The 115343-nt window shown below is 73.5% G+C and carries 90 protein-coding genes, 2 pseudogenes and 1 riboswitch; of the genes and pseudogenes, 41 read left to right on the top strand and 51 right to left on the bottom strand.

The genetic code is table 11. The features are described 5' to 3' along the window. Positions 1 to 425: 425 nt before the first annotated feature. A complete protein-coding gene (locus Q8791_RS09315; protein WP_330091214.1) occupies positions 426 to 863 on the bottom strand; it encodes a DUF6892 domain-containing protein in 438 nt (145 codons plus the stop codon). A 313-nt stretch (positions 864 to 1176) separates the two neighbouring features. Here Q8791_RS09315 and Q8791_RS09310 point away from each other — a divergent pair, with 313 nt between their 5' ends. The 3 genes from Q8791_RS09310 to Q8791_RS09300 all read left to right on the top strand — a co-directional run bounded on the left by Q8791_RS09310 (position 1177) and on the right by Q8791_RS09300 (position 4625). Then, positions 1177 to 1554 carry a DUF2255 family protein gene (locus Q8791_RS09310; protein WP_330091213.1) on the top strand — a complete coding sequence of 126 codons (378 nt, stop codon included), beginning with the start codon at positions 1177 to 1179 and terminating at the stop codon, positions 1552 to 1554. A gap of 111 nt (positions 1555 to 1665) precedes the next feature. After that, on the top strand, positions 1666 to 3249 hold the full coding sequence (locus tag Q8791_RS09305; RefSeq protein WP_330091330.1) for a Na+/H+ antiporter: 1584 nt from the start codon (positions 1666 to 1668) through the stop codon (positions 3247 to 3249). A gap of 338 nt (positions 3250 to 3587) precedes the next feature. Next, positions 3588 to 4625 (top strand): zinc-binding dehydrogenase, encoded by a 1038-nt coding sequence (locus tag Q8791_RS09300; protein ID WP_330091212.1) that lies wholly within the window; start codon positions 3588 to 3590, stop codon positions 4623 to 4625. Between the two features lie 92 nt (positions 4626 to 4717). On the opposite strand, the gene Q8791_RS09295 is transcribed toward Q8791_RS09300, so the two are convergent. Further along, positions 4718 to 5824 (bottom strand): NADH:flavin oxidoreductase/NADH oxidase, encoded by a 1107-nt coding sequence (locus Q8791_RS09295; RefSeq protein ID WP_330091211.1) that lies wholly within the window; start codon positions 5822 to 5824, stop codon positions 4718 to 4720. A 166-nt stretch (positions 5825 to 5990) separates the two neighbouring features. Between Q8791_RS09295 and Q8791_RS09290 the strand changes: the two genes are divergently transcribed. Next, on the top strand, positions 5991 to 6386 hold the full coding sequence (locus tag Q8791_RS09290; RefSeq protein ID WP_330091210.1) for an ArsR/SmtB family transcription factor: 396 nt from the start codon (positions 5991 to 5993) through the stop codon (positions 6384 to 6386). Between the two features lie 253 nt (positions 6387 to 6639). On the opposite strand, the gene Q8791_RS09285 is transcribed toward Q8791_RS09290, so the two are convergent. Together Q8791_RS09285 and Q8791_RS09280 are read right to left on the bottom strand one after the other, a co-directional pair. Continuing rightward, positions 6640 to 7674, bottom strand: coding sequence for an ADP-ribosylglycohydrolase family protein (locus tag Q8791_RS09285; protein ID WP_330091209.1), 1035 nt, complete (start codon positions 7672 to 7674; stop codon positions 6640 to 6642). Further along, a complete protein-coding gene (locus Q8791_RS09280; RefSeq protein ID WP_330091208.1) occupies positions 7664 to 8662 on the bottom strand; it encodes an ADP-ribosylglycohydrolase family protein in 999 nt (332 codons plus the stop codon). Before Q8791_RS09280 ends, Q8791_RS09285 begins: the two co-directional genes overlap by 11 nt. Positions 8663 to 8829: 167 nt before the next feature. On the opposite strand from Q8791_RS09280, the gene Q8791_RS09275 reads away from it, so the two are divergent. From Q8791_RS09275 to Q8791_RS09260, 4 genes are read left to right on the top strand one after another with little or no spacing between them, the layout of a single operon-like run. Continuing rightward, positions 8830 to 9837 (top strand): LacI family DNA-binding transcriptional regulator, encoded by a 1008-nt coding sequence (locus tag Q8791_RS09275; RefSeq protein WP_330091207.1) that lies wholly within the window; start codon positions 8830 to 8832, stop codon positions 9835 to 9837. Between the two features lie 28 nt (positions 9838 to 9865). Continuing rightward, a complete protein-coding gene (locus tag Q8791_RS09270) occupies positions 9866 to 11218 on the top strand; it encodes an ABC transporter substrate-binding protein (protein ID WP_330091206.1) in 1353 nt (450 codons plus the stop codon). Between the two features lie 23 nt (positions 11219 to 11241). Continuing rightward, positions 11242 to 12180 (top strand): carbohydrate ABC transporter permease, encoded by a 939-nt coding sequence (locus Q8791_RS09265; RefSeq protein WP_330091205.1) that lies wholly within the window; start codon positions 11242 to 11244, stop codon positions 12178 to 12180. 5 nt (positions 12181 to 12185) lie between these two features. Beyond that, entirely contained in the window at positions 12186 to 13046 is an 861-nt protein-coding gene (locus Q8791_RS09260; protein WP_330091204.1) for a carbohydrate ABC transporter permease, read from the top strand. A 142-nt stretch (positions 13047 to 13188) separates the two neighbouring features. Here the strand turns inward: Q8791_RS09260 and Q8791_RS09255 are convergent, their stop codons facing one another. After that, positions 13189 to 13611 carry a TSUP family transporter gene (locus tag Q8791_RS09255; protein WP_330091203.1) on the bottom strand — a complete coding sequence of 141 codons (423 nt, stop codon included), beginning with the start codon at positions 13609 to 13611 and terminating at the stop codon, positions 13189 to 13191. Between the two features lie 65 nt (positions 13612 to 13676). Between Q8791_RS09255 and Q8791_RS09250 the strand changes: the two genes are divergently transcribed. Next, positions 13677 to 14432, top strand: a complete 756-nt coding sequence (locus Q8791_RS09250) for a metal-dependent hydrolase (RefSeq protein ID WP_330091202.1) — start codon at positions 13677 to 13679, stop codon at positions 14430 to 14432. Positions 14433 to 14493: 61 nt separating this feature from the next. On the opposite strand, the gene Q8791_RS09245 is transcribed toward Q8791_RS09250, so the two are convergent. Beyond that, positions 14494 to 15276 (bottom strand): IclR family transcriptional regulator, encoded by a 783-nt coding sequence (locus Q8791_RS09245; protein ID WP_330091201.1) that lies wholly within the window; start codon positions 15274 to 15276, stop codon positions 14494 to 14496. A gap of 163 nt (positions 15277 to 15439) precedes the next feature. Then, complete coding sequence (locus tag Q8791_RS09240) at positions 15440 to 18517, bottom strand: alpha-mannosidase (protein WP_330091200.1); 3078 nt, start codon at positions 18515 to 18517, stop codon at positions 15440 to 15442. 383 nt (positions 18518 to 18900) lie between these two features. Here Q8791_RS09240 and Q8791_RS09235 point away from each other — a divergent pair, with 383 nt between their 5' ends. The 9 genes from Q8791_RS09235 (at position 18901) to Q8791_RS09195 (ending at position 28887) form a co-directional block, all read left to right on the top strand. After that, on the top strand, positions 18901 to 19347 hold the full coding sequence (locus Q8791_RS09235) for a nitroreductase family deazaflavin-dependent oxidoreductase (RefSeq protein ID WP_330091199.1): 447 nt from the start codon (positions 18901 to 18903) through the stop codon (positions 19345 to 19347). A 221-nt stretch (positions 19348 to 19568) separates the two neighbouring features. Then, positions 19569 to 20630: a LacI family DNA-binding transcriptional regulator gene (locus Q8791_RS09230; RefSeq protein WP_330091198.1), complete on the top strand. Its 1062-nt coding sequence runs from the start codon at positions 19569 to 19571 to the stop codon at positions 20628 to 20630. Beyond that, entirely contained in the window at positions 20627 to 21589 is a 963-nt protein-coding gene (locus tag Q8791_RS09225; protein ID WP_330091197.1) for a carbohydrate ABC transporter permease, read from the top strand. The genes Q8791_RS09230 and Q8791_RS09225 overlap by 4 nt, the downstream gene beginning before the upstream one ends. A 3-nt stretch (positions 21590 to 21592) precedes the next feature. Beyond that, on the top strand, positions 21593 to 22420 hold the full coding sequence (locus Q8791_RS09220) for a carbohydrate ABC transporter permease (RefSeq protein WP_330091196.1): 828 nt from the start codon (positions 21593 to 21595) through the stop codon (positions 22418 to 22420). A gap of 47 nt (positions 22421 to 22467) precedes the next feature. After that, positions 22468 to 23739 carry an ABC transporter substrate-binding protein gene (locus Q8791_RS09215; RefSeq protein ID WP_330091195.1) on the top strand — a complete coding sequence of 424 codons (1272 nt, stop codon included), beginning with the start codon at positions 22468 to 22470 and terminating at the stop codon, positions 23737 to 23739. A gap of 291 nt (positions 23740 to 24030) precedes the next feature. Further along, positions 24031 to 25224: an ADP-ribosylglycohydrolase family protein gene (locus Q8791_RS09210; RefSeq protein WP_330091194.1), complete on the top strand. Its 1194-nt coding sequence runs from the start codon at positions 24031 to 24033 to the stop codon at positions 25222 to 25224. Beyond that, positions 25221 to 26588: an ADP-ribosylglycohydrolase family protein gene (locus Q8791_RS09205; RefSeq protein WP_330091193.1), complete on the top strand. Its 1368-nt coding sequence runs from the start codon at positions 25221 to 25223 to the stop codon at positions 26586 to 26588. The genes Q8791_RS09210 and Q8791_RS09205 overlap by 4 nt, the downstream gene beginning before the upstream one ends. Then, entirely contained in the window at positions 26585 to 28723 is a 2139-nt protein-coding gene (locus tag Q8791_RS09200) for an SUMF1/EgtB/PvdO family nonheme iron enzyme (RefSeq protein ID WP_330091192.1), read from the top strand. The genes Q8791_RS09205 and Q8791_RS09200 overlap by 4 nt, the downstream gene beginning before the upstream one ends. Continuing rightward, positions 28720 to 28887 (top strand): hypothetical protein, encoded by a 168-nt coding sequence (locus tag Q8791_RS09195; protein WP_330091191.1) that lies wholly within the window; start codon positions 28720 to 28722, stop codon positions 28885 to 28887. Before Q8791_RS09200 ends, Q8791_RS09195 begins: the two co-directional genes overlap by 4 nt. Before the next feature lie 115 nt (positions 28888 to 29002). On the opposite strand, the gene Q8791_RS09190 is transcribed toward Q8791_RS09195, so the two are convergent. Genes Q8791_RS09190 through Q8791_RS09180 form a run of 3 tightly spaced genes read right to left on the bottom strand, consistent with a single transcriptional unit; the run spans position 29003 to position 32175 of the window. Beyond that, the gene (locus tag Q8791_RS09190) at positions 29003 to 30556 is read right to left on the bottom strand and encodes a tripartite tricarboxylate transporter permease (protein WP_330091190.1); all 1554 of its coding nucleotides are present in this window, start codon (positions 30554 to 30556) and stop codon (positions 29003 to 29005) included. Next, positions 30557 to 31186, bottom strand: coding sequence for a tripartite tricarboxylate transporter TctB family protein (locus tag Q8791_RS09185; RefSeq protein ID WP_330091189.1), 630 nt, complete (start codon positions 31184 to 31186; stop codon positions 30557 to 30559). Next, on the bottom strand, positions 31183 to 32175 hold the full coding sequence (locus tag Q8791_RS09180) for a Bug family tripartite tricarboxylate transporter substrate binding protein (protein ID WP_330091188.1): 993 nt from the start codon (positions 32173 to 32175) through the stop codon (positions 31183 to 31185). The genes Q8791_RS09185 and Q8791_RS09180 overlap by 4 nt, the downstream gene beginning before the upstream one ends. 306 nt (positions 32176 to 32481) lie before the next feature. Here Q8791_RS09180 and Q8791_RS09175 point away from each other — a divergent pair, with 306 nt between their 5' ends. From Q8791_RS09175 to Q8791_RS09165, 3 genes are read left to right on the top strand one after another with little or no spacing between them, the layout of a single operon-like run. After that, entirely contained in the window at positions 32482 to 33273 is a 792-nt protein-coding gene (locus Q8791_RS09175; RefSeq protein ID WP_330091187.1) for an IclR family transcriptional regulator, read from the top strand. Beyond that, positions 33270 to 34496: a CaiB/BaiF CoA transferase family protein gene (locus tag Q8791_RS09170; RefSeq protein WP_330091186.1), complete on the top strand. Its 1227-nt coding sequence runs from the start codon at positions 33270 to 33272 to the stop codon at positions 34494 to 34496. The genes Q8791_RS09175 and Q8791_RS09170 overlap by 4 nt, the downstream gene beginning before the upstream one ends. After that, a complete protein-coding gene (locus Q8791_RS09165; RefSeq protein WP_330091185.1) occupies positions 34493 to 35338 on the top strand; it encodes a citryl-CoA lyase in 846 nt (281 codons plus the stop codon). The genes Q8791_RS09170 and Q8791_RS09165 overlap by 4 nt, the downstream gene beginning before the upstream one ends. 225 nt (positions 35339 to 35563) lie before the next feature. Here the strand turns inward: Q8791_RS09165 and Q8791_RS09160 are convergent, their stop codons facing one another. After that, positions 35564 to 36790, bottom strand: coding sequence for an MFS transporter (locus Q8791_RS09160; RefSeq protein WP_330091184.1), 1227 nt, complete (start codon positions 36788 to 36790; stop codon positions 35564 to 35566). Positions 36791 to 37053: 263 nt separating this feature from the next. Between Q8791_RS09160 and Q8791_RS09155 the strand changes: the two genes are divergently transcribed. The 3 genes from Q8791_RS09155 to Q8791_RS09145 are packed head-to-tail and all read left to right on the top strand — an operon-like array spanning position 37054 to position 39679. Next, a complete protein-coding gene (locus Q8791_RS09155) occupies positions 37054 to 37812 on the top strand; it encodes a class I SAM-dependent methyltransferase (protein WP_330091183.1) in 759 nt (252 codons plus the stop codon). Next, the gene (locus Q8791_RS09150; RefSeq protein ID WP_330091182.1) at positions 37809 to 38636 is read left to right on the top strand and encodes a Rossmann-like domain-containing protein; all 828 of its coding nucleotides are present in this window, start codon (positions 37809 to 37811) and stop codon (positions 38634 to 38636) included. The genes Q8791_RS09155 and Q8791_RS09150 overlap by 4 nt, the downstream gene beginning before the upstream one ends. A 2-nt stretch (positions 38637 to 38638) precedes the next feature. Then, positions 38639 to 39679 (top strand): pyridoxal-phosphate dependent enzyme, encoded by a 1041-nt coding sequence (locus Q8791_RS09145; RefSeq protein WP_330091329.1) that lies wholly within the window; start codon positions 38639 to 38641, stop codon positions 39677 to 39679. Positions 39680 to 39823: 144 nt separating this feature from the next. Here Q8791_RS09145 and Q8791_RS09140 read toward each other — a convergent pair whose 3' ends face one another. Genes Q8791_RS09140 through Q8791_RS09130 form a run of 3 tightly spaced genes read right to left on the bottom strand, consistent with a single transcriptional unit; the run spans position 39824 to position 42682 of the window. Beyond that, a complete protein-coding gene (locus Q8791_RS09140; RefSeq protein WP_330091181.1) occupies positions 39824 to 40834 on the bottom strand; it encodes an ABC transporter substrate-binding protein in 1011 nt (336 codons plus the stop codon). Continuing rightward, a complete protein-coding gene (locus Q8791_RS09135) occupies positions 40815 to 41642 on the bottom strand; it encodes an ABC transporter ATP-binding protein (protein WP_330091180.1) in 828 nt (275 codons plus the stop codon). Before Q8791_RS09135 ends, Q8791_RS09140 begins: the two co-directional genes overlap by 20 nt. Further along, on the bottom strand, positions 41642 to 42682 hold the full coding sequence (locus tag Q8791_RS09130) for a FecCD family ABC transporter permease (RefSeq protein ID WP_330091328.1): 1041 nt from the start codon (positions 42680 to 42682) through the stop codon (positions 41642 to 41644). The genes Q8791_RS09135 and Q8791_RS09130 overlap by 1 nt, the downstream gene beginning before the upstream one ends. 347 nt (positions 42683 to 43029) lie before the next feature. Here Q8791_RS09130 and Q8791_RS09125 point away from each other — a divergent pair, with 347 nt between their 5' ends. Together Q8791_RS09125 and Q8791_RS09120 are read left to right on the top strand one after the other, a co-directional pair. Then, on the top strand, positions 43030 to 43617 hold the full coding sequence (locus Q8791_RS09125; protein ID WP_330091179.1) for a hypothetical protein: 588 nt from the start codon (positions 43030 to 43032) through the stop codon (positions 43615 to 43617). 122 nt (positions 43618 to 43739) lie between these two features. After that, the gene (locus Q8791_RS09120) at positions 43740 to 45179 is read left to right on the top strand and encodes a PepSY-associated TM helix domain-containing protein (protein ID WP_330091178.1); all 1440 of its coding nucleotides are present in this window, start codon (positions 43740 to 43742) and stop codon (positions 45177 to 45179) included. A gap of 58 nt (positions 45180 to 45237) precedes the next feature. Here Q8791_RS09120 and pdxR read toward each other — a convergent pair whose 3' ends face one another. Next, on the bottom strand, positions 45238 to 46719 hold the full coding sequence (gene pdxR, locus Q8791_RS09115; RefSeq protein ID WP_330091177.1) for a MocR-like pyridoxine biosynthesis transcription factor PdxR: 1482 nt from the start codon (positions 46717 to 46719) through the stop codon (positions 45238 to 45240). A 67-nt stretch (positions 46720 to 46786) separates the two neighbouring features. Here pdxR and Q8791_RS09110 point away from each other — a divergent pair, with 67 nt between their 5' ends. Next, a complete protein-coding gene (locus Q8791_RS09110; RefSeq protein WP_330091176.1) occupies positions 46787 to 47431 on the top strand; it encodes a pyridoxamine 5'-phosphate oxidase family protein in 645 nt (214 codons plus the stop codon). A 94-nt stretch (positions 47432 to 47525) separates the two neighbouring features. Here Q8791_RS09110 and Q8791_RS09105 read toward each other — a convergent pair whose 3' ends face one another. Further along, a complete protein-coding gene (locus Q8791_RS09105; RefSeq protein WP_330091175.1) occupies positions 47526 to 48794 on the bottom strand; it encodes an MFS transporter in 1269 nt (422 codons plus the stop codon). Positions 48795 to 49316: 522 nt separating this feature from the next. On the opposite strand from Q8791_RS09105, the gene Q8791_RS09100 reads away from it, so the two are divergent. The 5 genes from Q8791_RS09100 (at position 49317) to Q8791_RS09080 (ending at position 54207) form a co-directional block, all read left to right on the top strand. Then, positions 49317 to 49439, top strand: coding sequence for a hypothetical protein (locus tag Q8791_RS09100; RefSeq protein WP_330091174.1), 123 nt, complete (start codon positions 49317 to 49319; stop codon positions 49437 to 49439). A 221-nt stretch (positions 49440 to 49660) separates the two neighbouring features. Then, positions 49661 to 50596, top strand: a complete 936-nt coding sequence (locus Q8791_RS09095; RefSeq protein WP_330091173.1) for a TauD/TfdA dioxygenase family protein — start codon at positions 49661 to 49663, stop codon at positions 50594 to 50596. Positions 50597 to 50973: 377 nt separating this feature from the next. Then, entirely contained in the window at positions 50974 to 52107 is a 1134-nt protein-coding gene (locus Q8791_RS09090) for a 2-dehydro-3-deoxygalactonokinase (RefSeq protein ID WP_330091172.1), read from the top strand. A 73-nt stretch (positions 52108 to 52180) separates the two neighbouring features. Continuing rightward, complete coding sequence (locus Q8791_RS09085; protein ID WP_330091171.1) at positions 52181 to 52822, top strand: 2-dehydro-3-deoxy-6-phosphogalactonate aldolase; 642 nt, start codon at positions 52181 to 52183, stop codon at positions 52820 to 52822. A gap of 113 nt (positions 52823 to 52935) precedes the next feature. Then, positions 52936 to 54207, top strand: a complete 1272-nt coding sequence (locus Q8791_RS09080) for an aminotransferase class I/II-fold pyridoxal phosphate-dependent enzyme (RefSeq protein ID WP_330091170.1) — start codon at positions 52936 to 52938, stop codon at positions 54205 to 54207. A 278-nt stretch (positions 54208 to 54485) separates the two neighbouring features. Here the strand turns inward: Q8791_RS09080 and Q8791_RS09075 are convergent, their stop codons facing one another. From Q8791_RS09075 to Q8791_RS09045, 7 genes and pseudogenes are all read right to left on the bottom strand, one after another. Further along, entirely contained in the window at positions 54486 to 55826 is a 1341-nt protein-coding gene (locus Q8791_RS09075) for a YeeE/YedE family protein (protein ID WP_330091169.1), read from the bottom strand. Between the two features lie 528 nt (positions 55827 to 56354). Further along, positions 56355 to 57284: a universal stress protein gene (locus tag Q8791_RS09070; protein WP_330091168.1), complete on the bottom strand. Its 930-nt coding sequence runs from the start codon at positions 57282 to 57284 to the stop codon at positions 56355 to 56357. Positions 57285 to 58019: 735 nt separating this feature from the next. Beyond that, a complete protein-coding gene (locus tag Q8791_RS09065; RefSeq protein ID WP_330091167.1) occupies positions 58020 to 58847 on the bottom strand; it encodes an alpha/beta hydrolase family protein in 828 nt (275 codons plus the stop codon). Positions 58848 to 59408: 561 nt separating this feature from the next. Then, a complete protein-coding gene (locus Q8791_RS09060; protein WP_330091166.1) occupies positions 59409 to 59690 on the bottom strand; it encodes a hypothetical protein in 282 nt (93 codons plus the stop codon). A 275-nt stretch (positions 59691 to 59965) separates the two neighbouring features. Next, positions 59966 to 60148 (bottom strand): annotated as a pseudogene (locus Q8791_RS09055) (BldC family transcriptional regulator); the annotation flags it as partial. Between the two features lie 215 nt (positions 60149 to 60363). Next, entirely contained in the window at positions 60364 to 60591 is a 228-nt protein-coding gene (locus Q8791_RS09050) for a hypothetical protein (protein ID WP_330091165.1), read from the bottom strand. Then, positions 60588 to 61082 (bottom strand): ATP-binding protein, encoded by a 495-nt coding sequence (locus Q8791_RS09045; protein WP_330091164.1) that lies wholly within the window; start codon positions 61080 to 61082, stop codon positions 60588 to 60590. The genes Q8791_RS09050 and Q8791_RS09045 overlap by 4 nt, the downstream gene beginning before the upstream one ends. 288 nt (positions 61083 to 61370) lie before the next feature. On the opposite strand from Q8791_RS09045, the gene Q8791_RS09040 reads away from it, so the two are divergent. Next, the gene (locus Q8791_RS09040; protein ID WP_330091163.1) at positions 61371 to 62201 is read left to right on the top strand and encodes a helix-turn-helix domain-containing protein; all 831 of its coding nucleotides are present in this window, start codon (positions 61371 to 61373) and stop codon (positions 62199 to 62201) included. Continuing rightward, positions 62179 to 62364 carry a DUF397 domain-containing protein gene (locus tag Q8791_RS09035; protein ID WP_330091162.1) on the top strand — a complete coding sequence of 62 codons (186 nt, stop codon included), beginning with the start codon at positions 62179 to 62181 and terminating at the stop codon, positions 62362 to 62364. The genes Q8791_RS09040 and Q8791_RS09035 overlap by 23 nt, the downstream gene beginning before the upstream one ends. 97 nt (positions 62365 to 62461) lie before the next feature. On the opposite strand, the gene Q8791_RS09030 is transcribed toward Q8791_RS09035, so the two are convergent. Further along, positions 62462 to 63670: an rRNA adenine N-6-methyltransferase family protein gene (locus Q8791_RS09030; protein WP_330091161.1), complete on the bottom strand. Its 1209-nt coding sequence runs from the start codon at positions 63668 to 63670 to the stop codon at positions 62462 to 62464. A 637-nt stretch (positions 63671 to 64307) separates the two neighbouring features. On the opposite strand from Q8791_RS09030, the gene Q8791_RS09025 reads away from it, so the two are divergent. Beyond that, positions 64308 to 65570 (top strand): FAD-binding protein, encoded by a 1263-nt coding sequence (locus Q8791_RS09025; protein ID WP_330091160.1) that lies wholly within the window; start codon positions 64308 to 64310, stop codon positions 65568 to 65570. A 142-nt stretch (positions 65571 to 65712) separates the two neighbouring features. Here the strand turns inward: Q8791_RS09025 and argG are convergent, their stop codons facing one another. From argG to Q8791_RS08985, 8 genes are all read right to left on the bottom strand, one after another. Next, a complete protein-coding gene (gene argG, locus Q8791_RS09020) occupies positions 65713 to 67164 on the bottom strand; it encodes an argininosuccinate synthase (protein WP_330091159.1) in 1452 nt (483 codons plus the stop codon). 227 nt (positions 67165 to 67391) lie between these two features. Beyond that, positions 67392 to 68147 (bottom strand): methyltransferase, encoded by a 756-nt coding sequence (locus Q8791_RS09015; protein ID WP_330091158.1) that lies wholly within the window; start codon positions 68145 to 68147, stop codon positions 67392 to 67394. Between the two features lie 5 nt (positions 68148 to 68152). Continuing rightward, on the bottom strand, positions 68153 to 68929 hold the full coding sequence (locus tag Q8791_RS09010; RefSeq protein WP_330091157.1) for an SDR family oxidoreductase: 777 nt from the start codon (positions 68927 to 68929) through the stop codon (positions 68153 to 68155). Next, on the bottom strand, positions 68926 to 69786 hold the full coding sequence (locus Q8791_RS09005) for a TauD/TfdA family dioxygenase (RefSeq protein WP_330091156.1): 861 nt from the start codon (positions 69784 to 69786) through the stop codon (positions 68926 to 68928). The genes Q8791_RS09010 and Q8791_RS09005 overlap by 4 nt, the downstream gene beginning before the upstream one ends. Further along, positions 69776 to 74224: an amino acid adenylation domain-containing protein gene (locus Q8791_RS09000; protein WP_407941977.1), complete on the bottom strand. Its 4449-nt coding sequence runs from the start codon at positions 74222 to 74224 to the stop codon at positions 69776 to 69778. Before Q8791_RS09000 ends, Q8791_RS09005 begins: the two co-directional genes overlap by 11 nt. After that, the gene (locus tag Q8791_RS08995) at positions 74221 to 74799 is read right to left on the bottom strand and encodes a DUF6309 family protein (RefSeq protein ID WP_330091155.1); all 579 of its coding nucleotides are present in this window, start codon (positions 74797 to 74799) and stop codon (positions 74221 to 74223) included. Before Q8791_RS08995 ends, Q8791_RS09000 begins: the two co-directional genes overlap by 4 nt. After that, on the bottom strand, positions 74796 to 75605 hold the full coding sequence (locus Q8791_RS08990; RefSeq protein ID WP_330091154.1) for a phytanoyl-CoA dioxygenase family protein: 810 nt from the start codon (positions 75603 to 75605) through the stop codon (positions 74796 to 74798). Before Q8791_RS08990 ends, Q8791_RS08995 begins: the two co-directional genes overlap by 4 nt. Positions 75606 to 76272: 667 nt before the next feature. After that, positions 76273 to 76659 (bottom strand): winged helix-turn-helix transcriptional regulator, encoded by a 387-nt coding sequence (locus tag Q8791_RS08985; protein WP_330091153.1) that lies wholly within the window; start codon positions 76657 to 76659, stop codon positions 76273 to 76275. Between the two features lie 132 nt (positions 76660 to 76791). Here Q8791_RS08985 and Q8791_RS08980 point away from each other — a divergent pair, with 132 nt between their 5' ends. After that, positions 76792 to 77649: an SDR family oxidoreductase gene (locus Q8791_RS08980; RefSeq protein WP_330091152.1), complete on the top strand. Its 858-nt coding sequence runs from the start codon at positions 76792 to 76794 to the stop codon at positions 77647 to 77649. A 195-nt stretch (positions 77650 to 77844) separates the two neighbouring features. After that, positions 77845 to 78639, top strand: a complete 795-nt coding sequence (locus tag Q8791_RS08975; protein ID WP_330091151.1) for an SDR family NAD(P)-dependent oxidoreductase — start codon at positions 77845 to 77847, stop codon at positions 78637 to 78639. A gap of 85 nt (positions 78640 to 78724) precedes the next feature. On the opposite strand, the gene Q8791_RS08970 is transcribed toward Q8791_RS08975, so the two are convergent. From Q8791_RS08970 to Q8791_RS08960, 3 genes are all read right to left on the bottom strand, one after another. Beyond that, positions 78725 to 82168, bottom strand: coding sequence for a DNA polymerase III subunit alpha (locus Q8791_RS08970; RefSeq protein ID WP_330091150.1), 3444 nt, complete (start codon positions 82166 to 82168; stop codon positions 78725 to 78727). A 159-nt stretch (positions 82169 to 82327) separates the two neighbouring features. Beyond that, a complete protein-coding gene (locus tag Q8791_RS08965) occupies positions 82328 to 82573 on the bottom strand; it encodes a hypothetical protein (protein WP_330091149.1) in 246 nt (81 codons plus the stop codon). A gap of 519 nt (positions 82574 to 83092) precedes the next feature. Then, positions 83093 to 83476 (bottom strand): roadblock/LC7 domain-containing protein, encoded by a 384-nt coding sequence (locus Q8791_RS08960; RefSeq protein ID WP_330091148.1) that lies wholly within the window; start codon positions 83474 to 83476, stop codon positions 83093 to 83095. A 549-nt stretch (positions 83477 to 84025) separates the two neighbouring features. Between Q8791_RS08960 and Q8791_RS08955 the strand changes: the two genes are divergently transcribed. Beyond that, positions 84026 to 84808, top strand: coding sequence for an endo alpha-1,4 polygalactosaminidase (locus tag Q8791_RS08955; RefSeq protein ID WP_330091326.1), 783 nt, complete (start codon positions 84026 to 84028; stop codon positions 84806 to 84808). 281 nt (positions 84809 to 85089) lie between these two features. Here the strand turns inward: Q8791_RS08955 and Q8791_RS08950 are convergent, their stop codons facing one another. Next, positions 85090 to 86496 carry a VCBS repeat-containing protein gene (locus tag Q8791_RS08950; RefSeq protein WP_330091147.1) on the bottom strand — a complete coding sequence of 469 codons (1407 nt, stop codon included), beginning with the start codon at positions 86494 to 86496 and terminating at the stop codon, positions 85090 to 85092. A gap of 362 nt (positions 86497 to 86858) precedes the next feature. Here Q8791_RS08950 and Q8791_RS08945 point away from each other — a divergent pair, with 362 nt between their 5' ends. Beyond that, positions 86859 to 87320: an acetyltransferase gene (locus Q8791_RS08945; protein WP_330091146.1), complete on the top strand. Its 462-nt coding sequence runs from the start codon at positions 86859 to 86861 to the stop codon at positions 87318 to 87320. Between the two features lie 99 nt (positions 87321 to 87419). Here Q8791_RS08945 and Q8791_RS08940 read toward each other — a convergent pair whose 3' ends face one another. After that, positions 87420 to 89369: an FAD/NAD(P)-binding protein gene (locus Q8791_RS08940; protein WP_330091145.1), complete on the bottom strand. Its 1950-nt coding sequence runs from the start codon at positions 89367 to 89369 to the stop codon at positions 87420 to 87422. A gap of 63 nt (positions 89370 to 89432) precedes the next feature. After that, positions 89433 to 89541: riboswitch (SAM riboswitch) on the bottom strand. Between the two features lie 174 nt (positions 89542 to 89715). After that, a complete protein-coding gene (locus Q8791_RS08935) occupies positions 89716 to 90636 on the bottom strand; it encodes a ketopantoate reductase family protein (RefSeq protein ID WP_330091144.1) in 921 nt (306 codons plus the stop codon). 352 nt (positions 90637 to 90988) lie between these two features. Here Q8791_RS08935 and Q8791_RS08930 point away from each other — a divergent pair, with 352 nt between their 5' ends. Beyond that, positions 90989 to 91141, top strand: a complete 153-nt coding sequence (locus tag Q8791_RS08930; protein WP_330091143.1) for a hypothetical protein — start codon at positions 90989 to 90991, stop codon at positions 91139 to 91141. Between the two features lie 342 nt (positions 91142 to 91483). On the opposite strand, the gene Q8791_RS08925 is transcribed toward Q8791_RS08930, so the two are convergent. Further along, a complete protein-coding gene (locus Q8791_RS08925) occupies positions 91484 to 92308 on the bottom strand; it encodes an alpha/beta fold hydrolase (protein WP_330091142.1) in 825 nt (274 codons plus the stop codon). Between the two features lie 276 nt (positions 92309 to 92584). Here Q8791_RS08925 and Q8791_RS08920 point away from each other — a divergent pair. Beyond that, positions 92585 to 92692, top strand: a pseudogene (locus Q8791_RS08920) (IS5/IS1182 family transposase); the annotation flags it as partial. Positions 92693 to 92707: 15 nt separating this feature from the next. Here Q8791_RS08920 and Q8791_RS08915 read toward each other — a convergent pair. From Q8791_RS08915 to Q8791_RS08860, 12 genes are all read right to left on the bottom strand, one after another. Next, entirely contained in the window at positions 92708 to 92887 is a 180-nt protein-coding gene (locus Q8791_RS08915; RefSeq protein WP_456238148.1) for an alpha/beta hydrolase-fold protein, read from the bottom strand. 49 nt (positions 92888 to 92936) lie between these two features. Further along, positions 92937 to 93311, bottom strand: a complete 375-nt coding sequence (gene cas2e / locus Q8791_RS08910) for a type I-E CRISPR-associated endoribonuclease Cas2e (RefSeq protein ID WP_330091141.1) — start codon at positions 93309 to 93311, stop codon at positions 92937 to 92939. Continuing rightward, positions 93311 to 94306: a type I-E CRISPR-associated endonuclease Cas1e gene (gene cas1e / locus Q8791_RS08905; RefSeq protein ID WP_330091140.1), complete on the bottom strand. Its 996-nt coding sequence runs from the start codon at positions 94304 to 94306 to the stop codon at positions 93311 to 93313. The genes cas2e and cas1e overlap by 1 nt, the downstream gene beginning before the upstream one ends. A 5-nt stretch (positions 94307 to 94311) precedes the next feature. Further along, positions 94312 to 94995, bottom strand: a complete 684-nt coding sequence (locus Q8791_RS08900) for a type I-E CRISPR-associated protein Cas6/Cse3/CasE (protein ID WP_330091139.1) — start codon at positions 94993 to 94995, stop codon at positions 94312 to 94314. Beyond that, positions 94992 to 95750: a type I-E CRISPR-associated protein Cas5/CasD gene (gene cas5e, locus Q8791_RS08895; RefSeq protein ID WP_330091138.1), complete on the bottom strand. Its 759-nt coding sequence runs from the start codon at positions 95748 to 95750 to the stop codon at positions 94992 to 94994. The genes Q8791_RS08900 and cas5e overlap by 4 nt, the downstream gene beginning before the upstream one ends. Continuing rightward, positions 95747 to 96880 carry a type I-E CRISPR-associated protein Cas7/Cse4/CasC gene (cas7e, locus tag Q8791_RS08890; protein WP_330091137.1) on the bottom strand — a complete coding sequence of 378 codons (1134 nt, stop codon included), beginning with the start codon at positions 96878 to 96880 and terminating at the stop codon, positions 95747 to 95749. Before cas7e ends, cas5e begins: the two co-directional genes overlap by 4 nt. Next, a complete protein-coding gene (casB, locus tag Q8791_RS08885) occupies positions 96877 to 97623 on the bottom strand; it encodes a type I-E CRISPR-associated protein Cse2/CasB (protein WP_330091136.1) in 747 nt (248 codons plus the stop codon). The genes cas7e and casB overlap by 4 nt, the downstream gene beginning before the upstream one ends. Further along, positions 97620 to 99197, bottom strand: coding sequence for a type I-E CRISPR-associated protein Cse1/CasA (gene casA / locus Q8791_RS08880; RefSeq protein WP_330091135.1), 1578 nt, complete (start codon positions 99195 to 99197; stop codon positions 97620 to 97622). Before casA ends, casB begins: the two co-directional genes overlap by 4 nt. A gap of 51 nt (positions 99198 to 99248) precedes the next feature. Then, positions 99249 to 102005 carry a CRISPR-associated helicase Cas3' gene (gene cas3, locus Q8791_RS08875; RefSeq protein ID WP_330091134.1) on the bottom strand — a complete coding sequence of 919 codons (2757 nt, stop codon included), beginning with the start codon at positions 102003 to 102005 and terminating at the stop codon, positions 99249 to 99251. 687 nt (positions 102006 to 102692) lie between these two features. Further along, a complete protein-coding gene (locus tag Q8791_RS08870) occupies positions 102693 to 103190 on the bottom strand; it encodes a hypothetical protein (RefSeq protein WP_330091133.1) in 498 nt (165 codons plus the stop codon). A 59-nt stretch (positions 103191 to 103249) separates the two neighbouring features. Continuing rightward, on the bottom strand, positions 103250 to 103624 hold the full coding sequence (locus Q8791_RS08865) for a hypothetical protein (protein WP_267949402.1): 375 nt from the start codon (positions 103622 to 103624) through the stop codon (positions 103250 to 103252). A gap of 13 nt (positions 103625 to 103637) precedes the next feature. Further along, on the bottom strand, positions 103638 to 115343 hold an 11706-nt coding region (locus Q8791_RS08860; protein WP_330091132.1), incomplete at its 5' end, for an ADP-ribosyltransferase.

Below are 115343 nucleotides of genomic sequence, written 5' to 3'. Positions count from 1 at the left end.
GGGGGCGCACGACGCCAGGATGCAGGCCGGCTCCGCGGCGCCCTTCCCCAGGAGATGGGCGATGCGTCGGGCGGTGGCGTCCTTGTCGTCCGGGTCCAGTCGGTGGGGTGTCGCACAGGTCACCTCGGCCCTGCTGCTGAGGGGGCCGGTGAGCACTTCCAGCGCGGCGTCGATACCTGGTGCTGTGGCCGAAATCGTTCACCTGGGTGTGTTCACGCTGCGATGGGTAGCGGTCGGCCTCCCCAGCGCAGGCCCTTCTCGCCTAGGAGTGTTTTTTAGGAGCTTTCCGGGTCGGCGAGCGGCCGTCCAGGCGATCTCTCGCAAGACGATGTGCGACGTTCAGCCTGGTTGTGCTTCACGAGCGCAGAGGCGCAGCGAGAGGAAGCCTGGTGGACGCGAGCCCGGAAGGGTTCAAAAAACACGACCTAGTCGGTCGCGATCCCCCGGGAGGCGAGGAGCTCCAGCATCTCGGGCTGCCGGTAGAAGAGGTCCTCGGCGTTCTGGAAGCTCCGCAGGTTCGGCACCAGGGCGAGGTCGTCCAGGGAGCGGACGTCGAACAGGTCGTCCTCGCCGTCCCAGATCGGCGCGCACTCCATGAACACCCGGTTCCCGCCGTCGAACAGGATCGTGTCCACGGTGGCGAGCTGGTCCTCACCGATCTCCAGCGCCTCGAAGTACGCGCGCGCCTCGTCCAGGACCGCGTACTCCTTCCCGGTCCTGCGGGCGTAGTCGTAGGCGGACTCGGTGATGCCCAGCCCCCTGAGGTGCGTGGAGAGGTTGAACGGAGGGGAGAGGGTCTCGTCGTCGTACATGAGCCTGTCGATGACGAGCAGCTTGAAGTTGAAGTCCTGGAAGGTCGGCATGGCGCCACCGTAGCCAGGGGGTACGACGCCGACCGGCGCCGGGTCCGGCGCCGGACCCGCGGTCCGGCCAGGGAAGCCCTGTCCGTGGGCGGCACCGGTGCGCCCTCGGGGGGCGCCCAGGGGCGCCGCGTCGCGGTGCGCGCGGGCGGAGGGCCGCGCCACCGCTTCCCGGAGGCCGTGTTCGCCCCGGGGTGGCGGGCCAAGGTGCGGGCACGACCTCCTCCGCCCTGGGCAAAGGTCCGTGTTGGGCGGCTTCCCTGCGTGGGCCGGTGGGGGAGGCTCCGACCGTGCCACGGATCGGGGGAGGACACGGATGAGCGCGTGGAGCGATGCCGAACTGAGCAGGATCGGCGATGCGGGGGAGATGCGGATCACGTCCCTGGACGACGGGGGGAGACTGCGCAGGCCCCGGACGATCTGGGTGGTGCGCGAGGGCGACGACCTCTACGTCCGGTCCGTCAACGGGCCGGGGTCCTCCTGGTACCGGGGCACCCGGGACCGCCTCGCGGGGCATGTCAGCGCCGGAGGCGTGGAGGCCGACGTGGTCTTCGAGGACGCCGACCACGCCCTCGACGACCGCATCGACTCCGCCTACCGCTCCAAGTACGGGGCGTCCTCCTCCGCCGTCGAGCGGATCACGGGCACGCCCGCCCGCTCCACCACCACCAGGCTCCTGCGCGCCCCGGCCTGAACCCGGCCGCCGGGGCGCGGGGCGGTCCCCACCGCCGACCCGAGGCGGTCGGCGGTGACGGGCGCCGCGCCACGGCCGCGAGGCACGCAATGACGTCGACGGAGGTCTCTCCTGCTCGGTCTCGTACTCGTCGTACTGCTGGGAACCGCCATCCTGGTCTGCACCGCGCTGGCGGGCCGGTCGAGGCTGCCCGCTCCGGCCCTGCTGCTGGGCAGCGGTGTCCTGCTGGGATTCGTCCCCGCCCTGCACGAGGTACAGCTGCCCCCGGAGGTGATGCTCCTGATCTTCCTGCCCCTGCTGCTGTACTGGGAGAGCCTGTCCACGTCATTGCGCGAGATCCGCAAGAACATCACCGGCATCGCCGTGATGAGCACGCTGCTCGTCATCGCCACGGCCGCGGCCGTGGCCGTCCTCGCCCACCAGTGGGGGCTGCCCTGGGGCGCGGCGTGGGTGCTCGGGGCCGCCGTCGCCCCCACCGACGCCACCGCGGTGTCCACCGTGGCCCGCCTCCTTCCACGGCGTGACATCACCGTCCTGCGTGCCGAGGGCCTCGTCAACGACGGCACCGCCCTGGTGGTCTACGGAGTGGCGGTCGGCGTCACCGTGGGCGAGGTGTCCCTGAGCGCTCCGCACGTCGGCTGGCTGTTCCTGCTCTCCTACTGCGGCGGAGTCGTGGCGGGCACGGTCACCGCCCTGTTCTGGGCCGCGGTGCGCCGCCGCATCGAGAACGCCCTGATGCAGAACGTCGTCATCCTGCTCACCCCCTTCACCGCCTTCCTCCTGGCGGAGAGCGTGGGGGCCTCCGGTGTGCTGGCGGTGGTGGTGGCCGGTCTCATCATGAGCCAGGCCGGGCCGACCGTCGGGCGCCCGCAGTCGCGCCGCCAGACGGAGGCGTCCTGGTCCCTGGCGGTCTTCCTCATCAACGGGTCGCTGTTCGTCCTGGTCGGCCTGGAGGTCCACACGGCCGTGCGCGGGCTCACCAGCCTGGCACTGGCCCAGGCCCTCGCGCTGGTCGCACTCGTGTCCGTGCTCGTCCTCGCGGTGCGGTGCGCCTTCGTCCTGGGCCCGCCCGTGCTCGTGGCGCTGCTGCCCCGGTCGCTGCGGCCGGACGGGGGGCCGGGGCTCCCCTCCCGCCTCGTCAACGCCATGGCGGGCTTCCGCGGCGCGGTGTCGTTGGCGGTCGCCCTGGCGGTCCCGCACACCGTCGCCTCCGGCGCACCCTTCCCCGAACGCGACCTGATCGTGTTCACCACCACCGGGGTCATCCTGGCGACCCTGGTGGTCCAGGGTCTGCTCCTGCCCCCGCTGATCGCGTGGGCGGGCCTCCCCGACGACTCCGACGTGGAGCGGGAGCGGCGGTTCGCGCAGAGGACCGCGCTCGATGAGGCGCTGCGGGCCCTGCCGGAGGTGGTGTCCGCCCTGGGCACCGACCCGGCCGTCGCCTCCCGTCTGGAGGAGGAGTACCGGGAGCACCTGGAGACGCTGCGCGAGGACGCCGACGCCTCGCGGACCGACCGGATCCGGAGCAGGGAGGAGCAGTACACCGCCCTGCGCCTGGCCCTGCTGGCGCGCAAGCGGGCCACCGTGATCCGGCTGCGCGACGAACGCCGCATCGACGACGTCGTGCTGCGCAGGATGCAGTCGTCGATGGACACCGAAGAGGTCAGGCTGTCCCACCGCGAACAGTTCGAGTGACCCCGGGTCGTCCGACCGCCGCCGCGGGCCCCTGACCCGGCGCCGCCGCCCCCGCACGGCCGGCTCAACGCGGGACGCGGGACGCGGGGCAGGCCGGGGGAACCCGCGCCGACGGACGCGGGCATGTGCCGCTCGCCCCGCTCCGGTCCGCTCTCCGCCCCGCCTCCGCGCCGGACGGGCGCCCGCACGCCCCGTCTTCCGCAGGCGAGGGGGTTGCGCCAGTACCCGGAACGACAGTGACTCCCGTCAGAGGCGTTGAACGGGTTGCCTGGAGGGGTGGGAGGTGTGCCCGATCGGCGGGTGTCCGCCCCCGCAACGGCTCGACGGATGGAGAACCGATGAGGGCAACGTTCATGTACGGCGCCGGCGACGTGCGGGTGGAGGAGGTACCCGACCCGACGATCCAGGCGCCCACCGACGCGATCGTGCGCGTGGTGCGCGCCTGTGTGTGCGGTTCGGACCTGCACCCCTACCACGGCATGCAGGCCTCGTCCGAGGGCGCTCCGATGGGCCACGAGTTCCTCGGGGTGGTCGAGGATCCCGGGTCCGACGTGAGGACCGTGAGGAAGGGCGACTTCGTCATCGGCACCTTCGCCTTCCAGGACAACACCTGCGAGTTCTGCCGCGAGGGCTTCCAGACCTCCTGCGTCAACGGGGGCTGGTACGGGGCCGGCGGCGTGGGAGGCGCGCAGGCCGAGGCGCTGCGGGTGCCCCAGGCCGACGGCAGCCTCATCAGGGTCCCGGTCTCGGTCGACTCGGACCTGCTGCCGTCGCTGCTGACCCTGTCGGACGTCTACCTCACCGGCTACCACGCCGCCCACATGGCACGCGTCCGCGCCGGCCAGACGGTCACGGTGATCGGCGACGGAGCCGTGGGGCTGTCCGCGGTGCTCGCGGCCCGGCAGAGGGGGGCCGAGCGCATCATCCTCATGGGCCGCCACAGGAGCCGCACCGACCTGGGACGCGAGTGGGGGGCCACCGACGTGGTCCCGGAGCGGGGCGAGGAGGGCCTGGCCAGGGTCATGGAGCTGACCGGGGGGAAGGGCTCCCACGTGGTCCTGGAGGCGGTCGGCCACAGACCCGCCTACGAGACGGCCCACGGCGTGCTGCGTCCCGGCGGCGTCATCTCCCGGGTCGGGGTCCCGCAGTACGAGGAGGCCCCGATCGGGTTCGGCTCCCTGTTCGGCAGGAACGCCACCCTCAACGGCGGCCCCGCCCCGGTGCGGGCCTACATCGACCAGGTCCTGCCCGACGTGCTGGAGGGCCGCATCGACCCGGGCCGGGTCTTCGACATGACGGTCGACCTGGAGCACGTCGCCGACGGCTACCGGGCCATGGACTCCCGCGAGTCGCTCAAGGCGCTCGTCGCGCCCTGAACGGGCCCCCGTACGGGGGCGGCGGGACCTCGGACCGGCCCGTGACCGCGGCCTGCGGGGCCGCGGTCACGGACCGGTCCGTGAGTGCGCGTTCAGCCCCGGCGGGCGACGGCGTAGCCGTACTGGTCGGGCCAGCGGGAGCCGGCGCCCAGTTCCTCGGCCGCGCGGTGCGCCCAGTAGGGCTCGCGCAGGAGCTGGCGCCCCAGGAACACCGCGTCGGCGCGGCCCGAGGAGACGATCTCCTCCGCCTGGGCGGGCTCCAGGATCAGGCCGACCGCCGCGGTGGGCAGGCCGGTCTCCTGGCGCACCTGTTCGGCGAAGGGGACCTGGTAGTCGGGCGCGGCGGGGATGGAGGCGTCGTGGACCATGCCGCCGGTGGACACGTCGAGCAGGTCCACGCCCCGGGCCTGGAGCTCCTTGGCCAGGCGCACCGTGTCCTCGCCGGTCCACCCCTCGCGCGGGTCCTCGGCGTTCTCCGAGAGCCAGTCCGTGGCGGAGGTGCGGAAGAGCACCGGCAGGTGCTCGGGCCAGACCGCCCGCACCGCCTCGACGACCTCCAGCGGGAACCGCATGCGGTTCTCGACGGTGCCGCCGTAGGCGTCGGTGCGCCGGTTGGCCGCGGGGGAGAGGAAGGAGTTGAGCAGGTAGCCGTGGGCTCCGTGCACCTCCACCACCTCGAACCCGGCGGCCAGGGCCCGCTCGGCAGAGGCGGCGAAGTCGCGCACGAGCTGCCCGATCTCCTCCACGGTCAGCGCGGCCGGGGCGGGGTGGTCGTGGAAGGGCTCGGCGCTGGGGCCGACCGTGGTCCATCCGCCGTCGGCGGGCGCGACGGGCCGGTTGCCGAGCCAGGGCTTGTCGACCGAGGCCTTGCGTCCGGCGTGTGCGAGCTGGATGGCGGGAACCGAGCCGTGGGCGCGGACGGCGGCGGTGATCCGCGCGAACGCCTGCTGCTGGGCGTCGTTCCACAGGCCGAGGTCCCAGGGGCTGATCCGCCCGTCCGGGCGCACACCGGTCGCCTCGACCATCACCATGCCCAGGCCGCCCGCGGCCCGGTCGGCCAGGTGGGCCAGGTGGAAGTCGGTCGGCACCCCGGCCTCGGGGCCCTGGGACTGTGCGGAGTACATGCACATCGGGGACATCCACACGCGGTTGGGGATCTCCAGGGACCTCAGCTTGAGAGGCGTGAACAACGTGCTCACAGTCGGTCCTTCCCATGGGGTGGGGTGGGACACCGGTCGTGCCGGGGTCGGGTGTCGGTCACGCGTGGACCGCTTCCTCATACGATAAGCATCGTATTACGATGATTGTCAAACTACGATGGTTCTCGTATTTTGTGGGTGGCGTCTCAACGAGGAGGGCGGTCCTGTGGCCGACACGGCAGGTGTGAAGAGGACGGGGCGCCGGCTGGAGCACCCGCAGGCGGGGGAGATCCGCGTGGACGCGGTCCTGCACGCCCTGGCGGACCCGATACGGCTGCGCATCGTGCGCGAGCTGTCCGACGGCCATGACGACATGGCCTGCATCGCCTTCGCGCTCCCGGTGAGCAAGTCCACGTCCACACACCACTTCCGTGTGCTGCGTGAGGCCGGGATCATCCGCCAGTACTACGAGGGCACGTCACGGATGAGCCGTCTGCGCACCGAGGACCTGGAGGTGCGGATGCCGGGTCTGCTCGGGGCGGTTCTCAACGCCGCCCGTATCGCCGAGGGGGACGACACGGCCGCCGGGACGGAACCGGTCCCCGCGGTCGGGGGCCGCTGAGGGGTCTGCCGGGCGGCGCCGCGCCGCACGGAGCACCTTCGAGGCCGATGGCCGAGAGTCGGGGGGACCGGACCCCTGCGGTCCTCCGCGACGCGGCGCGGTGCGCACCACCGGCGTCCTCCGCGCGGTGCGGGCCGCCCGCACCGGGGCCGCGGCGCCGGCCTGTGCGTCCGCTCGACTGCCCGGAGAAACGCAGGAGCCGCGTGGGGCGGCGGTCCCGCCCCACGCGGCTCCTTGGTCCGAAGCGCTCACCTCACCGGACGGCGCCCGACTCCGCGGCGACCAGGCGGTCGGCCAGTTCGGTCAGCCGCAGGCCGGCGACCCGGGGCAGGAGCACGCCGTCGAGCCGGTCGACGCGTTCGCGCCAGGACGCCGGGACGGAGCGCTCTCCGCCGACCGCTCCGCACAGGGCGCCGACCATCGCGGGCATGCTGTCGGCCTGGCGGGGCAGGAGCGCCGCCGCCTGGAGCCCCGCCGCGAGGTCCCCGTCGACCAGACGGGTGATCGCGAACGCCGCAGGCAGCGTCTCGGGGGCCACGCCCCCGTGGCTGTACCGCGACCGTCCGAACGCGTCCACCAGGTCGGGCACCGCCGTGAAGGCGTCCGTGGCGCCCGAGGCCAGCGCGTCGGCGCGGGCCAGCCCGCGTCCGAGCCAGCTGTCCGCGGGCACGGTCCGGCGGGCGCCCTCCAGCGCGATCGCCAGCGGGGCGCCCGCGGCCAGCGACGCCACGGCGTGGGCCATGGCGCGGGCCGCCCACAGCCCGTCCCTGGCATGGGTGATGCTCGCGTAGTCCCCCGCGAGGCGGGTCGCGGCCTCCGTGTCCCCCGAGTGGAACAGGCCGATCACCACGGCCGCCGGGACCGCGGCGTCGTCCCAGTGCACGGGGTTGTCGGTGCCGGTGGTCGGGGGGACCTCTCCCCGCAGCGCGTGGACGACCGCGCCGCGCTCGGCGACGCCGCACCACACGCCCTCGGTGTCCGCGTAGTGGGCCCGCCACCGCGCGAACAGCGACGCGGTGTCGTGGCCCTCCGCCTCCAGCAGCACCAGGGCAGCCGTCGCCGCGGTCTCGGCGTCGTCGGTGCCGGACAGCGGGCTGCCCTCGTCACCGGTCAGGGCGAACGGCAGGAGCGGGCGCGAGACGCGCTGGCGGTCGAGTTCGGCGTTCTTCTGCCACAGGATGTCCCGCCCCCAACCGGAGCGGACCCGTCGGTGGAACTGGGCGGGCAGCCCCAGGGCGTCGCCCATGGCGAGCCCGAGCAGGGCGCCGCGCGCGGTCTCAGAGCGCAAGGTCCACCTCCTGGTGGCGGTGCCCCGCGGCGTGCAGGGCGTCGGCGAGTTCGATGAGGTTCGTTCCGGCGGTGACCGTGACGCAGCGCCCGGAGACGCTCGTCACCTGCTCCCGCCAGGCCGGGGGGATGACCGCGGCGCCGTGCAGCGCGCCCGCCATCGCCCCGGCCATCGCGGCGATGGTGTCGGAGTCGCGCCCGATGTTGACCCCGGCGAGCACGGTGGGGACGAACTCGCCGCGGGCGGCGGCGAAGAGGCCGAAGGCCAGGGCCACCGCCTCGGGGGCCGTGTCGGGCCACGGGTAGTGGAACAGCGGGATCTGCGCGTACAGCTCCCGCTCGGCCGCGTCGGTGTCGGGTGCGTCCCCGGCGATCGCCAGGGCCCGCCGCGTGAGGCGCCCGGTCCAGGAGTCCGCGGGCATGGCCGCGAGCCCGGCGGCCACGACCTCGTCGGGCCCCTCGGCCACCAGGGCGCGCGCCACGGCGGCGGCGACGGCCTGTGCGCCGTGGATGCCGTCGGCGTCATGGCTGACGACGGCGTCCTCGTACGCCAGCCGGGCCGCCTCGTCCGGGTCGCCCGCGCAGAGGATCCCGACGGGTGCGATGCGCATGGCCGCGCCGTCGCTCCACGACTCGTAGCTGTCGCTGCCGCTGACCGGGGGTCGCAGGCCGGCGCGCAGGTTGGCGATGGCCACCATCTCGCTGAAGCCGGCGCCGTGGAAGCCCTCGGTCTGGGCGAGGAGTGCTGTCCGCCACACCTCGGCGACGCGGTCGCCGGTGAGGTCGTGTCCGTGCGCGAGCAGCCCCTGCGCGCACAGGACGGCGTACTCGGTGTCGTCGGTGCCGGCGGCGTCCTCCTCGAGGAAGTCCACCACACGTCCGTGGGCTGCACGGATGGCATCGGGGGTCATGCCTTCGGTGGGTGCCCCCAGGGCGTCGCCGACCGCCAGGCCCACCAGGGCCCCACGGCACCGATCACGAGTCACCATCGGCATCCTCTCACTTCGTTTTGGGCACAGCCGTTCGACACGATCTGCCGTGTACCGCCTGCTGAATGGGGGTGGGGGAGACTCGTCTTGACACTGCGCACCGCTCTTGGCCACTATGAACCCTACCCTTTTGCAATACGTTTTGCATACGAGGTGAATCGAGAGAGATGACCAAGGAGAACAGGGCCGGCATCGCCGACGTCGCGGCGCGTGCGGGTGTGAGCATCACAACCGTCTCCCATGTGCTGAGCGGGCGCCGTCCCGTCAGCGACAGGACCAAGGCGAAGGTGCTCGAGGTCGTCCGGGAGCTGGGCTACCGCCCCGATCCCTCGGCGCGCGGTCTGCGAACGGGGCGCAGCGAGGCCGTGGCGCTGGTGGTCTCCGACGTCACCAACCCCTTCTACCCGCAGATGGCGGCCGGGCTCCAGGACGTGCTCCAGCCCAAGGGCTTCCTCATCTCGATGTGCAGCGTCCGGGAAACCCCCGAGGACCTCGACGCCGCTCTGCGCCACCTGCTCGACCGCAAGGTCGACGGGGTCGTCCTGGCCTCGTTGACCGCCCAGGAGCGCCACTACGCGGCGATCACCGACGCCGGAGCCTCCCTGGTGCGCCTGAGCGGGGAACTCGACCCCCGCTTCGGCGACATCGTGCGGGCGGACGACACCGGCGGCATGGCGGACGCGGTCACCCACGTGCTCGAACGGGGGCACCGCAGGATCGGCTTCGTCAACGGGGACCCGGACACCGCACCGGGGCGGCTCCGGCTGGCGGGCTACGAACGGGCTCTGCGCGAGTTCGGACTCGGGATCGACGAGTCCCTCGTCGTCTCCGGGCCCTTCACCCGGGCCGGAGGGGTGGAGGGGGCGCACGCCCTGCTCGCTCTCGACCCGGCCCCCGGGGCCCTGGTCTGCGCCAACGATCTCATCGCGGTCGGCGCCCTGGACGCCGTCCGCGAGCGCGGCCTGACCGTCCCCCGGGACGTGGCCGTCACCGGATTCGACGACATCGAGGCGGCCACCCTCCTGTCACCCCAGCTCACCACCGTCCACAACCCGGCACGGGAGATCGGGCGCACCTGCGCCCGGCTGATCCTCGACCGCCTCTCCGGGGACCCCGCCCAGGGGGCACGCGAGGTCGTTCTCCCCCAGAAACTCATCGTCCGCGATTCAACCTGACCACCGTGCACGATCCAAAGGATCCCCTGTGACCTACCACCTTCCCCGCCGCGACGCCTTCAGACTCACCGGAGGGGCCCTCGCGGGCGCCTGGCTCCTGACCGGGTGCGGCAGCTCCGGCGGAGGCAGCTCCGCCATCGACTACTGGGGCGCCTTCCCGACTCCCGAGACCGAGGAGTTCTTCCGCACGCACTTCATCGACACGTTCAATGAGTCGTCGGAGCGCCAGGTCAAGATGACCACCAAGCAGCTCACCAACCTGGCGTCGCAGACCGACACCGCCGTCTCCTCGGGCAACGCGCCGGACATCATCTACTCGCCCGGCCCGACGACCACGATCGGCTACGCCCAGGGCAACCGCACCATCCCGCTCGACGACTACGCCGACCAGTACGGCTGGAACGACCGCCTCCTCCCCTGGGCCCAGCAGCTCAGCCGTGTGGAGGACTCCATGCAGTCCGTCCCCACCTCCTACGGCTCGCTCGTGATGTACTACAACCGCGCCGTGTTCGAGGAGAACGGCTGGACCCCGCCCACGACCAAGGCGGAGTTCGAGGCCCTGTGCGAGGACGCCGACTCCAAGGGGATCATCCCCGTCGGCGCCGGCAACAGCGGCTACCCGGCGCAGAGCGAGTGGTACCTCAGCTGCGTGCTCAACGCCGCCGTGGGCCCCCAGAACCTCTACGAGATCCTCACCGGCGACCGGGACTGGAACGACGACGCCGTCGTCGACGCCCTGGAGACGATGAAGTCCCAGATCGACAAGGGCTGGTGGGGCGGCGGCGCCGAGCGCTACTTCACCAACACCGACCCCGACATGTGCACCGGCATCGCCAACGGCGACGTCGCCATGTACATGAGCGGCACGTGGAGCTTCAGCTCCATGGGCACGTTCTTCACCGACTCGGGCAACGACCCGCAGGACTGGGACTGGGCGCCCCTGCCGTCCCTGGCCGAGGGCGTCGACCCGGGCGTGTACCCCATGGCGATCGGTACCGCGCTGTCCATCAGCTCCGACAGCAAGGACCCCGACACCGCCGCCGCCTTCCTGGACCACCTGGTCGGCGACACCACCCGCTCCCTGGGCTACCTGGCGGAGCAGGGCGAGAACCCGCCGCCGGTCGCCTACACCGCCGAGGACTTCCCCGAGGGCATCGACCCGCGCGCCCAGCGCCTGTACGAGGAGATCCCCGCCTCGGACAACCTGGGTTACGCCAGCTGGACGTTCCTGCCCCCGCAGACCAACACCGCGCTGTACACCGAGTTCGACGCCGTCATCACCGGTGACATCACCCCGTCGGCGTTCACGGACTTCCTCAAGATCAGCTTCGAGCAGGAGCTGGGCGCCGGCGGCCTGCCCACCCCGTTCACTCCGCAGTAGAGAGAAACCGGAAACCCGACCCGATGTCCGTCGTTGCCACGGGACCGGGCGGGGCGGCTCGGCCGCCCCGCCCCCCGGCCCGCCGGCGAGGCCCCAACCGCAGGCTCACGGGCCTGCTGTTCCTCGCCCCGCTCCTCATCGTCAACGTCCTCGTCATCGCCGGCCCGGCGATGATGTCGGTCGCGTACTCGTTCACCGACTGGGACGGGATCAACACCCCGGACTTCGTCGGTACGGCGAACTACGAGGCCCTGGCCGGTGACGCGGCCTTCCACCGTGCCCTCGGCCACAACCTGGTGTGGACGCTGTTCTTCCTCACGGTGCCCATGGGCATGGGCCTGCTGGGCGCCTACCTGCTCAGCCGGGTGCGGCGCGGGCAGACCCTGTTCCGCATCGCGTTCTTCATCCCCTACGTGGTTGCCACGGTCGTCTCGGCGGCCGTGTGGCGCCAGATCCTCAGCCCCGACGCGGGCCTCGGCCCCGCCCTCGCCTCCTTCGGCGTGCCCTGGGCGGGCGACGTCAACGCGCTCGGCGACCCGGACCTGGCCCTGGGCGCGATCGCGATGATCAACAACTGGCAGTGGTGGGGCTTCCTGGTGATGCTCTTCCTCACCGCCATGCAGTCGGTCAACCCCTCGCTGTACGAGGCGGCCCGGCTGGACGGGGCGGGGAGGTTCCGGGAGTTCTGGCACATCACCCTGCCCGGGATCCGGCCGACCCTGGTGTTCCTGTTCCTGATGACCATCATCTGGTCGTTCCTGGTGTTCGACTTCGTCTACATCCTCACCCAGGGCGGTCCGGCGGGTTCCACGGACATGCTCAGCACGCTGCTGTACCGCACGGCGTTCAGCGAGTCCCGGGCCGGCGTCGCCTCCGCCGTCGGCGTCGTCATGGCGATCATCAGCGCCATCACCATCGCGGGCTACCTCATCCTGCGCCGCCGACTCCGATGGGAGGTGTGACCTCGATGCCGGCACGACCGACACGGGCGAGACGCGCCGCGCGTCTCATGGACCGGAGCCGCCCCCTCACCTACCTGCTGCTGGTGATCCTGGCCGCGTACGCGCTGGGTCCCATCGTCGTCATGGTCTTCAGCGCGCTGAAGACACCGGCGGAGCTCAGCACCAACCCGATGGGCCTGCCCGCCGACGCCGCCTGGGACAACTTCGTCACCGCGTGGCAGAACGCGAACATGTCCACCGGCCTGGTCAACAGCGCGATCATCGTGTCCTGCACGGCGGTCGGGGTGTGCCTGATCGCCGGGTCCGCCGCCTACGCCATGGTGCGCCTGGACGTCCCCGCGCCGGGGGCGATCACGATGTACCTGCTCGTGGTGACGTCCCTGCCGATCCAGCTGTTCCTCGTCCCGCTGCTGTCGTGGTGGACGCGGCTGGGCCTGTACGACACCCAGTTCGGCCTCATCGTCATCTACTGGGCGATCTACAGCCCCTTCGCGACCCTGCTCCTGCGGTCCTACCTCATCGCGATCCCACCGGACTACGAGGCCGCGGCCCGCATGGACGGAGCGGGGGAGCTCACCGTGTTCGTGCGGATCGTGATGCCGCTCATCTGGCCGGGACTGCTCACGGCCGGTCTGGTCGCCGGGCTCCAGGCGTACAACGAGTTCCTCCTGGCGGTGACGTTCCTCCAGGACGCCGAGGCGCTGCCCGTCTCGATCGCCCTGTACTCCTTCCAGCAGGGGTTCACCGTGAACCACGCCCTGGTGGCCGCGGCGGGACTCATCATGCTGCTGCCCATGCTCGCGGTCTTCCTCGTCATGCAGCGCCGGTTCGTCTCGGGCTACGCGTCCACAGGCATGGCCAACTGACGGCCGGCCCCGCGAGGGGCCGGCGGGGCGCGGGGCCGGGGGAGGAACCCGGTCCCGCGCAGCCCCCTCCGGGGGGCAGAGGGACGGACGCCCTCCCGGCCCGGCCGGATCCGCGCACGCGGAACCGGCCGGGCCGTCGCGTTCAGGAGAGGAAGACCTTGTCGACGACGGCCGCGCTGCCGGCGACGACGATTCCCGCGAGGGAGACGGGCGGCAGGAGGCGTGCGAGGCGGGCCGTGGCCCGGAGCTCCCCGCGGTACCCGAAGGTCCCCGACAGGTTGCCCCCGACCAGCCCGATCGTGTTGGAGGTGTCCGCGACCGGCGGCGGGTAGCCGAACAGGAGCAGGACCGGGAACGTCACGAGGGTTCCCGGGCCCACGACGACGTTGATCAGCCCCGCCAGGGACCCCGCCCCGGCGACGGCCGCCCACTCGACCAGACGAACCCCGCCCCTCCGCGCGCCGGCGCCCCGCGGTCGCGGACCCGCGCACCGCGCAGCGCCGTCATGGCACCGGCCGCCGGTCGCCCGCCGGTCGCGGGGCGCGGAAAGAGGCCCCCGCGGCACTGCCCTGTCGCATGACCGCGAGAGGGTCGGGGAGGCAGTCCTCCCCACCCCCTACGGAGACCTCGATGATGGGTACCTCGCACGCCGCGACAGGCGTGCTCGCGGGCGGCGCGGTCGCCGTGCTCTGCGGCGCCGACGTGCTCGTGACGCTGATGTGCGCGGCGGTCGGGGCCGGAGCCGCGCTCCTCCCCGACCTGGACGAGCCGGGCTCCACGGTCGGGCGCTCCCTGGGGCGGGTCACGGAGCTGGCCGCGACCGGCCTGCGCGACCTGTCCAGGCGCGTCTACCGGGGCACGGCCACCCCGAGGGAACTGGCGGATCCCCGGGACGGCGGACACCGGTTCCTGACCCACACCGTCCCGGCGTGCCTGGTGTTCGGGCTGGTGGCGCTGGGGATCGCCCTGGTGCCGGCGGGGGCGGCCCTGGTGGTGTTCGCGATGTCCGCGCTGGGGCTGGGGACCGTGGCCGGCTCCTGGAGGTCGTGGGGCACGGCCCGGCGGCGCAGGCGTGCTGCGCTGGTGGTCGCCGGCGTCTTCGGGGCCTGCACGCTGCTCGTCCAGGACTTCGGCCCCGCCGCGTGGCTCATCGCCCTCGTGGTGTTCGCGGGGGCGCTCACGCACGTGCTGGGGGACTGGCTGACCCGCTCGGGCGTGCCGCTGGCGTGGCCGTTCACGGTGCGCGGCAAGCGGTGGTGGATGCTGCGCTCACCGGTGGCCTTCCACACCGGGAGGAGCCGGGTGGAGGTCGGGATCCGGGTCGGGGCGCTCATCGGCTTCCCCGTGGTGCTGCTGATGGGAGCGCCCCTGCCTCCGGTGGTCTGAGGGCCGCCGGTGGTGAGAAGGCCGGTGGGCCCGCGGAACGGGGGCCGGCGCCCCGGCGGGGTCAGGCCCGGGGGCCGGTCGCGGGGTACCCCAGGAGACCGGAGATCTCCTCGGCGGCCTCGCGCAGGACCGGGACCAGCGCGCGCATGCGCTCCATGGGCATGTAGGGGCGGGTGGCGGAGATACTGACCGCCGCCACCCCCGAGGAGCTCCCGTCCCGGATGGGGGCCGCCACGCAGCGGATGCCCGGCTCGTTCTCCTCCAGGTCCATCGTGGCGCCCAGCCTGCGGTACCGGCGCATCGCCTCCAGGAACCGGTCCAGGGACCGCTCCTCGCCCGCGCCGCCGTCCCGGCGGTCGGCGGCGAAGAGCCGCTCCCAGGCGTCCTCCTGCTCGTCCAGGATCAGGGACTTGCCGATACCGGTGGTGGTCAGGGGCATCCGGTAGCCGATCCGCGAACGCGTCTCCGCACCGCGCAGGCTGGCGATCTTGTCCAGATACAGCACCTCGTCGTGGTCGCGGATGGCCAGGTGCACGGTGTCCTGGAACCTCCCTGAGAGGCGCTCCAGCACCGGGCGCGCCACCAGGGGCACCGGGTTCTGCTGGAGGGCGAGGAAGCCGTACTCGATCAGCGCGGGGCCCAGCAGGTAGGTGCTCTCGGCCCCCCGGCGCAGGTACCCCTCCTGGACGAGCAGCTGCAGCAGCCGGTGCGTGGTGCTGCGGCTGATCCCCGTCCTCTCGCACACGGCCCGCAGGTCGGTCGCCCCCCGTGCCACGGCGGCGACGACGTCGAGCCCCCGCCGCAGGGTCTGCGTACCGGGCGGTGTGCTGCTCTGGCTGTGCATGTGAGCCAGGCTAGACAACGCCGACGCCCGGACGGGCCGCGGCGGGCGGGCCCCACGTGTCCCGGCCGGGCGCCCGCCGGCGGCTCCACCGCGCCTCGCGTCCCGGGACGCGGTCGGACGGGGCGGGGCCGCCGGGGCCGGGCGGACCGTGTACGGGACCGCGCTACCGGGCGAACCTCAGCGTCACGATCTGGAACGGCCGGAGCCCGAACACCACCGAGCCGTGCCCGACGCCGTCCGCCGCGGCCCGCACGTCGAGTTCGGGCGAGCCCTCGTACTCCTCCTCCAGCAGGTTCACCGCCCGGACCCCGGTGACCGGGAAGCCCGTCGCCACCGTCGCCCGCGCCCGCCCGCCCCGCGCCTCGTACAGCCGCACGACGACGTCGCCCGACCGGTCGTCGGCGAGCTTGACCGACTCCACCACCACACCCGGGTCGTCGACCCGCACGAGCGGTTCGACGGCGCCGCCGCCGGGCGCCTCCCGCACGGGCAGGTTGATCCGGTAGCCCTCGCGCACCGCGTCCTCCACCGACGCACCCGGGGCCAGCGCGTAGCGGAAGCGGTGCTCGCCCTGGTCCGTCTCCGGGTCGGGGAACCGCGGAGCGCGCAGGAGCGACAGGCGCACGGTGGTCGTGGTGCCCCCGTCCCGGCGCACCGCGCGTGTCACGTCGTGGCCGTAGGTGGAGTCGTTCAGGAGCGCCACACCGTAGCCGGGCTCCGCGACGTGCACCCACCGGTGCGCGCAGATCTCGAACTTCGCCGCCTCCCACGAGGTGTTCGAGTGCGTGGGACGCTTCACGTGGCCGAACTGGATCTCCGACGAGGACTCGTCCGCCCGGACGTCGACCGGGAAGGCCGCCTTGAGGAACCTCTCCCGCTCGTGCCAGTCCACGACCGTCTCCACGTCCAGGCGCCGTGCGCCGGGGCTCAGCGACAGGACCTGGACGACCGAGGACGCGCCGAAGGAGCGCGTCACGCGCAGCGCCGCGGCGCCCCCGGCGGGAGAGGCCGGGACGTCGATCGCGTCGACGTCGGTGAGGTCGACGACGGTGTTGCGGTAGAACGCGTCGACGTCCCACGCGTCCCACTGGTTCGGCAGGTCAGGGTGCACCTGGAGCAGGTTGCCCGGCGCCCCCGGAGCGAGCACCTCGCGCTCCGCGACCCGGTCCAGGACCGAGGTGACGAGCCCCCGGCCGTCCACGCGCACGGTCAGCAGCCCGTTGTCCAGGGTGTGGCCGCCGTCCGAGGCGCTGACGGTGGCCGCGACCGCGCCGGGCGCCCCCGTACGGGCGGCGGGGACCGCCCCGAGCGCGGGGACCCCGTCCCGCTCGTGCGGGGCGGCGTTGAAGACCAGGGTGCCGCCGGCCCCCGTCCCGTCGGCGCCCCCGCCGTCCGCGAGGGCCTCCTGGGCCGCCGCGATGATCCCGTCGAGCTCGACGGCCGCCTCCGCGTAGGACTCGGCGGCCTCGCGGTGGACCCACCCGATCGAACTGCCGGGGAGGATGTCGTGGAACTGGTTCAGCAGGACCGTCCTCCAGACCCGTTCCAGCTCCTCGTACGGGTAGGGGGAGCCGGTGCGCACGGCAGCGGTCGCGGCCCACAGTTCGGCCTCGCGCAGCAGGTGCTCGGACCGGCGGTTGCCCTGCTTGGTGGCCGCCTGGCTCGTGTAGGTGCCGCGGTGGAACTCCAGGTACAGCTCGCCCAGCCAGACCGGGGCGTCGGGGTACTCCGCCTGCGCCTTGGCGAAGAACTCCGCGGGGTGTTCGACGTCCACCCGGGGAGACCCCTCCAGGTCGCCCAGCCGGTCGGCACGCGCCAGCATCTCCCGGGTGGGGCCCCCGCCGCCGTCGCCGTGCCCGAAGGGCACCAGGGACCGCGAAGCGCCCCCCTTGTCCCGGAAGTTGGCGGAGGCGTGCGCCAGCTCCGAGCCGGTGAGCTCGGAGTTGTAGGTGTCCACGGGAGGGAAGTGGGTGAAGACCCGGGTGCCGTCGATGCCCTCCCACCAGAACGTGTGGTGGGGGAACGTGTTGGTCTGGCTCCAGGAGATCTTCTGCGTGAGGAACCACCGGGAGCCCGAGAGCCGCACGAGCTGGGGGAGCGCCGCGGAGTAGCCGAACGAGTCCGGCAGCCACACCTCCTGGGTGTCGACGCCCAGCTCGTCGCGGAAGAACCGCTTGCCGAAGCTGAACTGCCGGGCCAGCGCCTCGGAGCCGGGCATGTTCGTGTCGGACTCCACCCACATGCCGCCGACCGGCACGAACTGTCCTGCCCGGGACGCGCGCAGGACCCGGGCGAAGACGTCCGGCTGGTGCTCCTTGAGCCACGCCCACTGCTGCGCCTGGGACATCGCGAAGACGAACCCCGGGTGGTCCTCGGTGAGCGCGACGACGTTGGCGCTGGTGCGGGCGACCTTGCGCACGGTCTCCCTCAGGGGCCACAGCCAGGCGGAGTCGATGTGGGCGTGGCCCACGGCCGACACCCGGTGGGCGCTCGCGGCCGCGGGGGAGCGCAGGGCCGGGGCCAGCACCTCCCGCGCGCGGTCGGCCGTGCCCGGGACGTCCTGGAGGTCGAGGGCGTCGAGGGTCCGTTCCAGGGCACGCAGGAACTCCCAGCGGCGCGGGTCACCGGTGTCGAGGGCGCGCATGACCCCGCCCGCCACGTCGAGGTCCATGGCCAGCTCCCACACGGACGTCTCGAAGACCGCCAGGTCCGCGCGGAGCAGCCGGTACAGGGGCTCGTCCGCCGGCCCCGGACCCCCGCCCAGCTCCGTGGGCCGGAACGGCGGGTTTCCGAGGATGACGGGGTTGGCGGCGGCCTCCACGTAGAACTCCACGGGCTGCCCGCCCTCGGCCGGGGCGCCGACCGGGATCCAGGCGTTGCGCGGGTTGAGGCCCTTGACGACAGTGCCGTCGGGGAGGTGGACGAGCCCCTCGGACTGGAAACCCGGCATGCGGTTGTCGAAGCCGAGGTCGACGACGGCCTCCACCGTCCGCCCCGCCCACTCCGCGGGCACGCGCCCCCGGAGCCGGAACCACGTCGTCCCCCAGGCGGGGCCCCAGGCGTCGCCGGTCCGGGCGGGCGCGTACTCCGCGGCGATCCCCTCCGCCGCGGGGACCGGCTCCCCGGGGACGTCCCACCGTGCGACCTCCAGGGGGGCCGACAGGGTGTAGATCGCGGGCCACACGCGTTCCCCCAGGACCCGTTGCAGCCGGGCCTCGGTCAGCCGCCGGTCATCGTGCACGATGGTTCTCCGTTCGGTCGTCCCCTGACAGGTGCTCGGTACGTTGCCACCGCCGCGGAGGCTTCGTCAACGCTCCGGACGCGGTGGCGTGACGCGTCCCGGACCTGTCGGCGCACGGGCTCGGCGGCGGGTGAGGCGGCCCGGCGGGGAGCGGCCGGGGCGCCCGGCGTTCCGTGACACCCCGCGACCGTGCGCCTCCGCGCACGGGGCCGCCGTGGCACCATGTGGGTGCTCCGGCGGGGCCGTACGGTCCTGCCCGCCGACGGGGCGGTGGCGCACGCGACCGGGTCGCACCCGGACGCCGCGGGTGCCACGCGTGCCGGAGCTCCGACCGTTCGCGGCCGGCGGGAACGCCCGCAGGCCGCGGACACGCCCAGAGGGAGATGGCCGTGGAAGGCGAATACGAACCGAGCCCGTCCGCGTGGGTCCGCGAACAGGTCGCCCTGTACGAGCGCACCGGAGGCGCGGAGGGCAACACCCTGATGGACACCGGCCTGCCGGTCGTGATCGTGACGATGCGCGGGAGGAAGACCGGGAAGATCCGCAAGATCGCCCTCATGCGCGTGGAGCACGAGGGGCGCTACGCGCTCGTGGGCTCCCAGGGCGGGGCCCCGGAGGACCCCAAGTGGGTGCACAACCTCCGCGAGAACCCCGACGCCGTCACCCTCCAGGACGGTCCCGCCCCCTTCGCGGCCCGCGTGCGCGAGGTCGGGGGCGCGGAGCGCGAGGAGTGGTGGGAGCGGGCCGTCGCGGCCTACCCCGCCTACGCCGACTACCAGCGCAAGACCGACCGGGTCATCCCGGTCTTCGTGGTCGGCCGCGCGGACTGACGGCCGGGCCGACGGTGTGAGGGACCGCCGCCGCGCCCGGCCGGGGCGCGGCGGCGGCCTTTTCCGTCCCGAGTCGCGGGGGAGCGTCCCGCTCCCGGTTGACAGGGTGAACTGGGTCACGGTATTTTCCGGAAACGTTTCCAGGAGATGTCCGGTGTATTTCATGGCGGCCTTGGAAACGTTTCCACGTTTCTTCGGAGCACAGTGTGACTGGAGCCGCGATGTCGTCATCACGCGCCACCCTCATCCAGGTGGCGGAACGGGCAGGGGTCTCGCTCGCATCGACCTCCCGCGCCCTGCACGGGAGCGGTGCCAGCGTGGCGATGGTCGAGCGCGTACGCGCCGCGGCGGCCGAACTCGGCTACAGCCCGGACGTGACCGGCCGGTCGCTGAGGCTGAGGCGGACCTTCCAGATCGCCTTCGCCGTCGCGGACATCGGCAACCCCGTCTACGTCGAGATGATGACCGCCATCCACGAGGTCCTGGCCCCGCACGGGTACCGCGTCGTCGTCATGACCACGGGCGACACCACGGCGTCGACCACGGAGCTCGTGCGCAGCCTGGGCAGCGGGTTCGTCGACGGAATGATCGTCAGCCCGCTGCGCACCGACGAGGGCCTGGTGCACGCCATCCGCCGTGCGCCGGTACCCGTGGTGGTCATCGGGCGCCCCCTCGGAGCGCACGGCATCGACTCGGTGTCCACGGACTCCGCCGGCGGGGTGGGCCAGGCCGTCCGGCACCTCCTGGAGGTCGGCCGCCGCAGGATCGGCTTCCTCAACGGCCCCCTCGACACGACCCCCGGCGAGGCGCGCAAGCGCGGGTTCGACGACGCCGTCTCCGCCCCCGGGTTCGCGGCGGAGCGCGTGGACGTCGCCCTCGCCGAGGACTTCACGGTCGCCGCGGGCATGGCCGCCGCGCACCGGCTCCTCGCCGCGGTCCCCGACGGCGGCAGGCAACTGGACGCGGTCGTGGCCGCGAACGACCTCCTCGCCATCGGCGCCATCCGCGCCGCCCGCGAACGCGGCCTGTCCGTCCCCGAGGACGTCGCGGTGACGGGCATGGACGACACCGAGCTGGGCCGCGTCTTCCAGCCCAGCCTCACCAGCGTGTCGCTCGGCTCGGCCGAGCGCGGACGCGCCGCGGCCGGCATCGTCCTGCGCCTGGTCGACGGGGACGCCGACCGGACGCAGGAGACCTCGGTCGGACCCCGCCTCGTCGTCCGGGAGTCCACGACCGTGCTGCCGCGGCCGCGCTCCGGCGCCGTCCACGGAGGCGCCGTATGACGGCGCCCTCCTCCGCGCGGGGCGCGGCGCCGCCCCGCCGCGGGCGGGGGGCCCGGCCGCAGCCCGGCGGGATGGGCCGCGCGCGGCGCCGCGAGGCGATCGCGCTGGTCATGCCCTCCCTGTTGCCCATCCTCGTGCTCAGCGTGGCGCCGCTGCTCATGGGTGTCGCGCTGGCGTTCACCGACGCGCGCCTCGTGCGCAGCCCCGACTACGCGTTCGTCGGCGCCGACAACTTCGTACGGCTCCTCGACAACGGCTACTTCTGGGAGTCGTTCCGCATCGGCATGGTCTGGGCCGTCTCGGTGACGGTGCTCCAGCTCGTGGCCGCGATGGGCCTGGCGCTCCTGCTGGACTCCGGCCTCCGGCTCCAGGGCCTCACGCGCGTCCTGGCCCTCATCCCGTGGGCGATGCCGCCGGTCGTCGTGGCGATCATGTGGCAGATGATCTACTCGCCCAACGCCGGGCCGCTCAACGCCTCCCTCGGCGCCCTCGGCCTGCCCGACGACGTCAACTGGCTCGCCGACTTCTCGACCGCGCTGCCCGCCGTCATCGTCGTCGGCGTCTGGGTGGGCATGCCGCAGACCACCGTGACCCTCCTGGCCGGACTGCAGCAGATCCCGTCCGAGCTCCACGAGGCCGCGGCCATGGACGGCGCGGGCGCGTGGCGCAGGTTCACCAGCGTGACCCTGCCGAGCCTGCGCCCGATCGTCGCCTCGATCACGTCGCTGAACTTCATCTGGAACTTCAACTCGTTCTCGCTGGTGTACGTCCTCACGGAGGGCGGTCCGGGCGGTCGCACGATGCTGCCGATGCTGTTCACGTACCTGGAGGCGTTCAAGAACCGCAACATCGGCTACGCCGCGGCCATGGGCATGGTGCTCGTCATCGTCGTCGTGCTCCTCCTGGCGTTCTACCTGCGCGCCCAGTTCCGCGACGACCGCGAAGGCAAGGTGGGCTGACCCGTGCGCTCCCTCGTTCGTCCCGCCCAGTACGCCGCCCTCGCGTTCTACATCCTCTTCCTCGGCTTCCCGCTGCTGTGGCTGGTCTCGGCCTCGGTCAAGTCGTCGGGCGAGCTCAACTCGCTCACCGTGAGCCTGCTGCCGCGGGAATGGCACTGGGACAACTACGCCCAGGCCCTGGCCCGCCAGGGCCTGGTCCGGTCCGCGTGGAACAGCGTGTTCGTCGCCCTCGTGTCGACGGGGCTCGTCGTCCTCATCGCGCTGCCCGCGTCCTACGTGCTCGCACGGCTCAAGGGGCGGGTCCGCGCGGCGGGCGTCGGCTGGATCCTCGTGAGCCAGGTGTTCCCCGTCATCCTCGTCATCCTGCCGCTCTTCCTCATCCTGCGGACCATCGGGCTCACCGACAGCCTCGTCGGCCTGACGCTCGTCCACACCACGTACACGCTGCCGTTCGCCCTGTGGATGCTCCAGGGCTACGTGTCCGGCATCCCCGTGGATTTGGAGGAGGCGGGGTCGATGGACGGCGCGAACCGCCTCACCGTGCTGCGCCTGATCATCCTGCCGCTCCTCGCCCCGGGCGTCGTCGCCACGGCCATGTTCAGCTTCGTCTCGTCGTGGAACGAGTTCTTCTTCGCCCTCGTGCTGCTCCAGTCGCCCGAGAACTACACCCTGCCCATCACCCTCAAGATGTTCATCGGCGGCGAGGGCAAGGTGGCGCTCGGGCCGCTGGCCGCGGGTTCGGTGCTCGCCGCCATCCCGAGCATCGTCTTCTTCTCGATCATGCAGAGGAAGCTCACCGGCGGGCTCATGGCCGGCGCGGTGAAGGGATGACCCGCACGACCGGCGCCCACCGGCACCCCCTGACGAAAGGTAGACCCATGCAGACACGCGTCGTCCCCGTCGCCGCAGGCCTCACCACCATCGCGCTGCTCCTCACCGCCTGCGGCTCCGGGGAGGAGGAGGGCGGCCCCGTCACCCTGGAGTTCCAGTCCCTCTCGGACCAGCCCGCCGCCATCGAGGCGACGGAGGAGATCGTCGCGGCGTGGAACGAGGCCAACCCCGACACGCAGGTCGAGATCGTCCCCGCGGGCTGGGACGGCATCTACGACAAGCTCATCACGCAGTTCAACGGCGGCGCGGCGCCCGACATCATCCACTACGAGGCCGCGGGCATCGTCCCCTTCGCCGTCGACGGGTACCTCGCCGACCTCTCGGACCACATGTCCGAGGCCGCGCGCAGCGACATCCCCTCCGGCGTCCTCGACTCGGTCACGGTCGACGGCCAGGTCATCGCGTACCCGACCGAGATGCAGTCCTACGTGGTGTTCGCGAACCGCGGTTCGCTGGAGTCCGCCGGCGTCGACATCCCCACCGGCGAGACCATGACCTGGGAGGAACTGCGCGAAATCGCGCTCGCCACGACCACCGCGGACTCCTACGGGCTCGGGTGGGGGCTGTCGAGCCCCACGGCCGTGTTCATGGCCATGGCCCCGGCCTTCGGGGGCAGCTACTTCGAGGGCTCCGGCTCCGACGCCTCCCTCACGATCGGCGAGGGAGAGATGGCGCTGCCCGAGCTGGTCGACGCCATGGCCCACGAGGACGAGTCGATCCTTCCGGTCACGCTCACGCAGTCGGGTTCGGAGGCGCTTCCGTCGTTCTACTCCGGCGACGTCGCCATGACGGTCCAGGGCTCGTTCCAGGCGACCAACATCGCCGCCGACGCACCCGAGGACCTTGACTGGGTGGTCCTCCCGCCGCTGGAGGGGCCCGCCGGCCCGTGGCAGACGGCGAACCCGCAGACGCTCTCGGTCAACATCGACTCCGAGCACGTCGAGGAGTCCGTCGAGTTCCTGGAGTACTTCTCCTCCACCGAGAACCTCGCCGTGCTCAACGAGGCCGACTCGCTCATCCCGGCGACGGTGTCCGCGAGGGAGATCATGGGGTCGTCCCTGGAGGAGGAGAACGGCTGGGACACCGTCCTGGCCTCGGGCGAGTACCTGGAGTCCTCCCCGTACCTCTTCGTCGACGCCTACGCGCAGTGGAAGGACACGGTCGCGACCCCGGCCTACCAGCGCTTCCTCGCCCAGGAGATCGACGCGGACGGCCTCGCGGCGGAGCTGGAGGAGGGCTGGGAGGAGATCACCCGCTAGGACGGGTCCCGTGCCTCCTGCCGGGCCCGGTCCACCGGGGTTCCTCCCGCCGCGCCCGCGCGTCCGCCGGGCACGACCGGAACGAACGCCGCACACCGCCTCGCGGGAGATCGCCCGGGCGGGCCCGCCGGCACGGAAGCCCGTCGAGGAACACCCCCGGGCCGGACCGGCCCGGGGCGCCGCACCGCGGCCCGGGTCCGCGAGTCCCGGACGCCGTCCGGCGCGGACGAGGTGCCGGGCCCGCGACCGCGGGCCCGTGACGCAGACGAACGACGACAGGGGAGTAGGCCCATGACCTGGCTGGACGACCGAGCGGTGGCCGTGATCACCGGGGCGGCTGTGGGAGACGCGCTGGGCGGCGCCACCGAGGGGTGGACGCCCGAGCAGATCGAGGAGCGCCACGGCGGACGGGTGACCGGCATCGTCGGTCCCTGGTACCCGGACTGGCGGAACGCGCGCCCGATCGCGCCGTACCACAAGGGCGACGGGCACATCACCGACGACACCCTCATGACGCGCGCCCTGGTCGAGGTCTACGCGAAGCGGCGGACACACCTGGACGCGTACGCGGTGGCCGAGGACCTCGTGCCGCTCATGATCGGCGAACCGCGCTGGGTCCCCGAACTGGAGTCGACCGCGCTCCTGCTGCAGCGCGTGTTCCTCGCGGAGAAGTGGATCGTCGCGCGGCTGCACTACGGCCACGTCGACCCGCGCGAGGCGGGTGTCGGCAACGTCGTCAACTGCGGCGCGGCCATGTACGCCGCACCGGTCGGCCTCGCCAACCCGGGCGACCCCCGGGGCGCCTACGCGGAGGCGATCGACCTCACCGGCGCGCACCAGTCCAGCTACGGCCGGGAGGCCGCCGGGGTCTTCGCGGCCATGGTCGCGGCCGCCGTCGCGCCGGGGGCCGACCTGGACGACGTCGTCGCCGCCGCGCTCGACGTCGCCCACGACGGCACCGCCGCCGCGCTGCGCGCCGTCGTGGACGCGTTCGACGGGTGGTCGGCGCCGCCCGCCACCGACGAGGAGGAGCGCGCCCTGGCCCGGCTCGTCCGCGAGACGGTCGCACCGTTCGACTCGGTGGGCCCGGCCTACCGTCAGATGTCGATGGACGCGCGCCGCCCCTCCCGGACCAAGTCCATCGAGGAACTGCCCGCGGCGCTGGCTCTCGTCCTCGCACACCGGGGCGACTTCCGGGGCGCGGTGCTCGGGGCCGTGAACTACGGGCGCGACGCCGACTCCATCGCCGTCATGGCGGGCGCGGTCTGCGCCGGGCTCGGCGGGACGGCCGCTGTCCCGACGGACTGGCTCGACGCGGTCGAGGAGGCGAGCCGGATGGACATCCGGGAGACCGGCCGCCTCATGGCCTCCGCCGCCGCCGACATCCTGCGGGCCGACCGGGAGCGTGCCGCCGCCCGCCTGCGGGGGATCGACGCGATCGACGGCGCGCAGGCCGCCGTCGCCCCGGCGGGTGAGCCGGCGTGAGGCTCACCTGGGCGCAGCCGGAGGACCTGCTCGCGCACGAACTCGTCCAGTCCGCCGCAGAGGGGAGGGACGTCGCCGGGATCCGGGACCGGTGGGCCGACGCGGGCGGCGACCCCGACCCCGCGGTGAGCGGCGCGGGCCCCGTGCCCGCCACGGCGGAGCTGCGGGGGCTCGCACGCGCACTCCTCGACGAACTCGCGGCGCTGCCCGCCCCCGCCGCACCCCACGAGCCCGACGGCTGGGACGCGATCGAGGCCCTCCTGCCCCCGGCGCCCCCGCCGCGGGCCCCCGGCGGCGACCGCGCCGACCGGGTGCGCGGGGCCTGGACCGGCCGCGCGGCGGGCTGCCTGCTCGGCAAGCCCGTCGAGAAGATCCCGCGCGAGGGCATCGAGGAGATCCTGCGCTCCACCGGACGCTGGCCGCTCGACCGCTGGTTCACCGCCGTCGGGCTCCCCGGCGACGTCGCCGCGAGGTGGCCGTGGAACCGGCGCAGCGCACCGACGTCCCTGGAGGAGAACATCCACGGGATGCCGGAGGACGACGACCTCAACTACCCGATCCTCGCCCTGGCCCTCCTCGAACGGCACGGGCGCGGGTTCACCACCGACGACGTCGCCCAGCTCTGGCTCGACCACCTCCCCGCGGGCCGGGTCTTCACGGCCGAGCGCGCCGCCTACCGCAACATCCTCGACGCGCGGCCGGCGCCGGAGACGGCCACCCACCACAACCCGTTCCGCGAGTGGATCGGCGCGCTCATCCGCACCGACGTCCTCGGATGGGTCAGCCCCGGCGACGTGCGCGGCGCCGCGCGGCTCGCCTGGACCGACGCCCGGCTCAGCCACACCCGCAACGGCGTGTACGGGGCGATGTGGGCGGCGGCGCTGGCGTCGGCGGCGATGGTCCACCGCACCGCCGACGAGGTCCTGGACGCGGCGGACGCCGTCGTCCCGCCGCACAGCCGCCTCGCCGCGGCCGTCCGCCTGGGGCGGGAGGCCGCCCGGGAGGGGGACGTGCGCGCCGGGCTCGACCGGCTGCACGCCGCCTACGGCGGCCTGCACTGGGTGCACGTCCTCAACAACGCGGCCGTGATCGCGTACTCCCTCGCACGGGGCGCGGGGGAGTTCGGCCCGAGCGTCTCGCACGCGGTGACCGCCGGGTGGGACACCGACTCGGCCGCGGCGACCGTCGGCGGCGTGGTGGGCGCGCTGCGGGGCGCGGACGGCATCGGCGCGCGGTGGACCGAACCGCTCGACGGCCGCATCGCGACCTCGCTGCCGGGCGGCGAACAGCGGATCGACGACCTCGCCGCGCGGACCGTCGCCCTCGCGGCGACCACCGGAACGACCGAGAGGAGCACGCCGTGACCTACCTGTTCGACCCGCTCGTCCCCCGGCCGATCGACCGCCCGACCGAGGTGCCGCTCGACGGCGAACTCACCGCGGACCGGCTCGAAGCGCTCGACGACGCCAAGATCTTCGTCGGCCCCGCGGACCCCGCCGACCGCACGGCCTGGCGCGAGCGCCTGCACGCGTGGCGCGAGGACGCCCGGGCACGCCACGGCTACGGGGGCGCCGTGTACGAGCACCCGGAGGCGGCGTGGGCCGCGCGGTGCCACACGGTCGCGCAGGTGTGGCTGTGGGACGAGCTCCTCTACTCGTTCGACGAGCACCGCTTCACGCCCGAGCGCTTCCTCGCCGACGCCCGCGAACGGTTCGGCGGCCTCGACGCGGTCGTGCTCTGGCACGCCTACCCGGTGATCGGCCTGGACGACCGCAACCAGTGGGACTTCTACCGGGACGTGCCCGGACTGGCCGGCCCCGGGGGCCTGGTCGAGGCCCTCCACCGCGCCGGGCTGCACGTGTTCGTCGACTACAACCCGTGGGACGTCGGCACGCGCCGGGGTGCGGACGACGTCACCGAGCTCGCGGAGCTCGTCGCCGACCTGGGCGCGGACGGCGTCTTCCTCGACACCCTGAAGAAGGCCGACCCCGACCTCGTCGCGCGGCTCGACGCGGCCCGGCCGGGCGTGGTGCTGGAGGGCGAGTCCAAGCTGGCCGTGGAGCGGATCGAGGACCACGCGACCTCGTGGGCGCAGTTCTTCGCCGACTCGCCCGTTCCCGGCGTGCTGAGGGCCCACTGGTACGAGCGGCGCCACATGCAGCACCACGTGCGCCGATGGCACCGCGACCACTCCGAGGAGCTCCAGTCCGCCTGGCTCAACGGGGTCGGCGTCATGGTGTGGGAGGTCGTGTTCGGGGTCTGGGTCGGCTGGTCCCCGCGCGACGCGGCCACCGTGAGCCGCATGGCCGCCGTGCAGCGCGCCGCGGGCGACCTGCTCCTCGACGGCGAGTGGACGCCCCTGACGGAGCTCGCCGCCGAGGCCGAGGCCGCCGGGGTGTTCGCCTCCCGGTGGGAACTCGGCGGCCTGACCCTGTGGACGCTCGTCAACCGGGGCGAGGCGGACTACACCGGCCCGGTGCTCCCCGGCGGGGACCCCGCGGACCCCGCCGGAGCCGGGTTCGTCGACCTCACGGGCGGGGGGCGCACGGCGGCGACCGGGCGCACGGGCGTTCCCGGGCGCGGCGTCGCGGCGCTCCTGCGCATCGCGGACGGCACCCCTGAGCCGGGATGGCTGCCCGGCCTCCTCGACACGCTCGCCGCCGCGCCGCACGACCCCGACGCGCGGTTCCGGCACCGCCTCGCCCGCCGGCTGCGCGCCGCCCCCGCGCCGGCCGGGGCGCGCCCGGCTCCCGGCGGCGGAGCGGACGCCGCAGCCCCGGGCGGTCCGGAGCCGGACGCGGCCGTCGTCCCCGCGGGACCGTACGCCCTGACCGTGCGCTACCGCGCCCGGGAGACGGGCATGTACCAGGGCGCGCCGTACGTGGACGAGTGGAAGCCCCTCCCGCCGCGACTGCACGACGCCCGCACCCTCCAGAGGGACGGCGTGCTCGCCGCGCCCGTCGCGGTCGCCGCGAGCGAGGTCACCAACGCGGGGTTCGCCGCGTTCCTCGACGCCACGGGGTACACACCGTCCTTCCCCCACCGCTTCCTCGCGCACTGGGAGGACGGACGCCCCGTACCGGGGACCGAGGACGCACCGGTGTCGTTCGTGGACCTGGACGACGCGCGGGCGTACTGCGCCTGGAGGGGCGGACGCCTGCCCGCCGAGGACGAGTGGCAGCTCGCAGGCGAGGCCGGAGGCCTGCGCCGCGGAGCGCCCGCCGTCTGGAACTGGACCGAGAGCGAGCACAGCGACGGCCGGACGCGGTTCGCCATGCTCAAGGGCGGCACGGACCACGTCGCCGAGGGGTCCGACTGGTACGTCGAGGGCGGGCGCCTCACCCCCGACCGCAGCGTCAAACTGCTGCTGCCCGGCCTGGGCCTGGCGCGCGGAGCCACCGTCGGGTTCCGCTGCGCGTGGGACCTGCCGGCCACGGACCCTCCCGGATCGGCGCCGACCGTCCCGGCGCCGGAGCGCACCGGGGAGGAGGTCGCGTGACCGTCCCGCGCGACCCCTCCCCGGGCGCCCTCGCGGGCCCGCGCCCCGCCCCCTCCCGCTCGTACGGTGCGGCCGAGGACGGCGTCGACCCGGGGTGGAAGACCCCCGGCCGCGACGAGCGCACCGTCGCGGTCCCGGCCCGCGGGGAGGGCGCCGCGCCGTGAGGGGCGGATACGGCGAACGCCGGCGCCCCCTCGGGGAGCGCCGGCGTTCGCGTCCGCCGTACGGTGTCCGGACCCTGGGCCTCCCGTGAACGGCCGGGCGCCCCCAGGGGTCCGGCTAGCGGACGGAGTCCGCCGTCTCGGCCTCGGCCCGGGTGCGTCGTGCCGAACGCATCCGTGCGACGGCGACCAGGGCCACGGCCCCGAGGATGACCGCGTAGATCCCGATGGTGATCGGCCCCGCGAAGAGTGCGCCCACGTCCCCCTGGCCGATGGCCAGGGCTCGGCGCAGCTCCGTCTCGGCCAGCGGGCCCAGGATGACCGCGATGAGCACCGGGGCCACGGGGATCGCGTACCGGCGCATCATGAACCCCAGGAGTCCGAGCAGGATCAGGAGCCACAGCTCGGTCACCGAGTAGGACGAGGCGTAGACGCCCAGCACGGCGAACCCGGTGATGCCGGCGTAGAGGTAGCGGCGCGGGATCAGGAGCAGCTTCGCCCACAGCGGGGCGAACGGCAGGTTCAGGATCAGCAGCATGACGCTGCCGACGAACAGGCTCGCCAGGAGCGCCCACACCAGGTCGGCGTTGCGCTCGAAGAGCAGCGGCCCCGGCTGCATCCCGTACTGCTGGAAGGCGGCGAGCATGATGGCCGCCGTCGCCGAGGTCGGCAGACCCAGCCCCAGCAGCGCTCCCATGGCGGTACCCGCCGTCGCGCTCGCGGCGGCCTCCGGTGCGGCGACGCCCTCGATCGCGCCCTCACCGAACTCGTCGGTGCGCTTGCCCCTGCGTGCCCGCAGCTGGGACAGCTTGCGCTCCGTGCCGTAGGCCAGGAACGTGGGGATCTCCGAACCGCCCGCGGGGACGGCGCCGAAGGGGAGGCCGAAGCCCAGCCCGCGGATCCACGCGGGCACGGCGCGTCTCAGGTCGCGCCCGCTGAGCCAGGGGGTGCCCGTGGTACGGATGAGTCCGGTCGTCCCGCTCCCTCCGCGGTGCACGCGCGAGGCCACGTAGAGGACCTCTCCCAGCGCGAGCAGTCCCACGGTCACCGTGATGATGCTGACCCCCTCGAACAGGGAGGGGATGCCCAGGGTGAAGCGGGCCGCGCCGCTCTGGGAGTCGATGCCGACCATGGCCAGCGACAGGCCGATGGAGAGCGCGATGAGTCCGCGCACCATGGACTGGGCGACGACCGCGGAGGTGGCCAGGAAGGCGAAGACGGCCAGCGCGAAGTACTCGGCGGGGCCGAAGCGCAGGGCGATGTCGATGATGACGCCCGAGAAGAACGCCACCACCGCCGTGGAGACGACCGCGCCGACGAACGCGCCGATGGCCGACGTGGCCAGGGCCTGGGACGCCCTGCCCTTGAGCGCCATCTTGTGGCCCTCGATCGCGGTGGCGATGGCCGAGCTGTTGCCCGGCGTGTTCATGAGGATCGAGGTGGTGGAGTCACCGAAGAGCCCGCCGTAGTAGACGGCGGTGAACATGATGAACGCGCCCGTCGGGTCGAGCTTGAAGGTGACGGGCAGCAGCAGGGCCACCGCCATCGCCGATCCGAGTCCGGGCAGCACGCCGACCGCGGTGCCCAGGACGACGCCGATCAGCGCCCACAGCAGGTTCTCCGGGGTGAGGGCGGCCGCGAAGCCGCCCCCGAGAAGTCCGAGCGTCTCCATTCAGAGCACCCCTCCCAGGATTCCCGCGGGAAGCTTCAGGCCCAGGCCGGCGACGAAGGCCAGCTGGACGACGGAGGAGTAGACCAGCGCCACGCCGGCCTCGAACACGGGCCGCTTGCCGCCGAAGGCCCAGGCGACGCCGAAGAACAGCAGGGCTCCGGACAGCAGCCATCCCACAGGCTGCAGCAGCAGGGCGAAGAGCGCGACCGAGCCGACCACGATGCCGATCGTGCGCCAGTCGCTGTGGGCGGCGGGCGCACCCGACGGGGGACGCTCGCCGTCCACCAGCTCGCCGACGGATCCGGCCTGGTCGTGGGCCCTGTGCTCGCTGTCGGCGGGGCCGGACTCCGGTTCCGGTGCGGGGCGCCGGATCACCTGGAGGGCGAGAGCCGTGCCCAGGACGACCATCAGCACCGCGACGACGGACGGGAAGAACTGCGGGCCCGGCGAGGCCGAGTTGTCGGGAACGTGCATGGTGAGCGTCTGCTCGCCGAGGAAGAGGCCGATCCCGACGGTGAGCAGGCCGACGAAGACCTCGCTCCGTCCCCTCCACCAGTGCCGGGCCGACCGCGCGGGGCGCGGTCCGGCGTCGGTCCCGCGGGATTCCGCGGGTGTGCTGCTCAGGCTCATGACAGTCCCAGGTCCTGTGTGACGGTGGTGATGCGTTCGATCTCGGCGGCGAGGAACTCCTCGAACTCCGGTCCGGACTGGAAGGTGTCCTCCCACCGGTTGCGTTCGAGGGTGTCCTGCCACTCGGGGGTGCGGACCATCTCCTCGACGATGGCGGTCAGCTCCTCGCGCTCGGCGTCGCTGATGCCGGGCGCCGCCATGAACCCGCGCCAGTTCGGCAGTACGGCGTCCACGTCCTGCTCCGGCAGGGTCGCGTGCTCCTCCAGGCCCGGCACGCGCTCGTCCGCGGAGACCCCGAGGACGCGGAGGTTGCCCGCCTCCACCTGGTCGCGGAACTCGTTGTAACCGGAGACGCCGACGTCGATGCTGCCCGAGAGCAGGGACGTGAGCGCCTGGGCGCCGCCCGCGAAGGGGATGTAGTTGACGCTCTGGGGGTCGATCCCGCGCGACTGGGCCGCCAGTCCGGCGAGGAGGTGGTCGGTGCCGCCGAGGGAGCCGCCGCCGACCGCCACCGCGCCCGGGTCCTCCTCCCAGGCCTCGATGAGGTCGGACATGTCCTCCAGGGGCGAGTCCTCCCTGACGACGAACACCTCGTAGTCGTCGGCGACGCGGGCGATGGGGACCACGTCCTCCAGCGTCTGTGCCGAGTCGTTGACGATGATGCCGCCGATCATGACGGTGCCGGTCGTCATCAGGGTGGTCGCGTCGCCCTCCCTGCGGACCGTCTGCGCGAGGCCGATGGTTCCCCCGGCCCCGGGCAGGTTCATCACCTGCGTGTTCTCGACGATGCCGTTGACGCGCAGGGAGTGCTGTGCCTCGCGTGCCACGAGGTCCCAGCCCCCGCCGGGGTCGGCCGGCACGACGATGTCGACCCTGGCGCGGGCCTCGGACGCACTCGTGTCGGAGAGCGCGGCGTTGGCCGCTGCGGCGCCGACGACGAGGACGGAGGCCACGGCTCCCACCGAGCGGAGGATCCGCTGGTTCTTCATCCTTCACTTCCTCTCGACCCTCTGGTCCACCAGGTGGACCAGGAGGGCCGCTTGCTGGTTCCGGAAATGATGCGGGTCACAGTGGCTCCTGTCAACGGGAGGATGACACGCGCCCGTAACGTGTTCGTCGCGGTGTGGTTGTCCACGCCTCTTCCAGCGACTTTTTCGACCCAGGGGGAGTCGGGGCGGGTGCGGTGCCGCCGAAGGGAGCCTGTACGGCAATTCGGCCTGTGCGCTAGGCTGTCGCCGTGAGTCCACCTAGTGGATCAAATAGACCACTCAGTGGACCACTGGCGAGGAGGAGACATGCCGGGAGGCGACGCGGACGGCTCGGTGCGCAGCGTGGTGCGCGCACTGGACCTGCTGGACCTGTTCGACGAGACGCACCAGGCCCACACCGTGCGGGAGCTCACCGAGCGGACCGGTCTGGCCAAGACGACGGTTCTGCGCCTGGTGGGCACCCTGGAACAGCGGGGACTGCTGTGGACCCGGCCCGACGGCCGGGTCGGCGTGGGCCCCGGGCTGCTGCGGTGGGCCCGTCTGGCCCACGCCGTCTGGAGGGTCCCCGAGGCGGTCCGGTCGGTGATGCGCGAGCTCGTCGCCGACACGGCGGAGACGGTCAACCTCTACGTCCGCGCGGACGCGGTCCGCGTGTGCGTCGCCCAGGAGGAGGGCCCCCAGCGGCTCCGCCACGTCGTCAACACCGGCGACGAGATGGTCCTGTGGGGCGGCTCCGCCAGCAAGGTCCTCCTGATCGGCGCCCCCGAGTCCCTGCTCCTGCGCGTCTCGGCGGCCTCCCCCCACGGCCCCGGGCACCTCAACCGCCTCCGTGAGGAGGTGGAGCGCGCGGCGCGACTGGGCCACGCGGTCAGCCACGGCGAGCGCGAGACCGGCGCCTCCGGCGTCGCCGCACCCGTCTACGGACCCGACGGCGTCGTCCCCGTCGCGGCCCTGGCCGTGGGCGGACCCACCGCCCGCTTCACCGATGCCGCGGTCGAGAGCTTCACCTCGGCGGTCATCGGCGCGGCCGGGCGCATCACCCGGATCGGACTCGACCCCCTGGGCGGGCCCGCCGACGCCGGAAGGACCGCGCGATGAGCCCCGGGGAACAGGCGGCGCCCGAGCCGCTTCTGGCCGGGGTGCGCGTCCTGGACATGACCAACGTCCTGGCCGGGCCCTACGCCGGCTACCAGCTGGCGCTCATGGGCGCGGAGGTCGTCAAGGTCGAGGTGCCCCGCGGCGGTGACCTGGCCCGGCGCCTCGGAGCGGCCGCGGACCTCAACGCCCAGGGCCTGGGCGCGTCGTTCCTGGCGCAGAACGCCGGCAAGCGGTCCCTCACGCTCGACCTCAAGTCCCCCGGGGGCAAGGAGGTGATGGAGCGGCTGGTGCGCGGCGCCGACGTGCTGCTGGAGAACTTCCGCCCCGGAGTCCTGGAACGGCTGGGCTTCGGCTGGGAGCGGCTGCGGGAGCTCAACCCCGGACTGGTCTACTGCGCGGTCTCCGGCTTCGGCGCCGACGGCCCGATGAGCGGGCGCCCCGCCTACGACCAGATCGTCCAGGGCCTCTCGGGCATGATGAGCGCCACGGGCACCCCCGGGACGGGCCCCCTGCGGGCCGGCTTCCCCGTCGCCGACGTCCTGGGCGGCCTCGCCGCGGCCTTCGCCGTCAGCACCGCGCTCGTCCGGCGCGAACGGACCGGGGTCGGGGCCAGCGTGGACGTGTCCATGCTGGAGACCGCCATCACGGCCATGGGCTGGGGTGTGTCCAACTTCCTGACCACCGGTGTCGAACCGTCCCCCATCGGCAACGAGAACGCCACGGCCGCCCCCTCGGGCACCTTCGCCGCGGCGGACGGCGCCCTCAACATCGCCGCCAACAAGCAGGAGCAGTTCGAGGCGCTGTGCGCCCTGGTCGGAGCCCCCCACCTGGCCTCCGACCCGCGATTCGCCCGTCGCGAGGACCGCAAGGCCCACAGGGACGCCCTGCGCGAGGCCCTGGAGGAGTACCTCGCCCTGCGCACGGCCCAGGAGTGGGAGCGCGAGCTCTCCGAGGCCGGCGTCCCGGCGGCCCGGGTCCTGAGCGTGCCCGAGGCCCTGGGCCTGGACCAGGTGGAGCACCGGGGCCTGGTGCACACGCTCCCGTTCCCCGGGGACGGAGAACGGGAACTGCGCGTCCTCGGCAGCGGCGTGCACGTGGACGGCGCCGCACTCGCCCCTCCCGGACCGCCCCCGACGCTCGGGGAGCACACGGCGGAGGTCCTGCGCGAGGCGGGGTTCAGCGACGAGGAGATCGACCGGCTGTGCGAGGAGGGAACCGTATGACCGCCCCTGAGGAGAAGTCCATGACGCGTCGGGAGATCGGGAGCTGGTGGTCCACGGGGGTCATCAGGATCGCCCCGGGCGAGATCGAGCCGCGCGGCTACCCGGTCCAGGAGCTGATCGGGGGAGCCTCGTTCGTGGACACGGTGTGGCTCATGCTGCGGGGCGACCTGCCCGACCCCCGGCAGTCCCGCCTGCTGGAGGCGGCCCTGGTCGCGGCCGTCGACCACGGCCCCCAGGCGCCGTCGATCGCGGCCGCGCGCATGGCGGCCACCTGCGGTGTCGGCCTGAACAACGCCGTCGCCACCGGGGTGAACCTCCTCGGGGACGTCCACGGGGGAGCGGGGCAGCAGTGCGTCGAACTCCTGGAGCGGATGGCGGCGCTCCGAGCCGAGGGGGCCACGGCGGACCGCGTGGCGGCCGAGGAGGTGGCCGGGTACCGGGCCCGGGGGGAGTACGTGCCCGGCTTCGGGCACCGCTTCCACCCCCGGGACCCCCGCCGCGACCCGCTCCTGGGCCTGGTCGAGCAGGCCGTGGAGGAGGGCGTGGTGCCCGCCGGGCCCCTGGAGTCGGCGCTGGCGCTGGAGGCCGCCCTGGCGGAGGGCCGTGCGAGACCCGTCCCCATGAACGTGGACGCCGCGACCGCTGTCGTCTACGCCTCCCTGGGGTTCCCCGCCGAGCTGGCCCGCGGGCTGTTCGTGCTCTCCCGCTCCGTGGGCATCCTCGCCCACGCCTGGGAGGAGACCGGGACGGGAGCCAGGATCAAGGGGCCGCTGCCCCGCGCGGTGCTGGCGGAGTACACCGGGCCGTCGACCCGCCACGTCCCCGCTGACCGGCGTTCCTGAGGCCGCCCCCGGGACTCGCCCGTGCCCGGGGCCGTCCCCTGCGGGACCGCCGGTCCCGCAGGGGACGGCTCGCCTCCCCGCCCCGCCCGGCCCGCGCTGCCGGGGGCCGGGCCGGAGCCGCGCGGTAACGGCTCCCTTCGGCATCCCTCGCACCGGGGCCGCACACGGTCGTCCCCGGAGGGAGCCGACCGCCGTGGCCGGGGGCGGCGCCGCCCCGTGCCCGGCTCAGGGGGTGCGGAAGTCGCGGGAGCCGGGGGCCAGGGCGGCCAGCGCGGGCGCCGCCACGCACAGCAGGGCGCACGCCAGGAGTACCGGCCCGGCGCCGAAGGCCTGCGCGGCCGGGGCGATCAGGGCCAGGCCCACCGGGGCGAGCCCGTAGGAGAAGAGGAAGTCCAGGGAGGAGACCCGCGCGAGCTTGCCCGGCTCCACCTCCCGCTGCGCGGCCGTGAACCACGGGACGTTGAACAGTTCGACGCCGACCCCCACCACGGCGTACGCGGCCATGACCGCCAGGGGGCCCACGGGGAGGACCAGGCTCAGCGGGGCCAGGCCGTAGAGGGCCAGCCCGGCCAGTGCCGTCCACCCCTGGGCCCGGGGCTGCCAGCGTGAGACCAGCACCGCGCCGAGGAGGGCCCCGCCCGTGTAGGCGGTGAGCGCCCCGGCCAGGACCGCCTCCGTCCCGTAGTGGTCGCGGCTGGCCAGGGGGAGCAGCACGCTCGTGGAGGAGTAGCCCAGGGCGATCACGACGGTGAGGGCCCCCAGCCCGGCGACGAACCAGGGGTGCCTGCGGGCTTCGGCGAGCCCTTCGAGGAACTCCGTGTGGAAGGCCGCGCGCGGCGCCCGCTCCGCGGTCGCGGTCCCGGCCGGCGGGAGGAGCGCCGCCGCGAGCCAGAGGGCCGCCGTGCCCAGGAGCAGGGTGCCCGTGCCGGTCACCGTCGACAGCAGCGCGGTGAGCCCGGGGGCGAGCAGGGTGGCGCCGCGCACGGAGAAGGTGAGGGCGGCGTTGGCCTGCTGCCGGTCCCCGGGGGCGACGACCTCGGCGGTGAGCGCCTGGAACGCGGGTCGGCAGGCGCCCTGGCCGACGCCCACCACGGCCGCCGCCGCGGCCATGAGGGCGGTGGAGGTGCCCAGACCCGCGGTGAGGACGGGGGTGGCGGCGGCCGCCGCGAGCCCCGACCACAGGACGACCGACCGGCGGGAGTGGCGGTCGGCGAGCAGCCCTCCGAGGGGCACGGCGACCAGGAACCCGGCGGTCCGGGTGGCCAGGACCAGGCCCAGCCCCACCGCTCCGAGGGTGCCGTCGAGCACCGCCAGCCCGAGGATGAACGGCAGGGCCCAGGTCGCCAGGCCCGACGCCGTGGTTCCGCACCACAGGCGGACGAAGGCCGGGTCGAGGAGCGGTCTGCCCCGGGGGTCGCGGAGCGCGGTCGGGTTCGGCGGCGTCGATGGCACCGTGGTCTCTCACTCTCTGGAGGATCGGGAAGTGGTCGTTCCATCCTAGTGAAAACGATAACCACTCGCGATGAACTCGCATTGCCGCCATCTGGTGACAATGATTTTCATTTCCCCTATAGTCGTCATCGCCGGAGCCGCCCCCGGTGCCCCACCCCAGAGGTGCAGCGGGCGGCCCGGTGTCCGAGATGCGACCTGGGGCGTGTGTCGGCGCCCCGCCGCCGTTGTTCGAGACGCCACCCTCCGCCGTCGAAAGGACCCGCGTGGACCCCTCCCTGATCGCACAGCTCCCTCCCCCTCTGCCGTCCCGGCAGATCATCGGCATGAACCAGCCCAAGGCCGACCTCCGCACCCACCGCACCTACGCCTGGAACGGATGGGACTTCACCGTCCCACCCGGGGTGTTCCTGCCGGGGGAGACGAGCCGGATGGTCCACCAGCGCCTCCTGGACGGCGACATCGCGATCCGCGGCAGGCGCTACGCCGCGATGGGGGTCGGCCTGGGGGTCGAGACCGCCGTGGCGGGCCTGCGCGGAGCGGCACGGGTGTACGCCGTGGACGTGCACGCCGACAGCGTCCGCGCCGCCGGGGACAACTACCGCAGGATCGTCCCGGACGGGGAGGCCCCCGAGTTCGTCCCGGTCGTCTCCGACGTCTTCGCGGACTTCCCCGAGGGCCACCAGGTGGACGTCGTCACCTTCAACCCCCCGGCCGTCAGCCAGCGGGTGAGCGACGACCCCGACGTGGTCCGCAACGTGTGCGCGGGGGCCGCGGTCACCGACGCCTTCTTCTCACAGCTCGCCGAACGCGACCTGCTGGCCCCCGGCGGGGAGGTCTACCTCATCGTGTCCAACACCGCGGACCTGCGCGGCATCATCGGCCACGCCGTCCGCACCGGGTTCACGGCCCGGATCCACCACCGGCACGACTGGGAGGACGGCGTCCTCACCCACCTGTTCCGGCTCACCCGCGAACCCGCGGTGGCCGGCGACGGCGCCCGGGACGGGGAGGCGGTCCGATGAGGGACCTCGACGCGCTCTTCCGGTCGGCGCTGGCCGACCCCTCACCTCCCACGGCCACCAGCGTGTTCTGGGTCCACCACGGCACCCGGCTCGCGGGCTCAGGGGTCACCTACCTCAACCAGTACGTCCTGGTCAGGGTCGGCCGGGCCTTCGGCGCGTGCGCCTTCGAACCGGGTGAGATCGACCCCGAGGTCTGCGCCGAGGCCTCCGGCGGGCCGCTCCGGGACCTCCTCTCCCACGGGCCGCTCCCGCTGCGGCTCGCCGCCCTGGACGCCTACCTGGGACAGGCGGCGCCGCACTCCGAGGACCCCCGGGCCGAGGAGGTCGTCCTGCCGGAGGGCACCCCGGAGGAACGGGCCCTGGCACGGGACGCGGCCGTCGCCGGGCTCGTCCCGGAACCCGACGGCCGCAAGATCGGCCTCATCGGGGTGGTGAACCCCCTCGTCGCCGCGATCCACGACAGGGGAGGGCGCTGCCTGCCCTGCGATCTGAACCTGCGGACCACCCGGTGGGGCGACCCCGTCACCCCGGACATGGAGGAGGTCCTCTCCGAGGCGGACGCCGTCGTCGCCACCGGGATGACCCTGGGCAACGGGACCTTCGACCGCATCCTGGAGCGATGTCGCGAGCGGGACGTCCCGCTCGTGGTCTACGCGCAGAGCGGTGCCGCCGTCGCCCGCGCGTTCCTCGGCAGCGGAGTCAGCGCCCTGTCGGCCGAACCCTTCCCGTTCTCCCAGTTCAGCGCCGCCCCGACCGCCCTCTACCGCTACCGGGACCACGGTGCTGACAGGAGAGGGACGAGTGCCGGGGGAGGGCGGGGATGACCGTGGACGAGCACTTCTCCGAGGCCGTCGGCAGACCCGACCTGATCGACCTGGGCGGGGGACTGGCGTGCCTGCGCTTCGAGTCCATGAAGGTGGCGTCCGCGGTGGCGGCGGTCCGCCACCTGCTCGACACCGGCGCCGTCCGTCCGGGCGACACCCTCGTGGACAGCTCCAGCGGCATGTACGCGCACGGCCTGGCCCTGGCCGCCCACCGCTACGGGCTGCACTGCCACATCATCGGCTCCACGACGGTCGACCGGACCCTGCGCGTCCAGCTGGCCGTGCTCGGCGCCACCCTGGAGCAGATGCCGCCCTCCGACGACCTGCGGCTCGACCAGAACCGGCGCGTGACAAGGGTCCGGGAGGTGATCCGGGACAACCCCGGGTTCCACTGGATGCGCCAGTACCACGACGACATCCACGCCCTCGGCTACCGCGAGGCCGCCGACATGATCGCCCGGGAGACGGGCGGCGAGCCGCTGACCCTGGTGGGCGGGGTCGGGACGGGCGTCTCGACCGGGGCTCTGGCCCGCTTCCTCCGGTCCAAGGAGCCCGACACCGCGCTGGTGGGGGTCCAGCCCTTCGGCAGCGTCACCTTCGGCGGCGACGGCGTCGAGGACCGCGACATCATCATCGCGGGCATCGGCAGCTCCATCCCCTTCGGCAACGTCGACCACGCGCTCTACGACACGGTCCACTGGACCGGGTTCACTGCCGCCCTGGCCGGGAGCGTGGACCTGCTCCGCCGCCACGCGGTGTTCGCGGGGCTCTCCACCGGGGCGGCCCACCTCGTGGCGCGGTGGGAGGCCGGGCGGAACCCGGGGCGCCGTGTCGTCTTCCTGGCGCCGGACACCGGCCACCGGTACGTGGAGTCGGTCTTCGCCCGCCACGGCGAGGCCGCCGCGATCGAGGACCTGGCTCCGCGGGAGGTCCTGGACCCCGACGACCTGGAGCTTCCCTGGTCGCGGATGGAGTGGCAGGGGGCCCCGCCGCCGTCCCGTGCCGTCCACACCGACGACCTGGTCGCGTCCCTGGACCGGTGAGCCACCGCCTGGCCGCCTCCCCGCGGGGAGGCGGCCAGGCGGTGCGCGGGCGGGTGTGCGCCGACGGGCGCCTCCGGGAGCGGAGGCGCCCGCCTCGCGGTCGGCCGCGGGGCGCGGGCCGGGGTGCGCCCCGGCCCGCCGCCGTCAGACCCCCTCCAGCTCCCGCAGGTACTCGGCGAACCTCTCCAGCCCGTCGATGTTGCGGGGGCCGGAGATGCCCTCGTTGTAGTCCAGGACGAAGAAGTTCTCCTCGGTCACCGCCGGAACCTCGGACATGGCCGGGAACGAGGTCAGGAAGTCGATCTTCTCCTCGGCGGACTGGTCGCCGTAGTCGAGGATGATGATGACCTCCGGGGAGGCCTCCACGACCGCCTCCCAGCCGACCTGGCTCCACCGCTCGTCGAGGTCGCCGAAGATGTTCTCGCCCCCCGCGTGGCCGATGATGTCGTCGGGCGGCACCTGGCTGCCCGCCGTGAAGGGCTGGTCGGTCCCCGAGTCGTAGAGGAACACGGACACCGGGTCGCCCCCGGGGGCCTGCTCCTCCACCGCCGCGACCCGCGCGCGGTACCCCTCGACGAGCTCCTCCGCCCGCTCCTGCACCCCGAAGATCCGCCCCAGCCGCTCCAGGTCCGTGTACAGGCCCTCGAAGGGCGTGACCCGCTCCGGGAAACCGGGGTAGTTGAAGCACGACTCGGCGTGCATGAAGCTCTGGATGCCGATCCCGTCCAGGATCTCCGGGGTGATGCCGCGCTGGTCGCTGAACCCCGAGTTCCAGCCCGCGACCACCAGGTCCGCCTCGGCGTCCACGACCGTCTCGCGGTTGAGGAGGTCGTCGCCGAGGAACTCGACCGCCGCGTAGTCCTCCGCCCACGGGGACTCCTCCACCGGCGGGTTGGCCGGGGGCATCACGTAGCCGTGCACCCGGTCGGCCAGCCCCAGCGCGAACAGCTTGTCCGCGCTGCCGCCCTCGTAGGCGACGGCGCGCTGCGGGGTGGTGTACTCCACCTCCTCGCCGCAGCGCTGCGCGGTCACCGTGTCCGCAGCGACCGATCCCTCCTGCACCTGTGCGCCGCACCCGGCGAGGAGGACGGACACGGCTGCCACGGGGAGCACGGACCGCCAGGGGGAACTGCCTTCACGAACGCTGGTCGTCATGGGACGCCTTTCTCGACATCACGGAGTCCAGGGGGCCTGGACGGGGAGGGAGCCGGTACAGCACTTGGGGGTCGCCGGTCAGGGGGTGCGGCACCACCGAGGCCTCGATGCCGAAGACCTCGCGGAGGAGGGCGGGGGTCAGGACCTCGCCGGGGGTGCCCGCGGCGACGAGCGCCCCCTCGGAGAGCACCCCGATCCGGTCGCAGGCGGCCGACGCCAGGTTGAGGTCGTGCAGGACCACGAGCACCGTGATCCCGGCCCCCCGGACGAGGGACAGGAGTTCGACCTGGTGCCGGACGTCGAGGTGGTTGGTGGGCTCGTCCAGGACCAGCACCCGGGGCTCCTGCGCCAGGGCGCGGGCCACCAGGACCCGCTGGCGCTCCCCGCCCGACAGTTCGAGCACGCCGCGCCGGGCGAGGTGCGCCACGTCCAGGAGTTCCATGGCGCGGTGGCAGAGGGCGCGTTCCCGGTCGCTGAGCGCCTGGTTGCCCCGCAGGTGGGGGGCGCGGCCCAGGGCCACGACCTCCTCCACGGTGAAGTCCAGGTCGCTGCCGCTCTCCTGGGTCAGCGCGGCGACGCGCTGGGCGCTCAGGCGCAGGCTGAGGGAGGACAGGTCCTCCGTCCCCACCCACACCCGGCCCGCGTCGGGGCGCAGCGCCCTGTACACGCAGCGCAGGGCGGTGGACTTGCCCGAGCCGTTGGGGCCGACCAGCCCCACCACCTGGCCGTCGGGGACGTCCAGGGTCAGCGCGCGGACGATCGGGGCGCCGCCGAGTTCGACGGACAGGCCGTCTAGGCGCAGGTCCATCAGCGTCCTCCGAACAGGTAGCCCCTGCGGCGCATGAGGGTGATGAACACCGGGACCCCGATCAGGGCGGTGATGACGCCCAGGGGGAGCTCGCGGGGGGCCACGGCCACGCGGGAGGCGAGGTCGACCCAGACCATGAAGACCGCGCCGAGCAGCGGTGCGACGGTGAGGACCCGCCGGTGGTCGGCGCCCACCAGCATGCGCACGATGTGCGGGATGACGAGGCCGACGAAGCCGATCGCCCCGCTCACCGCGACCATCGCCCCGGTCATGACGGCGGTCAGCGCGAAGAGCCACCGGCGCAGCCGGTCCGCGTCGATGCCCAGGCTGGCGGCCGTCTCGTCGCCCAGCGCCATGACGTCGAGCGGGCGCGCCAGTCCGCGGAGCAGGACCGCGCCCAGGACGACCACCGCCGCGACCACGGGGAGCGAGCCCCAGGTCGCCGCGCCGAAGCTGCCCATGGACCAGAACAGGACCGTGCTCGTGGCCTCGCTGCTGGGGGCGAGGTAGATGATCACGCTCATGACCGCCTGGAACCCGAAGGACAGGGCGACGCCGGTCAGCACCAGGCGCAGCGGCGTCACCCCCGTGCGGGAGTAGGCGATGAGGTACACGAGGAGGGTCGCGACGAGGGCGCCGAGGAAGGCGCCGACGGAGACGGCGTAGACGCCGAGGGCCGAGAGCGCGCCGAACACGCCCACCAGGACCGCGCCGACGGAGGCGCCGGAGGAGACACCGAGGATGTAGGGGTCCGCGAGCGCGTTGCGCACCATCGCCTGGACGGCGACGCCGACGACGCCGAGCCCGGCGCCGACCAGGGCCGCGAGGATCACGCGCGGTGTGCGGATCTGCCAGATGATCTGGTAGCGGACGACCTCGTCGGGCTGGATGGTGCCGCCGGTGAGGGCGGCCCACAGGTAGCGCACGGTCTCGGCGGGCGGGACGAGCGCCGAGCCCAGGCCGATCGCCAGGACCGCCGACGCGGCCAGGACGGCGCCGAGCACGACGGTGGCCGCGGCCGTGCCGGAGGGGGTGGACAGCCGGCGGACCCGGGGCGGGTCCGCCGCCCCGGGGGAGGAAGCGGAGCGGGGGTCGGGACTGTGTGCCTGCCGTGGTTCGCCCGGGGGGACGGACAGTTGGCGCACCTGGTCTCCCTTCCGATATGCGCGACAATGACAATGGTTATCATTCTAAGCTCGTATCGCACTACTCGCGCACGCGATCGGCCCACGGGGGCCCGCGGGGCGCGCACTCCCGGCGGGGAGGCCGGGGCGCGGACCGCCTGCCCCGCAGGGGTTCCGGGACCGGGCCCGGCGGCCGGAGCACTCCGAAATCACCCCGGGTACCCGTATAGCCACGCAACGGCGACCCGTGCACAATGGCTGCCATGTCGACGCCCGCCCCGCCCCGGCTGCCGCGCTCCGCGGCGTTCGCGGGGGTGTGCGCGGGCGTCTCCGCCGCCGGGCACAGCCTCTCGTCCGGGCACGGCGTGTCCCTGCCCGCGCTCCTCCTGGGGAGCGCGCTGATCCTCGCCGTCGCCCACGGAACGGCCCGCTCCGAACAGGGCCTGGGCGCGCTCACCGCGAGGATGCTGTGGAGCCAGGCCGCACTGCACCTGGTCCTCACCCTGGCGGTCCGGCCCGGGGACCCCGCGTCCGACCCGACGGGGCTCGGCCACACCGCCGCGCACGGCTCCCTGCCCGAGGGCGCGGGCGGCGCCGGGGCCGACATGCTGCTCGCCCACGCCGTCGCCGGGCTCGCGAGCGCCTGGTGGCTGCGCCAGGGCGAACGCGCCGCCTTCGACCTCCTGGGGTTCCTGGACACCCTCCTGCGGGGAGTGCTCCTCGTCCTCCTCGCGCGACCCCGGCCGGCCGTGCTCCCCGGCACCCCCCGCTTCGCCCGCACCGGGGCGCCCGCCCCGCGCCCGGCGCTGCGGTACGTCCGCGCCGTGCGCGGGCCCCCGGCCCTTCCCTGATCGACACCACGTCACCGCCGCGCGCCGAGCGCCCGGCCCCGCGTCGGCGCACCCGCGCCGACGCCACCACCCGTGCCCGCGTCCCCACGGACCGCGGGGAGATCAGCAGAAGGCTCCGACCCATGCGAACAAGCGACACCTCCGATCCCCACGACCCCGCGTCGCCCGCCCCCGAACCGGCCGGCGCCGAGCCGGGCCCCGCCCGCACCCTGTGGGCGTCCCTGCGCCCCCTGGTCCTGCGGATGCACTTCTACGCCGCGATCCTCGTCGCCCCGTTCATCGTGGTGGCCGCGGTGACCGGGCTGCTGTACGTCTACACACCCCAGCTCGAACAGGTGGTCCACGCCGACCTGCTCGGCGTCGAACCGGCGGACACCTCCGTCCCCCTCTCGCAACAGGTCGGCGCCGCGGTGGACGCCCACCCGGAGGCGGAGCTCAGCGCCGTCCGCCCCGCCGTCGAACCGGACCGGAGCACCCGCGTGCTCTTCGACGCGGACGGCCTCCCCGAGAGCTACCGGCTCGCGGTCTTCGTCAACCCCCACACCGGCGAGGTCGTCGGGGACTCGACCAGCTACGGCAGCAGCGCGTCGCTCCCGGTGCGGTCGTGGCTGTCCGAGTTCCACCGGACCCTGCACCTGGGCGACGCCGGACGCCTGTACAGCGAGCTCGCCGCGAGCTGGCTGTGGGCGGTCGCCCTCGGCGGCCTCGCGCTGTGGGTCGCGCGCGGACGCCGGACGCGCCGCGCGCGCCGCGTCCTCCTGCCCCAGCGGTCGGCGTCCGGACGCGCCCGCACCCTCTCCTGGCACGGGTCTGTCGGAACCTGGGCGCTCGCGGGCCTCCTCCTCGTGTCCGCGACCGGGCTGACCTGGTCGCAGTTCGCCGGGGACAACATCGGCGGGATCCGGGGGGCGTTCGGCTGGCAGACCCCGGCGCTCTCCGCTCCCGCCCCCTCCGACCACGGCGGCCACTCCGGCCACGGGGACCACGCGGAGCACGAGGCCGCCACGCCCGCCGAGGAGGTCGACGCGGTGGTGGACACGGCCCGCTCGGCGGGGCTCGACGGCCCGGTGGAGGTCTCCTTCCCGGTGGAGGAGGGAGCGCCGTTCACCGTCAGGGAGACCGTGCAGCAGTGGCCGGTCCAGCAGGACGCGGTCGCCGTCGACCCGTCCACGGGCACGGTGGTCGAGGAGCTGCGCTTCGCCGACTACCCCCTGATGGCCAAGCTGTCCACCTGGGGCATCGCGTTCCACATGGGTCTGCTGTTCGGCGTGGTCAACCAGGTGCTGCTGACCGTTCTCGTCCTGTCGCTGCTGGCCGTGGTGTTCTGGGGCTACAGGATGTGGTGGCAGAGGCGGCCGACCAGGGACGGCGCCTTCGCGACAGGGCGGCCGATCCCGCGCGGAGCGTGGCGGGCGGTGCCGACCCGGGTGCGGGTCGGGGTCGTCGCCGTCGCGGCGGCCGTCGGGTACCTCCTGCCGGTCCTGGGGGTGTCGCTGCTGCTGTTCCTCGCGGTGGACCTCGCCGTCGGCGCCTTCCGGAGGCGGGAGGCCCGTACCGCCTGAGGGGTGCCCCGGGCGACGACCCGGCCGACAGGGATCCGGGGGCGGCGGTGGAGCGGTGTCAGCGCGGTGCCGGGCCGCCGCCGTCCCCCGCGCTCCTGCCGACGATCCCGGCGAGAACCCGGCAGGCCCGACGCAGGTCGGCGGGGTGTGCCGCGCCGTAGCCGAGGATCAGGCCGTGCACGGTCGGTTCGCCGTGGCTCGCCCGGGAGGTGTCCTCCACCAGGACGCCTTCCGCCGCGGCCTCGGAGACCACCCGGGCGACCGCGGCGGCGGGCAGCGGCAGCATGACGTGCAGGCCCGCCGTGTCCCCGGTCAGGTACGGTCCCAGGTGCTCGATCAGTGTCCGCCGCCGGCGCGCGTACTCCAGGCGCATGCGGCGCAGGTGCCGGTCGAGGTCACCCCGTTCCAGCAGCAGGGCCGTCGCCGCCTGGGCCTGGACGCCGGTGCGGTCCGACAGCCGGGTGCGGGTCCCGGCCACGCGTTCGAGCAGAGCGGGCTCCGCGACCAGCCAGCCGATCCCGAGGTCCGGGGACAGCGTCTTGGAGAGGGTGCCGAGCAGGACCACGCGCTCCGGGTCCATCCCGTACAGGGCGGGCAGCGGCGCCACGTCGTAGCGGAACTCGGCGTCGTAGTCGTCCTCGACGACCAGGGCGCCGCGCTCGCGCGCCCAGGCCAGGAGGCGCTCGCGGCGGGGGACGGGCAGCCGGCCGCCGAGGGGGTACTGGTGGGCGGGCGTCGTGTAGACGACGGAGAGGCCGGCGGGCAGCTCGTCGACCACGAGGCCGTCGCGATCCACCCGGCAGGGGACGACCTCCGCCCCGCGCGAGGCCAGGATGTCGTGGGCCCTCTGGTAGCCGGGTTCCTCGAGCCCCGCGCGGTCGTCCCGGGACAGGACCGTCGCGGCGAGCAGGTCCAGGCCGTTGCCCGTGCCCCGGGTGACCAGGACGTTCTCCGGGCCGACCCGCACGCCCCGGGTCCGGCGCAGGTGTTCGGCGAGTTCCTCGCGCAGCCGCGGGAGGCCGCGGGGGTCCGGATCGTCGTCCAGCGGCAGGGCGGCCGCGTGCCGCCAGGCCCTGCGCCACGCGGCCTCGTCGTGCGAACGCACCCACGGGACCCCCGGGCGCAGGTCGACCATCCCCAGCCGCCGGGCCCGCGCCCGCGACAGGCGGGGTTCGTCCGCCCGGCCCTCCGCCCGGCCCTCCGCCCGGCCCTCCGCCGGGCCCTTCGCCGGGCTCTCGGACACTCCCGGCGCTGCGGCGCCGGACAGGTCGGGGAGCGGCCCGTGGTCGGCGACGTAGGTGCCCGAGCCGTGCCGACCGTCGAGCCAGCCCTCCGCGTACAACTGCTGGAAGGCCTCGGTCACGACGGTCCGGCTGACGCCCAGCTGGGCGGCGAGGGACCGGCTGGAGGGCAGGCGCTCACCGGGCCTGAGCAGCCCTCCGGACATGGCCTCGCGCAGTCCGCCGGACAGCTGCACGGTGAGCGGCACCGTGCTGGAGCGGTCCAGGCGCAGGGGTGGGTCGGTCGATTGTCGGGACAAAGTGGTCTTTCATTTCGGGGAGGAAGTGGCCGTGTTCTGGGAGTCCACTTCTTTCTAGGCTAAGCCCATGCTCTCGACCACGGAACGCACCCGACTCGGCCGCGCCAAGCACAAGGCCAGGACCGACCGCACCGAGCTGTACGACCTCCTGGACGCGGGGTCCGTCTGTCACCTGGGCGTCGTCGTGAACGGCGCGCCCATGGTGGTGCCCACCGGATACGGGCGCGTCGGTGACACCCTCTACCTGCACGGGTCCACCGGCGCGCGCTCGCTGCGGGCCGGGGGAGAGGTCTGCGTGACCGTGACCCTCGTGGACGGCCTCGTCCTGGCCAGGTCCTCCTTCCACCACTCCCTCAACCACCGCTCCGCCATGGTCTACGGGGTGCCGCGCCCGGTGGAGGACGAGGCCGAGGCGCTGGCCGCGCTGCGCGCCCTGACCGAGCAGTTCGCCCCGGGCCGGTGGGACGCGGTCCGCCGCCCCTCCGCCAAGGAGCTCGCGGCCACGCGGGTGCTGGCGCTGTCGTTGGAGGAGGCCTCGGTGAAGGTGCGGACCGGCCCGCCCGCGGACGACGAGGCCGACCTCGGCCTGGCGGTCTGGGCGGGCGTCGTGCCGATCCGCCAGGTGTTCGGCGAACCCGAGCCGGACCCCGGCCTGGCGCCCGGGACCGGGGTTCCCGAGCACGTCGCCCGGCTCTCGGGCGCGCCCCTCTAGCGGTCACGGGAACGGCCCCGGTCCCGCCTCTCCGCCGTGATTCCGTCCTTGACTGCGGTCGCCGGGTTCGGCCTCGGGTACGGGCTCCTCCGGGTCAGAGGCCCTCCCGGTGCAGCGGATCGGGGCCGACCGTGTCCCGGTGCGCCGCCCGGCCTCGGGACGGGCCACTGGCCAGCGCGACCAGGGCGCCGAGCACGGAGAGCCCTCCCAGCAGCAGGAACACGGCGGGGTAGCCGCCCAGGGGCCCGGCCAGGAACGCGCACGCCCCGGGGGCCAGCGCCATGGTGAGCATGAGCGGCGTGTGCATGATGCCGTTGAGCGTGGTGTAGTGCTCCTCCCCCCAGCGGTCCGCGACCGCGGTGGCCTGGAGCAGGGTGAGCACGCCCCGCGCGGCGCCCACCAGCGCCGCGGCGACCATGACCAGGAACAGCGGTCCGCTCACCAGGGCGAGGAGGACGGTCGCCCCCGCGCAGGCCAGGAGCACGACCGCGATCCGGTGGACGGTTCCGCTGATCCGCGTCAGCGGGCCGTAGACGAGGCGGCCCAGCACCTGTCCCACACCCACGACCCCGAGGGCCCAGGCGGCCTGGGTGGTGCCGAAGCCGCGCTCGTCCATGAGGGGGACGATCCCGACCACGACCGCGTAGACGGTGAGGGTGCCCAGGGCGAGCGCCGTGGTCAGTGCCCAGAAGGCGCCGCTGCCGACCACCGCGCGCACGACGGTGCGGTCGCGTGCCGGGTCGTCGGTGCCGTCGGGTTCCCAACGCGGGGTCAGGGCCCCGGCGTGCAGCGGGACCGCCACCAGGGCGAGGATCAGCGCGAGGACGAGATACGCGCCGCGCCAGCCGACCTGCGCCTCCAGCGCGGCGGTCAGCGGGGCGAAGACGGTGCTGGCCAGTCCGCCGACCAGGGTCAGGACGGTCAGTGCCCGGACCCGGTGCGGCCCGTACCAGCGGGTCAGTGCGGCGAAGGCGGGAGGGTAGGAGAGTCCTGCCACGGCGATCCCCGCCACCTGCCAGGCCACGCCGAAGACCCACAGGTTGGGGGCCAGGGCGAGTCCGGCGACCGCGAGCGCTCCCAGCAGCGCCGCCACGGTCATCACCGTGCGGGGGCCGCGCAGGCGCAGCCAGCGGGCGACGAAGGGACCGCAGACGCCCGCCATCACTTGGGACCCGGAGAACAGGGCGATGATGACGGGAAGCGGCCAGCAGTTGTCGACGGCGATGGCGGGAGCCAGCACGGGAAAGGCGTAGAACAGCACGCCCTGGCTGGTGGTGACGGTGACGCACAGGGCGGCCAGCGCCCTGCGCGCATCGGTGCCGGCGGGTGTCCGGTCCGGTGCGTGGGGGCGCCCATGGGTCATGCGCGCCACCCGCACGTGGACGGTCGGGAGAGAGCGAAGGGCAGGGGAACGGGGGCACGGTTCCGTCGCGCTTGCACGGGGGACTCCTCGCCCTGGGAGGGGCAGACCCAGGGATCGAACGAACAGGTGACGCGTTCGTGTAGATATCCCCGCTACTACGCTGAGTATTCACCGAATGGCCATCTGTCATTTGCCTGGCATTCCAGGTTTTGTCCTCGCGCGCCTTTAGTGGCCATTGTTCCGATGTGTTCCGCGGGTGACGGGTGTGTTCCGGTCGGCCCGGCTTCGCCGGATCTGACGGGCCGTTCGGCCGTGCGGCGCGGCGTCCGGGCCCGCTGCGGCGTCCTCCGGCCTGCCCTGTCCCGGACCCTGGCCAGGCCCCGTACCGACGGCGCCGACCCGTGGCCGCGCGGCTCCCCTCCGAAGCCCCGCCCCCGGCGGGGTTCGGACGGGACCCGGGCGCCCCGGGAGGCGAACCGGGGGGCATTGACAGGGCGGCCCCGATCCACCACTGTCGGGTGCATGGACGCCCTCCCGTTGAACCGCCCGACCGCCCGCCGGTCCGCCCGGATCGACAGGAAGCGCCGCGGCACGCCGGGACTCATCCTGCGCCGCGGCCGCCTGGGCTCCCCTCCCCGCGTCTGATCCGCGGGTCCTCCGTGCCGCCGTCACGGCTGCGCCCTCCGTTCCGAGCCCCGTAGGCCCTGATCGGCGCGCCCGGCCCGTGGGCCCCACGTCGTCCCGCGGCGGGAGCGGAGCCGGTCACGGCCCCCGGCGGACCCCCCTCGTCACCGACGCCCGGCGAGTCGTCGGCCAGAGCCATCGATCCCCGTTTATCCTTTTTTCCCACCGGAAAGGTATGGAACATGACTGCGATCATCGAGACCACGACGACGGGGCTGCGGGACAGCGCCGCGGTCGACACCGCGCTCGTCGAGGGCCCGCGCACACTGCGCAGACTCCCCGAAGGCGTCGCCTCCAGGCCCTACGAACTGTTCGGGGTACGACCGCTCGGCGCCCTCATCGGCGCCGAGATCCACGGCGTGGACCTGCGCGAGGAGGTCGGCGAGGAGCTGCGCGGCGAACTCCACCGCGCCCTCCTGGAGTACAAGGTCATCTTCTTCCGCGACCAGCCGATCGACTCCGCGCGCCAGAAGGCCCTCGCCCGGATGTGGGGCGAGCTGGAGACCAACCCGTTCATCGAGCAGGGGGACGACGCCCACGTCGCCCGGTTCGCCAAGGGCGACATGCCGCCCAGCTACGAGAACGTCTGGCACACCGACGTGACCTGGCGGGAGCGGCCCGCCCTCGGGGCGATCCTCCGGCTGGTGGAGGTCCCGCCCATGGGCGGCGACACCCTGTGGGCCGACATGGCCGCCGCCTACGACAACCTGCCCGACTCCGTCAAGGAGCGTATCGAGGGGCGCACGGCCGTCCACGACGTCATCCCCGGGTTCTCGCGGTTCCTGGACGAGCGGAGGCTCCTGGAGTGGCAGGACCGGTTCCCGCCGGTCGAGCACCCCGTCGTGCGAACGCACCCCGAGACCGGCCGCAGGACGCTGTTCGTGAACGTCTCCTTCACGACCCGCATCGTGGGGCTGGAGCGGGCGGAGAGCGACGAGATCCTGCGCTTCCTGTTCCAGCAGGCGCACGCCCCGGAGTTCCAGGTGCGCTTCCGGTGGGAGCGCGACTCGATCGCGTTCTGGGACAACCGCGCGACCCAGCACTACGCCGTGAACGACTACCACCCCCATCGCCGGATCGCCGAGCGCGTCGCCATCGTGGGGGACCGCCCCTTCTAGGTCGTGTCCCCGGACCTCCGGCCCGCTCCGGTCTCCCGGTGCGGGCCGGTCTCCGGAGAGGTCCCCGGTGACTCCGGCGTGCCGGCGCGGCCCTGATCGCCCAGCTCGCCTTCGACGGGATGTTCCCGCCGGTACGGCGGTCGGTGTCGCGGTGCCGACCGTAGGCGTCCCCGGTGCGGTCCGAACCGCTGCGCGGCAGGGAGGGGCGCCCTGTGTCGTCCGGGGGTGCGTTCCCGGGCCCGCGGAGGGGGCGTCCCCGGTCAGGGCCGCCGAGCGTTCCACCCATCCCTCTATGTGGGACGGTGTTCGACAAAGTGGGACGGGTGGCGTTTACCTGTCGGAGTACGGAGGACCCACGGCGCGACGGAACGGATGAGATGGACGACTACTCGGCGGCCCGACTCGTGGCACTCGACTGGGGCACCAGCTCCTGCCGCGCCTACCTCCTGACGGAGGACGGAACCGTCCTCGACCACAGGTCCAACGGCGACGGCGTCATGCGCGTCACGGGCGGCGCCCGCGAGGCGGGGACCACCCGCGCGCAGGCCTTCGACCAGGCGCTGCGCGCCCTGTGCCTCGACTGGGTGGAGGGAGCCCCCGGGCCCCTCCCCGTCATCGCGAGCGGCATGGTCGGCAGCGACCAGGGATGGGCCGCGGCCCCCTACGTCGAACTGCCGGCCGACCCCCTCGCGGCGCCGCTGCCGCTGACGGCGGTCGACTCCTCGCTGGGCCCGGTGCACATCCTGCCAGGGCTCGCCGCCCCCGGAACCCTGCCCGGCCTCCTGCGCGGCGAGGAGACGCAGATCGTCGGCGCCCTGCTCGCGGACCGGGCCGGGACCGGCGCCGGGCACGCGACGGCCGGCTCCCCGGAGGGCCCCGGAGGGGACCCGGAGCAGGCCTCCGGCGGAGCCCGGGAACGGGTCTTCGTCCTCCCGGGCACCCACGCCAAATGGGTGCGGCTCCGGGACTCCGTCATCACCGGCTTCACCACCCACATGAGCGGCGAGGTCTACGCACTGCTCATGGAGGGCAGCATCCTCGGCCGCCTCGCGCGGCCGGCGGAGGGCGACCGCTGGGAGGCCTACGAGCGGGGCCTCGACGTCGCGATGGGCCCTGACGGGGACTCCGGGTTCCTCGGAACCCTCTTCTCCGCCCGCGCCCTCGTCGTCACCGGCCGCCTCAGGCCCGACCAGGTGGGCGACTACGTCTCCGGCCTCGTCATCGGCAGCGAGGTCCGGGGCGAGGCCGGCGGCACGGCGGGCGCCCCCGGCCCCGGCGCGGCCGACGTCCTCCTCCTGGGAACCGACGACCTGTGCGACCGCTACGAGCGCGCGCTCGCCAGAGCGGGGGTCCGGTCCACCCGGGGCTCCACGGAGACCACCCCCCGCGCACTGGCCCACCTGGCCCGCCGGGCGGGACTGCTCGACGCCCGGGACGGCCGCGACGGCGCCGCGGACCCGGCCGGGGCCGGCGGTTCCGGCTCCTCGGACCGCGCGCCGGCGTCCCCCTGACGACCCGAGCCCCGTCCGCACGACCGGCGGGGGACCTGACCGTCCGGGCATCCACACGACCCACGGAGAGACCATGACCGACACCCGACGCCCCAGCGGGCTCATCGCCATCCTGCGCGGCCTGGCCGCCGCGGACGCGGCCCGCGTGGGCTCCGCCCTCTACGAGACCGGACTGCGGACCCTGGAGGTCCCGCTGAACTCCCCGGACCCCCTGCGCGCGATCGAGGTCCTGCGCTCGGAGCTGCCGGGAGACGCCCGCGTCGGAGCCGGGACCGTGCTCACCACCGCGCAGGTGCGCTCCGTGCACGACGCGGGAGGCCAGATCGTGGTGTCGCCCAACGTCGACGCCGACGTCGTCCGCGAGACCGTCGCCCTGGGCATGGACTCCTACCCGGGCGTGGCCACGATCACCGAGGCGTTCACCGCCGTGCACGCCGGGGCCGGCGCGGTCAAGCTCTTCCCCTCCTCCCAGGTGGGGATCGACGGGATGAAGGCCTGGCGCGCGGTTCTGCCCGCCCACGTCGAACTCGTCCCCGTCGGCGGGATCGGCCCCGCCTCCCTCGGCGCGTGGGTCGAGGCGGGCGCGACCGGTTTCGGTATCGGCTCCGCGGTCTACCGGCCGGGGATCGCCGCCGAGGAGATGACGGCGGTCGCCCGGGAACTGGTCGGCGCCTGGCGCGAGGCCGAGCCGCGGCTCCGCCCGTTGACGGCGTAGAAGCCTGCGACCAGCCGTGGAGAGCGGGACGGCGCCCCGGGCGGTGAACGGGGGCCCCGTCCGCCTCGGTATCCTCGGCAGCGCCCCACGACGTATCCGCGAGAGGACACACCATGACCACCGAGCTGAGCCACGACGCCCTGGCAGGGCAGTTCGAGCAGGCCAGGAAGGACTACGCGGACCTGGCCGCCCGCGGCCTCTCGCTGGACCTCACCCGGGGCAAGCCCGCACCCGAGCAGCTGGACCTCTCCGAGGACCTGCTCGGCCTCCCCGGCGACACGCACACCGCCGCCGACGGCACTGACGTGCGCAACTACGGCGGGCTCCAGGGCCTGCCCGAACTGCGCGAGATCTTCGCCGGGGTCCTCCAGACGCCGGTCGGACAGCTGCTCGCCCTCGGCAACTCCAGCCTCGAACTCATGCACGACAGCATCGTGCACGCCCTGCTCGGCGTGCTCCCGGGCGCCGAGCGCCGCTGGGTCGACGAGGAGCGCATCGCGTTCCTGTGCCCCGTCCCCGGGTACGACCGACACTTCGCCCTGTGCGAGCGCTTCGGCATCGAGATGATCCCGGTGGCGATGACCCCCGACGGCCCGGACATGGACGAGGTCGAGCGCCTGGCCGCCGCGGACCCGGCGGTCAAGGGCATCTGGTGCGTGCCCAAGTACAGCAACCCGGACGGCGTCAGCTACAGCGACGAGACCGTGGCCCGCCTCGCGGCCATGCCGACCGCCGCCCCCGACTTCCGGATCTTCTGGGACAACGCCTACGCCGCCCACCACCTCACCGACGAGCCCGTCGAGATCGCCGACCTGCTCGCGGCCTGCGCGGACAGCGGCAACCCCGACCGGGCGTTCGTCTTCGGCTCCAGCTCGAAGATCACCTTCGCCGGCGCGGGCGTCGCCTTCTTCGGCTCCTCGCCCGCCAACGTGAAGTGGCTGCTCGCCAACAACGGCAAGCGCTCCATCGGCCCCGACAAGGTCAACCAGCTGCGCCACGCGCGGTTCCTGCGCGACGAGGCGGGGGTGCGCGCCCACATGGACGCCCAGCGCGCCCTGCTGCGGCCCAAGTTCGACGCCGTGCGGCGCATCCTGGACGCGGAGCTCGCCGGTACCGGTCTGGCCACGTGGACCGAGCCCAAGGGCGGCTACTTCGTCACCCTGCGGGTCCAGGACGGCTGCGCCAAGGAGGTCGTGCGCCGCGCGGCCGACGCGGGCATCGTGCTCACCCCGGCCGGCGCCACCCACCCCTACGGCGACGACCCGAGCGACGCCACCATCCGCATCGCGCCCAGCTTCCCGGGCCAGGACGACCTGGAGCAGGCGATGCTCGGTCTGACCGTCTGCGTGCGCCTGGTGGGGTACGAGAAGCAGCTGGAGGGCTGACCCGCCGGAGGACCCGGGACCGTTCCCGCGCCGTGCGGGACCGGAGTGTACGGCGGAGTCCCCGCGAGCCGGTGGAGGACAAGCCACCGGCCCAAGCGGGGGCTCCGTTCCCGTGTGCGGGGCCGGGCGCCGTCCCGGAGGCCGCGTGCGGCAGGGTTCCCGTTCGCCCCGGCGGTGACCGGCGGCTCACAGACCCTGGGCCCCGACCGGATCCGTGCCTCCCGAGAACGCGGCGGCCCCGCCCGCGACGACGCGCGGACGGGGCCGGGAGGGGCGGGTCAGCAGACGCTGTCGCCCGGCTTGGGCACTCCCAGCCCGAACAGGGTGCGGGCGCGCAGCCCGGCCCAGGTCCCGGCCAGGGCGAAGGCCGCCCACAGCCATCCGTGCAGACTGCCCGAGCCGATTCCGGCCAGGTAGGCGCCGATGTTGCAGCCGCCCGCCAGACGGGCGCCGATCCCCATCAGGACGCCGCCCACCAGCCCGGCGGCGACCAGGTTCCAGCTCAGACCGGTGTGCAGCTTCCACGTTCCGGCGGCGCCGGCGGCCACCGCCGCACCGAGGATGATCCCGATGTTGGTCAGGCTGTTCTTGTCCTGGAGGACCGGTCCGGCCAACTGAGCGGCCTGGTCCGGCTGGCTCCAGAACGCCCAGGTCTCCGGGTGCAGGCCCACCAGCTGCAGGGCCTTGGCGCCCCACAGGTTGAACGCGGAGGTGATGCCCCAGGGGCCTCCGGAGACCACCAGCACCGCGGTACCGAGCGCCGCCAGGACCAGGGCCCCGGCGATCAGGGGCCAGCTGCCGCGCACCACGCGCAGCGCGCCCCGGGCCGAGGGCGGGGCGCTCACGGGCGGCGGGACGCGGCGGTTCTGCACCGCCCGCGTGCCCACGACCAGCGCAACGAGGAGGGCGATGGTGATCGCCCACGAGCCGCCCCACCCGACGTGGTCGGAGAGCAGGAACGGCGGAAGCGCGGGCAGGTCGGCGACCAGCGGCCACGCGGCGCTGTAGATCACCGAGCCCGCGATGAACCCGACCAGGGTGATGACGATCGCGGACTGCCCCGAGCCGACCGCGAAGAGGGTGCCCGAGGCGCAGGCGCCGCCGAGCTGCATGCCGATCCCGAACAGGAACGCCCCCAGGAACAGGGCGATGCCGATGGGGCCGGCCGACGGTGCCGGGGTGCTGCCGAACAACCCCGTTCCGGTACCGATGACCAGGGCGAACAGGGTCGCGGTCGTGCCCAGCAGGACCGCGTGCGCGCGCAGGCCGGTGCCGTTGCCGACGGCGAGGAACTGCCTCCAGGCGGAGGTGAAGCCGAACCGGGAGTGGAACAGGGTGAAGCCCAGGCCGGTGCCCAGGACCAGCAGCACGGCGGGCAGGGCGCCGTGCGCGTTCCACACGAAGGCGGCCAGCGCGAGCGCACCCGCCAGGGCGACGCCCAGCGGCCACCAGCGGACCGGGTCGGCCTCGGGCGCCCTGGGCGGCGGCACGGAGAGCGTGGGTCGCCAGGTCAGGGCGAGGGCGGGCGAGACGGTCGCGGTGGCGCCGTCGCCGGCGGGACCGGTAGCGGTTCCCACCGAGTCGGTATTTCCGGGCGGTGTGGTGGGGTTGGCGGTCATACGGGTGCTGTCCAAACCATGCGGTGGCGGGGAACGGCGATGGTCCGGGCGGGGACCGAGGCCGTGAAACAGGGACGACTGCGTCCGGAGGACGGGGACCGGTGCCGGGCACGGGCGCCCGCGGGAGGCGGGGAGGGAACCCCGGAGCCTCGGGTCAGCGCACGCCTTCGCGGCACCGGCGGCGACAGAGGCCGTCATCGGTGCTCGTCAGCGACATGGAGATGAGGACCATGCGCAGGAAGCGGGCTGTATCAGACACGGCGAACATTCTAGGACACGGCGCTTCCGTGGCAACGGGCGGGCACGGTGGGCCGCGCCACCATCGGCTGCTCACGAGGGCGCGGAGGGGGCCGGGGCGGTGCGGAACCGGGAGCGGCAGGCCGGGGAGAGGGGCGGGACGCGCCGGACAGGGGGCGCGCGGTGAACGGGGGCGGCCCCGTCCGGGGCGCGGTGACGCACCTCGGGCAGGGCCGCACCTCGGTCGCTGTCCGGTCCGCCGCCGGAGGGCTGCGGACCGGACCCGTGGAATCACTCCGTCGCGTCCGCGCCCTTGGGGAGCACCACGACCGGCACCGTGGCGCTGTGCAGCACGCCCTGGCTCACCGATCCGAGGATGAGGCCCCGCACGCTGCCCCGGCCGCGCGAGCCCACCACGATCAGGTCCGCCTCGGCGCCCGCCTCGACCAGGGCGTCCACCGGGTTGCTCTCGGTGCGCACGACGGTGATGTCCAGCTTCTCCGTGCTCTCGTCCATGACCTCGGCCAGCACGCCCGACACGAGCTCCTCCGACCGCCGGTCCAGCAGGTCGTCGGGCGGGGTCCATCCGGCCGCGGCCAGCGACTCGGCGGCGAACGGCATCGGAACCTCCCAGCTGTTCACCACCACGACCGACTCGGCGCCGTTGCGCACGGCCTCGTGCAGGGCGAAGCCCAGCGCGCGCCGGGAGTCGTCCGAGCCGTCCACGCCCACCACGATTCGCTGGGAGTCGCGCAGCGGCGGGGTCTCGCCCTCCGGGGCCGGGACGACGGCCACGGGGCAGGTCGCGCGGGAGGCCAGGCGTACGCCCGCCGACCCGGCGAGGGCCGAGCGGACCGGGCCGAGACCGCGTGTGCCCACGACCACCAGGTCTTCGGGGTCGGTCCGGCGCAGGAGGGCGATGTGAGGCTCCTCCAGGGCCAGGACCGTCTGGACCTCCAGCCCGGGCCGGATGGAGCGCGCGTGCTCGGCGGCCTCGTCCAGGATGCGCCGCCCCTGCTCGGCGACCTCCTCCGGCGCGGGGAAACGGGTCGGTCCCGCGTAGACGGACATCACCATCGGCATGGACAGGGCGTGCACGGCGTACAGGGGGACGCCCCGTCGCGCCGCCTCCGTCGCCGCCCACTCCAGCGCGGACCGCGCGGTCGCCGATCCGTCGACGCCCACCGCGACCTTGGGGGAAGGTACCTGCTCGTCGGCCATGAATCCTCCTTCGTCCGGGGATGTCGGATCCCCCGTCGAGACTGCCGTACCCGCGACGTACCGAACCAACAGTCGCGGGGCGTGGCGGGAAATTCGTCACACCCGGGGACCTCCGTCCCGGGTCCTTCGGTCCCGGGGCGATCGACACCGCACAGGGTTGTTGTCCGTCACCGGTTCCCCGCATGGACCCCCATGGGGCAGGTTGGTGTGGACGAAGGAAGTCCTGCCGGCTGGTGGCCCAGAGCCGTGGATGTCTGCTTTGTTCCCAGTGTCTGTTTCCTGAGAAGTTGGAAAATCGACCGCTCAGCGCTGGTAAGTTCGCAGTTCATTCACTGTGCTCCCCGCGCACGCGGGGATGGGCCCCCCGTATCTTGTGACCTAAGTCACTGGCGGATGTGCTCCCCGCGCACGCGGGGATGGACCCGGGCCCGCCCCGGAGCCGTCGTCGACCACCGGGAGCTTCGGACCTTCCTGGCCGTTCTTCAGTAGAGGGTTCCCCAGGATGAACGGGCGGGGTGGGCAGGATCCGTTCGGGGGCGCCGCGTAGAGCCGGAGCAGCTTCGCGCCACGGGCGCACCGTGGACCGGTGCGGCACCGGCGCATATCGGTGACACTCTTCCCTGACAGGTCAAGAGCCTGCCCGCGCTTCGCACGGGCAGGCTTCCGTTTGCGCGGCATCAACGCGCCTCAGGACAGGGGGCGCCACCGGCCCTGAGAACGCTGACCCGCCGCTGCTCACCGCGTCGCGAACCGCCGGACGAACCACTGGGTGAGAACCTCATCGACCGCCACCGTCGCGGGCAACTGGGGAGCCGGTTCCAACCCAGGCTCGTCGGCCAGCGGGTGGGCCAGGCCCGGCACAGTCGTCAGCTCGATCTCATCCGGACGCGCGTACCGCCCGCGAAGGGCCTTGACCAGGGAAAACGCATCTTCGCGCAATGCCGGGTGGTCGTGCTCGCCACTGACCAGCAGTAGCGGGGGCTCTCCGCTCAGCTCTCCGGCGCGGCCGACGAAATCCAGATCGTCGGCCGCCCTGCGGGATTCGGCGGTCCAACCGTAGGGCTGGCCGAGCCCGGCCGCGAGGAGTTCGACGCCCGCGCTCACCCGCACAGCTGGATTGACGAGCGCGACCGCCCCGATCGGTGTCGGCGGGGCTGTGAGCACTTGCAGAGCCACCGCCCCGCCGAGCGATGCACCGAGGATGCCGATCGGCTGGTCGTCGATCGGTAGCTGACGGCGCAGCTCGGCCAGCGCGGCCGGGAACTCCTCCACGGCCTGGTGGACAACCGGACCGAAATACGCCAACAGAATGTCTTCGCGAGCGAGTTCGAGGTGTCTGTCGAGACGGCCCTCGACCATGCGCGTACCACACAGCGGCATACCCAGGTGGACCCGCCAGGAGGGAACACCGGCCATGGGCAGTGCCGCTGCGAAGGCCGCGTCCGTGCGGGGCGCGTCCAGCATGTGCCAGGTCACGATCAACGGCGCGCGGTCGTTGCCCGTCCCGGACGGCGGGAGGGCTGTGAACGGCACACCTGCGGCTGTACCGGTGATCGCATCCATACACACTCCTACGGCTTTCGGGGTTATGCCGCCAACCGTAGGGGAGCTCTACCGGGCGCGGACGCCCTTTCTGCTGCGGGCAGACCTCCGGGCCCCGACCCCTGGCCGTCTGCGCCGCTGCCATGACGGCCACCGGGTTCCGCGAGCCCCGCAACGGTGATCAAGGGGAAGCCTGCCCACGCTTCGCGTGTGCGGCAACCGGTCGGGGCGGTCGCTCCCGGACCTCCGCGCTCCGCGCGGCGCCAGTCCGCGCCACCCCTCACCCCGTGGTCCCCGGTGTCCGCCCGCGCGAAGCCCACAGAGCGACTGGCCGGAGGGGTGGTCCCGGTCCGCCCCGCAGCCCCGGCCCCGGCGCACCCGATCAGCAGCACTCCCACCGCAACGGATCACACAGCCGCCCGCGTGGCAGCCGGGGCCGGGCGTGCCGAATCTGTCCACGTGCGCACCGCACGGCGGGACCTCCATCAGTGGTGACGGTGGTGAGCGCGACCGTCTGCCCCCCGCGCACGCGGGGATGGGGCCTGGGGCCCGTGCGCCACCCCCTCGACGCACGGGCCCGGTTCACGTGGCCACGCGGCGGCACCATTGGCGGACCGCCACCCCCAGGTAGGCGTTGTCCTGGGCCTCGACCCGTCTGCGGGCGGCTTCCAGGCGGGCCTTCGCGGCGTCGAACTGCTGCTGGGCGGCGATCTGTTCCAGGCGGGCCAGGCCAGCGGCGGCGTCCGCGGCGGACCGTTCCCGCTCCTGCATGACGCGGGACGCGAGGCGTTCGGCGTGCTCGGTGTAGCGGGGGACGATCGGGGTCCCGTCGCTGGCATGCGGGGGCCTGGACCGGGTGGTCACCGGTTTCCTCCTTCTACGGGCCGGGCTCGGTGCGGGCCTTCGTGGTGCGCCGAACCCGTCCGGGCGGGGATCCGGCGGGAACCACGGTCGCCCCGGGGGGGGGGGGGGGGGCGCTGTGCACGGCCCGTCCGGGTGGGTCAGGGCTGCGGCGAGGACTTCCCGGCGCGCAGGGTCTCGATGAGGGTCGCGACGTGTCCGGCGTCGCCCATCGCACCTACCTCCAGGGCGAGGGTGTGGACCTCCTCCAGGGCACGAACGATGTCGCTGCTGCCCGTTCCGGCGTGCAGGGCGTGGGTGATCTGTGCCGTGGGGTAACGACGGTGTCCGCCCAGGGTCTTGACCGAGGACAGGCGGCCGTCCTTCTCCCAGCGGGTGACGGTCTTGGGGTCCACCCGGAACAGGCGGGCGACCTCTCCGGGGGTGAGCAGGGCCCCGGCGTTCTCGACCAGGTCGGGCAGGGGTGCGGTGGGCACGATGGTTCTCCGTCAGCGTGTGTCGTCGGTTGCGGGTGGTCGATGGTGGGTGGGGTCGGGTCCGGTCCGGGGAAGTACGACCGGACCCGAGCAGGTGGGGCGGGGCCGCCGGCCCCCCTTTTGGCGGCGGCCCCGCGGCCCGGTGCGCATGCACCGGGCGGGGAACCTCCGGGCGGATCGATGCCACCCGGAGGGGGTTCTCAGGGGGAGCGGCCCACCGTGACCGTGCGGGTCACGTGCCGCATCTGGCGGGCGAGCAGGTCGGGGTCCGCGTACCGGAGCGGGGCCACCTGCGCCGGGCCGAGGTAGAACGCCACCCACACGCGCAGGGAGTAGGACCACATCACCCACCAGCACGGGTGGTGGTGGGTCAGCGATGCGGCCACCTGCTGATACTCGCGGTCCAGCGCTGGTGTCCACCCGCTCACGGGTTCTCCACCTTCGCGCGGATCGTCAGCGGCCCCGACCCCGCACCGGGGTTCGCCCAGTCCCACTCCCAGTACACGGCGATCTGGTCCACCAGGTGCAGGCCAGGGAGGGGCGCAAGGCGAGGGTCCCCCAGCCGGGGGTAGGGGACCACGGAGTCCGGGCGGGGGCCGCAGTCGGTGACCGCGATGGTGATGAGGAACGGTTTGACGTCGAGGACCACCCGAACCGTCCCGCCGGGGTCCCCGCTGAGAGTGTGCTGATGGGCGTTCGAGGTGAGAGCTTCGGCCACCAGCGAGACCGGTTTCGCGGCCCGCCGGGGGGTCACGGCCCGCAACCACTTGGACAGGGCGGTGTAGTCGCGCTCGTGGCCGAGGATGATGCCGTGGCGATGGGGCTCGGAGAACCCGATCCGGTGCGGGTACGGAACGCCGACAGGGTCGGGTTCGGGGTCTGCGTCTGGCTTCGGTGCGGCTGCGCCGGTAGGCTTCATGTGCTTCACCTCGTGTCTTTTCGGGACAGGTGGGGCCTTTTGCCCCGGTGTCGCAGCGAACGGCATCGGGGCGTTTTTATGGCTTAACCTGGTGGTGTGTCCGGTTCGACCACATGCCAGTCAGGTGAGCCCGGGGCCGGGTGCTGTGGTGTTGCGGATAACGACAAGATTCCACCAACGCCCGAGAATTTAAAGGCCAGAACGCAACCCCGCCACTCCTGTATAGATCGACGCAACTTTTGGCAAATTTCAGTAGACTTAGCGCAGGACCGCTGCTTTCATGGACCCATGCAAGACGTCAATGGCCGCAAGGTTCCAGATGTGCGATTCGGCATGGCGCTAATGCGGCAGCGCAAACGAGCTGGAAAGACCCAAGGTGCACTGGCCTCGCACATAAAGTGCACAACCGGACATATATCCCATGTGGAGAACGGTCGGAGGGCCCTGAGTGAGGCTTCGGTCGCCGAGGTCGACGCATTCCTCGACGCCGGGGGTCGACTCATCCGCACCTATGGTGATCTGTACGAACCGGACAGTGTGGATTGGCTGGGGCAACTCCACGAACACCAGGCCTCGGCGGAGGTGATCCGCGAATACCACAACAGCGTGTTCCCTGGAGTGATTCAGGTGAGCTCCTATGCGCGTGCCGTGTTCAGTTCCGGGTCGCCATGGTTGGGTGAGGAGGGGACCAAGGAGCGCGTGGCGGTCAGGCTCGAACGTTCCAAGGTCGTTCTACGCGCAAATGGCCCGCAATACCATGTAGTGCTCGATGACATCGTGCTTCACCGTCCCGTGGGGCCGCCCTCGACCATGAAGGAGCAGATCGACGAGGTCATCAAGAAGGCCGAGTCGGGCAGAATCATGCTGCAGATGCACGGCTGGGGCCAGTACCCCAACCCCGGTCTCGACGGGCCATACTCGGTACTGATGTCAGTAGGAGCTCCGGACCTGGTCTACGTGGAGTCGATCTACGGTGGCCAGTCAACTGATGACCCGGTGACGGTGCGGCAGTTCGGGGTGCTGTTCAGTAGATTGCAGGCGAACGCCCGCTCACCGGGCGATTCGTTGGCGTTGTTGAAGGAGTGGAGTGAGCGGTATGGCAAGGCCCAGTCAGCCTGAGCAGGGTCCGTGGCACAAGTCCAAGCGAAGCAACGGATCTCAGAACTGCGTCGAGGTGTCCGAGGGTGCGTATGTGCTTGTGAGGGACACTCAGAACCGTGAGCGCGGGCACGTGGAGTTCAGCCGGAAGGCGTGGACACAGGCATTGAGGGCGATGAAGTAGCCCCTCTCTTGGAACAGATCGGACCCCGCCACGGATGTTGGCGGGGTCCTGTTCTATGTTCAGCGGGTTCAGGCTGCCCCGGCGGTCGGACATGGGCTTACCCCGCCGTGGCAGTCGCCCCCAGCGGCCGTAGAACCCCGGCCGGGGAACCCGCCCACAGGTGGGTGCGCTCCGCGTCCACGGTCACCCCCAACTGCTCCCGGCCCGGCCGCCCCGCCCGCTCCCACTCCTGCCACGCCGTACCGACCTCCGCCCACAGGTCCCGGCCCCCGGCCCGTTCGGTGACGTAGGGGCCGCCGGCAGGTGTGTACTCGCCCAGCGCCCACGCCCCGTCCGGGGTGGCCACGTACACGGACGCCTCCCCGGCGCACTCGGGCCGGTCCTCCGACGCCTCGTAGACGGCGTACCGCAGGTCGGGCACCAGATGGCCCAACACCAGCTGCCACCCGGGGTGCTCGTAGGCGACCAGGCGGGGGTTCACCGTCGTGGTCCCGGACTGCCTGCCGGGGTCGTCCTCGTCCACCAGGTCCCGGAGACGGCGGCTGTCGGGGCGCTGGGAGCGCAACACCATGAACGGGGCCCCGCCCACGACCCTGCCGTGCGCGGTCTCGTCCTCACCGACCTCCAGCCGCACCAGCACTCCGGGGCGGGTCCCCACCTCGAACGGGGTCACGATCACCCCGCCCGGCCACGTCTGCCGCACCCAGGAGTGGGGGATGGACCCGCGGGTCGCCACGGTGGAGATCACCCGGTGGAAGCGGTCCGCGCCGAGACCGGTTTCCAGGTGCCTGGCGCCGTCCTCGTCCAGCACGGTCGGCCGGTAACCGGCGCGGTCGAGGTTGGCGACGGCGGTGGCGGCCAAGGCGCGGTCGATCTCGGCGGACACCACCGCCTTCTCTCCGAGCGCGTGACAGAGCAGCGCGGTGTTGTAGCCGGTCCCCGTGCCGATCTCCAGCACCCGGTGCCCCTCGGCGGCGTCCAACGCCTGGAGCATGGCGACCACGAGCGAGGGTTGGCTGAGACTGGAGGTCGCCGCCCGGCCCCGGCCGTGGGGTCCGCTGGGGTGGCCGTCGTCCACCTGGGTGACGAGCGCGTAGTCCCCGGCCACCCACTGCGCCCACCGCGGATCGGTGCGGGGCACTGGGCACTCCCACCCCGGGTGGGCGGGGTCGGTGGTGTACAGGGTGTCGGGAACGAACGCGATCCGGTCGACGGAGAGGACTGCGCGGTGCCACATGGTGTCGGTGAACACCCCGCGCGAGGCCAGGAGTCGGGCGAGTGCCAGCCCCGGTGTCGCGTTGCCCATCAGGTGGGCCTCTGCCCGTCTTGGGAGGGTGAGGGGAACCCTTCGGTGCCGTGGTCGTTGGGTCGGCTTCCGTCAGTGCCGCCGGAGCCTCCGCTGCCGGAGTCGGTGGGTTTGTCCGGGTTGTCGTGTCGTCCCACGGTGTCCTCCAAAAAAGGGGAAGGGCCTGCCTACCACCGGAACAGTAATCCACCATCCGGTTACTGTGAGTGGTTCTGGCTGGAAGTGGCCACCCCGCGCAAACGACCCCTCACCCTGGGACATGGAGGAGCGGGTCACCCGGTCGCCCCGGACGCGATGACCGGAGAGTCCACGAACAACCACCCCACGTGCCAGGACCGGTCAAGGGCACAAGTCCCGGTCCCGGGGCTCGGGCCTCCTCCTGTGCTCCCAGGTGCTCCGCCCACGGCTCCGCCGCCACCAGCACGGCCTTCCACCACTCCTCCTCCGGCCTCATCTCGACCAACCACTGGTACAGGCGCACGTCGGCGCGGGCGAACGCCCTGGCGCTTGCAGGCGAGGACACCTTCCACGCCTCCAGTTGCCCCACCCGCCCCCCGGCGGGACCCCGGTCGCGCCCGTGGCGCCGGCCCCGGGAGAAGATGCACGGGCGTCCCCCCGGCGGTCAAGGAGGCCCCCCATGTCCACCGCACCACCCCCGCCCCTCAGGAACTGGGCCGGGAACGTCGCCTTCGCCCACACGGCGGTGCACCGGCCCTCGACCCTCGACGAACTGCGCCGACTGGTCCGGGACAGTCCCCGGATCCGGGCTCTCGGCAGCGGCCACTCCTTCAGCAGGGTGGCCGACTCCGACCACGCACTGGTCCGCCTCGACGGCCTGCCGTCGACCGTCGACGTCGACGCCCGGGCGGGAACCGCCACGGTGGCCGCCGGCACGAGCTACGCCGACCTCTCCGCCGCCCTGCACCGCGAGGGACTCGCCCTCGCGAACATGGCCTCCCTGCCGCACATCTCCGTCGCCGGATCGTGCGCCACCGGCACCCACGGCTCCGGTGACGGTCAGCGCTGCCTCGCCGCCGCGGTCCGGGGCGTGGAGCTGGTCGGCCCGGAGGGCGACCTCGTGCGGCTGGGCCGCGACACCGACCCCGACACGTTTCCCGGCGCGGTGGTCGCCCTGGGCGCGCTCGGCGTCGTCACCCGGCTCACCCTGGACGTCGAACCCGCCTACGAGGTCGCCCAGCGGGTCCACCTCGACGTGCCCCTGGACGCGGTGGCCGAGAGGTTCGACGCGGTGTTCGGCGCCGCCTACAGCGTGAGCGCGTTCACCGACTGGAACCGGAGCACAGCCGACGTGTGGCTCAAACACCGGACCGACCTGCCCGAGCGCCCGTGGGAGGGGGGACGGCCCGCGGAGGAACCGGTGCACCCCGTCCCCGGCATGCCGGCGGGGTCCTGCACCGGGCAGCTGGGGGTCCCCGGGCCGTGGCACGAGCGGCTGCCCCACTTCCGGCCCGACGTGACGCCGAGCGCGGGCGACGAGCTCCAGTCGGAGCTGTACCTGCCGCGCGGGGAGGCGGCGAGGGCCATCGCCGCCTTGCGGGGCATCGGGCACAGGGTGGCCCCGCTCCTGCACGTCTCGGAGGTGCGCACGGTGCGCGGGGACGACCTGTGGCTGAGCCCCGCCCACGGCCGAGACTCCGTGACGTTCCACTTCACCTGGGTCAACGACGCGGAGGCGGTGGTGTCCGTCCTCGCCGAGGTGGAGGAGCTCCTGTTGCCGCTGGGCGCCAGGCCGCACTGGGGCAAGCTCACCACGCTGCCGGCCCGGGACGTCGTCGCGGGGTACGAGCGCGCGGACGACTTCGGTCGGCTGGCGCGGAGCATGGACCCCCTCGGCACGTTCCGCAACGCCTTCACCGACGCGCTGTTCCCCCGCGGCTGACAGCGGTCGGCCCCGCGACGCCGACGCGGGCGTCACGGGGCCGACCTGTGCGACCGGGGCCCCGGGAGTCCGGGGCCCCGGTCGCACCGCCGCCGCCCGTCCGCACCGCCACTGAGGGCCGTGCGGACGGGCGCAGCCGTGCCTAGTCGGTGCCGGACTCCATGGCGACGTGGTCGAGCCAGTCGTCGTCGGCGGCCTGGCCGCGGGAGGCGATCGCCTCGGCGCCGCCCTCGGGCATCGCGCCGATCAGACCTGTCGCCGCGGCCTGGGCCGCGCCGATCGACGTCGGGTGCGCGTCCGCGCTGCCGACCATGCCGATCCGGGCGTAGTCCTCCAGCTTCGCGCGGGAGTCGGCGATGTCGAGGTTGCGCATGGTGAGCTGGCCGATCCGGTCGCCGGGGCCGAACGCGGAGTCCTCCGTGCGCTCCATGGACAGCTTGTCCGGGTGGTAGCTGAACGCCGGCCCGGTCGTGTCCAGGATCGAGTAGTCCTCACCGCGGCGCAGCCGCAGGGTCACCTCGCCGGTGACGGCGGTGCCCACCCAGCGCTGAAGCGACTCGCGCACCATGAGCGCCTGCGGCTCCAGCCAGCGGCCCTCGTACATCAGACGGCCGAGGCGCCGACCGTCGTTGTGGTAGCTGGCGAGGGTGTCCTCGTTGTGGATGGCGTTGACCAGCCGCTCGTAGGCCGCGTGCAGGAGGGCCATGCCCGGCGCCTCGTAGATGCCGCGGCTCTTGGCCTCGATGACCCGGTTCTCGATCTGGTCCGACATGCCCAGGCCGTGCCTGCCGCCGATGGCGTTGGCCTCCAGCACCAGCTCCACGGCGGTGGCGAACCTGTGGCCGTTGATGGTCACCGGCCGGCCCTGCTCGAAGCCGATCGTGACGTCCTCGGGCGCGATCTCCACCTCGGGGTCCCAGAACCGGACGCCCATGATGGGGTCGACGATCTCGATGCCGGTGTCGAGGTGTTCGAGGGACTTGGCCTCGTGGGTGGCGCCCCAGATGTTGGCGTCGGTGGAGTAGGCCTTCTCCGTGCTGTCCCGGTAGGGCAGGTCGCGCTCGGCCAGCCACTCGGACATCTCCTTGCGGCCGCCGAGCTCGTTGACGAAGTCGGCGTCGAGCCACGGCTTGTAGATGCGCAGGGAGGGGTTGGCGAGCAGGCCGTAGCGGTAGAACCGCTCGATGTCGTTGCCCTTGTAGGTGGAGCCGTCGCCCCAGATCTGCACGCCGTCGTCGAGCATGGCGCGGACCAGCAGGGTGCCCGTGACGGCCCGGCCGAGCGGGGTGGTGTTGAAGTAGGTGCGTCCGCCGGAGCGGATGTGGAACGCGCCGCAGGCCAGGGCGGCGAGCCCTTCCTCGACCAGCGCGGCGCGACCGTCGACCAGCCGGGCGACCTCAGCGCCGTAGGCGTTGGCGCGACCGGGCACCGAGGCGATGTCGGGCTCGTCGTACTGGCCGATGTCGGCCGTGTAGGTGCACGGGACGGCGCCCTTCTCGCGCATCCACGCGACGGCCACGGAGGTGTCGAGGCCTCCGGAGAAGGCGATTCCGACACGTTCGCCGACAGGAAGGGAAGTGAGTACCTTGGACATGAAAATAAGTATGCAGAAAAATGAATGAACATGCAAAACGGGGCGGCGTCGACACCGCCGATGTGGTCGTTCTCATGCCGGGGGGGGACCGGTCGCGGCCACCCGGAGGCCGCGCTCCGGCACCCCGCAGACGCGGGGCACCGGACGCCGGGCACCGGAGGCGGGGCACGGGAGTGCAGGGCGCCGTTCGAGGCTCAGCCCCCGCCCCCGTGCCCCCGTGCCCCGGGTCACCGGTCCGGCCGCAGATGCCTCCAGCGCACCGGATCGAAACCCACCGAGGAGGGCCTTCCGCGGAGGGAGGACCCCGGCAGGTCGCGCGGACCGCCGCACTCCAGCACCAGCATCTCCTCGTCCCCGGGGTCGAACGCGTAGTCCACGCGCTCCACCCGCGAGGGGACGCCGTACCCGGCCAGCATCTCCCGCATGCGGTCCAGCGCCGGGTACCGCTTGTGGCTCGTGTGCAGGAACAGGGGGTACAGGCGCACCTGCCCGCGGGACACCCGCACCAGTTCGAGCAGCGCGTCCCGGTGGAAGTCCTCATCCATCTGCTCCCCGTAGGAGAACAGCAGGTGGGAGCTGAGCACCAGGTCGAAGGCGCGGTCGGCGAACGGCAGGTTCGGCAGGGAGCCCAGGACGTACCGCCCCGGCCTCGCCGCGATGTCCGCGGTGAAGTCCCGTGCGGACCGCGAACGCAGCCGCGTGTACCGGCGGGGACCGCCGAACCACGTCCACACGAAGTCCTCCGCGCGCCCGACCACCTCCGCGTGCCTGTGCTCGTTCTCCCGCAGGGCCAGCGGCCCCAGCGCCTCCCGTCCCGGACCGTACTGGGGGTCCACGGCCACGGCGTCCGTGCCCCGGGCCCCGGCGCCCGCCACGAAGCTCGCGGCGCCGCCGGGACAGTCCAGGATCCGCAGGGACAGGTCGTGCTCCGAGAGCGCGAACATCGCCCGGTACTCCTCGAAGGTGCGCGCGCTGATGAACACCCCGGTCACCCCCGCCCGACGAAGGGCATCGACGTCGGCAGCACCGTCAGGAACTGCACGTTGGCCTCCAGGGGCATCGACGCCATCAACAGCAGGGCCTCGGTGAACCTTTCCACCGGGATCGTCGGCTCCACGGCCATCGTCCCGTCGGCCTGCATGGCGGGCGGCTGCGGGCCGCCGTCCACCGGGGCCACGTTGCCCACGTCGATCTGCCCGCAGGCGATGCCGTGCGCGCGCCCGTCCAGGGACAGCGCCCGGGTGAGGCCGAGGACCGCGTGCTTGGCCGTGGTGTAGGCGACGGAGTTCGGCCGCGGCGAGTGGGCGGACGGCGCCCCGTTGTTGATGATGCGCCCGCCCGGGGGCGACTGCTCCCGCATCGAGCGGAACGCCTCCCGGGCGCACAGGAAGGTCCCGGTGACGGTGGTGTCCACGATCCGGTGCCAGTCCTCCAGCGCCACCTCCTCCACCGGTGTGCGCGGCACGGCCGCGCCCGCGTTGTTGAACAGCAGGTCCACCCGGCCGAACCGCGCGCGGACCGCGGCGAACAGAGACTCCACCTCCACGGGGCTGCGGATGTCGGTCGGCACGGCCAGGACGCGGTCGGCGTCCCGGCCGGCGAGGGCGACGGTCTCCTCCAACGCCTCCTTGCGGCGCCCGGCGACCGCCACCGACCACCCGTCCGCGAGCAGGGCCAGTGCGCTCGCACGCCCCAGGCCGCTGCCGCCCCCGGTCACCACGGCGGTCCCGCGGCCCCGCGCACGGTCCTCCCCGCGGGCGCTCACCGGCTTCCCGTGTTCATCCACGCCCGGAGCACGCGCCGCGCGCGGGGGCCCGGCTCGTCCACGTAGGGCGAGCGCCCGTGCAGGACCCGGCTGTTGCGGATGAGCAGCAGGTCGCCCGCCGCCAGCCGCAGACCGAAGGCGATCTCCGGCCGGTAGAGGACCTCGTCGAGCACGTCGAGCGCCTCCCACTGGCGCGCGGTCAGGGGCGGACCGCCCCTCTCCGGGGAGGTGCGAACGGTGCGCGTCTGGTAGTAGCAGCCCACCGTCCCGTCCTTCTGGGTGAACAGGATCGGGGAGACGATGACCTGCTGGCCGGCCCGCCCGGTCCGGTCGAAGGTCCAGTCCTCCTCCAGCGTCGCCAGGACGTCCGGGCGCTCGCGCCCGATGATCTCCCGCACGTACCGGGCGCTCGCCAGCTTGGTGTCGCCGCCGCCCAGCACCGCGGGCTGGAGGCAGAGCAGGACGAGCACGTCGCAGGTGTCGCAGTGGAACCCCAGCTCGGTGGCCCCGTCCCCGTCCCGGTCGCGGAGCACCTGCCACAGGTCGCCCTGGGCGTTCTGCGGGATGACCTCCCCGAAGTCCCCCAGCACGAAGGACAGGGCCCGCACGATCTCCTCGCCGTCCGCGGAGGCGTCCATCAGGTTGGGGACGTGGGCGAAGCCCACCGAGCGGATGCTCTCCTCCGTGGAGGCGCGGAGCCCGTCGCGCACGTGGGCTGCCCCGTTCCACCTCCCGGCGACGGCGTCCGTCCACAGCAGCTTCCGGTCCTCGTCGCCGAGCGGCCGGGACCACAGCGCCCGACGCGAATCCAGGGTCGTGCTGCCCCAGCCGATCTCTGTCACAGTGTCATCGCTCATGGTGAGGATCGTTCCCTTCGTCGTGAACATCGGCACCGGGTTCCGGCAGGAAGCCGACACCGGCGGCCCATTCCATGGCGGCGGACCACCACTCGGGTGTCGGAGGGGCGAAGCGCACGCCGACGCGGTCGAGCGCGGCCGTGGTGGAGGAGCTGTCGACCACGACGTTGCGGTCCTCCAGCTGCGACCACGCCGAGGCCAGCCGCGCGGCGGTCGGCCTGGTCCGCTCCACCCCGGCCAGGGCGGCGGCGAACCCGTCGTCGCCGGTCAGCGCGATCGGGTGGCCCATGCCGACGAGCCACGCCACGAGCTCGTCGTGGGGCACCGTGTGCGGCGTCTCCACGTGGTAGGTGCCGGGGGCCGCGTACGGGTGCGTCACGATCGCCGCGATCCCCGCCGCCACGGTGTCGACGTGGGAGAACGCGAAGGACTCCGTAGGGCGACTCGGCGCCGCTCCCGCCAGGACGTAGCCGCGGACCAGCTGGTAGACCCTGTTGTCCTCCACGTTGGCCTGGAAAGCCCCCGTCCTGCTGTGCGCCGCGACGTGGCCGCTCCGGTGGACGTAGCACTGGCGCCCCGACGCGGCCCAGGAGCGGACGGCCTCCTCGGCCGCGAACTTGGTCCTCTCGTAGGGGGTGCGGAACCCCTGGCCGATCCGCAGGTCGGCCTCGCTGAACCGGCGGGCGGGCCCGTCCACCCCGCCGGCGACCGCGAGGGTCGAGAGGTGGTGGAGCCTGGCGCCGGGGACCTCGGCGTCGATCCACCCGAGCAGCCGGCGCACCGCGGTGTCGTTGGTCCGTTCCAGGTCGGCGGGCGGGGCCACGAGGCGCACGTCCGCGGCCGCGTGCACGACCACCTGGGCCCCGCGCACCCGGGCCAGGCCCTCCCGGGACAGGCCCAGGCCCTCGCGGTCGATGTCGCCCGCGACCACGTCGAACCCGCCCCGCCCCGCCCCGTGCCCGTCCGGGCCGGGGGAGAGCCGCAGGGCGGCGTCGGCGTCGCGTTCGCCGCGCACCAGGCACGTGACCCGCGCTCCCCGCGCGACGAGTTCGGCCAGCAGGTGCCTGCCCACGTAGCCGGTGGCGCCGGTGAGCAGCACCCGCGTCGGCTCGCCCAGGACCCGGACGCGCGGCGCGGGAGGGGCGGTGCCCGTGTACAGCAGCCGCCCGGAGGTCGAGACGGGGGACCTGGTGTGCGGCAGGGGAGTGGCGCCCGCCTCGGCCGCGACGGCCCGGCCGAAGGACGCGACGACGCCGTGCGCCGCGTCGTGGGACAGCCGCGGCCACGCGTACACGAGGTCGGTCACCAGCCTCCCCTCGACGATGCGGGCGGTGAGGCGCATCCGGTAGAGGGGGTCCCCGCCGGCGCAGCGGGCCGCCCCGCCCGCCTCGGGCGCGACGGACCATCGCAGCGTCGGTTCGTCGGGCAGCTCGAACGTGCCCAGGAAGTTGAACCCGACCTCGGGGCGCGGCCCCGCCGTGTCCATCGGCAGTTCCGGCGCCTCCCGCACACGGCGCTCGACCTCGCGCACCCGCGCGGCCGGGGTGTCCGCGCCTGCCGCGTGGCCGTCCGGTCCCCGGAGGGCCGTGGCGGCGACCGCGCCGCCGTCCCGGTCGGTCCGCCCGTCGCGGCGGGCCCTGGCGGTGGAGCCCGTGGTCGCCGCGCGGACGGCCCGGACGGGATGGTCGACGACCACGTGCTTGACGGCCGTGAACCATCCGACGGTGTCCATGTGGTCCCCGCCCGCGCCTGTGGTGTCGCGGCCGTGGGTCTCCACCTCCACCCCGAGGCGGGACCGGCCGCTCCAGCGCAGGGCGGCCTCGGCGAGGGCCGACAGAAGGAACGCCTCCAGGCGCTGCGCGCGCCCGTGGCGCCGGACGAGCCGGGCGGTGGCGCTCTCGTCCAGGGCCCAGGTGAGGGCCACCGGTTCGGTGTCCCCGGCCGTGCCGCCCGACCCTGCCGACCTCTGCGCGCCGCCCGTCGCTCCGGTGCCGCCTGCGCGGTGAGGGCCACCGGCGGCGTCCTCTGCGGGCTCCGGCACACCGGGAGCGGGCGGCGCCGTCGCCGCCCACCGGTAGAAGTCGGCCGTGGGAGGCAGGTCGGCCGCCCGCCCCGAGACCGCCGCCCTGTAGGCGTGGGCGAGGTCGTCGAGCAGGATCCGCCAGGACAGGCCGTCGCTCGCCAGGTGGTGGACGATCACCGCGAGCCGGTCCTGGACGCCGTGCCCGCCGGAGAAGAGGTGGATCCGGATCAGGCGTCCGGCCTGCGGGTCCAGCCCGCGTTGCAGCTCCGAGCACGTGGCCTCGACCGCCTCGGCGAGGTGGCCCGTGGTGCGCGGCAGGGACGAGAAGGTCACCGCCTCCACGTCCTCGGCGGGGCGGGGGAGCCCGGGGCCGTCCGGTCCCACCGGCTGCCGCAGCGCCGGGTGGCGCCGCAGCACCTCCTCCACCGCGGCCGAGAGCGCCGCGGGCTCCACGGACACCCCGCACCGCAGGACGGCGGACTGGTTCCAGTGCCGGTGGTCCCCGATCCGCTGCCGGAACAGCCAGCGCTGGGCCGGGGCGAGCCGCCCCGTGCCGTCCCCCTCCTGGGCGGCGGGTCCGCCGCCGTCCGCGCCGTCGCCCGCCCGGCGGGCGACGGACGCCAGGAGCATCGGGGTCGGGCTCCGGTAGAAGTCCTCGAACGCGACGCGGTACCCCGACCTCCGCAGCAGCGTGACCGTGCGCATGGCGAGGATCGAGTCTCCCCCCAGCGCCAGGACGTCGGCGTGCGGATCGACGAAGGGCAGGCCCAGCGCGCTCGCCCACAGCTCGGCGACCGCCCGGACCACGGGCATCTCGATCCGCTCCGGCACGGCCTCCCGGCCGGGCGCCGCCCTCGACGCCCCGCCCTCCAGGACCCCGTCCACGACCGCGGCGAGGCGTTCGCGGTCGAGCTTGCCGTTGGGTCCGGTCGGGAAGTCCGGCAGTGCGACGATCGGCTGCGGGACCGAGTAGCCGGGCAGGCGGTCGTGCAGGTGGGAGCGGAGCGCGTCGAGCGTCCCGTCCCCGTCGTCCCCGCCCGCGGTGCGCACCGCGGCCAGGAGCTGCCCTCCCGACGCGGTCTCCCGCACGAACACCGCCGACTGGCTGACCCCGGGGAACTCGCCGATCACCCACTCGACCTCGGCCGGGTCGACCCGGAAGCCCCGGATCTTGACCTGGCGGTCGGTCCGGCCCGTGAAGACGAGGTTGCCGTCCGGCCGGCGGCGGCACGTGTCGCCCGTCCGGTACATCCGCTCCCCGCCGTGCCGGACGAAGCGGAGCGCCGTCTCGTCGGGGCGGCCGAAGTAGCCCGCGGTGACCCCCCGCCCGCCGATGAGGAGTTCCCCCTCCACACCGTCGGGCACGGGGAGGCCGTCGGGGCCGACCAGGAAGAGGCCGACCTCGCCGATCGCCGTGCCGACGGGGACCGACGCCTCGTCCGCGGGCAGGTCGGCGGGGGACGCGGCGACGAAGCAGGTCGCGCCGATGGTCGTCTCCGTCGGACCGTAGTGGTTGACCACCCGGTCCGCCACGCCCCCGGAGAGGAGGTCGGCGGCGAGGGGGCGGGGCAGCGTCTCCCCGCCCAGGAGGAGCGTGCGCAGGGGTGTGCTCCCGGTCGGCCGGCCCTCCAGCAGCGCCGTCAGGTGCGACGGCGTCGTCTTGAGGACCGACACCCCGGCGGCGTCCAGGGATGCCCAGAACGCCTCCGGGTCGCGGGTCTCGTGGTCGGGCACCACGTGCACCGACCCGCCGGTCGCGAGGGCGAGCAGCCACGAGGTGTGGCCGAGGTCGGCGGCCATGGTCGTGACGTGTGCGACGCACGGCGCGTCGGCGCGGGTGAGCCCGAGGCGCCGCCGCAGCGAACGGGCGTAGTGCACGGCGTTGGCGTGGGTCACGGCGACGGCCTTCGGCTCCCCGCTCGAACCCGAGGTGAAGGACAGGTAGGCCGCGTCCGCGTCCGGTTCGGTCTCCGGGGCGGTGGCCGGCACGGGCGGGTCGACCGGCCCCGCCGCGGCCAGCGCGTCCACGTCCAGCACCTCGGTGCGGTACCCCCCGGGGGCGAGCACCGCGCCGTCGGTGCTGAGCACGTGCCGCACGGAGACGGAGTCCAGCCGCGCGCGCACGTCGGCCGCGCTCCACGACGGGTCGACGAGCACCGCGGCCGCGCCGGAGCGCAGGACGCCGTACAGCAGCGCGCACACCCGGCCGTCGCGGGGGCCGAGCACGGCGACCCGGTCTCCGCGGCCGGCGCCGAGTCCGTGCAGGTGGGCCGCGACGCGACCGGCCGCGGTGTGGAGCGCGCGGTAGTCGAGGGAGCGGACACCGTCGCTCAGCGCGGGCCGGTCGGGGTGGGACCGGGCCCTGCCGGCGAGCAGGTCGTGGAGCGAGAGCGCGGGACGCATCGTACGGGTCAAGGGTGTGGGTCTCCGGTTCGCGCGGTGGCGGGGCGGGGGTGGCGGTTCGGGTCGGGGACGGGGGAGCCGGCGACGAACGCCTCCACCCCCTCCCCGGGGGACAGGCGCCCGGCCAGCTCCCAGGCGATCATGCGGTGCAGGCCGTCCAGATGGATGAGGCCGGTGCGGACGCGCAGGTCGCCGTAGTCGGAGTGCGGCACGGGGCGGGTGCTCAGGTAGACGGGGGTGAGGGGCGCGCGCCGGAACAGCTCCAGCTTCTCCGCGCAGAGCGGGTTGGCCTCGGCCATCCCCGCGCCGCCCGCGCGGACCCGCTCCGCGGCCTCGCCGACCGTCAGGCCGGACCGGGGCACCAGCTCGACCCCGCCGCCCTCGCTGAGGTGCCAGGGGAGGACGACGCCGAGGACCTCCTCCCGCGTCAGCCGGACCCTGGACCAGGAGCCGAGCAGTGCGTGGGCCATGGCCAGGGCCTGGTCCCCGTCGCGGTTGGAGTTGGCCGCGTGGGACCGGTCGGCGGGGTGGTCGCGCAGGTACACCGCCCGCACCCGGTCGAACGCGACCGGGCGGACGGCCCTCACGCGGAGGCCCCCCGTTCGGCCGCCGTGTACTCGGTGAAGTGCCGGGCCGAGAACAGCTCGGGCCACCGCCCGCCGCCCAGGCCCAGTTCGCGGGCGCGCGAGAGCATGTACCGCCAGTAGGGCTTCACCGGTTGCCACCTCGCCCCCGCCTGGCAGTACGAGGCGTCGACGAAGTAGCGGGGCCGGGAGGGGCCGGGCCGGGCGGGTCTGCGGGCGTGGAACAGCGCGGAGTTCATCAGCACGGTCGAACCGGCCGGGAGGCGGTCGATGACGACCTCACCCGGCAGCTCCGCGGTTCCCAGGTGGGCGCGCGCCGTCTTGTCCGCGTGTTCGAGGTGGGATCCGGGCAGGACCGTGAGGCTTCCGACGGTCCCGTCGAGGCCGCCGAGGTAGTGCAGGGCGTGGACCATGAGCAGACCCGGGTCCTCCCGGTCGTTGGACTCGTGGTCGTGGTGCCAGGGCTTGCCGGTGGTCGCGGTCCCGTGCCTGTCGCTGTGCAGGTGGTGGAAGACGAAGGAGGGGCCCATGAGTTCGGACAGGACGTCCATCAGCGGCTCGTGGGTGAGGAGCTGGCCGTGGGCGGGCAGTTCCAGCTCCAGCACCGGGGGCGGGCCGTACGTGTCCGGGTCGAGGCAGGCGGCGATCGACCGGTCGCGCAGCCCCTCGTCCACCCAGCGGTCGACCTCGGGCACGAGGCGGTCGAGCAGGGGGCGGGAAAGCAGACCCGGGAGGACGAGGTATCCGGATTCGGCGAACTGTTTCCGCCGTGCGGTGACGGTATCGCCTTCCTGGGTAAACGTGTGCATCAAGATATGGCCCCTGTTTCGCAGGTGGGTGGTGGCCGTTCGCGGGGCGCGGGCGGGGGCTCGCGCGGATATCGATCATGGACCGGTAGTGCGCAGGTGGGCGGTGGTCGGCTCGGCGTGCTTCCGGTGAAATGATCGTGGAGAACGGCAGGAGAGGGAGGTCGTCGGGAGTGCCGCCGGGGTGAAGGTCGGCAGTATCAGTTTCCATTTGGCGCGTGCGATGTCAAGGGAAACCGGGAAATGCCGCTATCTCCGGCCGTGATGTCGTCCTCCGGTGCTGATCAGAGCGTTGATCCACGAGATTCGAGGGATTCCCTGTTCTCGGTTCGCGGTCCGTGATAATGGCGCGGGTGTGCCGATCCGTGGACGGTCGGTGTTCATTCCCCGGTGTGCGGAAGTGTTTTCGTGGCGCGTCGCAGGTGGGGAGGTGGACCACCGGGATCGGGGCATCGCGAAACGCGGAGAATCCCTTTTGTCAAGGATTGCGTGTTGTCAGGGGATTTCCCGGAGGGGTGGGAAAGAGGGCAGTGCCGCCGGGAGCCCGGGGCCATGGGGGAGCGAGTTGCCCTTGGGTGCGATGTGAAAAAAGGGAAATGGAAAGGCCGAACGGCGCGCTGCCCGTCCGGCCTCTGCGGGGTGGCGGGGTAGCCGGCCGCCCGGGGCGGCCCTACCGCTCCCCGTCCGGCTCGGCCCCCGGCACGGGGGTGACGTGGTCCTGCGCCCACTCCACGAGCGGGAGCAGCAGGTCGGTCACCCGGCGCCCGTCGGCGGTGAGGCTGTAGACCACGTGCGGGGGGACCACCGGCCTGGCGTCGCGCAGGACCAGCCCGTCGGCCTCGAAGGTGCGCAGGGTCTGGGCGAGCATCTTCTCGCTGATGCCGCCGATGGCGCGCAGCAGACCGCTCCAGCGCAGCGGCCCCCTGGACAGGGAGATCAGGACGAGCACCCCCCACTTGCTGGTGATGTCGCCCAGCAGCCGCCGCGAGGGGCAGCCGGGGGACAGGACCTCCCCGCGCAGCAGCGGACCCGCGTGACTCTTCTCCGGCGTCGTCATGACCAGACCTTACCAAAAGGTGGGTACCTCACTTAAAGGTGTGTACATGACTTCTGGAATGCTCCGAAGAGCAGGCCGGTTACCACCCCACGAAGGTCGGGAACCCCCCGGCCCGCGATCGGAAGGACCCGCATGTCCGTCGTCATCACCGGTGCCACCGGCCACCTCGGCCGCCTCGTCGTCGCCGACCTCCTGGCCCACGGCCACCCCGCCGACCGGATCATCGCCACCGGCCGTGACACCGACAGGCTGGCCGCGCTGGCCGCGACCGGTGTGCGGACCGCGCGCGTCGACCTCGACGACCCGGAGGCGCTCGGGGCCGCCTTCCGGGGCGCCGACACCCTCCTCCTGATCTCCGGCAGCGAGGTCGGCAGGCGCGTGGTCCAGCACACCAACGCCGTCGAGGCGGCCGAGGAGGCCGGGATCGGGCACATCGTCTACACGAGCGCGCCCAGGGCCACCGACACCACCCTCGTCCTGGCCCCCGAGCACAAGGCCACGGAGGAGGTCCTCGCCGCCTCCGGCATCCCCGCCACGATCCTGCGCAACGGCTGGTACAACGAGAACTACGAGCAGCAGATCGGCCGGGCGCGCGAGAGCGGAGCCGTCATCGGCAGCGTCGGCGGGGGCCGGGTCGCGAGCGCCTCCCGGCAGGACTTCGCGGAGGCCGCCTCAGCCGTCCTGCGCGACCCGCGGGCCCACGCGGGCGCCGTGTACGAGCTGTCCGGCGACACCGCCTGGACCTACCCGGAACTGGCCAGGGACCTCGGCGAGGTGCTCGGCCGCGAGGTCGTCTACCAGGACCTCACCCCCGAGGAGCACCTGGCCGCGCTGACCGGCGCCGGGCTGGACGAGGGCACCGCCGCGTTCGTCGTCGCCCTGGACGGCAACATCCGGGACGGGGAGCTCGACGCCACCAGCGGCGAGCTGTCCCGCCTGATCGGCCGACCGACCACGCCGCTGGTCGAAACCCTGCGAACCCTGGCCTGACACCCGCGGGGCGCCCCGGGGGCGGGCCGCGCCGTCCGTCGCCCGGGGCGGCCCCGCGCGACCGCGCCGCCGGGGTGCGGCCCTCCCGGCGACACCCCGATAGATGCGGTTGCGTAAAGACGGCGTGCGCAACTATCTTCGTGTCCCGCGCTCCGGCGTCCCGGAGCGGCGTCGCGACGGTAGGGAGCAGCCCGCATGCAGATCGACCTGGCCGGCAGGACCGCCCTGGTGACCGGATCCACCCAGGGGATCGGAGCCGCCATCGCGCTCGGACTGGCCCGGTCCGGCGCCAGGGTCGCCGTCAACGGCCGCACGGCGGAGTCCGTCGGGCGGGCGCTCGAACGCCTGGGCGCGGAGCTCCCCGGCGCCGACCTGGTCGCCGCCCCCGGGGACATCGCCACCGACGAGGGCGCGCGCCGGGTCCTCGACGCCGTGGAGCACACCGACATCCTCGTCAACAACCTCGGCATCTTCGGCGCCCGGCCCGCACTGGAGGTGGGGGACGACGAGTGGCGCCGCTACTTCGAGGTCAACGTCCTCACGGCGGTGCGCATGACGCGCGCCTACCTCCCGGGCATGGTGGAGCGGGCCTGGGGGCGGGTGCTCAACATCGCCAGCGACTCCGCCGTGGTCGTCCCCGCCGAGATGATCCACTACGGAGTGACCAAGACGGCCCTGCTCTCGGTGTCCCGGGGCTTCGCCAAGGAGGCCGCGGGCACGGGCGTCACGGTCAACTCCGTGATCGCGGGCCCCACGCACACCGGCGGCGTGGAGGACTTCGTGTACGAACTCGTCGACAGGGACCTGCCGTGGGACGAGGCCCAGCGCGCCTTCATGCGGGAGCACCGGCCGCAGTCCCTCCTCCAGAGGCTGATCGAACCGGAGGAGATCGCGAACATGGTCGTCTACCTGAGCTCGCCCCTGGCCTCCGCCACCACGGGTGGCGCCCTGCGCGTCGACGGAGGGTACGTCGACTCGATCCTTCCCTGAGGCCCGCGGCCCCGGAGAGGGGCGGGGACACGGGCCCGGCGGCCGCCGCGGCCCTTGCCGGGGCGGGGCGCCCGACCGCCGGGCGTCAGCGGCCCGAGCTGCCGGGGCTGGCGTGCCACAGGCGCCGGACCGCCTCCGGGACCGGCCCGGGGGAGGACCGCCACGCGGCGCGCCCCTCCGGCGCCCTCGCGGGGGTCGCGGGCGGGTCCGCGCGCAGCGCCTCCGCCAGCCCGGCGGCGCCCCGCTCCTCCCAGACGCGGTGCAGGTCGGCCAGGTCGTGGGCGTGGGACGCGGTCAGGGTCGCCATCCCCGACCCGGACCTGCGCACCCTGCCGCGCACGGCCAGCAGCAGGGAGGAGAACACCGTGGCCGCGCACCTGTGCTGCACCGACGAGAAGAAGGTCAGGTCGGCCAGCCCCGTCGCGTCGTCCACGGTCGCGAAGATGATCCGCTGCCCCGACCGCACCGCCGGGGTCTGGGTGGCCACCTTCACCCCCGCCACCAGCACCTCCTCTCCCGCCGGCACCAGGTGCAGGTCCTGGGCGCGGACCAGGCGGTGGTGGACGGCCAGGAAGGCGAGGAAGTCAGCGTAGCCGTCCAGCAGGTGCCGCTCCACCTCGTATCCCAGCAGCTCCAGCTCGGCCGACACCCGCTCGTCCGCGGTGGTAGCCGGGAGCGAGCCCCGTACGGGAGCGGTGCCGTCCAGCGGCAGCGGGAGCTGCCCCCGGTCGGTCCGCGTCCTGCGGGACCGCTCCAGGGCGGACACCTGGAGGAGCAGGTCGCGGCGGTCGGGAGGCCCCGCCTCCGTGCCCGTCCCGTGCCGCCCCGGTACCGCGCCGCCGCCGTCCGGTCCGCCCTCCGCTCCCGAGCCCACCCCGCACAGGGCGTCGAAGGCGCCCACCCGCACCAGGCTGTCCAGCGCCTCACGGGACAGGTGCGCCCGGTCCGCGGCGTCCGGCAGCGACAGGAAGGGCCGCTCCGCCAGGACCCGGTCGACCTCCGCCCCCGTGATCCCCCGGACGTCGGCCAGGGACGCGCGCACGCCCCACCGGCCCTCCGGCGTCCGCTCGGCCCGCCACGAGCGCTCGGACCGGTTGACGTCCACGCCCAGGACGGGGACCCCGAAGCGGCGGGCGTCGGCGACCAGCACGCGGCGCGGGTACATTCCGGGGTCGTGGGTGAGGATGCCCGCGTAGAAGGCGGCCGGGTGGTGCCGTTTGAGCCACGCCGACTGGTAGGTGGGGAGCGCGAACGCGGCGGCGTGCGCCTTGCAGAACCCGAACGAGCCGAACGAGGCGACGATCTCCCAGGCGCGTTCCACGGTCTCCTCGTCGTGCCCGCAGTCGTAGGCCATCGAGGTGAACGCCTCCCGCACGTCGGCGAGCCCCTGCACCGTGCCGAGCCGCCGCCGCATCGCCTCGGCCCGGTCCGGTCCGCAGCTGGTCATGGCGTGCAGGAGGGCGATGATCTGCTCGTGCCAGATCACCACCCCGCCGGTCTCGGAGAGCACGTCGTCCAGGAGCGGGGTGAGCGACAGGTCCGGGGGCGCGCCGTCGCGGGCCGACAGGTAGGGGGTGACCATGTCGCTCTTGACCGGCCCGGGGCGGAACAGGGAGATGTCGGCGATCAGGTCGGCCATGCCGGTCGGGCGCAGGCGGCTGAGGAGTTCGCGCTGGCCGGGCGACTCGATCTGGAAGCAGCCCAGGGTGAGCGACGCCCCGATCATCTGGTAGGTCGCCTCGTCGCGGGGCAGGGCCTCCAGGTCGGGAGCCCGGCCGGTGGTGCGCTCCACCTCGGCCCGCGCGTGGGCCAGCGACGACTGCATGCGCACCCCGATGACGTCCAGCTTGATGAGCCCCATGGGCTCCACGTCGTTCTTGTCCAGCTGGACCATGGGGTAGCCGGCCAGGGACGGCTCCACCGGGACGCGGTCGCGCAGGGAGGCGTCGGAGACGACCAGGCCGCAGGGGTGCATGGCCACGTGCCGGGGCAGGCCGTCCAACCGCTCCGCCAGCCGGAACAGGTCCTGGGTGGCGGGGTCGTCGAGGCCCGCGCCGTCGTAGCGCCGCAGCTCGGGCAGTTCCCGGGCGGCCTCGCGGATGCGGCCCGCCCGCAGGTGGGGGAACGCCTTGGCGAGGCGGTCGACCTCCAGCGGGGGGAGGCGCAGGGCCGCGCCGACGTCCCGGAGGGCGCTGCGGGCCCGGTAGGTCTCCATCATCGACACGCACGCCGTTCCGTCCGGGTAGCCGCCGAACACCGCGTCGTAGGCCTCCAGCCTGCGGGCGGACTCCACGTCCAGGTCGATGTCGGGCAGGCCCGAGCGGCTCTGGCTGAGGAACCGCTCCATCACCAGCCCGTGGTCCAGGGGGTTGACGGCGGAGATGCCGATCAGGTGGTTGACCAGGCTGCCGGTGCCCGAACCGCGGATGGAGCAGCGGATGCCCTTGTCGCGGATACGGGCGGCGGCGTCGGCGACGGTCAGGAAGTAGGCGGACAGCCGCTTGCCCTCGATGATCTCCATCTCGTGGGACAGGCGGCGCAGGGCCCGGGGGTCGTGTCCCAGTCCGACCCGGATCAGGCCGTCCTCGCAGGCCCGCAGGAGCCGGTCGGTCGCGTGGGGCACGTCGGGCAGGTGGATGTCGTCCATGCCGAGGTCGGTGTCGGGGTCCAGGGTGCAGGACGCGGCCAGGGCCGTGGTGTGGGCGATCAGGCGCCGGGCGCGGGCGGCGTCCCCGCCGCACAGCCGCTCGGCGACGGCGAGCATCTCGGCGCCGCTCTTGAGGTACGCCTGGTCGGTGGCGGGGCCGGGGCGGGAGCCGCCCGGCGCCCACCGCCGGGCCTGGTCCAGGACGTGCGCCACCTCGGCGTCCTCCGCCACCGGGTAGCGGACGGCGTTGGTGAGTACGGCGAGCGTGCGGGTCTCGGCGGCCAGGGACAGCAGGGCGCGGGCGGTGCGCCTCTGCCCGGGGAGGTCGTGGTCCGCCACGGCGATCGCGACCTCGGCCGCGTCCTTCCAGCGGGCGAGCAGGCGTCGGGCATGGGTGGGCCGGTCCCGGGCGACGGCCTCGCCGACGTCGGACCCCGGGCCCAGGAGCACGACCACGCCCGAGGAGCCCTCGGCCATCGCGGCGTGGGGCAGGGCGGGGGAGCCGGCCGCGCCCTGGACCCGCAGTGAGCCCGTGTGGCCGGGGGCGGGGGCCGTGCGGGTGTGGGCGTGGGCGCGGGTGACGAGGCGGCACAGGGTCGCCCAGCCGAGGCGCCCCCGGGCCAGGAGGGTCACCCGGCCGCCGTCGGGGGAGGCCAGTGCCAGGTCGCAGCCCAGCACGGGGCGGATGCCCGCGCTCTGGCAGGCGCGCACGTGCTCGACCATGCCGTACACGCCGTCGCGGTCGGTGAGGGCGAGGATGCCCTGTCCCAGGTCGGCGGCGCGGGCGGCCAGGCGGTCGGGAGGACAGGTGCCGTGGTGGGTCGAGAACGAGGAGACGACCCCCAGGTGGGCGAAGTCCGTGTGCTCGCTGCCGTGCCGCATGCGCTGTCCCTCCCCGTGGTGGCGTACTGGGGCTCGGCCCAGTCCTGGTGCCGGTGGGGAAGAGGCGACACGATCGAACCTATGTTCGAATTCTAGACCATGCGAAGGGTGGTGGCACCGCCGGGCGTCCCGGCGGGGACGAAGGGGGCGCCGCGGGGGTCAGTCGCTCCCGCGGCGCTCGCGGGGGACCCCCTGGTACGACTGCCCGGCCATCTGCGTCACCCGGGTGGCCGGGACCTCGGCCACCTCCCAGCGCCACTGGTAGGGCTCCTCGCGGTACTGCTCCACCCAGGTGATCCGGGCCCGGAGCCCGGCGCGCGTCTCGACCCACGCCAGGAGGTAGGCGTACCCGCTCGCCTCTCGGGCGCGGACGAGGGGCGGCACACGGGTCAGCGGACTCGGCATGCACCCATTGTCGCAGGTGGGGTCGTGAGTGTCCGGGGTCTTCGCCCCCCATCCTCCGACCCCGGGCTGTCCAGGGGTGACGCGCGGCCCCCGGGGTGTCGGACACCGGTCCGGCCGGTGCGGCCCGGCCGCCTCCTGCGGCGGCCCCGGCGGACGGGCCGGCGGTGCGCGGTCCGGTCCGGAAGCCGGTGCCCGGGTGTGCGCCGCCCGGGCCTCGGTGTCGTAGGGGAGGCCCGGAGCGTCGGAGATCGCGCGCTCGTAGGCCGGGTTGCCGACTGACCGGCGCCTTTGTCCGGACGGTCGGGGCGACATGAAACCGCTGTGGCGCAAGTGATGTAGTGGGACGAACGGGTCGTAGGATCAAGGTCCCGGTACGGCGACGGCAGTGAGGCGGGGACCCATGGGCGGGCGGGGGCCGGGTGCGGGCACGGGGGCTCTCGCCGTGAACGACGCACCCGGGTCGGGCCGGTGCGGTGGCGTCGGAGGAAGGCCCTGACGGCGGTCGGGGCCCTGGCCGGCCTACCGGGTGAGCGAGTTCTCCAGTTCCTGCACGAGCCGGTCGAGGGAGACCGCCGCGCGGGGGAGGGCGGTGTCGGCGCTGGTCAGCATCACGACCCTCAGGAGCGAGCCCACCGGGCGCACGAGCAGCGAGCCTCCCCGCTGGAGTCGGATGACCAGGTGGTCGACCGCGCCGTACCTCGTCAGCGAACCGATGCGTTCCGCCCCGCTGAAGAGGAAGCTGCCCAGGGCCGAGAGCTGGTCGGCCTGGCGGCGGTCCGCGCCGAGGGCCAGGGTGTGGACCAGGCCGCCCTCCGTGCAGAGCACCACGTGTTCGACCCCCGGGACCTCCGCGAGGAGTGCGCTCAATGCCGGGCTGGTACTGGGAGGGGCGGTCTTGTTCATCGCGGACCTTCTGGCAGTCGGGTGGAGGCGGAACCGGGCGCACCGCGGGGAGATCGAACGCAGAACGGATATAACGCTCGGAAACCGCGAAGATACACTGTGCTCCATCTCGTTCAAAATTCAACTTCCTCGTCGGTAAAGCCGCCTACCGCGCACCCCGCCGCGACGGACCGCCGGGCGCGGAGGACCTCCGCCGAAGAGCGGGCTCCGGGGCCAGGTCACACGGGTGGGACCTGGCCCCGACCGGTGCCCGGACCGACCGCGTGCCCACGCCGCCGTCGCAGGCCGTCCCGGGAACGTCCGAACACGAGTGCGGAAGATCACGACCGCATCCGGCGCGCGACAGTGGACGATGCGACGGGAAGACCACCACACTCCGGCCGGGGAACCGCCCCGGTCGGCCACGAGACGGCGGCGGACACGCCGCCCGACAGAACGGGGACATCCATGCCCGCACCACGACGGATCCGGAGAACGGCACCCGGCGGCCTCCTGGCGGCGCTCGTCGCCGTCATCGCCGCCTCGGCCTGCGCCGGGCCGGGTGAGACCATGCCGGTCGGATCCCACACCGCGGACGAGAGCGGGTCCGCGGCCATCGAGGGCTTCCCCGAGGGCACCTTCGACTACCAGCTCGGCGCGGCCTACGAACCGCCCGCCGGGGTGGGCACGGTGGTCCGCGACTCCACGGCCGAACCCGCGCCGGACCTGTACTCGGTCTGTTACGTCAACGGTTTCCAGACCCAGCCGGGCGACCTGGAGTGGTGGCTCTCCGAGCACCCCCACCTGATCCTGCACGACGAGTCCGGCGAACCGGTCATCGACCCGAACTGGCCGGACGAGCGACTCCTGGACACCTCCACCGAGGAGAAGCGGTCCGACCTCGCCGAGATCCTCGCCGAGACCATCGCGACCTGCTCCGAGAAGGGGTTCGACGCGGTCGAGTTCGACAACCTCGACTCCGACCTGCGCTCCCAGGGCCTGCTGACACCGGACGACAACCTCGCGCTCGCCACGGAGCTGGTCTCCCTCACCCACGGGCACGGGATGGCCGCCGGACAGAAGAACGCGGCCGAGGCGACCGAACGCGGCAGGGACGAGGTCGGCTTCGACTTCGCCATGGCCGAGGACTGCGCCGTCTGGAACGAGTGCGACGCCTACACCGACGCCTACGGCGACGACGTGCTGGCGGTGGAGTACCCCGAGGCCCTGGAGGAGGCCGGGTTGACCTTCGCCGAGGCCTGCGCCTCCCCGGGCGCGCCCGACAGGATGATCCTGCGCGACCTGGACCTGGTCGGCCCGCAGGAGGAGGAGTACCTCTTCGAGGCCTGCTGACACGGGGCGGCCCCCGCCGGGTACGCCCGGCCTCGCTCCTCCCCGCCCCCGCCCCCGCCCCCGGCCGCGCCGGGGGCGGGGGCGTACGGCACCCCAGTGGAGACCGGTGACCGGGCCGCGGGCGCGGCCGGAGACCGGTGAGGCGGGCGGGCGGTCCTCACCGGGAGCATCAGGGGGCAGGGGGAGCGGCGGTGCGGTGAAGGAGGGACGGGTGAGGGAGGGACGGGAACCATGCGGGCATGGTGTCGGCCCGGACCTCGGCCCGGGGAGGGCGGCCCGCCTCAGTCCTCGAAGCCCGCTCCGTCGAACGCCGCCTCGTCCTCGCTCCCGTCGGTGACCCACCAGCGCAGCGGCGCCGACCAGTCCGCCTTCGGGACCTGGTACAGCACCAGCTCGTCGGAACCGTCGGCGTCGTGGTCCGCGCAGGCGAAGACGTGGGCGACCGGGGCGCCGCCGTCACCGGAGTCCGGGCGCACCAGCGTCGGCGCCCCGTTCGGGGCCAGGCCCGAACCCGTGTCGTCCAGCAGGTCGACGCCGTGGCCCCCGAGGCCCACCGCGAGCGTGTCGGCGCCGTCGCCGTCCAGGTCGCACCCGCCGAGAGAGCGGAAGACCCCGTAGGTCCCCTCGTCCCGGGTCAGCCGGACCGAGGAGGGCTCGGGCACGCCCGCGTCGAAGGGGCCGTGGTACACGTTCAGCCTGTCGTCCACCTCGGGGGACTCGGTCCCGTGCCCCGGTTCGTTGTTCCTGCCCCCGTCGTCGCCGACGGCCAGGTCGGTCTCGCCGTCGCCGTCGAAGTCGCCGAACACGGACATCCCCCCGGCGTGCAGTTCGGCCTCCCCCCACGCCTCGGGGTCGCCTCCCCCGGTCAGGTAGAGGGTGTTGCCGGGCTGCTCGCCGTCGTCGCCGCGCCGCACCAGCAGAGGGGTGGGAACACCCTCCGCGAGGTGGCCGGGCACCAGGTCGCCGACCCAGGCGTCGACCGTGCGGTGGCCGGTGCGCGCGGGAGTCCCGTCACGCTCGAACGGGCCGTACAGGACGGTCAGACGCGACCTCCCCTCCGACTCCTCGAACGACACCAGGTCGGCACTGCCGTCGCCGTCGAAGTCGCCGGGCGCCGGCGCCGCGCCGCTGGGGGACCACTCCCCGTCCGACCCCTCCCCGGAGGGCACGGACGCCAGGGGGACGGGGGCCGCGTCCGGGTCGGGGCCGGCGGGACCGCCCCAGAACACCGCGGCCCCGCCGACGCCCTGCCCCGAGGGCGGAGCCGTCGTCACGGGTATGTCGGAGAAGCCGTCACCGTCCAGGTCGGCGGTCCCCGCGCGCAGGTGCTGGCCGCCGCCCGCGGCGGCGACCGCGGTCACGGCCCCGGCTTCGAGGCCCGTGCGCGTGGTCGGATCGGGGCCGCGCTCCGAGCCGTAGACGACCACCAGCCGCCGCGTCTGCTCCCAGGTCCCCTCGTTCCCGGCGGTCTCGACGGGCCCCAGGAAGAGGAGGTCGGTGTAGCCGTCCCCGTTGACGTCGTCGGGGAGGTCGCCGCCCCCGCCCTCGGGGACGGGGGCGAGTTCGTACACCTCGTCGGCCCCCTGCCCCCGTCCGCCCTCCGAACCCCCGGGATCGGGGGCGTTCGCGCACCCGCTCAGGAAGAGGACGCAGGCGAGGGAGAGCGGGGCGGGGCGGAGGGGGTACATGGGATCGTCCGATCGTCGGGGAGCCGGCACGGCGGGCGTGCCCGGTCGGCCTTCGGGGATCACGCCAGGGTAGTCGCAGATCCGTCGGGCGCACGGCGCCGGTCTCGGCCGCCGAAGGCCCCGCTGTGGAACGCGCCCCCGTCGGCGACTCCTCCGGTGACCCGCCGGCGGACCGGTGCTGAGCGCACCGCGCCCGGGTCGTGGGCCGGAGCCGGCTCGTCGGTGCCCGTGGTCCCCGGTGACCACCGGGGGAGGGGTGGAGCCGTCCCCGAGGTCGGCGGCGCCCGGCCGCGGGCGGGTTCGGGCGCCTCCGGGAGGAAATCTCCGTGCCGTGCGGGAGGCGGCCCCGGTACGGTGCGCGTATGAATCCCTCTCTCCCAGTGCACGTGCGTCCCTCCAGGGGCCCGGAGGAGTACGCCGCCCTGGCGGAGATCTGGCGCAGCGCCGTCACCGCCACACACGCCTTCCTGACCCGGGAGGACGTCGACCGCTACGAGGCGAGGATCCTGGACGCCTACCTGCCCCGGCACGACGTCCACGTCGCCGTGGACCCCGACGGCCGCCCCGTCGGCTTCATCGGGCTCGACGGCCACCACGTCGACATGCTGTTCGTCCACGACGACGCCCGGGGACGCGGCGTGGGCCGCGCCCTGCTGGCCTGGGCGGCGCAGGGTCGCCCGGTGCTCACCCTGGACGTCAACGAGCAGAACCCGGCCGCGCGCGGGTTCTACGCCTCACAGGGGTTCGAGGAGACGGGCCGCTCACCGGTGGACGGCGAGGGGCGCCCGTTCCCGCTCGTCCACATGCGCAGGGACCGCTCCTGATCGCCGCGGGGCCGACCGGGCACCCGGGGCCGACCGGGAACCGGCCGCACCGCCGCGGCGCCCGGACACCCGGGCGCGGCGGCGGAGCGGCGGCAGACCTCAGACGCGGCCCGCGGTCACGCCGGTTCCCGACACGTCGTCGGCTCCCAGGTGGTCCATGACAGCGGCGGCGGCCAGGTCCGCCCCCGCCAGCAGCGGCGAGGGCACGCCCGGGATCGCGCCGATGGAGGAGCCCGGCTGCACACCCTCGGCCGGGATGCCGAGCACCACCACCCTCTCGTCCGCGACGCCGTCGGCGTCCAGCAGGCGGAAACCGGACCTGGTCACGTCCAGGGTCCCGCTGGACGACCGGGAGCCGTCCGCGGACGGCCACACGTGCAGCCCCGCCCGGCCGGACCCCAGGAGGGCGCCCAGCAACGGGTCGTCGGTGCCCGTGACCACGCCCTTCGACATGCGCGTCTCCACGAACGCCCGCGCCCGCACCGGCTCGCGCCGCACCGACGCCGAGCGCCCCACGAACACGCCGTCCTCGAACTCCACCGACGAGCCCTCGCCGAGTAGCTCCAGCACACCGGCGTCGATCAGCGCCAGCACCTGGGCGGTGCGGTGCGGAGGAGGCCCCGACGCGAGCGCCAGACCCGTCGGCGTGAACCACCCCGCCACGTCGCGGGCCACGCTCGCCCCGTCCAGCGCGCCCGCCGCGACCAGGCGCTGCACCTGCCCCCGCAGCGCCGCCATCGCCCGGTTGACGGCGTTGCGCGCGCTCGTGAGCGGGGAGTGGATCGTGTCCAGCTCCTCGTTCACGTACGCCGCAACCCACGCCCGCCAGGCCTCCTCCGTCAGCGGTCCGGCCGGTCCGGGCCGGTCCAACCGCCGCGTCGACAGGCGGTGGCGTGGATCGGTCACCGCAGCCGCCACGACGGCGTCCACACCGTCGGCGCCGGCACCGCGCAACCGCGCCAGCAGCTCCTCCGCGCCCAGCCCCGGCACCACGGTCCCGGGGCGGTGCTCCAGAAGGGACGACAGGTGCGCCCACGCGAACTCGCGGGCGAGCTGCGGCCACACCGCCGTCCGGAAGTCCTGGCCGGTCTCCGACGCCACCTGCGCGAACCACTGCCGCGTCGCCAGGCGCGGCTCGTACCGCGGCGGGAACCCGTCGGGGTAGGCGGCCTTGGCCCGGTAGGGCAGGCCCCGCCGGGACCCCGCCACCAGGTGCGGCTCGTCCCCGCTCCGCACGTAGCGCAGCCGCGCCGGGTACAGCGGATCCCCGGCGGGCTCGAACCGCCCGCCGCGTCCCTCCGTCAGCAGCGCCACCACGTCGAAGAAGTTCGCGCCCAGGCCCGCGACCAGGACGGTCTCCCCTCCGGGGACCCGGTCCCAGTCGCGTTCCGCGGGCATGCCCGGCTCCACGTACACCAGCCCGTGCGCCTCCGCGGCCGACACCAGGGACCGGACCCGGGGCGAGCGCCGCGCCTGCACCATGCCCTGGGCCAGCACGACCACGGGCGCGTCCAGGCGGCGTCCGTCCTCCAGTACCACCGTCCGCCCGGCGTCCCCCGACGCCACCAGGTCCACGGCGGTGCCGACGACCGGTGTCAGCTCCACCCGGCCGGTGGCCCCCGCCGCCGCCAGCTGCTCGTTGTAGTACACGCCCTGGATCCGCCGCGACGGATAGGACCAGGGGCGCAGCTCCGCGACCTCGCGGGCCGCCCACGCGGGGCGGTCGGCCGGGACCTCGCTCTCGGAGGCCCAGCGCAGCAGGTCGGGACCGGGGACGACGGGGCCGTCCATCGGGGTGGAGCCGTCGGCGTGGATCGTGGTGTGCGCGCTGTAGGTGTTGTTGAGCAGCAGGGGGGACTGGTCGGTGCGCCAGGTGGCGCCCGCCCCCACCTCCACCCGGTCCACGACGGCCACCCGTACGGGCCGGTCCGTGCGGGGGTGCCGGGCGGCCAGGCGCGCCACGACCGCGACCGCGCGCGGGCCGCCGCCCACCACCACGGCGTCGAACCCGCGGAGCGGGAGGGGGGTCGTCCCGGGGATGGTGCTCACAGTCCCGCCTCGTCGTGTTCGTCCGGTGTTGAGGTGCGGCGACGGCGCCGGGGGACGAGAGTTCTCGCACGCTTGCCGCGTCGCCGCAGCCGGGTCGTCGATTCCGGGGCACCCCACCGCGCAGGAGGGTTGCCGCCCAGCTAGCCGGACCTTCGCGCTGGAACTCGTGACCTGAAACCGAACTTATCCACTAGGAAATATTCCAGACAAGTGGGAGGGAAGGTGACGAGAAATACACACAAGGGGGCGGATGGTGGCAATCGGTGCACCCGAGGGGCGGTCGGCTCCGCGCCGACCGCCCCCGGCGCGCTTCCCGGTACGCGGCGCGCGCCGGGAAGCCCGCCACTCAGGCGCGTGCGGCCGCGTACGCGCTCAGGCCGGTGTAGGCCAGGGAGAACAGCGGGGTGGGCACCCCCAGCTCGCGGCCCCGGGCGACCAGGTCCCCGATGATCTGGTCGGCCTCCACCGGGTTGCCCTGCGTCAGGTCCCAGTACAGCGAGGTCGTGGTCGTCGCCGTCGTGTCGGCGATGATCGCGTCGGCCCGGTCGCGGGCGTCCTGGCCGGGCGGGTACCCGGACGCCGTCGCCACCGCGATGGCCTCGGCGAACACCCCGGCCGTGAACTCCTGGCCGCCGGGCGCGCTGTTGATCCGGCCGATCGGGGCGCGCATCAGGCAGTTGCACGCGCCCAGGGTCGCCAGGAACACCCACTTGTTCCACAGTTCCTGGCGCGCCGACCCCGTGAGGGAGACCGAGTAGGAGCCCGCGTCCAGGGCGGCGTGCACGTCGGCCGGGGCCACCACGGGGCGGTCGGAGAGGGGGCCGTAGATCAGCTGGCTCATCTTGCCGACCTCGACGATCTCGCCCTCCGCGCCCAGCCTGGTCATCACCATGGCCACGCCGCCGTAGACCCGGTCGGCGCCGAACCGCTCCACCAGGGCGTCGATGTGCCGCATGCCGTTGAGGAACGGCAGGACCACGGTGTCCGGACCCACCGCGGGGGCGGCGTCCTCCAGCGCGGCGTCGAAACCGTACGACTTCACGGCGAGGACGACCAGGTCGTAGCCGGGTCCCAGCCGGTCGGCGGTCACCGGGGTGACGGGGACCGACTCCACACCGCCGTCCGCGCTCCGCAGGACCAGTCCTCTCTCCCGGAGGAGTTCGGCGCGCGCGGGCCGGACGAGGAAGTCGACGTCCCGGCCCGCCTGGACCAGGCGTGCGCCGAAGTACCCGCCGACGGCTCCGGCGCCCACCACAAGGATCTTCATGATTCTCCTACCCGGTGTCTCGTGAACACCGCAAAACGTATGACCATGGGACACCTGGGGGCAAGGGTGAAGGAGTTGCCCTCCGGTGACACGGAGTCGCGCCGCGGTGCGGAGCCCGCTGGCGCACCGGACGGCAGGAAGGGAGCGCGGAGTCCCCTCCCGTCCCGGGAGGGTCCGCGGGGTGGTGGCCCCGCGCCCCGCTCCGCAACGGACGGGCTGTCCCGGCGGTCCCCCGGCCCCGCCCCTCGGTCACGTGGTCTCCACATGCGGAGAGGCCACCGCCCGGGTGGCCTCAGCTGGTGGATATGGGGAAGCGACCGGACATGTCCGGCCGCGGGTCTAGGGTTGGCGTATGACTGAATCGCAGGACACACAGGACATCCAGGCCCAGGCGCGCGAAGCGATCCTCAAGAAGATCGTGGAGTTGGCTCCCGTCTCCGAGGAGGCCGAGGACGTCAAGGACCTCGCCGAGGCTTACGCGTTGGTGCTCAGCGTCGACGAGTAGGAAGATCCCCGGTGGCGTCGTCCTGTCGGGCGGCGCCTTCGTCGTGTCCGGGGTCCTGTCCGCCGACGAGGCCGCCGGAGACCATCGGGTTCTCCTTGGTTCTGTTCGTGTCTGACGGCAACGTTTGTCGATGAGTGTGGTCAACACCCCTGCTCATCGCTCTGTCGTGTCGATGAGTTCGGCAACCCCGAGGGCCTTGCGGTGAGAGCATCAGTGTGCTTCCCATCGCGGAGGGGACCCGATGCCGTCGCAGTCCAAGACAGAGCTGTACGCAGCCATCCGACGCGACGTGCGCACAGGCATGGCACTCCGGGCGTGACGCGCAAGCACGGCGTCTCCGGGTCAGGTGCGCCTCGGAGCGGGATACGTGGGAATGTCGCGGAGGAATCCCTGGAGTATCCGTTGCAGCGCGTCGGTTCGTTCGAGGTGGACGTCGTGCCCTGTGCCGGGGATGCTCACGGCTGTCGTATCCGGTCGTAGGCGGAACATGTCGTCGATCTCCTGCGGGGGGATGATGCCGGACTGGCCGAGGACGACCAGGGTCGGGCATGCGATCTTTGCCCACTCGTCCCAGAAGGAGCGCCGGGCGTTCTCGGCCAGCGAGTCGACCATGACGTCGCGGTCGAAACGCGGCCACCAGCCGCCGTCACGCTCCTCCAGCCCGGCTGCCCAGCCTTCGCCGACTGCCCCGCCGCCGAGGAAGTCGACGGCCGCCTGCCGCGACGGAAAGGGGTTTGGCCACGAGTCGAGCCATCCGCCGATCTCCTCCTGCACGTGGGGATTCGGGCCACCGGGTCCAGCTTCGACCAGGACGAGCGCGTGGATGAGGTCGGGGTGTGCGGCGGTGGTGAGCATGGCAGCGTGGCCGCCGAGCGACTGGCCGATCAGGACGGGCATCCTTAGGTCGAGCTGGTCGAGTACGGCGACGACGTCGGCGACATAGGCGGCGCGGGAGAGGTCGTGGGGGAAGCGTTCGCTGGCACCGTGGCCGCGCTGGTCGACTGCCACGACCCGGTGTCGGATGCTCAACTGCCGGGCGATGGCATCCCATTCACCCGCGTGGCCGGCCAGTCCGTGCAGCAGGACTACAGGGCGTCCGGTCCCTGCCCAGTCGCGGCAGGAGATACGGACGCCGCCACTCTTCACGGTGCGTTCGGACCAGGTCATACGGTCTCTCAAAGGTTGGTCGGGGCTGGGGGTTTCGGCGGGTCAGCGGGAGGCGGTTGGGCCAGGTGCGAGGGGAGGTCTCAGGTGCTGAGCTTGGGGCGCATCCACTCCGGGCAGTCCTCCCGGCGGCGCGGAGGGAGAGGCGCGGGTTGGCGTCCGGTTCCGGGGGATCTGTGCCAGCCAGAGGGTCAGGGCGCGCAGATCAGCGGCCGTGACCGGGGTGTCCACGGTTCCCAGGCGCCGTGTGCGGGCTGGTGTACCCGGGGCCCGCTCCGTCGGCTGGCCGGGAGCCGCCGTCTGCACCGCCGGTACGAGCGCAAGGCCGATCACTTCCCGGCCTTCGCCGGCATCGCTCGTACGCTGATCTGCTACCGCCGACTCACCACACGAGATGAGCCCTTAGCGTGCTTCGACGAGGGTGAAGATCTGGCTGTCCGCACTGGCCACACCGGGGCTGCCCGCCCCGACGCTCGCGAAGAGTCCTGTCTCGCGCAGCCATGCGTAGAGGGCGAAAAGACCTCCGTAGGAATGGCCGAAGAGGCCGTGCCCGGACTCGCTGCCACGCAGCTTCGAGCGCAGGTGCGGACGGCCCCGCCCGCCGCGGGCAACGCTGCCTCCCGCACCGTCCCTAGAAGGGGACCTCCTCCGCTCCCGGCGTCTCGCCCCCGTCCTGCCGCTCCGGGGCCTCGGGCAGCCACTCCGGGTCCTCCTCCTCGATCTGAGCCGTCAGCCGGATCAACTGGAGGCCGTCGAAGTCCAGCACCTGCCGTCGCCGCTCGCCTGCCGTGAGCACGACGTAGCCCTGCTCGTTGTCGGCGGTGTGCAGGCACACCGCGGCGCCGTCCCCCACCGATGCGCTCACGGCGGACCACAACTCCTGGCGCACCCGGGCGTTCATCGTGCCGACGTACAGGCCCGCGCCGGGCTCGGTCATCCACCGGGACAGGGCGCCGCGCACCCGGTCCGGGACCGAGGTCGTGGAGATCACCACCATCGACCCCATCAGCGCCCCTCCACCGCGTAGTTGACCCCGCCCGAGACCGCGCCGGCGGCGGGGTCCCACAGGTCGACCACCCGCCACCGGCGCGTCGTCGCCTCCGGGCCCTCGTCCTCGTCTTCGTCCCCGGTGTCCGGGTCGAGCAGGACCTGGATGTCCCGCACCATGCGAGGGATCATCCTGTAGAGCTGTAGTTCGGTCCGCAGCAGAGTCCGGGCACGCCCCTCGGGGTTCTCCGCCCCGTGCAGGGAGAACGCCAGTGGGATCGTGGTCCGCGCCTTGTAGAGGTCGGCGATGTCGTAGACGAACGACTGCTGCTTCCCGGAGTGCACGAAGCCCAGAGCGGGGGAGCAGCCCAGGTGGGCGATGACCGAGTGCACCACCCCGTACAGGGCCGCGTTCCCCGCCGACAGCGCCTTGTTCACCGGATTCTGCCCGTCCCAGTCGGCCGGGTCGTAGTTGCGCTTGAACGGCTTCACCCGGTGCTTGGTGGCAAGGCTCCGGTACAGCGCCTTCATACGCTGCCCCTCCAGGGCCCGCAGGCGCTCGATGCCGACGCCCTCCTCCACCTCCTCCCCGAACCGCATCGCGTACATGCGCCGGGCCACGGCCAGCCGCGCCGTGTCGTCGGCGTAGGCCCGCGCCTGCCGGTCCAGCCACACGGTGGTGCGGCTCTCGGGCACCAGGCTTCCGTAGTGCAGGATGCCGCCCGAACCGCAGCAGACCACCGTCGTCCCGTGCCGCATGAACGTCGCCAGCGCGGGCGAGGTGATGGAGGTGCCAGGGCCGAGCAGCAGACAGGCCAGGGACGCCGTGGGGATCTGTACTCGGTGCACGGTGCCCGCTCCGGCGGCGACCTCGGCGCACACACCGGTGTCGGTCTGCACGATCCGGCAGATGTCCGCGTACAGGAACGACAGGTTGTCCGACACCTTCGGCAGCATCGCCAGGGTCGGTCGGGCCAGCGCCTTGCGCGCCCGGGACTCACTCGTCGCGGTCACCGGCCTCACCACTCCGCCGGAGCGAGGCTGAGCATCCCGCAGCCGAACGATTTGCCGCGGCCCACGCCCTCGACCACGGCCCTGCGCACCGCCTCCGGGTCGCTGACCACAGCGTGTCCGTCGAACCGGGTCATGTGCAGGCGCACGCCGCGCCTGCCGCTCCCGCCCTGGTCCAGGGCCGGACCCAGCCCGGTGCTCAGCACCTCGCGCAGATCCAGCCCGTGGCGCCCGGCGCGGTCACGCCACCACTGCTCGGCGTCGGCCCCGTACAGCGGCCGCGTGTAGGCGTGCACTCCCGCACGTGCGCGGTCACCGAGGCGCTCGGCGTTCTTCTCCGACTTGCCGAGCCTCTTGCTCGGGGCGGCCGCCAGCCGGTAGCGCACCTCCCGCCCCTTCTCCAGCCCGTCGAGGAAGGACGACAGGTCGCGCTCGGCGGCCTCGCCAATCCCGTCGCCGACCCGGGTCAGGTCGAGCCGGTCGTGGCTCTGGGCGAGCAGGACCGGACCGCTGCGGCCCTCGTCCACCCGGAAGAGCAGACCGGTGTGCTGACGGGGCGAGGGCATGCGCTCCTCGCCCAGGTGGGTCGAGGCCAGGCCGATGAGCAGCCGGTGCAGTTCCCCGGCGTTGGCGAAGGCGGCACGGGCCCGCCGCGACGACAGGTCGGGGGTGATCTTCGTGAGCCAGGTCAACGGTGCTCCTTGACGTAGGCCAACAGGCGTTCCTGGTACTGACGGATGCTGTCCGAGACCAGGTCCGCGGACAGCGCGGTCCTCTCCACCAGGACCTCCCGACTCGTGTATCGGCGGTGGGCCGAGGCGAAGGAGCGGGGGACGTCGTTGAGGACGGTCCTGCCGCCGGTGTCGGCGGCGCCGGTCGAGACCTGCTCGGAGACCAGTTCGACCTCCACGGTCCGCTGCCCTTGTGGGACACGGCGGCGCGGCAGCGGCACCGCTGTGCGCAGTTCGTGCTCGGGGTCGGGGGCCTGAACCCGCAGCACCAGCAGGGGATCGGGGACGAACGAGCGCCGCCCCAGGTAGGTCTGCCAGTGGGGGGACAGCAGGGAGCGCCCGATGTCCTCGGACCCGGGGCCGGAGACGGCCACGGTGAACACCGCGTCGGCCAGGTAGGCCCGCCGGGTGACGATGGTGGTCGCGCCCTCCGGGCGTCGCTTGCCCTCGGCGGTGGGTACCGTGCGCTCCCGGGGCAGGCCTCCTCCGACCGTGTGGAAGTCGGTCATGCGGACACCGCGCGCGTCGACGCGCACGAGCAGCCGCAGCCCGTCGTAGCGCTCCAGGCCCTCCTCCCGGCCCACGCCCTGGGCAGCGGCGAACATGCCCACCAGGCCGGACCGGCTGGGGAACGCCAGGGTGTCGCGTTCCCCGAACGCGCTGTGCTCCCCCCAGCTCTGCATCGGTCCGGCCAGGCGCAGCAGCAGACCGGTCACGACCCGTTCCCGGGGTAGGAGTCGGCCACGGCGGTCTCGACCAGCTTCGGGTAGCCCGACAAGCGCTCGCCGAGGTGCTCGACCGGTTTGTCGTCGATCCCGGCGTGGACCGAGGAGAGCACGGTGTCGGGCCACCAGAGCTGGCCGAGCTTTCCGGCGTAGTCGCTCAGCCGGGACACCGAGGCGGGGGTGAACCCCTCCGTTCCGCGCACCGCCGCCTCGAAGGCGGGCGCGTACGACACCGGCCGGTCCGACCGCACCACCACGTGGGCCAGGTCTGGCAGGGTCATCGCCGCGGTCGCGTTCTGCTTGCCCGAGGGGACGGTGCCCAGGAACGCGCGCAGGAACTCCGATACCAGCTCGCGGGCGACGGCGGTGTCCCCGTCGAGGTTGCGCAGCAGCCCGGCCAGGTCGATGTTGGCGTAGCGGTAGAACGTGCCGGTGCTGAACTGGCCGACGTTCATGTGTCCGCTGCCGTGGTCGTCCTGCTTGGGGACGTCGTCGACCGCGGTGAAGAAGTCCACCTCCACGCTGGTGCCGTGGGTGGTGAAGGCGTGCGCGAACTGCACTGACCCGTCCACCTCTGTGGAGGGCAGTTCGGCGAGCATCCGGCCGAACAGGTTGACGGTGGCGTTGCGCGAGCGCAGCACCGCCACGATGTCGTCGGCGGGGAGGATCCCCTTGGGGGACTTCTTGGCGGACTCCTTGGCCACGGCCTCACGGTGTTCGTGGGCGATGGCGGCCAGGGCGTCGACGGCGGAGACCGGGAGGTAGAGGAGCACGGAGGTCACCCGCGACTCTCCCTCCTTCTCCTTCTCCAGCTTGATCCCGCCCTTGGCCGCGGACAGGACGACCTGGTTGCCGCCCTGCTCTGCGAGGGACGGATCCCAGCCGAGGGCGGTGAGGCGCCCGGCGATCTCTCCGACGATGCGCCGCGTGCGCACCGCCGGGTCGCCCAGGCGCTCCTCGACCCGGTGGCGCACGGCGCGCTTCCAGCTCTGGCTGGAGACGCGGGTGCGTTCGGTGCCGCCGTAGACGACGGTCTTGGGAGAGCCCAGGTCGTCGCGGTTGACGTTGGAGTAGGGGAGGGTGTGCAGGACGTGGACGTCCAGGAACGTGGGAGTGCTCATGCTGCGTGGTCCTCGGAGTCGTCGGCGGTGGCGTTCTGGGCCCGGGCTTCGTCGCGCCTGGCCCTCTCGGTCTCGATGGTGCGGTGGTAGCCCTGCATCCACTCCTTGGCCACGGAGTCGCGATCGGCCCCCCAGCGGGACAGGTCCAGGGCCAGGCGCCCCCAGTCGATGGGGACGTCCTTGTCGCGGGCGTACAGGACCAGGCGGGGGAGTTGCGCGTGCACGCCGTCGGCGGACTGGCGGCACAGCAGGTGCAGGCGCTCCTCGGTGGTGTCCGCGTTGAGCCGGCCCTGGGTGACGGCCCCGCCGAGGGCTGCACCGAGGTTGGCGTGCCTCCTCAGCGGGTCGGTGGGCCGCTGCCCCGCGCCCGTCTCACCGGGGGAGTCCCGGTCGGCGGACGCGTCCTGCGGCGTCTCGTCGGGGGAGTCCTCGCCCCCCACACCGATCCGGTCGCGGGCCTGGCGGGGCTGGGCGGCGATCATCGCGGCCACCCCGTAGAAGGCGCGCTCCACGTCCCTCTCCGGGAACCACCACCGGGCGCTGCCGTCGGATTCGATGGAGGTGAGCAGCCGGTCCAGGTAGCGCGCGACGAACCCGTGGACCGGCAGGACCGCGGGATCCTCGACGCGCTTGCCGCTCGCCCTGCGCAGGACGGCCCGCACCGCGGGTTCGTCGCGCACACGGTCTTCGAGGTTTCCCGCCATCCGGTCTGCGGCGCGGAGGACCTCCTTCGCCTTGCTCATGTGATGTCTCCTCGGTCGGTACGGCGGGTGGGCCGCCGCAGGAACAGCGCCCGCCGGTGCCGTTCCACCACGGCGGCGACGCGGGGGCGCGAACAGTAGGGCCCGGTCACCTCGTCATAGGCGGCCAGAGCCAGGCGGGAGAAGGCGACACCGGGGCCCCGGGCCTCGGTGTCCATGGCGATCCTCCAGAACTCCGACTCGGCCTCGGACCAGTACCGGGACAGGCCGCGCCTCAGCCAGGGGCCGGTCCCGGTATCGGTACGTCCGGAGCCGCCCGAGGGGCTGTTGCCCTCCTTCCAGGCGTCGGTCAGGGCGTGCTTGAGGCGCAGTCCCAGGGACTCGGCCGAGCGGCGGGTGAACCGGATCCGGGTGCGTGCCGCGACGGCCTCCTCGGACGCGTCTGCGGAGTCCTCCAGCCATCGCAGGACGGCCGGGGTGTTGGCGGTGAACCACTGGCGGTCGCGGGTCTGGCCGTCCTGGTCGAAGCCGAAGGCGCGCAGCCGCAGGGTCCGCCGCAGCTTCTCGGGGAGGTGGGTGGTGCTGGTCAGGTGACCGAGCAGTGCGGGGCGGAACCGGTCCTGGGAGTCCTCCGACAGCAGCGAGTCCAGATCACGCCAGACCGCACGCGTGGCGTCGGCGGGGCGGGCGTACCGGCGGCCCTCCTTGCTCGTCAGGTGGATGAGGAAGGGGTCGGTGGGCGGAACCGGCCGGTCCCGCCGGGCCCAGGTGACGTAGGCGTCGACGACCTTGTCGCCGCCCGGGTCGGGGACCAGAAGGACCGCGTGCGAGGCCTGGTTCAGCAGGGTTCCGGCCAAGCCGGTGGACTCCTGCGGGGGTCCCAGCGGATCGGGAAGGGCGTCCCGTTCCCAGGGTGCGGGTTCCACATCGCCGGGTTCGTCGTCACTGTCGCCGTCGAAGGGGATGTTGAGGACCAGGCTCTCGAACAGGGTCCGCCCCAGCGGATGGAAGGACACCGTCCCGCGCAGCGGGCCGGCGGTGCTGTTGGCCTCGGAGCGGCCGTCGACCGTGCGCGAGGTACAGCGCCCGGAAGGGCCGTAGCCGAGGGTGGCGAGCAGGTGCCAGGCGGCCTCGTCGGGGGGCAGGGGCACCGGGGCCAGGTCGTGGTGGTGGCCGCCCAGCCACACCTGGTTCTGCCCGGCGGTGCGGCCCCAGGCGAGTTTGTTGACCCCGGAGGTCTTGGCGCACTGTGCGCGCAGGCGCGGGTCCTGTGCCCAGGGCCGCTCGGGGTGGAACAGGTCGAAGCGGTCCGGGAGGGAGGCGAAGTAGGCCTCCACCCGGTTGTGGTCGAACGCCCCTGCGTCAAGGACCTCGCGGCGCGTCCTGTACCAGGCACCGGCCTCGTCGGCGGCGTCCAGGCCGGTGACGCGGGCGGCCAGCAGGGTCAGCACCCGCCACAACTGGGCGGAGGCCGGGGGGATCGGCAGTTCGATGTCCGAGAGCGCGTGGGCGCGGGACAGCAGTTCGCTGAGCCCGACCGCGGGCGCGGGTGCGCCGTCGGCCGCGCGCACCGGTAGCCAGGGCCGTTCGGCCAGGTCGTATGAGGGAGGGGTCACCGTCGCTCCGTGGAGGGTCGGTCGGACGGGAGAGTCCGGGGCGGGTCGGGGTCAGGTGCGTTCTTCGAGGCCGTTGTCGGGGTGGAGGTACAGGCGCCTGTCACCGAGGACGGCCTCACCGGTCGCGCCGTGGCCAACCGGATGGACCAGGAGCACCAGGTCGTGGAGGTGGAAGTTCTGCTCCCACCCCTTCGGGCCCCGGTTGGCCTCCGCCAGGGGCGGCTGCGTGTTCCGGTCGGCCCGCAGGGGGATGGTGCGGGAGATGACCGCGCGCAGGTCGTCCCCGGACATCCGGCCCTCGTGGTCGGTGGCAGGAAGGCGTCGGGTCAGGGCCTCGTCCAGCCACAGCTCGCCGTGCGCGTCGCGGTAGCAGCACAGGACCCGCACCGAGTCCGCACCGAACCGTGTGGCCAGGAAGTGCTCGCCGATCTCGAAGTCGGCCTTGGTGAGCGGTGACAGGTCTCCGTAGACCTCCCTGCTGGTGGGGATGACCGCGTTGCGCCCGTGAGTGCGCAGGGCCAACTCCTCACCCATCCGCTTGATGTCCGCGGTGACGTCCTCGATCAGGGTCGGGTCGTCGTAGAGGTCGTCCACCAGGGACTGGATGTCCTCAGGGATCCTCACGTGCGCACCGGCCCTGCGGGCCAGCAGGGTGTGGGTGCGCATCAGCAGAGACGGGGTGTAGACGTACTGCCAGGAACGGGGGACATGCCCCCTGCTCTGCTGCTCCTGCGGGACCAGCACCGCCATCCGCGGCTCCCTCGCCCAGGCGGGGCGTGCGACGACTCCCAGGTGCTCGTGCCGCCAGCAGCGGCCCGCGCGTTGCAGCAGCAGGCCGACGGGGGCCAGATCGGTGACGAGCAGGTCCAGGTCGAGGTCCAGGGACTGTTCGATGACCTGGGTGGCCACGATGACGGCCCGCGTGGGACGGTCGCCGTCCCCGGCACCCTCCTTGCCCAACCTCCGGGTGAGTTCTGCGGTGATGCGGGTCCTCTGGTCCTGGGGGAAGCGCGCGTGCAGCAGGAACAGCTCCGGAGGGTCCTCCAGTGCGTCGAACCACGCGGCCAGCAGGTTCCGGGTCTGCTGGGCCTCGGCGACGGTGGTGCAGATGACGGCGGCGCACCCGCTCTCGGTGACCAGGGGTGAGAGCAGGTCGCGCAGGGCTTGCTCCCGGTCGGGGCGCTTGTCCCTGAGGGGGATGGGAACCAGGTCGATCTTCAGCGGGGCCCGCTCCGTGGTGGCGAACGGTTCGGGGTTGGAGGTGACCTCGCCGCTGCCGGGGTGCACGTGCAGCCATCCGGGGTAGCCGATCTTCTCCACGAACGGCGGCGCGGACCGCTTCACCTTGCCCTTGGAGCCGGTGACGTAGGCCTTCACCAAGGAGTTCGCCACCGAGTGGTGCAGGGTGGCGGACAACAGTACGACCGGGGCGCGGTAGACGCCGAGCCAGTGCAGGAGGCGTTCCAGGAGGATCTGCATGTACGGGTCCACCGCGTGAACCTCGTCCACGACCACGACTTTCCCGGCCAGGCCGAACATGCGCACGGCGTTGTGCCGCGAGGGCAGCGCGGCCATGAGGGCCTGGTCGATGGTGCCGGTCGACCAGGAGGCGAGCAGACCCCGTTTGGCCTTCATGAGCCAGCTCGTGGGGGCGAGGTCGTCGCCGCGGGCCAGCTCCCTGTCCGTGGGCGCGTACTCGGGGTTCAGCCAGGCCATGGAGTGGAGCAGCGTCAGGGGGGACCCGACCTCGGAGCGGTGCTCCGCGTACTTCTTCAGCCGACCGTACATCTGGTCCGCGGTGGCCATGGTCGGCAGGGCGAGAAAGCGTCCGTCGTGCCCAGTCGCGTTGCCCAACAGGTCCGCGGCGTGCAGGGCGGCCTCGGTCTTGCCCTCGCCGGGGGGTGCGGTGACCAGCACCAGACCGCCCTCCGCGCACAGGCCGGGGAGGTGGCGGGCGAGCGAGTCCTGGAGGCCGTTGGGGGTGAATCCGGGGAAGGACTCGGCGAACGAGGCGGGGGCGGTGGTGAGGCGGCGCAGCCCGGCCTCCTGCACCAGGTCGATGATCCTGGAGGTGGAGGCCCGGAAGTGCGCCAGGAGGGCCGGGCGGCCGCCGTCGGAGGGAGGGGTCCTGAGCCGGTCGAGCAGGAAGTGCTCCTGGCTGACCAGCCAGTCGGCGAGGATGACCAGTCCGCAGACCAGGGGGGCGACCGCGGTCTCGAACCGGGCGGGCGGCTCCGGGGAGCCGGCCGCCTCGTGGACGAGCCGGGTCGAACGTTCGCGCTGTTCCTGCCAGGGGCCGTTCTGGAACCGCGGCGTCGTGTACTCGTCGAGGGGCTCCGGGTAGACCCCGTGGTGGCCTCCGAGGAGTTGGGCCACCAGGTGCGCGGTGTACCCGTCCTCGTCGTTGTAGCCGAGGGAGCCGAGCGCGGTGACGAGCCACTGGTGGGTGACGAAGGAGTGGCCGGCCCGGTCCCCGGGATGCGGGTCGCCGGGATAGGCCGACAAGTCGAGGGCGACCTGCTCCTGGAACTCGCGGATGAGCTTGCCGATGTCGTGGCACCCGGCCCAGAAGGCGACCAGCGCGCGGGCGCCGTGTTCGTCCGCATCCAGGCCCGCGGCGATCCGGCGCTTCAGTCCGCTGGGGAGCACGACGTCCCACAGGACGAGGGCGGCGGCGGTGGCGTCGAGGGCATGGAGGACGTACGGGTACCGATGGCCGCGGAGGTGGCGTTCTTTGGCCCAGAGGCCGAGATCGATATGGGCCGGGCCATCGGCGGGATCGGGGAGATCCGGGGGATCGACTGTCATCCTGGTGTGCTCCAGCGTTCATGAGAGCATGCTGTGAGGTGAAGCTAGCGCTGGGGCGGGACATTCTGCAGGGTTTTGTGAGGGGTGGCCGAGGTCGGCCATTTCTTAACTGGCCAGTAGGTCTCGCGGAGATAACGCCCCGCGTTGTCGCAGGTCGTTAAGCGTGAGCCCCACGCACGTGGGGATGGACCGCCACCGAGAAGGGCCTCGACGCCCCCATCAAGTGAGCCCCACGCACGTGGGGATGGACCGCACCTGCCCCTCTCCCAGTTGGACACGGACGCGTGAGCCCCACGCACGTGGGGATGGACCGGCCCAGATCGGCAGCCTGGAGTCCACGGCCATGTGAGCCCCACGCACGTGGGGATGGACCGCCCCGCGCGAGCTCCCCCGCTCCCTGGCCTCCGTGAGCCCCACGTGGGGGTGGACCGGCAGGGAGAGCGTCTACCACCGTTCCTGAACGGTGATCGGAAGTGACCCCCGGGGGGCACGCCGGCACCGCACCCATCCGAACGGTTCTGGACGGGCTGGGTCGCCGCGTTCCTGCCGCGAGTGGCGCCAACGGATCCCGTCCGTGGTCCGGGGCTCGCGGGGGCGGTTTCCCTCACGCCCGTGACCCCCCGGTGCGGACCGGGCGGTCCGATGCCCCACACCGTCACTCCGGTGGTGCGGGGCCGGTGCGGTGTCTCAGCCGCGGGCGAGGGCGCGCAGCTCCTCCAGGCTCGCGGCACGGGACTCGGGGGCGTCGGCGTCCACACGTCCCCCCTGGGGGTCGTCGACCCTCCCGGCGCAGGACCGGAGCGCCTCCAGGGCGGTCAGCCCCTCGCCGCGCAGGCGCACGTGCTCCATCGTCCACCAGCCGCGGGCGACGTTGCCCGCCGTGTCGGGAGGCAGGAGGGGCTGGAAGTCGCTGGCCTCCTCGGTCTCGGAGGCCCACAGGTACCCGATGAGGCCGCCGTCCCGGTGCACGGGGAGGTACACCACGGGGCCCGCGGTCGTCGGGGCGTAGGAGCGGCCGACCAGTACAGGGGCCAGCGCCTCGTCGCTCCACCGGTCGAACGCCCCCTGCCCCGCGCCCGGCGCACGGGCCGGACCCCCGGCGCCGTCGGCCCCGCTGGACGGATCGGGCTCCGCCCCGCCCCGGTCCGTTCGGTACCCGTCCTCGGGTGAGCGCCCACCGTCCATGCCGTCCCCACTTCCTCTCGTCTCCAGCTGTCACTGCGGTACCGGGTGTCCTGCCCGGATCAGGGGGGAGGGATCCCGTCCAGGCGGTCGGCGTGCTCGGGCACGCTCCCCGGCGGGACCGCCCCGGCACGGTCGTCCTGAGGGGCCCCGGTCCAGCGTGCCAGCGCGCCGAGGGCGTCCAGCCCCTGGGCCCGGGCCAGGATCAGGCGGCGCACCCAGGCGCCCTTGGCGTTCAGCCCCGCCGGACCGGGCACGGGCAGGAACCCCGCGGCGGCCCCGTCCCGCGAAGCCCAGAGGCGGCCCAGCGCACTCCCGTCCTCCCGCAGCACCGGTACGTGCAGCACCGGCCCGTCGGTGTCGGCGGCGAACCGGGGCTCGGCGCCCGCGAACTCGGGGCGGAACTCGTCCCGCGCGGCCTGCTCCTCGTCGGTCATCCCTCCTCCTTCGTCACGGTCGCGGGGTGAACGGGAGCACGGTGACCCGCAGGACCCACTGCCCGGTGTCGGGGTCCTGGAGCGCGTCGTCGATCCTGAAGCGCGTTCCGCGCGGCAGGAGCAGCTCCCTTTCCGACCGGTGCACGCTGCCATCGCCGATCCACAGGGCGGGGTGCCCCGCGGGCACGGCCAGGTGGAACTGGTAGGCGGCGGTCCGGTTCACGGTCTCGACCCCCAGCGACCCCGAGAGGAACCCCCGTTCGAGGAACTCCGTGCCGATCAGGTCCGTGGGGTCGTGGAAGGGCCTCCCCGGCGGGGCCATGAAGCCCACGCTGAACACCGAGCGCCGGACCTCGACCGTTTCCGGGACCGGATCCATCGCCCGGTCGAGCCGCTCCATCCCCTCGCGCAGGAGGTCCCAGGTCTTCTCTGCGTTCTCCCGGGTCGGGGTGTGCCCGTCGAACCACTTCTCGACCCACGCGCCGAAGAACCGGTGCTCGCTGAGTCGCAGGACCTCGGTCTCGGGGCTGGCGTGCCGGGAGAAGTCGTTGTAGAACTGCGCGTTCTTCGTGTAGGCCCGGGCGGAGTCCTGCTGCTCCGGGGTCAGGGACGCGAACCGGTCGCCGAGGACGAGCTTCCCGTATCCCGCGCCGTCGCCGTCGGTGGCGAACCGGCGCACGCCGTCGGGGTCGACGCGTCCGGGGCGGTCGTCGGGCAGGTCCGGCCCGGCGGCCTGTGTCCCGGTCTCCAGGGGAGCGGCGGAGTCCTCCGCGGTGGTCTCCGGGTGGGCCGCGGCGGCCGTGGTATCGGCGCCGACGGCGGAGTCCAGCCCCAGGAGCGCGGTCAGAAAGGCTTCGGTGCCACTGTTGAATCCCACTTCTTCGGGGCCGGTCACGGTGGTGTTCGTCTCGGTTCGCACGGTGAGCACCGTGACGTCCGTGACGTCCGTGGCGTCCTCGCCCCGCTGCTCCGGTGACTGAACGGTCTCCGGCTGCGGCGGAACCACCACCTCGGCTTCGATGTAGAAGCCCGGCAGCTGGAACGATCCGCCCCATCCCGCGCGGGTGATCCGGTAGGTGGCGCCCCGGGCGAGGACGACCTCGCGCTCCTCCGGGTAGTCGCTCCTCTCACCGATCCACAGGCCGCGGCTGCCCGCGGGCACGGTCAGGTGGATGACGTGCCCGGATTCGGCCTGGTGGTGCCCGGCCAGCTTGTTGCCCAGGGACATGGACATGAAACCGGGCTCGGTCTGGACGGTGCCCACCAGGGAGTAGGGGTCCAGGTCCCGGAACCCGTCGAGGAACGAGACCTCGGAGAGGCCGCGGACCATCTCGACCGTGTCGGGTAGCGGGCGGTCGACGGCTCGGTCGAGGCGCTCCAGGAACGCGGCCACATCGGCCGCGGTGGGGAACGCGCCCCCGTTGGACCGTGCCACGACACCGGCTGCACCCGCGTGCCGGTGCCAGCCCGCCAGTTCCGTCTCCGGGTTCGGCGCGTCGAGGATGTACCTGACGAAGCCCGCGGCGTGTTCGGGCACCCGGTCCTGCGCCAGGAGTTCCCGAAGGCGCTCGACGGTGGGCCAGGACAGGTCGTTCAGCTCGTACAGGCTCCAGCCGCGGGCCGACATCGGGTCCGTGGTGGTCTGGAGGCGGGTCGAATCCAGCACCTCGTCCAGGGCGTCCTGGATCTGCTCGGCCGAGAGGTTCTCGCGGACGATCTCGTTGAGCCACCCGTCCGCCGTGTACCCGAGCACGTCGTCGCGCTGCCGGTCGGGGAGGGTGTCGAAGGCGTGCGGGTTGTTCGCCGGATCGTGGAGCCAGCGGCCGTAGGCTTCGGTCTCCTCCAGTGAGCGGAACCGCCGCACGCCCCGGTCGTCGACGTACCCCCTGCCGTCGTCGGGGAGTCCGGTGTCGGTGGCGGAGGTGTCCGGGGTGGCCGTGTGTCCCGTCTCCTCGCCGGGGGCGGCCGTGTCCTGCCCGGTCCCCCCGACGGTCGCGGGAGGGGTTTCCTCCACGGCCGGCGGTCGGGTTCCGGAGGCGGTGCCGGTCTGTTCCGGTAGGACGGCCTCGGCGGACAGCAGCAGGCCGTGAGCGGTCCTCTCCGCGCCGGTGACGCGATAGGACGTCTCCCGGGGCAGGACGATCTCGTGGTTCGACGGCCGCGGGCCCTCCGTGCCCAGCCAGAGCCCGTGCGCGCCCTCGGGCAGCGTCAGCCGGACGGTCACCGCGGGGTGCCCCAGGCCCACCGGTTCCGGGTTCACGGAGACCGTGGTGTACCCCGGGCTGCTCTGGACGGTGCCCACCAGGCCGGAGGGGTTCCTCTCGTCGTACCCCTCCGGGAACCGGAGGTCGCGGGTGTGGTTCAGGACCCACGTCGTCTCGACCGCCTCCGGGAGCGGGCGCCCCACCGCTTCGTCGTAGGTTTCGAGCAGTTCCCGCACACCTGCGGAGGAGGGGTAGGTCCCCCCGTTGGCCGCGGCCAGCGCTCCGGCCATACCGCTCCTGCGGTACAGACCGGCCAGCCGTTCCTCGGGACGCGCCAGCGTGAGGATCGTCCGCAGGAAGTGCGTTCTCGGGGCCCCCTCCTCGGCGGCGTCCGCGATCTCCCGCAGCCGCTCAAGGGTGGGCCAGGTGAGCCCGTTGGCCTCGTAGACCTCCCAGCCGCTGCTGCCGTGGGGATCCACGACCGAGGGCCGCTCGGTACGGCTCATCGAGCGCAACCGGTCGAGTTGCGTCCGCACGTCGTCCGGGGGCACCAGTGCCAGGTCCGCGAGCCACGGGGTGTCCGAGAACGCCGCGGCGACGCGGCGCGTCTCCTCGGGCAGGGTGTCCAGCGTCGGCATGCCGCGCTCCGCGCGCGCGGCCCTGTGGGCGTACCAGTCGGCCTCCGCGGGCGTCCGGAACCGCCGGACACCGGACGCGTCCACCCGTCCGTCCGAGAGCGGGTCCGCGAAGGCCTCCGGTCGCAGGACCACCTCCGCGGAGAGCACGGTCACGATCCCGCTCGTGTTCATGTCGAACGTTTCCCGGACACCGGTGATCCGGTAGGTGGAACCGCGGGCGAGGGTGAGTTCGCGCTGTTCGGGGTCGTGGCTGCGGGAGCCGATCCAGAGGCCGTGCGCCTCCTGGGGGACGTTGAGCCGCAGGAGGTAGCGGAAGGGGGCGGCGTCGGTCTTGAAGGCCTGGTCGCCCAGGGTGGTGGACATGTACCCGGGCTCGGTGTGGACCGTTCCTTCGAGGTCGTCGGCGTCGTACCTGCCGGCCGCGCGCAGCAGGTGGTCGACGGAGTGCATGCCCCGGGAGACGACCAGGCCTTCGGGCAGGGGGCGGCCGGTGGCGTCGTCGAGGAGGCGGAAGAGTTCCAGGACGCGGTCCACGTCGGGATAGGTCCCGCCGTTGTGGCGGGCGATGACCCCGGCGTACCCGGCGTTGTGGAACCAGTAGCGCAGCTCCGCGGCGGGGTCGCGGGCGGTGAGGACGTAGTCGATGAGTCCGGCGGTGCGAGGGGGGAGGCCGTCCGGGTTCGCCCGGATCTCGCGCAGCCGGTCGAGGGTGGGCCAGGTGAGTCCGTTGGCCTCGTACAGGTCCCAGCCGTGGGCGGTCACCATGGTCGCCGCCTGCCCGGCCTCCTGTTGGGCCCCGGCCCGTATCAGTTCCAACTGGCGCGCCACACCGGTCGGGGACATGGGCCGGATCCGTGCCATCCGGGTGATCCAGGCGGACCTGGTGTAGGCGTCGACCATCTGGCGCTGGTCGGGGGTGAGGGTGTCGAAGGCGTGGGGGTTGTTGGCCGGGTCCTGGAGCCACTGGTCGTAGGCGTCGAGTTCCTCCAGGGCGCGGAATCGCCGGTATCCGTCGTCGCCGACGTGCCCGCGGCCGTCGCCCGCCGGAAGGCGCGACTCCTCGTCGATGACCGTGGAGGCGTCCGAGTCGCCGTCCCCGGCCTCCGCTGACGGCTCTCGCGGCGACATGTCCGCGTGGACCGGCTCGGCGTCGATCTCCATTCCGTCGTCGGTGATCCGGACGTCGGTGACGCGGTAGCCGAAGTCCCGGGGCAGGACCAGCGCGTACGGGTCGCCCGTCGCGCCCCGGCCACCGATCCACAGGCCCCGGGCGTCTTCGGGGAGGACCATGCGGACGACCGCTACGGTGTCGCGCGGTGCGGTGGTGAAGGGCGAGTCGCCCAGGGAGACGGTGGTGTACCCCCGCTCGCGCTGGTCCCTGCCCACGATGGCGGACGGGTCGTCCCAGTCGTATCCGTCGAGTCCGGGCAGGTCCCGTCCGACATCCAGCACGACGGACACCGCGATCGGGCCGGGCAGGGGCCGGTCCACGGCCGTGTCCATGTCCCGGATGAGCTCCAGGGCCCTGTCCCCGGTGGGGTAGACACCGCCGTTGGCCCGGGCGACTTCCCCCGCGTCGTCCGCGTTCTCGTACCAGTGGTCCAGCCGCAGCCGCGGATCGGAGGAACCGAAGATGTCCGCCGCGACCGCCTCGAACGCCGGGGAGCGGCCTCCCTCGGCGTACAGTTCGCGCACCCGGCTGAGCGAGGGCCACGACAGGCCGTTCGCCTCGTAGAGCACCCACCCGTTGGGGGTGTCGGGGTCGGCGGCGTTCTCCAGGCTGATTCTGCTCCAGAAGTCGAGCCTGCCCTGGATGGCCGCCGGGTCGGAGGTTCCGAGCCGGGCGAGATTGCTGAGCCACGGGAACGCGGTGTGCGCGCTGATGAGGGCGCGCAGCTCCGGCGGGAGAGCGCCGTAGGTGTGCGGTTCACCGTCTCGGTCCTCCAACCGCTCCGCGTAGGCGTCCAACTCCTCCCGGGTGCGGAACCCGCGGACCTCTCCGCCGCTCGTTTCGGGGGTCGCGGCCGCGATGTCGCCGTCGTCCGCCCGGTCGAGCGGGGCCCGGTCGGTGTGCGAGGCCGTCGGCGCTTCGTCGTCGGAGTCGTAGCGTTCCAGGAGGGGCCGGTCGTCGTCGGAGTCGTAGCGTTCCAGGAGGGGCCGGTCGTCGTCGGAGTCGTAGCGCTCCAGAAGGGGCCGCTCGTCGTCGGAGTCGTAGCGCTCCAGAAGGGGCCGCTCGTCGTACGCGTCGTCTCCGGCGCTCTCGTGCCCGGAGTCCTCCAGTCCCAGGAGCGCGGCCAGTCCGGCCTCCGCGTCCGCGCCGAGTCCGGGTTCGTCGGGGCCCGTGACGGTGGCGTCCGTGTCGGTCTCCGCGGTGAACACGTGCAGGTCAGTGGACCCCTCGACCCGTGTCGGGGCCGGTTCGGCGACCGGCCGCTCCGGCACGATCACCTCGGCCTCGATGTACAGACCCTCCAGCCCGCGGGAGCCTCCCCAGCCCGCCCGGGTGATCCGGTAGGTCGTACCCGGGGGGAGGATCAGCTCGCGCTCCTCGGGGTGCCTGCTCTCCGAACCGATCCACATGCCCCGGGAGCCGCGGGGGAGGACCAGGTGTATCGCGTGCGCGTAATTGGACGTGACTCCCGCGAGCTCGTTCCCCAGCGACGTGGACATGAACCCGCGCTCGGTGTGGACGGTGCCCACGAGGGAGTAGGGATCCTTGCCGTCGAAGCCCTCGAGGTGGTCCAGTTCCTCCAGCCCGCGGATCACCTCGACCCCCTCGGGCAGGGGTCTGTCGATGGCCTCCGTCAGGGTCCGGAGGTGTTCGAGCGCGCGTTCCGGGGTCGGGAACGCGTCGCCGCTCGACCTGGCGACCTCCCCGGCCTCACCGGCGCGCGCGTGCCAGCTGTCGAGTTCCTCCTGCGGGTCCCGCGCGTCGAGGATGTACCTGACGAAGCCCTCGGCCCTCTCCGGAACGCGCCCCTGCGCCAGGAGTTCCCGCAGCCGGTCCAGGGTCGGCCACTCGAGGCCGTTCATCTCGTACAGTTCCCAGCCGCGCGAGCCCATGGGGTTGGTCTCGAACGAAGCGACGGTGTCCTGGCGCATCAGGTCCAGCACGATCGCCACCTGGTCCGCGCTCATGGAATCGCGGGCCACGGTGTTGAGCCAGCCGTCGATGGTGTAGCCCGTGATCCTTGCCCGATGCTCAGGACCCAGGCCCGTGAAGGCGTGCGGGTTGTTGGCCGGGTCGTGGAGCCACTGGTCGTGGGCGTCGAGTTCCTCCTCCGTGCGGAACCTCCGGATCCCGTTCCCGTCGACGTGGCCCCGTCCGTCGCCGGGTCCCTGCCCGGTGTGGACCGTGTCCGGTCCTGTGGCGGCGTCGTTCGTCCCGTCGGGCGCGACCCCAGCGGCGGGCGGCGCACTCACCACCTCGGGTGCGGCGGTGTCGTCCGTCGGCGCGGCGGTGTCGTCCGTCGGCGCGTGCACCCGCGCGGTGATCACGGGACGGCCTTCGGACGTGTCCACGGAGTCGATCCGGAACCCGGTCCCCGGCGGGAGGACGATCTCCTGCTTCTGGGGGCGGGGACCCGCACCGCCCAGCCAGAGGCCGTGCGCCCCCGGCGGCAGGACGAGACGGACGACCGCGGCAGCCCCCTCGCCCGGGCCGACCGGCCGCGGGTTGAGCGCGACCGCGGTGTACCCCCGGGTGGCCTGCTCGGTCCCGGCCAGCGCGGAGGGGTCGCGCGGGTCGAATCCGCGCAACTGCTCCCGCGCCGCCGCTTGGTCCAGGTACCAGGTGCTCTCGACCGCGTCGGGCAGCGGACGGCGGACGGCGCTCTCATAGGAGGCCAGCATGTCCAGCAGCCTCTCGGGCGAGGGGTAGGTGCCCCCGTTCGCGCGGGCCAGGACCCCGGCGGCCCCGGCTGCGTTGTACAGCCCGCCCAGCCTGCGGGCCGCCTCCTGGGGGCCGTGCCTGAGGAGGTCGGTGATGAATCGCGCCCGCGCGGGGTTGCGCACCCGCTCCGCGGGCAGGAGCTGGAGCAGCCGGTCGGGGGTGGGCCAGGTGAGGCCGTTCGCCTCGTACAGCTCCCACCCGAGGACCTGCTGCCGCTCCGTGGGGGTGGAGGCCGGGGTGACACGGCTCGCCGCGCGTAGGGAGTCCAGCAGTTCCCGGGCGCCGTCCGGGTCCGTCCGGGTGAGGTCGACCCCGGACGCGAGCGCGCTGAGGGCGCGGGCGAGGTCGTGCCGTGCCCGGGGGAGCGCGTTGACGGCGTGCGGGTTGTGCGCCGGGTCGTGGAGGCGGTGGCCGTACCAGTGGGCCTCCTCCGCGTTCCAGAATCTGCGGACGCCGTCCTCACCCGTGCTCCCCTCCGAGAAGAGGTCGGGCACCGCTCGTGGCAGGGGGACCACGGTCGCGGTGACCACGGTCTGCGGGCCGCCGGATTCGGGGTCGACCCTGTCCTGGACACCGGTGATGCGGTACGTGGTGCCGCGGCCGAGGGTGAGCTCCATCTGCTCCGGGTCGTGGCTGCGTGTACCGATCCAGAGGCCGCGGCTCCCCTGGGGCACGTCCAGGCGCAGCAGGAAGGGGAATCCGTCCGAGTCCGTCTTGAACGGGGAGTCGCCCAGGGTGGTGGACATGTAGCCGGGCTCGGTATGGACGGTGCCCACCAGCCCGCGGGGGTCCGGGCCCCCGGTCGTGCGCAGGAGGTGGTCGATCGACTGCATGCCGCGGGACACGGCCATGCCCTCGGGCAGCGGGCGGTCGACCGCGCCGTCCAGGAGGCGGAACAGCCGCCTGGTCTCGGCGGCGTCGGGGTAGACGCCCCCGTTGAGTCGGGCGATGACCCCCGCGTATCCGGCGTTGTGGAACCAGTGTTCGAGTTCGGCACGGGGGTCGGGGGCGTCGAGGACGTTCCGGATGAGCCCCCGGGTCCGCGGGGGCATCGGCTGCGGGGAGGCCGCGATCTGGCGCAGCCGTTCCACGGACGGCCAGGACAGCCCGTTGGCCTCGTACAGGTCCCAGCCGTGGGCCGTCTGCGCCGTGTCGGGGTCGGCCGCCTCGGACCGGGACTGCGAGCGCCACTCCATCAGCTGCCGCGAGACGGTCTGGGGCAGGAAGGGCCGGATGCGGGCGACACGGGTGATCCAGGCCGACCTGGTGTAGGCGTCGACCATCCCGCGCTGGTCGGGGGTGAGGGTGTCGAAGGCGTGGGGGTTGTTCGCCGGGTCCTGGAGCCACCGGTCCTGCCCTTCGGCCTCCTCGGGCGAGTCGAAGCGGCGGATGCCGTCCTCGTCGAGGGTGCCCCTGCCATAGGTGTCCGCGTCCGAGGCGTCCGATTCCGAGCCGGCGTCGGTCTCGTCGTCTCCGTGGCCCGCGTCGTCGTGGACCGCGGCGGGCTCCGCCGGGGGCGCGGCCACCGGTCGCGGTTCCGCGGGCAGGGCCACGGCGGTGATCTCCACGATCCCGTCCGACTCCGTGACGTCGGTGACGCGGTAGCCGGTGCCGCGGGGGAGGAGGAGCGTGTACGGGTCGGAGGTGTCCGCCCTGTCGCCGATCCACAGGCCGCGCCCGCCCTCGGGTACGGTCAGGCGGACCAGGGCCGTACCGTCGTCTCCGGTTGCCGGTGAGCGGTCCAGGGAGGTGCGCAGGTACCCCGCCTCCCGCTGCTCGGTGCCCACCAGCGAGGAGGGGTCGCCCTCGACGTACCCGCCGAGCCCGGCGAGGCCCTCGTCCCCGCTCAGCGTGAAGGTCACCTCCACGGGGCCGGGCAGCGGGCGGTCGGTCGCGGCGTCCAGGGTGCGCAGGGTGTCCAGGACCCCGTCGGCCGTCGGGTAGGCGCCGCCGGCGGCCTTGGCCAGGGCTCCGGCATCGTCCGCGTTGTCGTACCAGTGGCGCAGCCGTCGGCCGGGGTCCGGCGCCTTGAAGATGTCATCGATGAGCCAGTTGATGATGCGGGTGTTCCCGCCGTCGGAGTGGAACTCCCGGATCTCGGCGAGCGTCGGCCACTGCCTCCCGTTCCTCTCGTAGAGGGGCCAGCCGTTGAGGTCGTCGCCGCTGGCGTTGTCGTCCGCGTCGTACGTCAGGTCCTCCAGCCTCTTCTGTACGGAGGCGGTGTCCAGCGAGGGGGTCCAGGTGAGGGACGAGAGCCAGCCTGTGGCCGCCTGCGCGACGACGGCCTCGCGCTGGTCCCGGGGCAGCGCGTCGAAGGTGTGCGGGTTGGTGCCCGGGTCGTCGAGCTCCGCGGCGCGGGCGGTCGGGTCCTCCAGCCCGAGGAGGCCGGCCATCCCGTCTTCCCGATCGCGCGTCCACCCGGGCTCGGCGGGGGGCCCGTCAACCTCGGCCGGGTCCTGGTCCGTCGTCTCCATCAGGAACACGGTCATCTCGTCGTCCGTGTTCGGCTCGGACACCGATCGTGCTGAAACCGGCTGCGGGGACGGTCCGCCCCCCGGGCCGGAGGACTCCTCCCCGGTCACCGGTCCGCTCCGGTCGGGCGGGGACTGCTCGTTGAGGGCGCTGTGGAACGTGTCCAGGATCGAGGCGGCCGCGGGGCGCTCCCCCGGCTCCGGCTCCGGCTCCGCCCGGTCGCTCAGGGGCGCGACGCTCTCGGGACGGTGCGGCGGCGCCGGCGGTGCGTCGGGCGTATCCGGGAACGAGTCCCGGGCCTCTCCGGCGTCGGACTCTCCGCGGGTCGCGACGCTCTCCGCGGCCTCGGCGGACGGCTGGTCCGCGGATCCGAGCGCCTCCGCCGGGGCCGACGCCTCCCCGGACCGCCTTCCAGAGGCCGATACGTCTCCGTCGCCGTCCACCAGCGCCGTGTTGACGGTCTTCACCGCGTCCGGTGCGCCGTAGGGGGAGGACCCCCGGTCCGCGGGGTCCTGCATCGCGTAGCGGACGTAGTCCGTCGTGAGCCGCCCGCCGGGCAGCCAGAGCCGCGCGCGGACCGGGTCGTGGCGGTCCCGGAGCTGGCGGCCGATGCCGCGGGCCAGGGCCTCGGCGTCCCGGACGCGTTCGGGAGAGGCGGACTCGCCGCTCAGCGGGACGCGTCTGTCGGAGGGGTCGGAGACGACGTACACCAGTGCCTGGGCCAGCGCGCGCGCCTCGCGGATGGAGTGGTTCTCCGGGGCCGGGCCGTCGACCGGTCGCAGCAGCCTCCAGAACTCGGCTCCCAGCGTCCGCGCCCTGGGGATGTCCTTGTCCGCGAGGGCCCGGGTGAGTTCGGGCAGGCGGTCCAGGACCGACGCGGCGCGGGCGTCGGCCCTCGGGTCGATCCCGGGAGCCGTGGGGTCGGTGCGCGTCTCTCCGGGGGTGTCGGAGCCGCTGTCCGCCGCGCGCTCGGGTCCGGCGGTGGGCGGTGCCGGAGGCGCGTCCGTGTCCGTGCTCCGCGTGGGGACCGGCGTGCCCTCGGCGGCGGGCGAGGCGTTCCGCTCCGGACCGGCCTCCCCGTCGGGGGCGTCCCGGTGCACGGACCCGGCGCCTTCGTCCTCGCGTTCGCCGGCCTCGCCGTTCTCACGACGGGATCCGTCGCCCTCCTCCTCGCCTGAGCGGCCCTTGCCGCCCTCAGACCCCTCCCTGTTCGTGTCGGAACGCTGACCATCGCCGGAGCCGTCGTTATCTCCCTCGTCCGGCTGTCTGTCGTCGCCGGACCGGCCCTTGGCGTCGTCCTCGGAGCGGTCGTCGTTCTGGGAGACGTCCTCGTCGCGCCCGGGAGCGGTGTGCCCGGTGTCCTCGGTGCCCTGAGGCGGTCCGCTCTCGGCCCTGGGACCGCTGCCCTGTTGGTCGCCGCCGCTCTCGGCCACGGGCGGCGGGGACGGCGCGCTCTCCGTCCTAGGTCCGGTGCCGTGTCGGTCGTCGCCGGTTTCGGCGACGGGCTGCGTGGACGGCTGGACGTCCTCCGACGCGGTCCGCTGCTCGGGTGCGGTTGCGGTGTCCGGCTGGGACGTGCTCTCGGCGGTGCGCGCACCGCCGTCGCTGCGCTGTGGGGAGGAATCCGGCGCGCGGTTGTCATTGGTGCGCTGGGGAGCGCGTCCGCCGCTGTCGGGGGCCGGGTTCTGCGGTGCGTTTGCGGGTGGCGGGTTGGTGTGGCCGGCGGGGGGTGCCACGGCGATGGGCGCGGGGTCGTGCTGTTGCTCTGGTGCGGGGGCGGTGCGGTCGGTCGGGTTCGTGTCGCCGTTGTTGCCTGTGTTGGGTGTGGTCTGGTCGGTGCCGGGGGGCACGTCCGTCATCGGGTTGTCGGGGACGATGGCGTTGAGGAAGTTGACGGCGAGGGGGCCGTCGTTCATCCCTGGCAGGTAGGGGTCGTTGTCGAGGCCGAGGGGTTTGGTGTCCGCTGCCTCGAAGGGGTCCTTGCCGGTGTCGGGGGTGCGGGTGTCTTCGTCGTCGTGGACGCGGACAGTGTCGTCGGGGGTCCGGTCGCGGTCGTCGGGGTCGCCGAAGTCGGAGTCGGTGTCGCTTCCGGCGTTGCTGTCGGTGTCGCTGACCAGGTCGGGGACGTCATCGACGTCGGAGGAGCCGTCGCGGTCGTTCGCGGACGCCCCGTCGCCCTGCCCGGAGGGGGCGGGAGTGGCGTCGTGGTCGCCGGTGCTGTCCGTGGCGGTGGCCGGAGGGACCTCGCGGTCGGGTCGCCCGGTGTCCTCCCGGTCGCGGTCGTCGGTGCTGTCCGTGGCGGTGGCCGGGGGGGCGTCGGGTCGCCGGGTGTCCTCGCGGTCGGGGCCGCCGTCGCGGTCGCGTCCGGCACCGGGGCCCTCCCGGCCCTCCCGGTCTTCCTGGTTGTCTCCGCCCCTGTCCTCCCGGTTGTCCCGGTCGGATCCGTTCTCGGAGGGGGGCCGCCCGTTCCCGGGGTCCTGGTCCCCGCCTCCCCACGGGTTGGTGTGGGGGAG

The organism is Nocardiopsis codii, from assembly GCF_036327455.1.
GTDB lineage: Bacteria > Actinomycetota > Actinomycetes > Streptosporangiales > Streptosporangiaceae > Nocardiopsis > Nocardiopsis codii.
The sequence above is the reverse complement of the archived record's forward strand: the minus strand, read 5'-3'. Positions and strand labels throughout refer to the sequence as shown.

What these genes read in the sequence shown, in the direction of transcription:
- Q8791_RS09315 (WP_330091214.1), bottom strand. Translation starts at nt 863, where the DNA reads ATGCCGACCTTCCAGGACTTCAACTTCAAGCTGCTCGTCATCGACAGG.
- Q8791_RS09310 (WP_330091213.1), top strand. Translation starts at nt 1,177, where the DNA reads ATGAGCGCGTGGAGCGATGCCGAACTGAGCAGGATCGGCGATGCGGGG.
- Q8791_RS09300 (WP_330091212.1), top strand. Translation starts at nt 3,588, where the DNA reads ATGAGGGCAACGTTCATGTACGGCGCCGGCGACGTGCGGGTGGAGGAG.
- Q8791_RS09280 (WP_330091208.1), bottom strand. Translation starts at nt 8,662, where the DNA reads ATGGTGACTCGTGATCGGTGCCGTGGGGCCCTGGTGGGCCTGGCGGTC.
- Q8791_RS09275 (WP_330091207.1), top strand. Translation starts at nt 8,830, where the DNA reads ATGACCAAGGAGAACAGGGCCGGCATCGCCGACGTCGCGGCGCGTGCG.
- Q8791_RS09265 (WP_330091205.1), top strand. Translation starts at nt 11,242, where the DNA reads ATGTCCGTCGTTGCCACGGGACCGGGCGGGGCGGCTCGGCCGCCCCGC.
- Q8791_RS09260 (WP_330091204.1), top strand. Translation starts at nt 12,186, where the DNA reads ATGCCGGCACGACCGACACGGGCGAGACGCGCCGCGCGTCTCATGGAC.
- Q8791_RS09250 (WP_330091202.1), top strand. Translation starts at nt 13,677, where the DNA reads ATGATGGGTACCTCGCACGCCGCGACAGGCGTGCTCGCGGGCGGCGCG.
- Q8791_RS09245 (WP_330091201.1), bottom strand. Translation starts at nt 15,276, where the DNA reads ATGCACAGCCAGAGCAGCACACCGCCCGGTACGCAGACCCTGCGGCGG.
- Q8791_RS09235 (WP_330091199.1), top strand. Translation starts at nt 18,901, where the DNA reads ATGGCCGTGGAAGGCGAATACGAACCGAGCCCGTCCGCGTGGGTCCGC.
- Q8791_RS09230 (WP_330091198.1), top strand. Translation starts at nt 19,569, where the DNA reads ATGTCGTCATCACGCGCCACCCTCATCCAGGTGGCGGAACGGGCAGGG.
- Q8791_RS09225 (WP_330091197.1), top strand. Translation starts at nt 20,627, where the DNA reads ATGACGGCGCCCTCCTCCGCGCGGGGCGCGGCGCCGCCCCGCCGCGGG.
- Q8791_RS09215 (WP_330091195.1), top strand. Translation starts at nt 22,468, where the DNA reads ATGCAGACACGCGTCGTCCCCGTCGCCGCAGGCCTCACCACCATCGCG.
- Q8791_RS09210 (WP_330091194.1), top strand. Translation starts at nt 24,031, where the DNA reads ATGACCTGGCTGGACGACCGAGCGGTGGCCGTGATCACCGGGGCGGCT.
- Q8791_RS09190 (WP_330091190.1), bottom strand. Translation starts at nt 30,556, where the DNA reads ATGGAGACGCTCGGACTTCTCGGGGGCGGCTTCGCGGCCGCCCTCACC.
- Q8791_RS09185 (WP_330091189.1), bottom strand. Translation starts at nt 31,186, where the DNA reads ATGAGCCTGAGCAGCACACCCGCGGAATCCCGCGGGACCGACGCCGGA.
- Q8791_RS09180 (WP_330091188.1), bottom strand. Translation starts at nt 32,175, where the DNA reads ATGAAGAACCAGCGGATCCTCCGCTCGGTGGGAGCCGTGGCCTCCGTC.
- Q8791_RS09175 (WP_330091187.1), top strand. Translation starts at nt 32,482, where the DNA reads ATGCCGGGAGGCGACGCGGACGGCTCGGTGCGCAGCGTGGTGCGCGCA.
- Q8791_RS09170 (WP_330091186.1), top strand. Translation starts at nt 33,270, where the DNA reads ATGAGCCCCGGGGAACAGGCGGCGCCCGAGCCGCTTCTGGCCGGGGTG.
- Q8791_RS09165 (WP_330091185.1), top strand. Translation starts at nt 34,493, where the DNA reads ATGACCGCCCCTGAGGAGAAGTCCATGACGCGTCGGGAGATCGGGAGC.
- Q8791_RS09150 (WP_330091182.1), top strand. Translation starts at nt 37,809, where the DNA reads ATGAGGGACCTCGACGCGCTCTTCCGGTCGGCGCTGGCCGACCCCTCA.
- Q8791_RS09140 (WP_330091181.1), bottom strand. Translation starts at nt 40,834, where the DNA reads ATGACGACCAGCGTTCGTGAAGGCAGTTCCCCCTGGCGGTCCGTGCTC.
- Q8791_RS09135 (WP_330091180.1), bottom strand. Translation starts at nt 41,642, where the DNA reads ATGGACCTGCGCCTAGACGGCCTGTCCGTCGAACTCGGCGGCGCCCCG.
- Q8791_RS09125 (WP_330091179.1), top strand. Translation starts at nt 43,030, where the DNA reads ATGTCGACGCCCGCCCCGCCCCGGCTGCCGCGCTCCGCGGCGTTCGCG.
- Q8791_RS09120 (WP_330091178.1), top strand. Translation starts at nt 43,740, where the DNA reads ATGCGAACAAGCGACACCTCCGATCCCCACGACCCCGCGTCGCCCGCC.
- Q8791_RS09110 (WP_330091176.1), top strand. Translation starts at nt 46,787, where the DNA reads ATGCTCTCGACCACGGAACGCACCCGACTCGGCCGCGCCAAGCACAAG.
- Q8791_RS09105 (WP_330091175.1), bottom strand. Translation starts at nt 48,794, where the DNA reads ATGACCCATGGGCGCCCCCACGCACCGGACCGGACACCCGCCGGCACC.
- Q8791_RS09100 (WP_330091174.1), top strand. Translation starts at nt 49,317, where the DNA reads ATGGACGCCCTCCCGTTGAACCGCCCGACCGCCCGCCGGTCCGCCCGG.
- Q8791_RS09095 (WP_330091173.1), top strand. Translation starts at nt 49,661, where the DNA reads ATGACTGCGATCATCGAGACCACGACGACGGGGCTGCGGGACAGCGCC.
- Q8791_RS09090 (WP_330091172.1), top strand. Translation starts at nt 50,974, where the DNA reads ATGGACGACTACTCGGCGGCCCGACTCGTGGCACTCGACTGGGGCACC.
- Q8791_RS09085 (WP_330091171.1), top strand. Translation starts at nt 52,181, where the DNA reads ATGACCGACACCCGACGCCCCAGCGGGCTCATCGCCATCCTGCGCGGC.
- Q8791_RS09080 (WP_330091170.1), top strand. Translation starts at nt 52,936, where the DNA reads ATGACCACCGAGCTGAGCCACGACGCCCTGGCAGGGCAGTTCGAGCAG.
- Q8791_RS09075 (WP_330091169.1), bottom strand. Translation starts at nt 55,826, where the DNA reads ATGACCGCCAACCCCACCACACCGCCCGGAAATACCGACTCGGTGGGA.
- Q8791_RS09070 (WP_330091168.1), bottom strand. Translation starts at nt 57,284, where the DNA reads ATGGCCGACGAGCAGGTACCTTCCCCCAAGGTCGCGGTGGGCGTCGAC.
- Q8791_RS09065 (WP_330091167.1), bottom strand. Translation starts at nt 58,847, where the DNA reads ATGGATGCGATCACCGGTACAGCCGCAGGTGTGCCGTTCACAGCCCTC.
- Q8791_RS09045 (WP_330091164.1), bottom strand. Translation starts at nt 61,082, where the DNA reads ATGAAGCCTACCGGCGCAGCCGCACCGAAGCCAGACGCAGACCCCGAA.
- Q8791_RS09040 (WP_330091163.1), top strand. Translation starts at nt 61,371, where the DNA reads ATGCAAGACGTCAATGGCCGCAAGGTTCCAGATGTGCGATTCGGCATG.
- Q8791_RS09035 (WP_330091162.1), top strand. Translation starts at nt 62,179, where the DNA reads ATGGCAAGGCCCAGTCAGCCTGAGCAGGGTCCGTGGCACAAGTCCAAG.
- Q8791_RS09030 (WP_330091161.1), bottom strand. Translation starts at nt 63,670, where the DNA reads ATGGGCAACGCGACACCGGGGCTGGCACTCGCCCGACTCCTGGCCTCG.
- Q8791_RS09025 (WP_330091160.1), top strand. Translation starts at nt 64,308, where the DNA reads ATGTCCACCGCACCACCCCCGCCCCTCAGGAACTGGGCCGGGAACGTC.
- argG (WP_330091159.1), bottom strand. Translation starts at nt 67,164, where the DNA reads ATGTCCAAGGTACTCACTTCCCTTCCTGTCGGCGAACGTGTCGGAATC.
- Q8791_RS09005 (WP_330091156.1), bottom strand. Translation starts at nt 69,786, where the DNA reads ATGAGCGATGACACTGTGACAGAGATCGGCTGGGGCAGCACGACCCTG.
- Q8791_RS08990 (WP_330091154.1), bottom strand. Translation starts at nt 75,605, where the DNA reads ATGCACACGTTTACCCAGGAAGGCGATACCGTCACCGCACGGCGGAAA.
- Q8791_RS08985 (WP_330091153.1), bottom strand. Translation starts at nt 76,659, where the DNA reads ATGACGACGCCGGAGAAGAGTCACGCGGGTCCGCTGCTGCGCGGGGAG.
- Q8791_RS08980 (WP_330091152.1), top strand. Translation starts at nt 76,792, where the DNA reads ATGTCCGTCGTCATCACCGGTGCCACCGGCCACCTCGGCCGCCTCGTC.
- Q8791_RS08975 (WP_330091151.1), top strand. Translation starts at nt 77,845, where the DNA reads ATGCAGATCGACCTGGCCGGCAGGACCGCCCTGGTGACCGGATCCACC.
- Q8791_RS08970 (WP_330091150.1), bottom strand. Translation starts at nt 82,168, where the DNA reads ATGCGGCACGGCAGCGAGCACACGGACTTCGCCCACCTGGGGGTCGTC.
- Q8791_RS08965 (WP_330091149.1), bottom strand. Translation starts at nt 82,573, where the DNA reads ATGCCGAGTCCGCTGACCCGTGTGCCGCCCCTCGTCCGCGCCCGAGAG.
- Q8791_RS08960 (WP_330091148.1), bottom strand. Translation starts at nt 83,476, where the DNA reads ATGAACAAGACCGCCCCTCCCAGTACCAGCCCGGCATTGAGCGCACTC.
- Q8791_RS08955 (WP_330091326.1), top strand. Translation starts at nt 84,026, where the DNA reads ATGCCGGTCGGATCCCACACCGCGGACGAGAGCGGGTCCGCGGCCATC.
- Q8791_RS08950 (WP_330091147.1), bottom strand. Translation starts at nt 86,496, where the DNA reads ATGTACCCCCTCCGCCCCGCCCCGCTCTCCCTCGCCTGCGTCCTCTTC.
- Q8791_RS08945 (WP_330091146.1), top strand. Translation starts at nt 86,859, where the DNA reads ATGAATCCCTCTCTCCCAGTGCACGTGCGTCCCTCCAGGGGCCCGGAG.
- Q8791_RS08935 (WP_330091144.1), bottom strand. Translation starts at nt 90,636, where the DNA reads ATGAAGATCCTTGTGGTGGGCGCCGGAGCCGTCGGCGGGTACTTCGGC.
- Q8791_RS08930 (WP_330091143.1), top strand. Translation starts at nt 90,989, where the DNA reads ATGACTGAATCGCAGGACACACAGGACATCCAGGCCCAGGCGCGCGAA.
- Q8791_RS08925 (WP_330091142.1), bottom strand. Translation starts at nt 92,308, where the DNA reads ATGACCTGGTCCGAACGCACCGTGAAGAGTGGCGGCGTCCGTATCTCC.
- cas2e (WP_330091141.1), bottom strand. Translation starts at nt 93,311, where the DNA reads ATGGGGTCGATGGTGGTGATCTCCACGACCTCGGTCCCGGACCGGGTG.
- cas7e (WP_330091137.1), bottom strand. Translation starts at nt 96,880, where the DNA reads ATGAGCACTCCCACGTTCCTGGACGTCCACGTCCTGCACACCCTCCCC.
- casB (WP_330091136.1), bottom strand. Translation starts at nt 97,623, where the DNA reads ATGAGCAAGGCGAAGGAGGTCCTCCGCGCCGCAGACCGGATGGCGGGA.
- cas3 (WP_330091134.1), bottom strand. Translation starts at nt 102,005, where the DNA reads ATGACAGTCGATCCCCCGGATCTCCCCGATCCCGCCGATGGCCCGGCC.
- Q8791_RS08870 (WP_330091133.1), bottom strand. Translation starts at nt 103,190, where the DNA reads ATGGACGGTGGGCGCTCACCCGAGGACGGGTACCGAACGGACCGGGGC.
- Q8791_RS08865 (WP_267949402.1), bottom strand. Translation starts at nt 103,624, where the DNA reads ATGACCGACGAGGAGCAGGCCGCGCGGGACGAGTTCCGCCCCGAGTTC.